This window comes from Gordonia sp. C13, from assembly GCF_023218005.1.
Classification (GTDB): domain Bacteria; phylum Actinomycetota; class Actinomycetes; order Mycobacteriales; family Mycobacteriaceae; genus Gordonia; species Gordonia namibiensis.
On the sequence record NZ_JALPSY010000004.1, the window covers coordinates 1 to 115,343 of the forward strand.

The following is a 115,343-nucleotide window of genomic DNA, read 5'->3' on the forward strand; positions in this document are numbered from 1 at the left end:
CCACGAAGGGCCGGCGACGTCATCTCGCCAGGCCTTCGTGGCTCGTCGCTATCGCTCCTCGCACCTCAGGCATCGGTGAGCCTCCGCACAAGGGAATCGGGGCCGGACGCTTGGCGTCCGGCCCCGGATTTCCCCTGTGAGAGGTGAGGGTCTAGTTGCTGGAGACCTCGTAGCCCATCGGCAGCATCGTCGACTTGTGCTCGAGGAAGGACTCCAGGCCTTCGCGGCCGTTCTCGCGGCCGATGCCGGAATTCTTGTAGCCGCCGAAGGGGGACTCGGGATCGATTGCGTACCAGTTGATCCCGAAGGTGCCCGTGCGGATCTTGGTGGAGATCTCGATGCCGCGTTCGACGTCGTTGGTCCACACCGTGCCGGCGAGTCCGTAGTTGGAGTCGTTGGCGATGGCGATGGCCTCGTCGACGTCGTCGTAGGCGATGACCGACAGGACGGGCCCGAAGATCTCCTCCTGGGCGATGGCCATGTCGTTGGTGACGCCGGTGAAGATGGTCGGGGTGAGGAAGTAACCCGAGTCGAGGCCGGCGGGGCGTTCGCTCTCGAGAGCCGGTGTGGCACCGGCCTTCTTGCCGAGTTCGATGTACTCCTCGACCTTCTGGCGCTGCTTCTCGGTGATCAGCGGGCCGAGCTGGGCCTCGGGGTCCGACGGCAGGCCGACCTTCATGGCCTTCGCCGCGTCGACCATCGCCGCGACGATCTCGTCCTGCCGGCTGCGCGGCACCAGGATTCGGGTCTGCGCGACGCAGGCCTGGCCGGTGTTGAACAGGCCGAGGAACGTCAGCATGAAGGCGTTCGCGGCGATGTCGACGTCGTCGAGGACGATGGCCGCCGACTTGCCGCCCAGCTCGAGCGAGCAGCGCTTGAGGGTCTCGGCGCAGGCGGCGCCGATGGCCTTGCCCGCGGCGGTCGACCCGGTGAAGGTGATCTTGTCGACGTCGGGATGGGCGACGAGGGCCTGGCCGGTCTCGGTACCGCCGGTGACCACCGAGATCGCCTCGGCGGGAACGCCGGCCTCGATGAACAGCTGAGCCACGTAGTTACCGGTGAGCGGGGTCTCCGGGGCAGGCTTGAGCACCACCGAGCAGCCTGCGGCGAGCGCGGCGCCCATCTTGTTGCAGGTGATGAACAGCGGGACGTTCCAGGCGCAGATCGCGCCGACGACGCCGACCGGCTCGCGAGTGATGCGGGTGGTCCCGAACAGGCCGGTCCGGTACTCCTCCCACTGGTAGTCGCGGGCGGCGTTGGCGTAGGCGCGCAGGACGCCGGTGCCGGGCAGCTGCTGCAGGGTGGCGATGGCGCTCGGCGGCGCGCCCATCTCGGCCGAGACCAGTGCGGTGATCTCGTCGCCGCGCTCGTCGATCAGGTCGGCGACCTTGGCGATGATGTCGGCGCGCTGAGCCGGGGGCGTCGAGCTCCACACTCCGGAGTCGAAGGCGGCGCGTGCGGCCTTGACCGCGGTGTCGACGTCGGTGGCGTCGGCGTGCGGCACCGAACCGACACGTTCCCCGGTGGCGGGGGAGAAGACCTCGAGGATCTCACTGGAATGGGGGTCGACCCATCGGCCGCCGATGAGCAACTGGGGTTGATCCCCGCCGCCGGTGACGGTTGCGGTGTGGGACTCCACGGTCTCGGTCATTACGCGTGTGCTCCTCAGGAGGACGGGTCCTTGCCGGTCAGCGGGCGGAATTTTCCTCCGCACGCGAGCAAGTGTGAACTACGGCACACGCAATACTAGAACACGTTCTAACTTGGCCGCCAGGGGCGGCGGTGAATCAGCCCCGGCCGAAGGCCGCTCGGGCCTCCAGTCCTTCCATGACATCCTCGAGCACGTCGAGCTGTCCGGCCGGGTCGGCGGCCTCGAGGAGGCGTTGCTGATCATGCGGCTCGACCTGGAGTCGGTTGGCCCAGCGGTAGATCGGCGACACGTCCGCCATCAGGGGATCGGCGTCGATGATGTCGAGGGCGGCGAAGATCGTGTCGACGTCCTTGCCGACGGCCTCGAGGGTCTGGCGCATGACGACGCGCAGCCGCTGGTCGATCGAGTGCAGCCGCTCGAGGTCGGCCTCGGCGGGCTCCGGTTCGGCGAGTACCTCGACCCGGGCACGGGGATAGGGATCGTCGGGCAGCCATTCGACGACCCGGAATCGAGAGGTGCCGGTGCCGGCCAGTAATGCCCGGCCATCCGGGAGTCGGTCGGTGACGTCGGCGAGCACCATCGTGCCCGCGTCGCAACGGACCTCGCCGCCCCCGACCTCGGAACCCCGGGCGATCAGCACCACCCCGAAACGCACGACCGGTCTTCCGTCGGACTCCTCCATGAGGTCGCCGACCATCTGCCGGTAACGCGGCTCGAAGACTCGCAGCGGCAACTCGCCACCTGGCAGCAGGGCGGTGCCGAGGGGGAACATCGGCGAGACGAGCTGCTCGCCGGCCGGGATGAACGGGCTCAGGGTTGCTCCGTCAGGCCCTGGGCCGCGCGTCGAGCACGACCTCGAACTCGAGCAGATCGGCACCCGAGGCAACCGGCTTGGCCCGCTCCCCGGCGTGCGCTTCCTTCGCCGGGCCGGAAGCCCACGCCTGGAAGTCCTCCTCGGACTCCCACTGCGTCACGACGAAGTAGCGGTCGTCGCCCTTGACCGGACGCAGCAGCTGGAACCCGAGGAATCCCTTGGAGCCGTCGACCGAGTGGGCGCGGTTGGCGAACCGCTTCTCCAGCTCGGGTCCGGCGCCCTCGGGAACGGTGATTGCATTGATCTTCACAACAGCCATGCGTCCACCATAGGCGTTGCGAGTGCGGTCGTGACGGTGTTGCCCGACCCCGAAGGATCGTTAGGGCGGATACAGTTTCGGCCATGTTCGACACCCACGCGATCGGCGAGATCGGGTTCCGCGACCACGGGGGGCCGGCGATCGTCGACGACGCCCGCGGCCTGCTCGACGAGGGCACGACGACACGGCCGATCGTCCTGCTGCACGGGTTGATGGGGCGTGGGCGCACGTGGCGGCGACAGGTGCCGTGGCTGCGCCGGTACGGCCGGGTGTTCACCTACGACGCGGCCTTCCACACCGGTGTCGACGTCGAGGAGCCGGACAGCGCAACAGAACTCGCCACCGAACGGTTCGTCGCCGACCTCGCCGAGATCCTCACCTGGATCGACCGAGGACCGGCAGTCCTCGTCGGGCACTCGATGGGGGCACTGCACGCCTGGTGCACCGCCGCCGCCTATCCGGAACTCGTGGCGGCGCTCGTACTCGAGGACATGGCACCCGACTTCCGCGGGCGGACCACCACCAACTGGACGCCCTGGTTCGAGTCCTGGCCCGAGCGTTTCGAGTCCGTCGACGAGGCGGTCGCGATGTTCGGTCCGGTGGCCGGGCGGTACTTCTACGAGGCGTTCGACGACGGGCGGCTCCACGGCCGGATTCCGTTGTGGGGCGCGATCGCCGACGAGTGGGGTATCCGCGACTTCTGGTCGGAGTGGGAAGAGGTCGCGGTGCCGTCGCTGGCCATCGAAGCCGAGTACACGGTCACGCCGCCCGGGCAGATGCGCCGCATGTGCGAGGTCAACGAGCATGCGCAGTATCTACGCGTCGAGGGGGCCGGGCACCTCGTCCACGACGACGCGCCACACGTCTATCGCGGTGCGGTGGAAGCGTTTCTGTCCGGACTCGACAGCTCGCAGAAATAGATCGGGGCGCACACGATGTCTCGTGCGCGCCCCGAAAGGATGGATCGAGATCAGGCGGGATCGGCGGGTGCGATCGGTGCGCCGTTGAGTCGACGCCAGCAGTGCACCAGGAACAGCTGGGCGACCGGCGCTGCCACGATCAGTCCGACGTAGCAGACGAGCACACCCACGAGGTTGATCGCGTAGGTGACCAGCAGCGCGATCAGCGAGTCGCCGACCTTCGACTTGGTCAACTCGAACGACGTCTTCATCGCGTTGATCGGCGAGAGCCCCTTGTCGATGGTCGCGACCACCGAGAACATCAGGAAGAACATCGCGACGAGACCCGGGATGATGCAGAGTACGTAGCCGATTCCGGTGATGAGGCCGACGAGGATGGCGGTGCCGACGACCGGTCCGAACCGGATCGGGGTCAGGAACGACTTCGCGGTCACCGGCTCACCGTTCGCGACGCGGACCGCGCCCGAGATGATGCTCGCCTGGATGTAGAGCAGGCCCAGGATGAAGACGAGGTACACGAGGCCGAAGAGGACCGAGCCGCCGAAGCCCAGCGACGTCGTCTCGTAGTAGTAACCGTTCCCGTAGTCGACCCGCTCGGTGGTACCGAAGATCGCCACTGCGGAGAACCCCACCGCGATGAGGGCAGCGCCGAGCAAGAACACCGCGAGGCCCGGCAGGATCATGGCGCCGACATTGTTCTTGAACTTGTTGAAGGCCCAGGAGAACGCCTCGCCCACATCGACCTTGGTGCCCGGGGCGCCGGGAGCGCCGGGGTACGCGCCCGCGCTGCCGTACTGCGGTGCACCCGGGGGCGGCGGAGGCGGTGCCTGTCCGTACTGCGGCTGGCCGTAATCGGGCTGCTGGCCGTACTGCGGCGGCTGCTGTCCGTAGTCGGGCTGCCCGTACTGCGGCGGCTGTTGGCCGTACTGGGGCGGGGGCGGTGGCTGCTGCCCGTACTGGGGCGGCTGCTGCCCGGGTTGTCCACCCGGCTGATTCGGGTCCGACGGCGGGACAGGAGGATACGGCGGCTGACTCATGGATCGGGACATTAGCAACGATCCGGGTCCAGCGGGAGACTATGCCCGAACGATCAAATGACTGGTCATCGACCTTGGCACGAATTATGTGTCCCGGTGGGCGAGTTGTCTCGCAGAACGTGCAAGAGATTCCGCGACCTGCGGTGACGCTGGTTGTCCGACGGCTTCAACCCTCGCCCGCAAGACAATAGCGCCCGTCGGTGGTGATCTCCACGAGTCCGTCGACGAGCAGTGAGTCGAGGGCACGGTCGCGCTGGGCGGTGTCGCTCGTCCACACCACGTCGAGCTTCGCCCGTTCCACCGAACCGGTGGTGCCGCGCAGTACGTCGAGAAGGAGGCCGCGGACCTGGCGGTCGGTGCCGGCGAACTTCTGGGTCTTCCGCGGCGGGCCGGTGTGTGCGGGGCGGCCGAGTCGTACCCAGGTGCAGTCAACGAGAGGGCAGTTGTCGCACTTGGGGTTTCGGGCCGTGCACACCAGTGCGCCCAATTCCATGAGGGCGGCGGAGAACCTCGGCGCGTCGGGCGCGTAGCCGGTGTCGGCGGCGCGGGGGAGGAGTACCTCGGCGTCGTCGAGGTCCCGTCGCGAGGGGTTGCCCGGCTGCTCCCGGCCGTGCACCGCCCGCGCGATGACGCGACGAACGTTGGTGTCGACGACGGGAACCGCTTGGCCGTAGGCGAAGCAGGCGACCGCCCGTGCGGTGTAGTCGCCGATGCCGGGCAGGGTCAGCATGGTCGCGACGTCTTCGGGTACGCGGTCGTCGTGGTCGCGCGCGAGGACCTTGGAGCATTCGTGGAGACGGAGGGCTCGGCGTGGGTAGCCGAGTTTGCCCCAGGCGCGCAGGACCTCGCCCGCGGACTCGACGGCCATCGCCGACGGCACCGGCCAGCGCTCGACCCACGCCCGCCACGGTTCCAGCACCCGGGACACCGGAGTCTGCTGGAGCATGATCTCGCTGATGAGGATCTGCCACCCGGTGCACGACGGATCCCGCCAGGGCAGGTCGCGTTCATGGGTATCGAACCAACCGAGCAAAGCGCCTGGTGGCACACTATTGATCATGATCGGAATGACACCACGTCAGGCCTGGCGCGTTCTGCGCGACGGCAACGACCGATTCGTCACTGGCGAGTCCCAACATCCCAGTCAGGGTATCGAGGACCGCGAGCGTCTCGTCGGAGGGCAGCATCCCCACGTGGTGCTGTTCGGCTGCGCGGACTCTCGTCTGGCCGCCGAGATCATCTTCGACCAGGGGCTCGGCGACATGTTCGTCGTCCGAACCGCGGGCCACGTCATCGATTCGGCCGTTCTCGGCTCGCTCGAGTATGCCGTCGAGGTGCTCGAGGTTCCGCTGATCGTGCTTCTCGGCCATGACAGCTGCGGCGCGGTCAAGGCGACCCTCGACGCCCTCGACGACCTGCAGATCCCGGGTGGCTACATCCGCGACGTCGTCGAGCGTGTGACGCCGTCCATCCTCGCCGGACGCAGCGAGGGGCTCTCGCGTGTCGACGAGTTCGAGGCGCGTCACGTCGTGGAGACCGGTCGTCTTCTGATGCAGCGCAGCCGCATCATCGCCGACCGCATCGCCACCGGGAAGCTCGCGATCGTCGGCCTGACCTACAAGCTCAGCGATGGCCGGGTCAACCTGGAATCCGTCTACGGCGACATCGGCGAGAAGCCGTCGCGTTCCGCACAGGCCGAGACCGCCTGAGCCGCAACCGGCCCCGAGCCTGAAGGCGAACTCTAGACTTTGCCTGCTCGGGGCCGCTTTTCGGTCGCGACACGCCGCACGTGATCAACCGGAAGTCAAGATCCGGCCGTTAGCGTTGTGGGCGTGATCGAACCCCAGGGCCCGCTGCCACCCGAGATCTACTGGCGACGACGCGTCGTCGCCGGGGGTGGCGCGCTGGTCGTGGTGGGGTTGGTCGTGGCTCTCATCGTCTGGATGACGTCCGGTGGGGACGCGCCGCAGAACACCGCGGCGACCTCGTCGGTTCCCAGCAGTGCGGCGCCGTTGTCTGAATCGGCGCCCCCGTCGTCCGAGCCGCCCGCCGCCGGCAACGCCGGTGCAGGTGGTGGTCCGGGCGGCAATGCTCCCGCCGGTGCGGGAGCCCCGAGTGGAGCGTCCGCGTCGGCGTCACCCCCGGAATCGGCAAGCCCCGCAGGCGTGCCCGGTGGCCCTGCAGGCCCCAACCTGTGCCCGGATCAGGCGATCTCGGTGGTCCTCTACACCGACAAGCCGACGTACACGGTCGGTCAGCAGCCGGTGTTCACGATCGTCACCACGAACGCCGGCTTGTCCGACTGCACCCGCGACGTGGGCAAGGCCGCCCAGAACGTGATCGTGCGGACGCTCGACGGGTCGCGCACGCTGTGGTCGGCGCGGGATTGTTCGCCGATCGACACCGTGAACAACGTGGTCCTCAAGCCCGCACAGCAGGTCAAGGACACGATCACCTGGTCGGGCACCACGAGCAGCCCCGGCTGTGAGCGCCCGCGGACCCAGGTCCCTGCCGGTTCCTACTCGGCGATCGGCAAGATCGGTGAGCGCGAGTCGTTCCCGATCACCTTCAACGTGGTCGCGCCGGCGCAGGAACCCTGATCGCCGTAGAACCTGATCGTTTGGAGCCCCGATTCGTCGGGGCTCTAGTCGTATCGCTCGATGCTGGTCTCCGCGAGCCGCGACAGGCCCTCGCGGATGTGCCGCGCCCAGATGCTGCCGATGCCCTCCACCGCCTGCAGGTCGGCGGAGGTGCTGGCGAGCAGCGCCTGCAGGGTGCCGAAGCTGCGGACCAAGCGGTCCACGTGCGCGAACTGCAGACGTGAGATACGTGCGAGCAGGCGGTAGCCGCGCGGACTCATGGCGTTGTCCTGGGCGTCGATCGTCGTCGGGTAGCCGAACGCGCCGGCGAGTTGGGTGAGGTCGAGGAGGTCGGCGTCGCTGAGTCCCTCGATCACCTCGAGCGCCTGCCGCACGTCCTCGGCGGTGGCCGGTTCGGGGCTGGCGTAGTAGTCGCGGACGAGGAGTTCACGCATCGTGTCGTTGTCGCTGATGAGCTCCTCGAGCTGCAGGCTCACCTGCCGGCCGTTGGTGCCCAGTTCGAGGACGTACTCCTCGATCTCCACCGACACCCGGCGCACCATCTCCATGCGCTGTGCGGTCGACATGGCATCGCGCAGCAGCACGTAGTCCTCGATCTCGGCCCGAGACAGTGCGGCGATGACCTCGTCCAGGCGCGCCTTGTAGCGCTCCAGGGTCGCCAGAGCGACGTTCGCGCGAGAAAGGATGGGGTCGGGGCTCTCGACGACGCGACGAGCGCCGTCGACGTAGACGCTGACGATCGACATCGAGGCACTGACCGAGATGACCGGATGGCCGGTCTGGATCGCGGTCCGCTCGGCGTTGCGGTGCCGGGTGCCCGATTCCTCGGTGGGGATCGACGGGTCCGGCACGAGCTGGACGTTGGCGCGCACGATGCGCTTGCCGTCGGTGGACAGGACCACCGCACCGTCCATCTTGGCGAGCTCGCGCAGCCGCGTGGGGGCGAACTCGACGTCGAGGTGGAAACCGCCGTCGCAGATCTTCTCGACGTCGGAGTCGTGCCCGAGCACGATCAGGGCGCCGGTACCGCCGCGCAGGATCCGCTCCAGGCCGTCGCGCAGCGGGGTGCCCGGCGCGACGCGCGCCAACGTCTCACGCGTGAGCTCGGACTTCACCACTTCGGCAACCATGTCTCCCCTTCGGCCCGGGACATCCCCGGGCGGACGACGCCCGTCGAAGCAGGTCGTCACAACGGTGACTAGGGTACCGGGATGTGAAGAGCAGCAGTTTTGTGGTGCCCGAGGAGCTCGACGTGCTGGAGCGCCACCCGAAGACCTCCGCGCCGGGCGAACTCATGCGCCCGCACAACATGGTGTGCTTCGGTTGCGGGCCGGAATCCCCACACGGCCTACATCTCCAGATCTATGCGGGCGAGGGTTTCAGCGTCGACGCGGAGATGCCCGTCGAGCACTGGATGGAGGGCGGGCCCGGCGTGATCCACGGCGGCATCCTGTCCAGCGCGTTCGACGACGTCATGGGGATGACGCCGCGGCTGATCGGCCCGGCGGCGGTGACCGTGCACCTCCAGGTCGATTTCATGCAGCCCATCCCGGTGGGCAGGACGCTGCACCTACATGCCGAGATCCTGGGCAAGCAGCGCCGCAAGATCTACGTCGAAGGTGTTGCGCACCTCGGTGATCCGGAGCGCCCGGTGGCCCGAGCGAACGGATTGTTCGTCCAGATCGACGTCCGGGAGCACTTCGCCGACCACATCGAGAACAGCGCGAAGGCGGCGGAGTACCTGGGCGGCAAACCGCAGCTCTGACGCGGGCTCAGAACGGCGCGTCCACCGGGTCGGAGTCGCGAAGGTGGACGGCGTCGTCGAGATCGGCGACCCGGAGGATGCGAATCCCCTTCGGCAGTTCCTCGTCGGTGGCCGCCGGGATGATCGCCTCGCGGAAGCCGAGTCGCTTGGCCTCGGCCAGGCGTCGTGCGACCGCCGAGACCCGACGGATCTCGCCGCCGAGCCCGACCTCGCCGATGACGACGGTCGACTGGGGGACCGGCCGCTGGGTGAGGGTCGAATAGACCGAGAGCGCGATGGCGAGGTCGGCGGCGGGTTCGGTCACGCGCATCCCGCCGACCGTCGACAGGTAGATCTCCGACTTGCCCAGCTCCTTGCGGCCGGCGCGCGCCTGCAGGACGGCGAGGACCATCGCCACCCGGTTGAAGTCGAGACCGGACACGGCACGACGGGGGTTGGACATCTCGGTCCCGTTGGCCAGCGCCTGGACCTCGCCGACGAGCGCCCGTTTGCCATCCATCGTCACCATCGTGACGCTGCCGCTGACATCCGAATTCCGTTGGTGCAAGAAGATTCCCGACGGGTCGGGTACCTGGTGGATGCCGTCGTCGCGCTGTTCGAAACAACCCACCTCGTCGGCGGCGCCGAAACGGTTCTTCACGCCCCGGACCATCCGCAGCGTGGAATGCTTGTCGCCTTCGAAGGCGAGGACGACGTCGACGAGGTGCTCGAGCGAGCGAGGGCCCGCGACAGCGCCTTCCTTAGTCACGTGGCCGACCAGGATCACCGCGATGCCCCGGTTCTTGGCCAGCGAGACCAGCGCGGTGGTGACGGCGCGGATCTGGGTCACGCCGCCGGTGACACCGTCGGCGCCGGACGCGACCACGGTCTGCACCGAGTCGATGATCATCAGTGACGGCCGCACGGTGTCGACGTGGCCGAGAATGGTCGCGAGATCGGTCTCTGCGGCCAGGTAGACGTTGGGGTGCACCGCGCCGGTGCGTTCGGCGCGCATGCGTACCTGGCCGGCCGATTCCTCGCCGGTGATGTACAGCGCGACGCGATCCTTGGCCGCCCAGTGCTTGACGGTCTCGAGGAGCAGAGTCGACTTGCCGACGCCGGGCTCACCGGCGAGCAGGATGACCGATCCCGGGACGACGCCGCGACCGAGGACACGGTCGAGTTCGCCGATGCCCGTCGGCACCGCTGCCGACGACTCGGCGTCGACCTCCGTGATACGCAGGGCCGGGCTCGACGGTGCCACCGCGGCGGTGGTCCGGGAGGACGTGGGTGTGCCGGCGACCTCGTCGATCGATCCCCATTCACCGCATTCGGGGCAGCGTCCGACCCATTTGGCGACCTGATGGCCGCATCCGGTGCAGCGATACGACGATTTGGGTTTTGCCACCCGGTCAGCCTATGCGGGTGTACTGACAGAACAGACGAGGCCCGGCGGTTGCCGGGCCTCGTCTGCGTGTCTCGAAGGGAGGGGTCAGTGCCCGCCGCCCTCTTCGTGTCCGGCTTCGGAGGCGCCGCCCTCGGACTCGCCGTGGTCGCCCTCGCCGTGGTGCTGGTTGTAGAACGTCGGCTCCGCGTTGCGGGCGACGTCCTGACGCTCGAGATCGGCACCGGCGTCGACCGGGGTCTGCACGGTGGTCTCACCGGCCGGGACCCACGAGCCGTTGCCCTCGCGCTTCTCGAAGACGAAGGTCAAATCGGTGGTCAGACCGGCGGCGACGGTGTCGCCCGCGCCGGTCAGTTCGGCGGTGACCGTCTTCTCGCTGTCGCGGACGGAACCGACGGGCGTACCGCTGCTGAGGGCCTGCCCCGGCGCGATGACGCGAGCCGCGGAGTCACTGCCCTCGACGAACTCGACCGAACCCTTCTCGGGCTTGATCTCCTTCAGCCGGTAGTAGGCGGTCTGGTCGGCGTTGGCGACGACGAACGCGAGCTCGAAGGGGCCGCCGTTGCCGAAGACGGTCGGTGCGTCCTTCTCCGGGTAGAGGATCTGCACGTCCCGCAGCTGCAGCGCGTCGATGTTGACGTTGGCGCCGTTGACCGCGGGCAGCTGGTTGGCGGTCTGCGAGATCTGCCCCGCACCGCAACCGGTGGTGCCCAGGGCAACGGCGATGCCGATCGTGGCTGCTGCGGTGGCCAGACGAGATGGCCGAACCGCCGACCGCCGTGCGGATAGTGGAAGCACTGACACCCGATCCTCCCAGGTCAAACGAAGTCGAATTGCAGCGCGCGAAACCCTGCACTACGCAGCGTAGTGGGCGCCGTCCGGAAAAGTCCGCCCGGGTGCCCGATTCGTGTCTGCGAGGGCATGTTCCGGGCATCGGTGGAGGGGCCTCGGAGGGCCTCGTCCGAGTGGTGTTGCGTGACGCCGAACACGCTGCTACGGCACCCCCCGTCACCTCGGAAGAGGCAGCACTGGAACCGGTTCACCGCGTTGACCTGCACCGTTGGGTGGGGCCCTCGGAACGCCCGTGCTAGACTGGGTTCACTCGAAAGGGGCAAGGAACATTGAATTTCAAAGTTGGCGACACCGTCGTTTACCCCCATCACGGTGCTGCTCGGGTCGAAGACATCGTTACCCGGACCATCAAGGGTGAGCAGATCGAATACCTTGTTCTCAAGGTTGCCGACGGTGACATGACCGTTCAGATTCCCTCGACGAAGTTGGAATACGTGGGCGTCCGCGACGTGGTCGGGCAAGAGGGTCTCGACCAGGTATTCCAGGTGCTGCGGGCCCCGCACACCGAAGAGCCGACCAACTGGGCGCGGCGATTCAAGGCAAACCAGGAGAAGCTCATCTCCGGCGACATCATCAAGGTCGCCGAGATCGTGCGCGACCTCTGGCGTCGCGAGCAGGATCGTGGACTCTCGGCCGGAGAGAAGCGCATGCTGACCCGGGCCCGCCGGGTCCTCGTGGACGAACTGTCGCTCGCGCAGAACACCGATGACGAGAAGGCCACCATCATCCTGGACGAGGTCCTCGCGGCCGCTTCCTGACATCGGTTCGTACCTGATCAGGTAGAACATTGACCACTTCGCCGGAGGATTCCGGCGCAGAAGTCTGCGTCATCATCCCGGCCGCCGGGTCGGGAACCCGACTCGGCGAGCCGGTTCCGAAGGCGTTCGTCGACCTCGGTGGCGCAACGATCATCGAGCGCTGCGTCGACAACATCCCCGATTCGCTCGGGGCTTCGATCGTCGTCGTGGTGCCGGCCGACCTCGTGGAGCACGCTCGAGAGCTGCTCCCCGGGGTCGTCGTCGTGTCCGGCGGTGCTCACCGATCGGATTCGGTGCGTGCCGGAATCGCCGCGGCCGGCACCGCCCGGATCCTGCTCGTGCACGATGCGGCACGACCCCTGACGCCCGCTCACGTGTTCACGAGCGTGGTCGAGGCGGTCGCCGCCGGCCACCCTGCCGTGGTCCCCGGTGTGCCGGTCGTCGACACCCTCAAGCAGGTGACTTCGGATGCCAGCGGACTTGAACTCGTCGCCCGCACCGTCGACCGCGAAGAACTCCGCGCGGTACAGACCCCGCAGGGCTTCACCCGCGACGCCCTGCTGCGCGCGCATTCCGACGATTCCGGTCTCGCAACCGACGACGCCGGCCTCGCCGAACGCTGCGGAATCCCCGTCCACATCGTCCCGGGAGACCCTCTCGCCATGAAGATCACCACACCGTGGGACCTGCGCATCATCCGCGACGTCGTCCGTGAATCCGCGGCCGACGCCGAGGCCCGGTCAGTCGAGGCCCGGTCATGAGGGTCGGGATCGGCACCGACGCGCATCGCATCGACCCGTCAGCGGATTGCTGGATGGTCGGCCTGCACTTTCCCGACGAGCCCGGCTGCGAGGGTCACTCCGACGGTGACGTCGGCGCACACGCCCTGTGCGATGCGGTGCTCTCGGCCGCCGGTCTCGGCGACGTCGGCTCGGTGTTCGGCACCGGGCGACCCGAATGGGAAGGCGTCTCCGGTGTCGCGATGCTCACCCATGTGGCCGAGCTGATCGCCGCCGAGGGACTCCGCGTCGTGAACGCGGCCGTGCAGGTCATCGGTAACCGACCCAAGATCGGACCCCGTCGTGCCGAGGCCCAGGACGTGCTGTCGGCGGCGGTCGGCGGGCCCGTCTCCGTGTCGGCGACCACCACCGACGGTCTGGGCATGACCGGACGCGGCGAGGGGATCGCGGCGGTCGCCACCGCCCTGCTCGACGACGCCTGAGGCGCCGTTCGACGACGCCCCGCCTCAGCGCGAGGCAGCGGCCAGCAGGATGTCGCAGGCACGGTCGACGGCCTGGGCCGGCGGACTGAGTTCCGTACCCAGGCGTGCGGCCGCGGCCGCCACCGCCGGATCGGTGAGCGGATCGAGATCGGTCGGCCCGAACCGAGCCAGCTTGTTGCCGGAACCGGCGCCCTTGCGTCGAAGCGCCGCGGCCCACATCGGTTGATCCGCACTGAGCCAGGCGATCACCGACGGGATGCCCGCGCGGGTCGCCGCTGCCGTGGTGCCGGCGCCGCCGTGGTGAACGGCGCCGCGGCATTGTGGGAGCAGGGCCTCGTGGTCGACCAGCTGGGTGAGGTGTAGGAGCCGATCATGCTGGGGGAGTTCGTGATCGGTGTGTCCGATGACCCGCAGGCCGCGGTCGAGAAGCGAGCTCACGATGCCGCCGATCTGCTCGGCGGTGATCTTCATGCTGCCGAAGCCGACGTAGACGGGCGCCTCGTCGGTGGCCGCCCATTCGACCGCACGGGAGGTCGCGTCGTCGCCGTTCGACAGTGCGGCACGAGTGTCCTTGTCCGGCAACAGGAATCCCACGAGTGGTCGCTGCGGACCCCAGTCGTTCTCGAGACCGGGGAACAGGGCGGCGTCGTAGGCCTGGATCTCGGGGACCCCCCGCTTCCGAAGTCGGCTTCCCAGAGGGCCTTTCACCGATGGGAGGCCGAGTTCGGTGCGCAGCCGCCGGTCGGCACCACGCAGCGTCAGCCAGTAGGTCTGGTCGGCGAGGTGCCACATCGCGCGCGAGACCGGACGTGGGTACTCGCGGTAGCGGACGTCGAGGCTGGCGTTCGGGCGCAGCGGACAGTAGTGCAGCGGAACGAATCCGATGCCACGACTCTGTGCGATGGCGTCGGCCCGGTCCTGCGCCAGTGGGCCGGTCACGAGCAGATCGGAGACGTCGGCGAGGTCGGCCATGACCCGCTCGGAGGTCGCGCGACCGTGGCCGGCGACCTCCCCCAACGCCTTGAGTCGTACGCGCGGGTTCTTGGACTTCAGGCGCTCCTTGACCAGCGGACTGGCCAGCAGCTCCGCCGTCGACGGAGCCAGCATCTGCGTGGGCAACCCGGATGCCGCGGTCAGTTCGACGAGATCCTCGGGCACGGCGAGCCGGACCTCGTGGCCGCGCCGCGCGAGTTCGGTGCCGATCGCCACCGCGGGCTGGATGTCTCCCCGGCTGCCGTGGACGGTGAACGCGATCCTCATGCGCCCCAGTCGTTCCCGTGCAGGCCCCACGCTTCGAGTTCGGCGGTGACCAGGTCTCGCAGGGTGGCCGCGTCGGGGATGCGCACCGGGTCCAGCGAACTCACGCTGAACATGACGTCGTCGGCGCCGAGTGCGAGCCAGCCGCTGATCCCGCCCTTGCGGTCACGCAGATTGCGGGGGTCGTCGGTCGCGGTGACGGCTCGGATGGAAAGTGCGGCGGGTTCGCCGGTGCCGAGGGTCGCGAACTCGGCGGGCACCGGTCCGACATTGGAGGCGAGGCACAGCGGCGTGGTGACGTTGGCGGCCAGGCGTCGGGTCAGGGATGCGTTCAGCGCCTGCAACACGACTGCCCGCTGGGCCACCTTGCCCGAGTTGGCGGCCAACCGGTTGTAAGCGTCCTTGCATGCCGACCGGACGGCGGACAGATCCTCGTAGCGGTCGGCGGAGACCGCGACGAAAGCGGTGGCGCCCGACGTCGCGTTGGCGCGGCGGTCGTCGGGCGTGCGCGACGAGACGGGCAGCGACACCGGGACGATGTCGCCGGGCGAGACCCGGCCGCACCGCTCCAGTACACCCACCATGAGTGCCGCGAACAGGCTGTTGTCGGTGCCGCCCCGAGATTCGGCCGCGGACCTGAAGTCGGCGACCGGGATCAGGATGGTCACGTTCGGTGCGATCTCGGCGGCGGCGACGTCGGTGTCCGGTGCGGGCCGGCCGGTCACCCGCGCGGGCGAGGCGGGCGGTCCGGACCTACTGGCCCGCGCCATCCGGATCGCGGTCTTACCCGCGGTCCAGAGGAGGTCGGCGGCGTCGACGACATTCGACACCGGGCCCGGGGCGGTGCCGGGCGTGTAGTCCAGCCCGTGGACGGCTTCGAGGACCGCGACCGCGCCCGTCCCGCCGTCGGCGATGACATGGGAGATGACCAGGGACACGAGCACCGCGGCGTCGTCAGCGGTCCGTGCGACGACGAGCCGCCACGCCGGGCCGTTCTCGATGTCGAGGTCGGCGTCGGCTTGGGCCCGTCCCCACCGCTCTTCCTCGCCGACCGGGACCGGCTCGGTCTGTACGGAGAAGTGACCCGCGTCGGGGGTGTACCGCCAATGGGCGCGCCCCGGACCCCGGTGGGTGGCGACGAGCCGACTCAGGCGACCGCGCCGCAGCTTGTCCGCCAGCGAGGCGAAGGCGTCGACGTCGACCGTGCCGGGGAAGCGCCACAGCGTCTGGTTCACGACGGGGAGGCCGAGGATCACATCCATGCGGACGAAGAGATCGTCGTCGGCGGTGAGCCGATCGACGGCCGACTCGGACACACCGGGCGAGTGTCCGACCAGGGACCCGAAGTTCATGACCGCACCTGCCGTTCGTCGAGAGTGATTCTTTGCACACACCTCGAGGAGGTGGGACCGCGGCCGGAGCCCGTGGTGATGTGCCCTGTGTCACATAGGAATTCCATTGTGAGGTCCTCCCGGAAGGTCATCTGTGGGTGCGGGTCGCCGGTCCGATCTGGCTGGACCGCCGGACCGGTGCGGGCTGGGTGCCGGCGGCGGCTCGGACGGACGAGCGTGTGCAAGCTGCGGATTCGGTGATCGTGATCGATCGCGGTCGCCGCGAACCGGGTTCGGTCGCGTCGAGACGTGCAAACCATACCCGAGCGGCCGGTGGTGGCCGGCGACTCGGGCGATGGGGCCGGAGCGTGGCTCGGGACGCCCGAAACCGCCAATATCATGGATCTTTAAGGGTTGCCTTGCTGATGCGCAATTCGTACGCCGAACTATCCAATCGGATGAATTCGGGTTACTGTCGTGACCAATGTGGACCGGCCCCGGCTATCCGGGAGACCGGCGGATCTGGTCAGTTGACTGCCAATCTCGAAATTCGGAGGACACGACGATATGACGGGTGCTGCCCGCCGGAACACGTATCGCCGTGTCGGAACGCGTGCCAGGGGTGTGCTCGCGACCGTGGTGTGTGCCGCGATCGCACTCTCAGGTCTTGCCGGGACCGTGTCGGCTGGTAGCGCGAGCGCGATGCCGGGCGGATCGGTCATCGAGCGAGTGGTGCCCGAGGGGCCGAATCTGCATGCCGTGTACGTGCACTCCGCGTCCATGGACAAGACCATCAAGGTCCAGGTCCTGACCCCGCGCGCCGACAGCGGCCCGCGGCCGTCCCTGTATCTGTTGGGCGGCCTCAACGAACAGGATCCGAACAACAGCGTCTGGAAGCTGAAGACGGACCTCGGTGGTTTCTATGCCGACAAGAACGTCAACGTGGTCATGCCCATCGCGGGCGACGGCAGCTTCTACACGGACTGGCAGCGTGACGATCCGAAGCTCGGCCGCTACAAGTGGGAGACGTTCCTGACCCGGGAACTGCCGCCGCTGATCGACACGCAGTTCTCCGGCAACGGTAAGCGAGGCGTCGCGGGACTCTCGATGGGTGCCGGTGCGGCGCTCGTTCTGGCCGCCCGTAATCCGGGCTTCTACGATGCGGTGGCCGCGTACAGCGGATGCTTCACCACGACGGGACCGGCCGGCCAGGCCTACCCTCGAGGCATCGTCGCCGCGTTCGGCGGTGACGCCAACAACATGTGGGGCGCGCCGAACGACCCGGATTGGGCTGCGCACGATGTGCTCGCCCAGGCGGGGAACCTCCGCGGCTCCGCTGTCTACGTCTCCACCGGGACGGGTCGCTCCGGAAAGTACGATGCCCCGGGCTACCCGGGCAACGAGAATCCCACGGACCGACAGATCGTCGGCGGCGTGATCGAGGTCGGCTCGATGTGGTGCACCCAGCAGCTGCAGTCCAGACTCGCGGCTGCCGGTGTCCCGGCCACCATCCGCTACGTCGACCCGGGCACGCATTCGTGGCCGTACTGGGTCGACCAACAGCGGGAGTCGTGGCCCACGCTCCGACGCGGACTGGGGTTGTGACCATGGCGAGACAACCGGGGGCACAGCAGTTCTCAGCGTCGAGGACGCGTGCCCGGGTCGATTTCGATCGACAACACCGCTAGCGCAACGCAGCGCCGAGGCCTCAGGGGAGGGGCCCAAAGACCATCAATCGGGGGCCGACATGTGTCTCAGCACTGGGGGTTTCGATGGAATACACCGAACTGAATGATTATGCGATGCCCGGCGGCACGGTGACCGCGTGGGAGCCGGCGGTCGAGGCATCGGAATGGCAGACCGACTCACGGCAGCTGTCGTACATGCATCTCGAACACGCCCGACGTGCGGTTCGTGAGAGCGACGACTGGTACAGCCAGTGGATCGGGACCGCGTTCCGCATCCAGCGTCCGCTCGAGCGAGAAGCGTTCTCGCGCACGCTCGTCGCGTGGTACCGCCGGCACGAGGCGTTCCGGACCTCGGTCCGTGTCCACGACGCCGGACACCCGCAGGGCGACCTGACCCGCATCACCGTCGCCGCCGACGCGGTCGCGGTGCGCGAGCGGGCCTTCGGAGCCGATCTGGAACCCGCCGAGGTCTCCGAACTCGTCACCGAGTACTTCAACACCACCGTCACCCCGCTGGCGTGGCCGCACTGCATCGCGGTGACGGTCGAGACGCCCGGCGACGACGAGGGCTTCCTCGTCGTGTTCGCCGCCGACCACACGGTGATGGACGCCTACACCCAGGTGTTCGCGATCCGCGAGCTGACCGCGCTGTACCTCGCCGAGCTCACCGGCGATCCGCACGGCCTCGCCGCGTTCGGCAGCTACCTGGACTTCAGCGACGCCGAGCGCCGCCTCGGCGAACAGATCGACGCCAACAACGCCGCGGTCAGCCAGTGGCGCGCCTTCTTCGACGACACCACCACCGCCGTTCAGCCGGAGCCCATCCCGCGCTTCCCGCAGTTCGCCGTTCCGGACGACGCGCCGCGGACGATCACCGCGCAGCGGGTCCCGGACGAGGGTTTCCAGACGACGCTGTCGCACTGGCTGCTCGATCCCGCCGAGACCAAGCGGTTCGACGCGATCTGCAAGGCAGCCGGCTCGTCGATGACCGCGGGCATCTACACCGCGCTGTCGATGACGTCGGCGGCTCTGACCGGTTCCGCGGATCTGCGTTTCATCAGTCCCGTCCACACCCGCAACTCGATCGAGTGGGGTGAGGCCGTGGGTTGGTTCGTCGGCATCATCCCGGTGGCCGTGCGCCCGGGCCGGCCGCTGAGGTTCACCGACGCGCTGACCGCGGTCGCGGCCACCTCGGCCCAGTACAAGGACGTGGGAGGTGCCCCGTTCGCGCCGGTCGCCGAACTCATCGGCGGGGACGTCACGCCACCGGGATTCGTGGTGTCCTACATCGACCTTCGTCACGCCGAGGGGGCGGCCGAGTGGGAACCACGCGCGGCGCGCGTGCTGCGCAGCGCGACCCGCGACGCCGACGAGGTCTACTTCTGGATCAACCGAATCCCCACCGGTGTCAATGTGTCCGCGCGTTTCCCCGCCGAGGATGCGCCCGCGGTCGAGACCTTCCTGTCCGTGTTCGGCGCGATCCTCGCACAGATCGTCACCGACGGTGACTGCGAATACACTTACCGCACGGCGGAATTGGTTGCCGGAGGGTCGCCGGTCGTAGCGGACCGCTGATGTCGGTCACCCTGCAATCCTCTCGAGTGTCACCCGGGTTCGGTGTCCCCGGGTCGCTCACCGTTCGCCTCCGACCCCATCTGCGTGGTGGGCGGATCGTCGAATGGGAGCTCGGCGACCCGGGAGGCGTCGCCCGGGCGGCACGACGGTGGGGTGACGGGGTGTCGTTCCTGCAGTCCGACCACCTGGCGACCATGGCGGACAAGCGATCCGGCGGTCAGCCGCACCATGGCTTCCTGCTCGCCGCCGCGCGCTTAGACGGCCCCCTCGACGAGGATGCGATGAGCGGCGCCCTCACCGCGTTCGTCCGGCGACACGAGGAGCAGCGCGCCCACTATCGCAGTGGTGACTCGGGTCCCGAACGATGGGTGGCGCCGCCGGAGGCATTCGAGTTCCGCGTCGCCGAGCGTGCCGGGGAGGCTCTGGTCGTCGAGGATGCTGATCTGGACTTGTGGGTTGGTCGCCGCGCATCGGAAACGGCTCGTGCAGAGCTGATCCCGGGCACCTGGTGCGCCGCCGCGGTCGATCCGAACCCCGCGGCCGACGCCTTCACGTTCTTCTTCGCCACCGACCACGCCCACGGCGACGGCTACTCGTCGGCGCTCGCGCTGTCCGAGATCTGCGCGCTGTACCGAGAGCGGAGTGCCGGCGTACCCGCCGGACTCGGCCCCGCCGGCGCCTTCGGCGACTCGATCACCGCCGAGCGGGCCGCAGCGACGGCCCTCACCTCGGACGACGAGCGGGTGGCCCTCTGGCGGGATGCGCTGTCCGCGAACGACGGCCGACCCCCGCAGTGTCCGCTCGAACTGGGACTGACCGACGGCGCGCCGCAGCCGGCGGTCGCGATCGAGCACTGGCTGCTGACCCCCGAGCAGTTGGCGCACTGCGACACCCGGCTGGCCGAGACCGCCGGCGGTTTCGCCGGTCTCCTCTACGCCGCTCTGGCCACGCATCACCGTGAATCCAGCGGTGAGACAAGGTTCTTCGTATCCACTGTGCTCGCCAGCCGAGGCGCCGGACATGAGCGGACACAGGGCTGGCTGTGCAACTTCGCACCGGTCATCGTGGACTCTCCGCAGGGGTCGGACACCTCGTTCGACGAACTCGTCCGCATCGCGACCGAGAGTGTGCGCGCCGCGCGCCGGGCCGCGTCGGTGCCGGCGCACGGCGTCCTCGGGCTCCTGGCCGGCGAAGGGGTCTTCAAGGGACTCGACGGCAGTCCCTACATGGTTTCCTACACCGATGTTCGCCGCCTCGGGCTCGGCGACGACCCGAATCTGTCGACGATGCAGACCTCCAGCGGAGTCGGCCCGACCCGCAACGCCAATCTGTGGTTCACGCGCTCCGAGGCCGGACTCGTCGTGCGCTCGCATGTGCCCGACAACGCGGTGGCGCGCAACTCGATACTCGGCCTGATCGAGCGGATCGAGTCGATCGTGACCGACTACGCCGCAAGCGCCCCCGCGCCCGAACCGACCCCCGACACCCCGACCCCCGACACCCGCCGATCGACAAGGAGTGTGCGATGAAGCTCTCGAGTTCCGAATCGTGGGAGGTCGAGCCGGGTGAACTGGTGTGCTGGCGCGCAGTGCCGGGTGGTGCCGCCGCGCGGTCGAGCGCGCCGGTGTCGGAGAACGAGCGATTCCACCTGGCGTCGCTCGCCTCGGGACAGCCGGGCTGGATGGCGCTGACCCTCGACTTCCCCGAACAGATCGACGCCGACGTGCTCGGCGAGGTGGTCGCCACGGTCATCGCCCGCCATGACGCGCTGCGCAGTCACTACGTACAGGCCGAGGACGGGGTCACCCGATTGGTGCACCCCGGCGTCGACGTCAAGGAGGAGCACCGCGAGACCGCTGAGGGGCTCTCCTCGCAGGAGTTCGCCGCGAAGCTCATCGAGTCCATCGGCGCGACCTGCAATCCCTTCGAACCGATGCCGCATTTCCTGGCGGCGGTCACGCGCCCCGGCGGGACGACACTCATCTGCGCCTTCGACCACTGCTACGTCGACGCCCGCTCGCTGGCGGTCGTGTCGACCGAGATCTGTGAACTGCTCGCCGGACGGGAACTCGAGCCGGCGGAGTCGGGGCTCGCAGCCCTGAGTGTCGTCGCCGAGGGGGAGGCGTCGGTGACCGCCGACGATCCCCGCCTGGGCGCCTGGGGACAGTTCCTCGCCGCGACCGGCTGGACGGTGCCCGAGTTCCCGCTCGACCTCGGCGTCGCCGTGGGCGACAGCCTGCCCGTGCACACGATGGTCCGGACGCTGCTCTCCGGCGACGACGCCGCGACCTTCAGCTCGACGGTCCACCGTCGCGGTGCCCGCACCTATCCGGCCGTCCTCACCTGTGCGGCGATGGCCGTCAATGCGGCCGGCGGACCCGACGAGATCGCGACCGTGGTGCCCACCGGTGCCGGGGCGGGACCGGGTTGCGTGAGCTGGTCGGTGGGCAACGCCCCGCTGCGGATCAGCGCGACCGGCGACCTGTACGCCGCCATGCACCGGAACACCCGGCGACTCTCGGCCGCGCTCCCGTTGGCCGAGATCGGGTTGACGCCGGTGTACGCGGCCTTCGGGGATCGACTGCGACCCGGTCGCAGCGACGTCTTCATGATGTCCTACGTCGACTACACGCGGCTGCCCATGGCGCGCGGGGACGTCGACGTGCGCCAGATCTCGAGCCAGAAGCCGACCGACACCGCGCAGTGGTGGTTCTGGCGTGATCGTGACGGCATCCATGTCCGCGTGCGCCATCCGCACACCGAACGGGCCGTCGCGGTTCTCGGGGACACGCTCGACACGATGCAGGCGCTTGTCGACTCGGTCATCGACCCGGTCCTCGCCGCCGACGCGGGCTGATGACATTTCGGCTTCCGAACGTGGCTCGTCCGGGCGCTCGCGTGGTCGGTGGCCCGATCGTGGTCCGGTAGGATGGCCGGTCGTGACCCTGCGCCTTTATGACACCAGCTCCCGAGAGGTGCGCGACTTCGTGCCGCTGCGCCCAGGCCAGGCATCGGTGTACCTCTGTGGCGCAACTGTGCAGGGTGTTCCCCATATCGGCCACGTCCGCAGCGGCATCGCCTTCGACATCCTCCGCCGCTGGTTGAGCCATCAGGGCCTCGACGTGCTGTTCGTCCGCAACGTCACCGACATCGACGACAAGATCCTCCGCAAGGCCGCCGACGCCGGGCGCCCCTGGTGGGAGTGGGCAGCCACCCACGAGCGCGCCTTCGACGACGCCTACCGCGCCCTCGGCGTCCTGCCGCCGTCCGCGGAACCGCGCGCGACCGGTTTCGTGACCCAGATGGTCGAGTACATGGAGCGGCTGATCGAGCGCGGCCACGCCTACGTCGCCGACGGCAACGTGTACTTCGACGTCCGTAGCCTGCCCGACTACGGCGCGCTGTCGGGACACAAACTCGACGACGTGCACCAGGGCGAGAGCGCGGGCACCGGCAAGCGCGACCACCGCGACTTCACGCTGTGGAAGGCGGCCAAGCCCGACGAGCCGTCGTGGCCGACACCGTGGGGTCCCGGTCGCCCGGGCTGGCACCTCGAGTGCTCGGCGATGGCCACCAGCCTTCTGGGTTCGGAGTTCGACATCCACTGCGGCGGGATGGATCTGGTGTTCCCGCACCATGAGAACGAGATCGCCCAGGCGCACGGCGCGGGGGACCCGTTCGCGCGCTACTGGCTGCACAACGGCTGGGTCACCATGGGTGGCGAGAAGATGAGCAAGTCGCTCGGCAACGTGGTGTCGATCCCCGCGATGCTGCAGCGCGTCCGTGCCGTCGAACTGCGGTACTACCTCGGCAGCGCGCACTACCGGTCGATGCTGGAGTACTCGCCCGGTGCGCTCACCGAGGCGGCCGCCGGCTACCGGCGGGTGGAGTCGTTCGTCGAACGTGTCGCCGCCCGCGTCGGTGAAGTGGTGATCGGCGACATCGATCCCGAGTTCGGTGCCGCACTCGACGACGATCTCGGTGTCCCCGCGGCTCTCGCGGTGGTGCACAACGTCGTCCGGCAGGGCAACACCGCACTCGAATCGGGTGACGGGGCGGCCGCTCTCGCCGCCGCGTCGTCGGTGCGGGGCATGATGGGAATCCTCGGCGTCGACCCGCTCGACGACCAGTGGGCAGGTACGGCCGACGACTCGGCCGCGACCTCCGCGCTGGACGTGCTGGTGCGCGCCGAATTGCAACGACGCGCGGACGCGCGTTCCGCCAAGGACTGGGCGACCGCGGACGCGGTCCGAGACCGCCTGGCCGAGGCCGGCATCGAGGTGACCGACACCCCTGATGGTGCACAGTGGGCATTGAAGGGTGAGGCGTGATGGCAGGAAATTCCAAGCGTAAGGGTGCGATCCGCAAGTCGGGCACCAAGAAGGGGCAGGTCGTCGGGTCCGGCGGCCAGCGTCGTCGTGGACTCGAGGCCCGCGGCGCCACCCCGAAGGCGGTCGACCGGCCGTACCACCCCGCGCACAAGAAGGCCAACGCTGCGGCGAAGTCGGGCACCGGACGCAGTGGCGGCGGCGCGTCGCGAGCGAAGGACGAGGGGCCCGAGTACGTCCTCGGCCGCAACCCCGTGGTCGAGTGCCTGCGTGCAGGCGTGCCCGCGACGGCGCTCTACATCGCCACCAACTCCGAGCCGGACGAGCGCGTCGCCGAGGCGGTCAAGATCGCCGGCGATCAGGCGATCTCCATTCTCGAGGTCGGCAAGCCGGAGCTGGATCGGTTGTCCACCAACGGAATGCATCAGGGCATCGCCCTGCAGGTGCCGGAGTACCGGTACACCCATCCGGACGATCTGATGGCCGACGCCAAGGCCAGCGGCACCCCGCCGCTGCTGGTGGCCCTCGACAACATCACCGACCCGCGCAACCTCGGTGCGGTGATCCGCTCGGTGGCCGCCTTCGGCGGGCACGGTGTGGTGATCCCGGCACGTCGCAGCGCGAGTGTGACCGCGGTGGCCTGGCGGACCAGTGCCGGCGCCGCCGCGCGTCTCCCGGTCGCGCGCGCCACCAACCTCACCCGCACGCTCAAGGACTGGGCGGACTCCGGCGCCCAGCTCGTGGGCCTGGACGCCGGCGGCGACGTGACCCTCGACGACTACGACGGCACCGGCCCGACCGTGATCGTCGTGGGGTCGGAGGGTAAGGGACTCTCGCGACTCGTGCGCGAGAGCTGTGACTCGATCCTCTCCATCCCGATGGCCGGTGACGTCGAGTCCCTCAACGCGTCGGTGGCGGCGGGCGTCGTGCTCGCTGAATTCGCACGTCAGCGACGTCGGTAGCGGTCGACAAACCTCAGGCCCGGTTGCGCGCGACCTCGACGCCGGCACGGCTCAGCGCCTCGCGGACCGCGCGGGCGTGGTCGACCGCGCCCGGGGTGTCGCCGTGCAGGCAGATCGAATCCGCAGCGACGGTGATCACCGAGCCGTCGATGGCCGTGAGCCGCCCGCTGGTGGTCATCTCGACGACGCGGCGGGCGATCTCTGCGCTGTCGGAGAGAACCGCGCCCTCCTCGGTGCGGGGGACCAGGGTGCCGGCCGGGGTGTAGGCGCGGTCGGCGAAGGCCTCGGTGATGACCGCGAGTCCGGCACGTTCGGCGCGGGCGAGGACCTCCGAGTCCGGTAGGCCCATCACCGCGAGGTCGGGGTTCACGTCGCGCACCGCGGTCACGACCGCGTCGGCCTGCTGTTCGTGGTGGACGACCGTGTTGTACAGCGCGCCATGGGGTTTCACGTAGGAGACCGTTCCGCCGACGGAGCGGGCGAGGGCGTCGAGCGCGCCGATCTGGTAGACGAGGTCGGCGATCAGGTCCGGCGTCGACATCTCCATGAACCGGCGGCCGAACCCGGCGCGGTCCGGGTAGGAGACCTGGGCGCCGATCCGTACACCGGCGGCGACGGCCGCCCGGCACGTGGCCAGCAGGTCGGCGGGCGTCCCCGCGTGGAAGCCGCAGGCAACGTTGGCGCTGGTGACGATGGTCAGCATCGTCTCGTCATCGCCGACCCCTTCGCCGAGATCGGCGTTGAGATCGATACGTGGAGCGTGCGCCGGGTCGGTGGTGGCCCTGTCGGGGGTCATGGCCACATCCTAGTTCTGCTGCAGGGTGGACAGACGAAACGGGCGATTCGTCTACGGTGGGGACATGGCACTGCTCGACACCAAGGTCACCACGGTCAACGGCGTCGTCGGTGGCGCCCGGGGGAAGCGGCTTCGCCGCGGCACTATCAGCTGGCGGGGCATACCGTTCGCCGCGCCCCCGGTGGCCCACCGCCGCTTCCGCGCTCCCGAACCGGTCCACGACTGGCCCGGCGTCCGGGACTGCACCAAGCTCGCCAAAGCCGCCATCCAGGAGAAGCGGTTCACCGCGGTCGCGCCGGGCAAGTTCGCCCCGATGGCCGAGGACTGCCTGACCCTCAACGTGTTCTCGCCCGAGGTGGAATCGAGCAGGCCGCGCCCGGTGATGGTCTTCATCCACGGCGGCGCCTTCATCCTCGGCACCGCCGCAACGCCGCTCTACGACGGCGCCTTCCTGGCCCGCGCCCAGGACGTCGTCGTGGTGACGATCCAATACCGCTTCGGGCCGTTCGGCTTCCTCGACCTCTCGCAGTTCGCCACGGACGATCGGCCGTTCGACACCAACGCCGGTCTGCGCGACCAGATCGCCGCGCTGCGCTGGGTGCAGGACAACATCGCCGCGTTCGGCGGCGACCCCGACAACGTGACCGTCTTCGGCGAGAGCGCCGGCGGGTCGTCGGTGCTCGCCCTGCTGTCCGCGCCGGAGGCCACCGGCCTCTTCCACCACGCCATCGCGCAGAGCCCGGCTCCCGAACTCGTGGTCGAGCACGACGCGGCGACCGTCTACGCCGACGAGTTCGTCCGAATCCTCCGCGACCCGCAGCGTCGGAACACCACCATGGAACGCACCGAGGCCCCCATCGACCCGGCCGAGGCGCAGCGCCTCCTCACCACGCCCAACCCCGCCCTGTTGCTCGAGGCCGGCAACCGGTTGATGCGGTTCGCGACCAAGTCGTCCGGCGGGGCGATCCCGTTCGCACCGGTCGTCGACGGTGATGTGCTGCCGCGCTCGCCGCTGGCCGCGGCGGCCGAGGGCCTGACGGTGCCGGTGCCGCTGGTCATCGGGAGCAACAAGGACGAGGGCAAGCTCTTCGCGAAATTATGGAACGTGCTGCCCGACTCCGAACGCATGCTGATGCGGGTGGAGGACGAAGAGGTCCGCCGCGAGATCGCCGCCCAGTACGGCAACGGCGACCGCGACCGCATCCGGCTGGCCGGCGACTCGATCTTCTGGGCGCCGATGACCGCTTTCGCCGACGGGCACAGCAAGGTCGCGCCGACCTACGTCTACCGCTACGACTACCGGACGAAGGTGCTGGACGCGACGGGCTTCGGCGCGACGCATGCGACGGAACTGTTCACCGTGTTCGGCGCCTACCGGGCGCCGATGGGGGCAGGACTCGCCATCGCCGACTGGCCGGGCACTCGGCGCGTCACCGAGAACGTGCAGGGGCGCTGGGGTGCTTTCGCCCGTACCGGCGACCCCGGTCTGGGCTGGCCGGTCTACACCACCGACGAGCGGAAGGTCCTGGTCATCAACGACCCGGACCGTGTCGTCGCCGATCCCGACACCCTGCGTCGTCAAGCCTGGTACCGGGTGCACGCACCCTCCGGGGCCTGACCGCCGCCCGGTCCGTCAGCCCGGTAGCCAGTCGGTCGGTGGATCGGCGGCGAGGAACGACAGCGCGAGCGGGTTGAACAGCTCGGGTGCCTCCACCGGCAGGATGTGCGTCCCGGGCAGCACCGCGAACCGGGCATTCGGCAGCGTACGGACGATGTCCAGTGCGTGCTCCATCCGGACCAGGCCGCGGTCGGCGATCACCACCAGCGTCGGCGTGCGGACCTCGCTGAACCCGGCGACCGCATAGTCGGGTTCGGTGGACAGCATCCGGATGGTCTTGTCGTAGACCACCGAGAAGTGTTCGGGCCCATCGGGAGACGTCGTGTCGTGATGGGTGCGCAGGTAGTCGACGGTGGTCGGGTTGCGATCCAGCAGGAGGTCGACGGACTGATCGAGTTGGCGCCCACCGCGGTTCAGGTAGCCGCCCACGTACACGATCCGGTTGACGAGATCGGGCCGGTTCCGGGCGACGACGAGGGCGATGGCCGCACCGTCGGCCCAGCCGACGATGTTCGCCGGCCGCCCGACGACCGTCTCGAGGTAGGCGATGGTGCGCTCGACGATCGAGTCGCAGGTGAAGTCTCCGTCGACGTCGGGACTGTGGCCGTGGCCGGGTCGTTCCGGCAGGTACAGGCGTAGGCCGGCGTCGAGGAAGTCGGGGACCTGGGCGCCCCAGGACGCGGCGGACGCGAAGATGCCGTGCAACAGCACCGTCGGAATCCCCTGAGCGTCGCCGGCCGAGAAATGCCAGAGGGTCGTCCCGGCGACGTTCACGTACGTTCCGCCGTCGACCTCGTCGCCGACGTGAACTGTGCGCATGGGCGTTCCTCGGGTTGGCGTGGCTCCTTCGCCCCGCCATGGTTGCAGACTTCGTCGCGGCGCGGGGATACGTTTGGTATTCGACACCGTTGATTTACTGGTCGGATATGGACCCGGCGGGGGTATGGGATAGGTTGATCGACAGGGCGGTGGGATCTGGCCGGGGGCCATTCGGAGGGTGAAGTATGCACACGTCCTGGACGCTCCAGGCCTTTTCGCATGTCCGGAGTCGGCGCAGCGTGAGCCTCTTGCTGGCGGGTCTGCTGTTGGCGGGAATCGCCTCGATCGGAGCGTTCACCGCGCCCGCCACGGCGGCGCCGGGTGACCCGCCGCCGCCGTTGAACATGCGTGAACTCGGCTCGTCGCCGACCATCTCGTTCCCCGGGCAGCAGGGCGAGGTCAGCCTCTCGCTCGCGGTTCCCCAGGGCCTGACCCCCACCGAGATCCGCGGAACCGCGCAGTTCCCGACCTTCGTGACCGGCGGCACCGTCGACGTGCTGCAGGAGGGTCGGCTGATCTCGCGCACCCCGATCGATGCGGCGGTGAACTCGCCGATTGCATTGCCGCTGCGCGGTATTCGCGTCGAACGCAACGCTGCCGACCTCGTCCTGCGAACCTACCTGCGTACCGCGGGCTCCTGTCTGTTCGACGACCGGTCGGGATTCTCGATCCGGAACTCGACGGTGTCCTACTCGGGTCGCGAGGCGACACCCGAGACCGTCGCCGACTTCCTGCCGCCGATCCTGCGCAAGCTGACCATCTTCGTGCCCGACGACGTGCAGCCCGCCGAAGGCGCCGCGGCCGTGGCTCTCGCGACCGCGGTCGTGGCGAACTACGGGTCGGCGACGGTCGACGTCGAGGTCGCCTCCATGCGGCGCGGAAGCGCGGCACCCGAGCCGGCGGTGGGCCCCCTGGAACGTCAGGTGGTCATCTCCACCACCATGCCCGGGGGCCTGAGCCTCGGACCGGGCGCCGGATGGCCGGTGCTGCGGATCGGCGGCAGCGCGGAGGAACTCCCGGCGCAGGTCGAGTTCCTCGCCTCGGATCTGTCGTCGATCGCGGTCAGCTCGGCCGCCGTCGCCGGACCGCCCTTCGCTGCACCGCAACTCGCGCCCGCCGTGAGCAGCCTCGCGGACCTGGGGGTCGGCGACCAGCTCGTCACCTCCTCCGGGTGACCCTCGATCTTCTTCGGCATCGACCAGGCCCGGCTCGGCCGGCCGTCGAAGGACGTGCGCCTGCAGCTGTCCGGTACCTACACCCCGCTGGGCGGCCAGATCGCGGTGTCGGTGGGACAACGCGTGATCGCGTCCTGGCCGGCCGACGCGTCGGGCAGCTACAACCAGTGGGTCGATGTCCCGGCCGACGTGCTCGGTCGCTACACCGAGGTCTCCGTCACCTACAACCACGGCGACGTCGGCGAGGAATGCGGTTCCGGTGTCCGCACTTCGCTGAGCCTGAGCTCGGCCGGTGAGGTCCGCTCGGAACCCGCCGACCCGCCGACCCCGCCGGGTTTCGCCTCGCTGCCCCAGGCGCTCATGCCCCGTACCTCGCTCGCCTGGACGAACGGCGGCGTCGCCGATGTCGCACGCGCGGTGGAGATCATGTCGGGTCTGCAGCGGCTGTCGGCGGTCCGCCTCGGGGTGGACATGGTGTCCGTCGACGACGCCATGGCATCGACCGCGCCTGCGGTGATCATCGCCGCCGACGGCCGTGGCCTGCCCCATCTCACGCTGCCGGTGACCGCCGACGGCCAGACCCTCACCGTGCTCAACGCGGATGGCAAGCCGTCGAACGTGGTCCTGACGCCCGGCGTGAGGTTCGGCTCGCTGCAGGTCGCGCGTGACGCCGGCCGGACCGTCCTGGTCGCGACGTCGACCCGGGATGCCGCCGACCTCGACGCTGTCCTGCGCCGCCTGTCCGCCGATCCCGACCGCTGGTCGGCCCTGAGCGGGGTGGCCCTGCTGCAGGTGTCCGGTCAGGAACCGGTCGTGGTGCCCGGCGACGGACAATCGCAACCGGCTGACTCGTCGTCGACGGGTACGTCCTGGGTGACGGTGACACTCGTGGCCGTCGGGATCGCGGTGGTGGCCGCAATCGTGGCGACCGTCGTACTGCGCCGTCGTCGTCGCGCACATGTAGGGGACTGACTCTCAGTGGTCTCCACGATCACGAAGACCGTTGCGGCGGCCACGGAGAAACGGCCCGGCGAGTTCATGACCCTGAGGTGGCTGTTCCTGATCGGCTGCACCGTGCTGGCCTTCTGGAACACGATTCTGGCGGTCGTCGACGAGATGCAGGCACAAACGCTGATCGTGTACGTGCCGGTGCTGATCATCCTCTGTGTGATCGCGGCGGTGGGTGTCTCGTGGAAGCGCGTGGACGAGCCCCCCATCTACGATCGCCAGACCGACGTGATCGTCGGGATCGTCGTGCTGATACTTGCCCTGGCGTTGAAGTCGTTGGTGAACCCGCGATACGCCCGTTCCTATCTGACGACGCACATGGATCTGCTGGCGCTGTGGTTGTTCGTGCTCGGTGCGGCGGTCCTGGTGTTCGGTCTCCGCCCGGTCGCGCGCTACCGCTGGGTGTGGCTGCTGTTCCTGCTCGTGTTCCCCATACCGATGCGCGCACTACTGCTGGCGATGGGCGGTACATCGCCGATCGCGGGGTTCATCCTCGTGCTCGTCGCGATGGCGGCGACCGCGATCGCGGTCGGGTCGGGGCGTCAGCGCAAGGCGGTCGCGGCACTCATCGCCGGAGCCATCGGCCTGGGCACGCTCGGGTTGCTCTACCTGGTGAACACCCCACGCAACCTGCTCATCCCGGTCCCGGCGCTGGTGGCTGCGCTGGCAGCGACCAGCCTGATGCTCTACGACCACCGGCGGCAGGGCGGGCAGGACTGGGCACCGCCCGCACCCGCCGAGCTGACGCCGCCCAAGGTCGCGGCCGTCGGCCGTCCCCTGCTGGTGGTGCTCGTCGCCGCGATCGCGCTGGCCTTCGTGCCGACCCCGGCGGTCGGCAGCACCTGGCAGAGCAACCTGTACCCGCAACTGAAGGTCGGGGAGCTGCTCGTGGTGCCCGCCGGCTGGCGGGAGGAATCCGCGGAGGTCCACCGCTGGGGCTCGAAGTTGTACGGACCCGGCGCCTCACTCATCCGGCAGATCATGGTCCAGGGCACCGGAAGCCGGGCCTACGACAAGTTCGGCCGGCCCCGCCGGGTCGCGGTCGACAGCGTCGATTCGAGACGACCGCTGGCGCTCGAGGTCTACCCCGACCTGTTCCGCTACGACCTGTCCGACGAGCGGGTCAGCGAACCCGTTCGGGTCGCGTTGCCGATGGGCGTCGACGGCAAGATCTGGAACGTCGTCGACGACAAGCGTTACCTCACCTACACGGTGGTCTCGTGGTGGTGGACCAACGGCAACCGAACCGAGCAGGTCATGCTGTGGGCCGTCGACAACCATGAGGCCGACGCGTACTTCCCGGAACCGCGCGTCACGATCCTGGCGAACATCGACGCGCTGATGACGGTGCTGCTACGCGGCGACGCAGTTCTCCTCGACAGCAATCCGCAGTACAAGGATCGGGCGCTGCTCGTGGACCTCGCCGGCGACCTGATCAGGACGCAGCTCGAAGCGGGCGCGGGGGAGGAACCATGAGCCGCAACCGTATCGACGCACCCGGAATCGCGAGGAGCACTCGCCCCACCCGACCGGTGCGAGAACTGCTCGTCGACGAGGAGTACCGCGCCGAGGCACTCCAGGACGCGGTGAACCGGCTGCGTGACGCCGACGAGGACATGTCGGCGTCGGTGCCGTTCAACCGTACCCAGAAGATCATCGGGTTCACGATGCTCGGCGTCGTCGCGCTCCTGATGGTCTTCTTCCCGGTCGGCACGAGCGCGACCCTCGTCTCCGTCGCCACCGTCGCCTACGTCATCACCATCGCCGACCGGCTGGTGATCTTCCGTCGCGGGCTGGTCAACGGCGCTATCCGGGTCACCGACGAGCAGGCCCGCTCGATCCCCGACGAGAAGTTGCCGTCCTACACGGTCTTCGTCCCCGCCTACGGTGAGCCCGAGGTGGTCGGCGAACTCGTGGCCGCGATGCAAACCATCGAGTACCCGCGAGAGAAACTGCAGGTGCTGCTGCTCCTCGAGGAGGACGACGAGCCGACGATCGCCGCGGCCCGCGACGTCGAGAGGACCGGGATCGTGACCGTGGTTCTCACGCCGCCGGCGCAGCCGCGGACCAAGCCGAAGGCGTGCAACTACGGGATGCACTTCGCGACCGGCGACATCGTGACCATCTTCGACGCCGAGGACAAGCCCGAACCGCTGCAGCTACGGCGAGCGGTCTACGTGCTCAACAACACCGACGACGAATCGGTCGTCTGCGTCCAGGGCAAGCTGAGCTTCCACAACGTGCGCGAGAACCTCCTCACCGAGTGGTTCACCGCCGACTACGGGATCTGGTTCGGCTTCCTGCTGCCCGGCATGATGGTCAGCCGCGCGCCGATCCCGTTGGGCGGCACGTCGAATCACTTCAAACGTGACGTCCTCGACCGCATCGGGGCCTGGGATCCCTTCAACGTCACCGAGGACGCCGACCTCGGCGTGCGCATCGCCGACCACGGCTACCGGACTGTGGTGCTGGATTCGGTGACCATGGAAGAAGCCAACGTCGACGCCATCAACTGGGTGCGGCAACGATCCCGTTGGTACAAGGGCTACATGCAGACGTGGCTCGTCCACATGCGGCATCCGGTCAAGCTGTGGGACATCCTCGGCCCGGTCGCCTTCGCCCGGTTCACCTTGCTCATCGCCGGTACACCGTTGATCGCCTGCCTCAACATGGTTTTCTGGCTGATCCTGGCGCTGTGGATCAGCGGCCAGCCGATGATCGTCTCCGAACTGTTCCCCGGCCCGATCTATTACCTGGCGTTGGCATCGATGATCCTCGGCAACGGGGCCGCGATCTACATGAACCTGATCGCGATCCGCGAGGACGGCCGCAGCGACCTGCTGGGCTCGGCGTTGCTCATCCCGCTGTACTGGCTGATGATGAGCGTCGCCGCCATCAAGGGCATGTGGCAGATCCTGGTCAATCCGTCGTACTGGGAGAAGACCTATCACGGTCTGTCGACGAGCCACGGCGAGTCCTCGGACAGCGCCGGCCCGGGCCCCGACGACGATCCGGACGCGGAGACCACCGACACGGCCACCACCGGAGATGCGTCATGAGCCGCCGGTTGCAGGTCGGATCGGTGATCTTCCTGGCCGCGTGGCTGCCGTACCTCGTCATCGGGGTGTACCTGGCGACCGAGGTGCACTGGTTCTTCGGCGACGCCCTGTCCCGGGTGCAGTCGGCGCAGAGTGTGCTCTTCAGCCGGAGCCCGCATCTGTCGGCCATCGGATTCGTCTTCACCCCGCTCACCGCGATCGTGCAGCTGCCGCTCGTCGCGCTGTCGCCGTGGTGGCCGGAGATGACCACCCAGGCGCTCTCGGCGGTGATCATGTCGTCGGCGTTCATGGCCGGCTCGGTGGTCCAGGTGTCCGGGATCGCACGCGACCGCGGACTGAATCCCTATGTCGCAGGGCTGTTCACGGTCTGTTACGCGGCCAACCCGATGGTCGTCCTGTACGCGGCCAACGGGATGAGCGAGGCGCCGTACCTGTTCTTCCTGGCCTGGGCCTCGAGACGACTACTCCGCTGGATCTCCACCGACGACGTCCACGAACTCGTGGTCACCGGAATCGCCCTGGCCCTCGCATATCTCACCCGCTACGACGGGGGAGCGGCCGCGCTGGCGGCCGGGCTCGTCGTCGGCTGGGTCACCTACCACCGGCGGGATCCGGTCAAGAAGATGTCGCGCAGTCTCGTCGACATGACACTGGTGGTCGCCCCGAGCGCCCTGGCCTTCCTCGCCTGGGCCGCCACCGGCTGGCTCATCACCGGAAACGCCTTCGCCCAGTTCACCTCCGAATACGGTAACGCGGCCATCATCGAGCAGTCGGGCGGCAGCGGATCGTCCACGTTCGTCGAGGCGATCCGGTTCTCCCTGACCGAGATGGCCATCCTCGCGCCGCTGCTGCTGTTCCTGGTCATCGGGCAACTCGTCGTGCGTGTGCGCCGGCGTCGGCTCCTGCCGATGCTGCCGGGACTGATGATCGTCGCGGTGCTGGCCTTCCAGGTCTACGGCTATTCGCAAGGATCGACGTTCGGCTTCCTGCGGTTCTACATGACCGTCGTCCTGCTCGCCGCGATCGTGGCCCTCCTGTCGGTCCCGCTGCGCAAGTCCGTCCCGGTGCGACGGGAAGGAGCGCATGCGGTTCACGTGGTGCCGCAACCCTTCACGTCCCGGTGGGCCTACCCGGCCGCAGCCGGGATCGCCGTCGTGGTCATGGCCGCCGCGATCCCGGTGACCGCGATGGGGATGACCTCGCCCGAATACGCACCGCAGGAGTTCGCGGTGGGCTCGGTGGTCGACCCGCGACCGCAGTCGGTCGAGAAGAAGTACCTCGACGAACAGCGCGTCGTACGTTCCTTCTCGACCGAACGCGCGCTGGCGAAGTACCTGGACTCGCTCGAGCTGCCGGACGGGGCGGTCCTGAGCGACACCGTCTACGGCTTCGCGGTGGTCGCCCAGTCCGAGCGGCCGCGACAGTTCGTCATCCCGTCCGACCGCGACTTCGCACAGTTGCTGAACGACCCGGCCGGCGGCGGGGTGCAGTACTTCCTCACCGTCCCGGACGAGGGCCGCGGGTCGTCGGACGCCATCAACCAGCGCTACCCGACGATGTACGAGAACGGCGCCCAGATCGGGGTCCTCACTCTCGAAGCCCCCAATGACGGTGCCGATCTACCCGATTGGCGCGTCTACCGGATCACGGGCTGAGGGCCTCAGCCCTCGAACCGGGAGACCCTGGCGCGCACCACATCCCACGCGGGGTCGTGCGGCCCGATGTCGTAGGTGCATTCGGAGGTACGGGGATCGGGGACGAAGGACCAGAGCAGAGCGCCCGCGGCGCCGGCCTCTCGCCGCCGCGACATGGCGGCGTCGACGCGCCGGGCGCGGGTCCCCAGAGACAGGCACGAACCGGCTTCGACGCCGATCTCGTTGACCACCAGCGGTTTCCCGAGCCGACGAGCCTGATCGATCCGGGCCGACAGGTCGCTGCCCTGCGGTTCGGGATTCGGATCGGTGGTGGAGCTGTAGTCGTGGAAGTCGAGGACGTCGATCCCGTCGGAGCGGCCGACCTCGAGGTAGCCGTCGCCGGCGATCCCGCACTGGTCGCCGCCCACGAGTCCGGAGAAGATCGGGCGCGAGTCGTCGAACGACCGCAGATGTGCGCCGGCCCGGTCGAAGAACGAGCGCAACACCGCCGGGGCGTCGGCGGGACACACGCGCCGCTGCCAGTCACAGGACTTCCCGCAGATGCCGGGTTCGGGCTCGCCGATGAGCTCCCAGCCGACGACCGACGGTTCGTCGCGCCAGCGGGACACCGCGGTCTCGGTCCACTTGGCGTACGTCAGATGATCCCGGGAGGGGGCGACGGGGGTGGCCTTCGACCGCCAACCGTCGACATAGAAGTCCCGCTCCTTGAACCGGCCGTCCTCGCAGTCCCCCGAGCCGCCGGCAAGGACCGGCAGCACCAGTTGCTCATGTCGTCCGGCCGCTTCGAAGACCCGGTCCAGCGGTTCGAAGTTCAGCAGTCCGGTGTGTTTGTCGAGTGCGAAGGACGAGTAGAGGTTGAAACGCGTGAGGGCCCCGGGTGGCAGCGCCGCGAAGTAGTCGTCGAGATCGACCTCGGCGCCGCAGCCGACGTTCACCGACCAGTCGGTCCCCAGCTGGTAGGCGTTGAAGCCGACGGGCCACCACGGCTTGCCGTCGAGGGTCAGGCCGTCGGGGGTCGCGCGCACGCGTGCGGGAGCCGAGTCGCCCTCTTGGCGTGAGGAATCGGAGCCACATCCGCTCAGGCCGACGAGCAAGGCGAACACGGTGACGACGAGCACGGTCGTACGTGCGGCCACCGCCCGTCCGGATGTTCGCCAGTGAATCACAGATGCAGGCTACTCGTGCCCTACGGTGGCCGTATGGGGACGAAAGGCTTCGGGGCGATCACGGCGCGAATCTGTGCTTTGACCGTTGTGGGCGGTGTCGCGACCTCATTGTTCCTCGCGGGCTGCGGTTCGGAATCCGACGCAGGCGAGCCGCGCGGTGCGTCGTCGACGCCGAGTCGGGTGAGTGCGGATTCTTCCCCGACCTCGACCATCACGACAGGTCCGGGCCCCGCGAATCGGTCGACCACCCCGACGGTCGTCTACCGGCCGCCCTTCGTCGAGCGCGTCGAGTGGACGGACACCGAGGTGGGCCCCAGCCTCTCGATCTTCCCGACCACGTCGGGCCGGTACACGCAGGAGCCGTCGGCGATGGACGCGGCGTGGCGGGAGGTCGTCGAACTCGACGCGAGCGCCGACACCCCCGGAATGCAGGCACAGTTCGAGTGTCACTGGCGGTTCGCGCGGATCATCGAACCGGAGAAGCCGAGCTGGAACCTGGAACCCGGGCGTCCCGTCGTCTCCGAGGAGGACATGATCGGCGCGCGGTGCAATCCGGGGTTCGCCGAAGAGTATTAGCGCGTCGTGTGTACGCGACGTGAGCCGATAATGCGGCAGACGACGTAGATCACGAACGAGATGATCGTGACGAACACCGAGACCGGGAGTTTCGGTGCGAGCGACATCAACAGGCCGCCGATCGCGGCGACCTCGGCGAAGATCACCGACAGCACCAGCGCCCGCATCGGGTTGGCGGTCACCCGTGCAGCGGCGGCACCCGGGGTGATCAGCAGGGACATCACCAGCAGCGCGCCGATGATCTGGACACCCTGCGCGCAGGCGAGGCCCATGATGATCGCGAACACCACCGAGAGCGTGCGGACCGGGACGCCCTGCGCCTGCGCCACCCGCGGATCGGTCGACGCGAACAGCAGCGGCCGGTAGATCACGGCGAGCACCGCCACCACGATCGCCGTCGTGATCGCGATCGCGACCAGGCCGTTCAGTCCGACGCTGACGACCTGACCGGTCAGCAGTGCGAAGCCGGTGCCGATCCGGCCGTAGAGGGCCAGGAACAGGACACCGATGCCCAGGCCGAACGCCATCACGACACCGATCACCGAATCGCGTTCCCGGGCCTTGTTGCCGAGGATGCCGAAGACCGCCGCGGCGAGGACCGCACCGATGACACCGCCGAGGTTGACACTGACGCCGGCGAGCAACGCCGCGGCCGCACCCGTCACCGACAGCTCACTGCAGCCGTGGACCGCGAACGACATCTGCCGGGCGACGATCAGCGGCCCGAGCAGCCCGCCCACCAGGCCGAGCAGGACCATCGCGAGCAGCGCCTGCTGCATGAAGTCGTAGCCGAGCAGGTCGATGGTCGTCGAGAAGTCCCAGAGGTCGCTGAACTGACGTTCGGCGGCCAGCGGAGTCACGCTCATAGGGGCTGACTCCCGGCCTCGGCGATGTCGACGCAGTGGTGGGCGTCCTCGCCGCCGATCACGACGAGGCGCCCGTTGACCCGGAGCACCTCGACGTCGCTGCCGTACAGCTCGCTGAGCGTCTCGGTGGTCATCACCTCGTCGGGAGTGCCGACGCGGAAGCGTCCGCCGACCAGATAGAGCACACGGTCGACGTAGGGGAGGATCGGGTTGATCTCGTGCGTGACGAACACAACCGCGGTTCCCGCCTGCTTACGGCGCTGGTCGATGAGGTCGACGACCACCTGCTGGTTGGTCGGGTCGAGACTCGCCAGCGGTTCGTCGCACAGCAGGAGTTCGGGATCGCTCACGACCGCCTGGGCCACACGCAGTCGCTGCTGTTCGCCTCCGGAGAGGACACCGAGCGGTGCGTCGGCGTAGGGGAGCGAGTCCACCGCGGCGAGCGCCTGGTCGACGAGTTCACGACGGCGCGACCGGCCGCGGACACCGAGTCCCCACCGGCTGCCGTCGACGCCGAAACCGACCAGGTCCCGGCCGCGGAGAGCCATCGGGTCGCCCTCGTCGGCGTGCTGCTGCGGGATGTAACCGATCTTGTCGGTCGTCTCCACGGTGCCGCGGTCGAGTGAGTACTGGCGCAGCAGAACGCGGAGGAACGAGGTCTTTCCCGACCCGTTGGGCCCGAGGACGGCGACGAACTCACCCGGCCGGATCGTCAGGTCGAGGTCGTCCCAGAGCACGCGGTCGCCGAAGCCGAGCCGCGCACCCGAGAACGTGACCACCGGGTCGGTTCCCGCCGTCATCGCGGTCATGCCTTCTCTGCGTCGAGAGCTGCTGCGAGTGCGTCGATCTGTGCGCGCTGCCAGACGAGGTAGTCGGTGACGCCGTCCGGCAGGGTCTCGGTGAACTCGACCACGGGCACTTTCGCGGACTTCGCGACGTCGAGCATCGCCTGGGTCACCGGGTCGACGCCCTGGACGTTGTAGATCAGGACGGCGGCGCCGCGGGAGGCGAGCAGGTCCTCCATGGCCGCGCGGTCCGCGGCGGACGGCGACTGACCCTCCTCGACGGCCTGGGTGAACCCGGCCGGAGCCGCGTCGATCAGGCAGGCCTCGGTGAGTAGGTACCCCGCGAGCGGTTCGGTCTGGGCCACCTTCGTGCCGTCGTGCGCCTTGCGGATGCCGGCGACCTCGCCGCGCAGTTCGTCGATGCCGGTGGTGAAGGTCTCGGCGTTCGCGCGGTAGGTCTCCGCGTTCGCCGGGTCCTGCTCGGCGAGGGCGTCGGCGACCTTGTCGGCGACCTCCGCGACGACGGGCAGGTCGTAGAAGACGTGCTCGTTCTCGTCGCCGTGGTCGTGTTCGGCGTGATCCGCGTGGTCGCCTGCGCTGTGGTCGTCGGCCTCGTGATCGTGCGTGTCGTGATCGTCGCTGCGGGTGAGGGCGTAGGCGTCGACGACCGTCGCGCCCGAGGACTTCGCGGCTTGTTCCATGTAGGCGTCGTAGTGGCCGCCGTTCATGACGAGGATGTCGGCGTCGGCGATCGTCGCGGTGTCGGCGGCGGACGGCTCGAACTCGTGGGGGTCGCCCTCGGTGTTGGTGTAGACGGACGTGACGGTCGCCTTGTCGCCGGCGACGGCCGAGGCGACCGCGCCCCAGACGTTGGTCGACGTCACCACCGTCGGGGTGCCGTCACCGTTCCCGGAGTCGCTCGAGCAGCCGGCCAGTAGCAGCACGGCGGTGGACAGGGCTCCGGCAGCGGACAGAAGCGTTTTCCTCATGACACCCTTTACGCAAATGACAATCGTTACCAAAACAGTGTAGGCGATGGCCGGGCCCGACGCGAAGCCGCGTGAGATCTGTGGTGTGCGCTGGTCAAAGCGGAGGGCGCGCGTCACCGCCGGCGCCATTTCTCTAAGGTGGAGAACATGACCTCCAGCCCGATGCCGCGGCGTGTTGCGCTGATCTCCGTGCACACCTCGCCGTTGGCGCAACCGGGTACCGGCGACGCGGGCGGGATGAACGTCTACGTCTGGCAGACGGCGATCCGGCTGGCCCGACGCGGCATCGAGGTCGAGATCTTCACCCGGGCGACCTCGTCGTCCGACGCGCCGTCGGTCGCGGCGGCGCCGGGTGTGACCGTCCGCCACGTCATCGCCGGCCCGTTCGAGGGTCTCGACAAGCGAGACCTCCCCGCCCAGCTCTGTGCGTTCACTGCGGGCGTCCTGCGGGCCGAGGCGGCGCAGGCGCCGGGTCACTACGACGTGATCCACTCCCACTACTGGCTGTCGGGGCAGGTCGGCTGGCTCGCGCGCGACCGCTGGGGTGTGCCGCTGGTCCACACCGCCCACACCCTCGCCGCGGTGAAGAACGCCGCCCTGGCCGAGGGGGACACCGCCGAGCCGCAGCTGCGCGTGATCGGCGAGCAACAGGTGGTGGGTGAGGCCGACCGGCTGGTCGCGAACACCGAAACCGAAGCGGCAGAATTGCTCTCGATGTACGACGCCGATGCCGACCGCATCGACGTGGTGACGCCGGGCGCCGACCTCGAGTGTTACACGCCCGGCTCGTCGACCGAGGCCAGGTCGATCCTCGGTCTCGATCCCGACGAGACGATCGTGACGTTCGTGGGACGGATCCAGCCGCTCAAGGCTCCCGACCTCCTGGTCGCCGCGATGGCGCCGCTGATGAAGGACGCCGTCGCGTCCGGGCGCAAGCTGCGGCTCCTGATCGTCGGCGGGCCGTCGGGTTCCGGTCTGCAGCGCCCCACCGCGCTCATGGATCAGGTTGCCGGGCTGGGGATCTCGGAGTCTGTCACCTTCCTCCCGCCGCAACCGTCGGATCGTCTCGTCCAGGTGTACCGCGCATCGGACCTGGTTGCGGTGCCCAGCCATTCCGAGAGTTTCGGTCTCGTGGCCATCGAGGCGCAGGCCTGCGGGACGCCGGTCATCGCCGCCAACGTCGGCGGTCTCGGCGTCGCCGTCGACAACGGCCGCACCGGCGTGCTCGTCAACGGTCATGTACCCGGCGACTGGACGAACGCTCTGGAAAAGCTTCTGGCGCAACCCGATCGCCTGGCCGAACTCGGCCGCAACGCCCGCCGGCACGCCGAGAAGTTCTCCTGGGAGCACACCGTCGACCAGCTCATCGAGAGCTACCGCCGGGCAATGGAGTCCTTCGCCGCCCAAACCGATGCGGCGCAGCAGGATGCCGAGCAGGCGGCGGCACAGACACCGGGCGGCCCCGCCCGGGCTCGCCGACGCTGGCGTCGGCGGCGCAATCGGGTGACCGCCTGAGGGTCTCGCAGTACCCGTTCCCACCGAGAGGATGTCGTGAGTCGCACCGAGGTCGTCGACCTGCTCGAGAAGACACTGACCGAGAACGAGATCGCCTACTCGCGCAAGGGTGGTGGTGGAGCCGACGTCGACCACGTCATCCTGGAACTCCCGGGCGAGCAGAAGCTCAAGACGACGGTCCTACTCACCGCCAGCGAACACGGGGTCAGGGTCGAGGCCTTCGTGTGCCGCCGACCCGACGAGAACCACGCCGGCGTCTACCGATACCTGCTCAAGCGGAACCGTCGGCTGTACGGCGTCGCCTACACCATCGACAACACCGGCGACATCTATCTCGTCGGCCGGATCTCGGCCGACGCGCTCGGCTCCGACGAACTCGACCGCGTCCTCGGGCAGGTCCTCGAGGCCGCCGACGGCGACTTCAACACCCTGCTCGAACTCGGCTTCCTCTCCTCGATCCAGCGCGAGTGGGCGTGGCGCGTCTCGCGCGGTGAATCCTTGCGCAATCTCCTGGCTTTCGAGCACCTCATCGACAAGGAGGCGCTGCCTGAGGCCGGCGCCCCGCTGGAAGGACGGTACGTCCCAGGCGAGTCCGTGGTCGAGGGAGCGCAGACCTCCAGCGACGAGCCTGCGTCCGACGACTGAGAAGCGGCACCCGATGATCGCCGGGAGAACGGCATCGGGTTTCGACACGCCTCGTCGCAAGCTCCTCGCGTACTCAAGCGGCGAGGGTATCGCCGCTGCGCTTCGGTCGTTCGGGGGCAGTTCTCGTAGGTGGTGCCCCACGCGGCCGGGGAGATTTGGTTGGATGGAGAGGTCCAGGTCACACCGTGTCAACGAATGTTGATACGGTAGGCGGGCAAAACCGACCCATCACCGGAGGTGCCATGAGCTTCACGAGTCCTTTCCCCGACGTCGAGATCCCCGACGTGAGTGTCTTCGACTACCTGTTCGGGTCGGTCGCGGACGAGGACCGCGAGCGGATCGCCCTGGTGGACCCGAAGTCGGGTTCGACGACCACCTACGGCCAACTGGTCGGTCAGATCGAGGCCGCGGCCGGGGCTCTGGCGTCGCGGGGGATCGGCGTCGGGGACGTGGTGGGCATCCTCTCGCCGAACATCCCGGCGTTCGCGACGGTCTTCCACGGCATCCTGCGCGCGGGCGCGACGGCGACGACGATCAACGCGCTGTTCACCGCGAACGAGATCGCCAAGCAGCTGCGGGATTCGGGCGCCAAGATGCTGGTCACGATCTCGCCGATGTTCGAGCAGGCGAAGGCGGCCGCCGACGAGGCGGGGCTGCCGGCGGAAAGCCTGATCGTCCTCGACGGCGAGGGCCAGGATGCCTCCGGCCATCCGAACGCGATCGACCTGCTGGGGCCGAATCTGCCTGCGCCGGAGGTCTCCTTCGACCCGAAGACCCACGTCGCGGTGCTGCCGTACAGCTCGGGTACCACCGGAAACCCCAAGGGTGTGGCGCTGTCTCACCGCAACCTCGTGGCCAACGTCGCCCAGCTGCGTCCGCTGCAGGGCATGACCGCCGACGACGTGGTGATCGCGGTGTTGCCGTTCTTCCACATCTACGGCATGACCGTGCTGCTCAACGCCGCCCTCGCGGCCCGTGGGTCGCTGGTCATCATGCCGCGCTTCGACCTCGTGGAGTTCCTGGAGAACATCCAGAACCACAAGGTGACGATGGCCTACATCGCGCCGCCGGTCGCGGTGGCGCTCGCGAAGCATCCGATCGTGGACAACTACGACCTGTCCTCGCTGCACACGATGATGTCGGGTGCGGCCCCGCTCGACGACGAGCTGGGTCAGGCCGTGGCCAAGCGTCTGGATCTGCACATGCTGCAGGGCTACGGCATGAGCGAGCTGTCCCCGGTGTCCCACATCATCCCCTTCGACACCCAGGCCACGCTGGGGCGTGAGGATCCGCCGCTGTCGTCGACGGGTTGGCCGGTGCCGAACACGGTGAACAAGATCGTCGATCCCGCCACCGGTGAGGACCTACCGCTGCCGCAGGAAGGGCTCTCCGAGCCGGGCGAGTTGTGGGTGCAGGGTCCGAACGTGATGCTCGGCTACCTCAACAACGACCAGGCGACCGCCGACACCATCGACGGCGACGGGTTCCTGCACACCGGCGACCTCGCTCAGGTCGACCCGACGGGCTGCGTCTACATCGTCGACCGGCTCAAGGAGCTCATCAAGTACAAGGGCTACCAGGTGCCGCCGGCGGAGTTGGAGGCGTTGCTGCTGACCCACGAGAAGATCGCCGACGCGGCGGTGGTCGGGGCGATCGATGCGGAGTCGGGGGAGGAGATCCCCAAGGCGTTTGTCGTCAAGCAGCCCGAGGCCGAGCTGACCGAGGACGAGGTGATGGAGTTCGTGGCGTCGAAGGTGGCCCCGCACAAGAAGGTTCGTGCGGTGGAGTTCATCGAGGCGATCCCGAAGTCGGCGTCGGGCAAGATCCTGCGCAAGGACCTGCGCAAGTAGGTCCGGCCACCGGACAAAGGCCCGCCCGAGCTGCCGATTTGGCGCAGGCCGCACCCCGCGGATAGTGTTGCTCCTTGCAACGCGGGGTGGAGCAGCTCGGTAGCTCGCTGGGCTCATAACCCAGAGGTCGCAGGTTCAAATCCTGTCCCCGCTACCAGAAACGACCCCCACCAGGTGATCACCCGGTGGGGGTCGATTCATTTCCGGCTCTCTTCGAGCGACCTCAGTTCATCTGATGCGGCGGCACCTCGTCGTAGCTGATCGCATGGTCACCGGATCGTCGGTGCCACCAGTACGTGACCGCCCACAGGAGCACGCCGAGGAGCAACAGCCAACCGGCGATCACGTACTGCTCGGGATCGCGGCCGGTGACCGGCAGGGTGAGGTACCCGCACGTGACGGCACCGAGTACGGCGATCGGCGTCTTGGTGCGGAAGTGGTTGTGCTCCACCTTGTCTCGCCGGAGGACCAGCACCGACACGTTGACCACCGTGAACACCGCGAGCAGCAGCAGTGCGGTGGTGCCGCCGAGGAGTCCGACGATGGAGCTCTTCGGATCGGCACTCACGTAGGTGAGCAACAACAGGGCGATGACCGTGGTGAAGACGATGGCCGCGAACGGGGTCCGGCGACCGGGGTGCACATACGACAGGAACTTGGGCAACACGCCTCGTTTCGCCATGCCGTAGAGCAGGCGACTCGCCATCATCATGTTGATGAGAGCGGTGTTGGCGACCGCGAACATCGAGATCCACGGCAGCAGGTCCGACATCGGGAAGTCGGGCGCCGCGGTCTGCACGACGTCGACGAGCGGGGTCTCGCTCTCGGACAGCACGCCCACCGGCACGATCGCCACCGCGCAGATGGCGATGAGGACGTAGACGGCTGCCGTCATGCCGAGACCACTCAGCATGACCTTCGGGAAGATGCGGGTCGGCTCCTTGCACTCCTCGGCCATGTTCACCGAGTCCTCGAAGCCGACGAGCGCGAAGAACGCCAGCGAGGTCGCCGCCGTGACGGCGATGAAGACGTTCTTGTCGTCGGGGCTCTCGAAGGCCACCACCGCATCCCAGTGTTCGGCGTTGCCGCCGACGATGAACCAGTAGCCGATGAACAGCACGAGCAGCAGACCGGTCAATTCCACGAGGGTCAGGACGACGTTGGTGCCGACGCCCTCGGCGACGCCGCGGAAGTTGATGAACATGACGAGCAGGAGGAATCCGACGGCCACCGCGTACAGCGCGGGATCGGTGGCGTCAGGGGACTCTCCGCCGCTGAACGCGGTCAGCATGTTCACCGCGAACGCGCGGGAGGCCGTCGTCGCGGACGTGATGCCCGAGCACATCACCGTGAACAACACGATGAATGTGACGATGTGGATGCCGAAAGCCTTGTGCACGTAGAGCGCTGCCCCGGCGGCCTGTGGATACTTCGTCACCAGTTCGAGGTAGGAGAACGCGGTGAGCGTCGCGACCGAGAAGGCGATGAGGAACGGCAGCCACGCCGCGCCCCCGACCTCGCCCGCCACCTGGCCGGTCAGCGCGTAGACGCCGGTGCCCAGGATGTCGCCGATGATGAACAGGAGCAGCAGCTTCCAGCCCAGTACCCGTTTGAGCTCGGGCTGCTGCTCCGCGTTCTTGCCGGTCTCGCCGGCGTTTGTGCTGGCTGCCATGCGATAACGCTAGACCTCGGAAGTGGTGGTCGCCGGGCGAATTGCGGCGATGACCACCAAATGGCCGGACGGTGAGAAGAGGCCTCGGTGCGACTGTGCGAAACTATCGCCCATGAGCAACGGCACCCTGATCTTGATGCGTCACGGCGAGAGCGAATGGAATGCGTCCAACCAGTTCACCGGATGGGTGGATGTGGCGCTCACCGACAAGGGCAAGGCCGAGGCCGTACGGGCCGGTGAACTGCTCGTCGAGCACGATCTGCTGCCCGACGTCCTCTACACCTCGCTTCTGCGCCGCGCCATCTCGACGGCGCAGATCGCTCTCGACACCGCCGACCGCCACTGGATCCCGGTGGTCCGCGACTGGCGTCTCAACGAGCGTCACTACGGTGCCCTCCAGGGTCTCAACAAGGCCGACACCCTGGAGAAGTACGGCCAGGAGCAGTTCATGCTGTGGCGTCGCAGCTACGACACCCCGCCGCCGGCCATCGAGCCCGACGCCGAGTACAGCCAGGTCGGCGACCCGCGGTACGCCGACCTCGACGAGGTGCCGCTGACCGAGTGCCTCAAGGACGTCGTGGCCCGGATGATCCCGTACTTCACCGAGACGATCGCCGCCGACATCAAGGCCGGAAAGACCGTGCTCGTCGCGGCACACGGCAACTCGCTCCGGGCGCTCGTCAAGCACCTCGACGGCATCTCCGACGAGGACATCGCGGGCCTGAACATCCCCACCGGCAACCCGCTGCGCTACGACCTCGACGAGAACCTCAAGCCCCTGAACCCGGGAGGCACCTACCTCGACCCCGAGGCGGCTGCGGCCGGCGCGGCCGCGGTGGCGGCCCAGGGCCAGAAGTAGTCGACGAAAACAGCTTCGACACGCGCGCTCGCCGCCCGGAAACGCCGGGCGTCGAGCGCGTAACACAATCGTCATAGCTTCTTTGGTGTGACGCGCGCTACATTAGACGCTATGGCGGATGTGGGCACCCTTCGGATCGATCATTCACCTGCTCAGGAACGGTATGAGGCGATTCTCGTCTCTGATTCTTTCGGCGAGGACGAGGTGGTCGGGTACCTCGACTATGTCTCCGAGCCCTACCAGGTCGTGCTCACCCACACGGTGGTCCGTGAGCAATACAGTGGGCACGGCTATGCGGGACAACTGGTTCGGTTCGTCCTCGAGGACATCCGGGCGAGTGGCAAGCAGGTCGTGCCGGTCTGCTCGTACGTGCAGCGTTTCATCGAGCGCCATCCGGAGTTCGCCGACATGGCGGTGCCGGTCCCTCAGTGACCAGCCCGGCGGCGTGAGCCCCATCCGCGGACTGTGCGGTGCAGTGATCGTCGGGCCTTCGGCGAACGGCACGTGAACAGCTGTCGAACAGCTGCGACATCTGTGCAGCTCGCGTTGGTTCCGCCGTAAGCTGGGCCCGTGGCCGCCGCAATCTCAGCCGCGACGATCGCGTTCGTGCTCGTGCTCGCGCTCGTCCTCGGAGTCATGCTGGGTCGTCGTCTCGGCGCCCCCGGGTCGCCCCGACGCCTCGCCCTCGATTCCTGGTTCGGCCGCGCACACACGTCCCCACGATCCGACGCCGTCCTGCCCGTCCCGGCCACCGATCGCGCACAGGTCCCGAGGGCGGTGCCCCCCTCGGCCGAGATCCGCGATTCCGACGTCACGTCGACGACCGCCGACGGCCGGATGACCAAGGCCGGTTTGCTGAGCATGGTCGTCCGCAACTCGACGACCGCCGTCGCCGTGGTCGACCAGTTCCGCGACGTCGTGATGTTCAATTCCCGGGCCGTCGAACTCGGCATGGTGCGCGAGATGCTGCTGGCCGACCCCGTCTGGGATGCGGTCAAGGACGTCCTCGACACCGACGTCCAACACCATTTCGAGTTCAGCCCGCCCACCTCGACCCTCGGCTTCGTCTCCACCGGACGTACGCCGCGCCCCACCGTCGAGCATGTGCGGTGTCTGGCCAAGGTGGTGGCACAGGACGACGAGCGCTATGCGGTGGTCTACGGTCTCGACGACACCGAGCACAAGCGTCTCGAAGCCACCCGGCGCGACTTCGTCGCGAACGTCTCCCACGAGCTGAAGACCCCGGTCGGTGCCATCGGCCTGCTCGCCGAGGCGCTTCTCGAATCGGCTGACGACGTCGAGTCGGTCCAGCACTTCGGTCAGCGGGTGGTCGGGGAGACCAAGCGCATGGGCAAGCTGGTGAGCGAGCTGCTTGCGCTGTCCCGACTGCAGGACGGCGACACCCCCGAGTTCACCCGCATCGATGTCGACGCGCTGATCGACGAGGCTCTCGCCGCGGCGACGATCACTGCCGAGGCGGCCGCCATCGAGTTGCGGTCCGACGAACCGATCGGCGTGGCGATCAGCGGAGACCGACTCTTGCTCCTCACCGCTCTGAACAACCTGATCGCCAACGCCATCGCCTACTCGCCCGCCGACACCGTGGTCTCGATCAGCCGCCGGATCATCCGGATCGACGGCCGCCCCATGGTGGCGATCGCCGTCACCGACCGCGGCATCGGGATCGCCCGCGCAGACCAGCAGCGTGTCTTCGAGCGCTTCTTCCGCGTCGACCAGGCGAGGTCGCGGATGACCGGTGGCACCGGTCTGGGCCTGGCGATCGTCAAACACGTGGCCGCCAATCACGGCGGCACGATCAAGCTGTGGAGCGAACCGGGTACCGGCTCCACGTTCACGCTGTGCATCCCCGAGGACCTGTCCGACGTGGGCTGGTCCGCTGACGACAAGGAATCCGAGAGTTGACCCACGTGCTGATCGTCGAGGACGAGGAATCGCTGGCCGATCCGCTGGCCTTCCTGTTGCGCAAGGAGGGGTTCGAGGCAAGCATCGTCAACGACGGTGCCCAGGCGCTGCCCGCCTTCGACCGCGTGAGCCCCGACATCGTCCTCCTCGACCTGATGCTCCCCGGGATGTCGGGGACGGAGATCTGCAAGGCCCTGCGTGCCCGGTCGAACGTGCCGGTGATCATGGTGACGGCCCGCGACGCCGAGATCGACAAGGTCGTCGGACTGGAACTCGGCGCCGACGACTATGTGACGAAGCCGTATTCGGCGCGCGAGCTCATCGCCCGTATCCGGGCGGTCCTGCGACGCGGCGCGGATGCCGGCGAGGACGACCTCGATCTCGGTGTCCTCGAGGCGGGCCCGGTCCGGATGGACGTCGAACGGCACACGGTGGCGGTCAGCGGTGAACCGATCACGCTGCCGCTCAAGGAGTTCGATCTCCTCGAGTACCTCATGCGCAACGCCGGCCGCGTGCTGACCCGCGGGCAGTTGATCGATCGGGTCTGGGGCGTCGACTACGTCGGCGACACCAAGACGCTCGATGTGCACGTCAAGCGTCTGCGCTCCAAGATCGAGCCGGATCCGGCCACTCCGAAACACCTCATCACCGTTCGCGGACTCGGGTACAAACTCGAGGCCTGATGCCGGATGCGCGGGTCGTTCCCGCGCACCCGGGTCACTCCGGTGGCTGCAGCTCGTATTTGACGTCGGTCTCACGACGCGCGGTGGCGGCTGTGGTCGCCGGGTGAACGGCGATGAGCCCCAACCCCTTACGACGCCGGCAGGCGGCGGCGAGGGCCTCGTAGGCCGGGGCGCCGAGGAGCTCGGTCAGCTCGGGTGCGTAGGACTCCCACACCTGCTTGGCGCCGACGTGCGCGTCGGGTGATCCCGAGCAGTACCACTTGAGATCGTGGCCGCCCTCGCCCCAGCCGCGGCGGTCGAACTCGGTGATAGTGGTCTGCAGGACCTGGGTGCCGTCGGGACGTTCCACCCAGTCCTGCTCACGGCGAACCGGCAACTGCCAGCACACGTCGGGTTTGACGGTCAGCGGTTCGAGTCCCTTGCGCAGGGCCATCGAGTGCAGCGCGCATCCGACGCCGCCCTCGAAGCCCGGCCGGTTGAGAAAGATGCACGCGCCCTTGTGAAGTCGCGTCTTGAGCGCCGGCTCGTCGTCGAGGTCGCTTTCTTCGAGGTACCCCTTGGGGCCGAGCGGGTTCTTGCCCGACCCCTTCTTGTAGAACTGCCAGTCCTCCGGGGTGAGCATCGATACGCCGTGGGCGAGACGCTCCCGATCGTCGGAGTCGGACAGGTAGGCGCCGTGACTGCAGCAACCGTCGGTCTCGCGTCCGGGCAGGATGCCCTGGCAGGCCGGGGTGCCGAAGACGCAGGTCCAGTGCGACAGCAGCCAGGTGAGGTCGGCTTTGATGAAGTGTTCGGGATCGGCCGGATCGACGAATTCGTACCATTCACGCGGAAAGTCGAGTTCGACCTCCGGGGCGGGCGTGATTCGTGGCGCGGACGGCGAGATTGCGGTCACGACTACAACGGTAGCCGGGATCGTGCCGACACGGCGGCTGCACTACCGTTGACCCGTGCGCTTAGGAGTTCTGGACGTGGGCAGCAACACTGTCCATCTCCTGGTGGTGGACGCCCATCGCGGCGGCCACCCGACGCCCATGAGTTCGACCAAAGCGGTCCTGCGTCTGGCCGAACAGATCGACGCCGACGGTCGGATGAGTGACAAGGCGGTGTCGAAGCTGATCGATTCCGTTGACGAGTTCACCCACATCGCGGCGACCTCCGGGTGCGAGCAGATCATGGCGTTCGCCACGTCGGCGGTCCGGGACGCGACCAACTCCGACGATCTCCTCGATGAGGTGGAGAAGCGCACCGGCGTGCGCATTGCGGTCCTGTCCGGCCGGGATGAGGCGCGTCTGACGTCGCTCGCCGTCCGACGCTGGCGCGGCTGGAGCGCGGGCCGCATCCTCGCCCTCGACATCGGGGGCGGTTCGCTGGAGATGTCCAACGGCGTCGACGAGGAGCCCGACGTGGCGCTGTCGCTGCCGCTCGGTGCCGGACGACTCACCCGTGAGTGGTTGCCCGACGACCCGCCGGACCGGCGTCGGATCGGTGTCCTGCGGGACTGGCTCGACGCGGAGATGCGCGCCCCCGCCAAGGAGCTCCTCGCGCCCGGTGCACCCGACCTGTGTGTCGGCACCTCGAAGACCTTCCGCAGCCTCGCCCGCCTCACCGGCGCGGCCCCGTCGAGCGCGGGACCCCGAGTCCGGCGCGAGCTGACGACGAGCGGACTCCGTCAGCTCATCTCCTTCATCTCCCGCATGACCCGCTCCGACCGCGCCGAACTGGAGGGCGTGAGCGCCGATCGTGCCGGTCAGCTGGTCGCCGGCGCGCTCGTGGCGGAGGCGGCTATGCGGGCCCTCCGAGTCGATACACTGGAAATCTGTCCGTGGGCTCTGCGGGAGGGTGTGATCTTGCGTCGACTCGATGCGGAACCAGCCGACTCGTTCGAGCCCTCACAGACGACTGGCGCCCGGGGCGGCGTCGGCTGATCCGGTCTGCGATGCCCACGGGCACGCGGGATGGGGGAGACGGTCGACGGTGCGTCCACGAGCGCCGAGAAGTACCCAAGCGGATGCGCTCGACCGGCATCCGGTGACGTTCGAGGACGGAGAGCCACTTCATGTCGAAGGATTCGGAGCCCGAATCTCGACCCATTTCGGTATCGGAACTACTCGCACGCTCGCAGGCGGCCGGCGGTATGACGCCCACGCGGCGGGACGGTCGCGGCCGTCGACGCGCGGGACGCGACGGTTCGGTCTCGGTCTCCGAGCTGACCGGCGAGATCCCGAAGATCACCGACGCGTCCGCGGCCCAGGCCGGGGACACGCCTGCCCCCGTGGACGAGAAGCCCGCCGACGAGAAGGCAACCACTCCGGCCGAACCCGCCGCGGTGGAGACATCCGAGGTCGAGGCGCCCCGGGGCGAGGTCGCCGAGGTCGAGCAGCCGGAGACGGAAGCTCCCGAGGCGGCATCGGCACCGGAACCCTCGACGCCCGAATCGGCGACCGAATCGGTCGGCGAACCGTCGGCTCCGGAACCCACCGAAACCGCCGAACCCGAGGCCTCGGGCCCGGAGTCGGCCGCGCCCCGCGCCTGGGGTCCCGCGGGCTGGTCGGGGACCGGGAGTCCCAGTGGTCCGTTCCCACGGTCGGGGAACCCCGTCGCGCGCCGCGCCGCCGACGACCGCCCGGTCGCCGACCGTTCCCGCCCGGACCGTCCGTTCTCGACGACGGGTCGCAACGCCAGCGGCATGCCCGGTTTCGGCGAGGCACCGCCGGCCACTCGTGACTTCAGCTCGCGGCCGCGGACCGGGGGTTCACCCTCTGATGCTCGACGTCGCCATGTTCGTCGGACCCCTGACTCCGCCCCTGTCGACGAGGAGTCGGCGAACGCGGTGACCGGCATCATCCCGGTCGTGGAGGGCTCCGAAGAGGGACTCGTCGTCGTCGAATCCGACGACGTGGTGACCTACGACCTCACCGAGGTCGACTCCGGTTCCGATCCGCGCGAGCGGGCCGACGGCGGGTTCTCCGACGTCATGGACTTCGACGCCTATCGCAACTTCGCCGACGTGGAGGGCGACGCCGACACCGGCGCTCAGCCGGCAGTCGGTACGAGCGGACCCAAGAAGGGCGCCAAGGCGCTCGGTGGTCTCGCACGCAAGCTGTTCAGCCGGAAGTCTGCCGGCGCCGCGGCGGGAACCGCGGCCACGGCTGCCGCAGCGAAGTCGGGTAAGGATGCCGCCCCGGCCGGTGGTCGCGCGCGGGCCGCCGCGGCGCGGGCGCGCGATGACGACGAGAACCCGACCGAGATCATCGCGCCGATCGCGACCCCGGAGGAGGACGCCGCCCCCGCGGGGTCCGCAGCGGACACCCGCGGCGAGGAGACACGGCCCGCCGAGACCGGCGAGACCGAGGACTGGCAGGCGTCGGCCCAGTGGTACGACACCGAGGCGTGGTCGGCGCCGGTCGTCGACGAGGAGGACGACCAGTCGAGCGAGACGGTCGAGTCCACCACCGCATCCGAGCCCGTCGACCTGGTCAAGCCCGACACCGCCCGTCTCGCGGAGACCGCCGACCTCGACGAGACCCCCGGTGATGAGAAGGAGGGACCGTCGGAAGGCGCCGCCCGTACTTCGCCGTCCGCGGAGGACCAGGCCGCGAAGCCGGCGGCCACCGTCGACGAGCCCGACGAGATCCGGCCCGACCAGGCCGAGAGCGAGGAGCGGTCACCGGCCGCCGCGTGGCTGCTGATCTTCGGTCAGGCGGTCGCGGGTCTGGTCGTCGGCATCGGACTGTTCTGGGGCTTCACCGAGCTGTGGCGCTGGAACCCGTACTTCGCACTGGTCCTCGCAGTCCTGGTCATCTTCGGGATCGTCACGCTGTCGCACGTCGTGCGACGCACCAAGGACCTGACCACGACGCTGCTCGCGTTGGGCGTCGGCCTGCTGGTGACCATCGGTCCACTGGTGCTGCTGGCCACGTGACGACGCCGCCCGAGCCGCCTCCGCTCCCCAGACCGGAGATACCCATCGGCCTGTCGACCGCCTCGGTCTACCCGCAGAACACCGAGGCGGCCTTCGCCTACGCCGCAGACCTCGGCTACGACGGTGTCGAGCTGATGGTCTGGGGCGACCCCGTCAGCCAGGACGTCCGTCGCGTCAGTTATCTGTCGGACCACTATCAGGTCCCGGTGCTGTCGATCCACGCCCCGTGCCTGCTGATCACCCAGCGGGTGTGGGGTCGCGACCCGGTCGTGAAACTCGCCCGCTCGGTGCAGGCGGCCGAAGACCTCGGCGCCTCGACCGTCGTGGTGCACCCGCCGTTCCGCTGGCAGCGCGGTTACGTCGCGGCCTTCGACGACCTCGTCGGTGAACTCGAGGACGACAGCGGCGTGGCCGTCGCCGTGGAGAACATGTTCCCGATGCGGGCGGACCGCTTCTTCGGGTCACGCGAGCCCTCCGTTCGCCGACTCCAGAGGCGCGGCGGCGGGCCCGGACTGGCCGCCTCGGCGTTCGGCAAGTCGATCGACCCCACCGACGACGGCTACTCGAACTACACCCTCGACCTGTCGCACACCGCGACGGCCGGCGTCGACGCCCTCGACCTGCTCGATCGCATGGGTTCCAACCTCAACCACCTGCATCTCGCCGACGGCCACGGCGCGGCCACCGACGAGCACCTCATCCCCGGTGACGGCGGACAGCCGTGCGCCGAGGTGTGTCGCCGGATCGCGGAGAGCGACTTCGCCGGCGCGGTGGTGCTCGAGGTCACCACGGGCAGCGCACGCACCAAGCCCGAACGCAGTGCGCTGCTCGCCCGTTCGCTAGATTTTGCGCGGCAGCATCTCAAACGGGAGCTGCACCCCGAGAGCGCCGGCCGGCTCGACATCTGACGCCGGAGATCGTCGCGTCGCGGTCATTCGCCGACGCCGGGGTCGGTACGACGAAAGCGGGACGATGACCAGCAAGATCACCGAGGTACTGGCGTTGACCGAGGTGGACCGCGGTGGTCCCGACTCCATCACCTTGCGCGCTCACATCGACGACACCTTCACCATCGGACCCAAGGTGCACGGCGGAAGCCTGCAGATGGTCGTGGCGAAGGCGGCGCGCACCGCACTGAGCGCCCTCACACCGCCCGACGATCCGAAACTCGCCGACGCGGCCGCCGCGATGATCCCGGTTGCCGTCGCCAGTGACTACCTGACCGCACCCGACGCCGCCGACGTCGACCTCGCGATCTCCGTGCGCAAACGCGGCCGCACCGTCACGGTCCTCCAGGTCGACGCGGTGCAGCAGGGTCGTACGGTCGTGTCGTCATCGGTGACGATGGCCCGCCCCGACTCCGGCACCCCGCACCACTCCGGGCCCAACGTGCTCGACGGCACGCCCGCCGAACCGCCGTCGACCGGCATCTCACTGGACGGTTCGCCGATCGCCGAGATCAACCACCTCGGCGCGGCGGTCGACCTCGTCCTCGACGCCGAGACGTTCCCCATGGTCCGCGGCGAGACCGGTGAGCCGCTCGTGCGCGGGTGGATTCGCCCGAAGGGCCTCGATCCCGACGAGTACTTCGCGGTCCTGGTGTGCGACATCTCGCCGCCGGTGGTCTTCAACCTCGCGATGTTCGGCTGGGCGCCGACCGTGCAGCTGACCACCTACGTGCGCCGGCATCCCGCGCCGGGCTGGCTGCGGTTCGCCGCGACGAGTACCGAGGTCGGGCCCGGGATGTTCGAAGAGGATCATCTCGTGGTGGACTCGACCGGGACAGTTGTCGCCCAGTCCCGTCAATTGGCACTCATTCCCGCAGGAAGGTAGACATTCGTGACCGAACGCATCGCCATCATCGGTGGAGGCAAGATCGGGGAGGCGCTCCTGGCCGGCCTGATCGGCGCCGGAACCCCGACGAAGGATCTCGTCGTCGCGGAGAAGCTCGAATCCCGCGCGTCCGAGATCGCCGACGAGTACGGGGTCCTGGTGACCGACGTGAAGACGGCCGCCGAATCCGCGCAGTTCGTCTTCCTCGCCGTCAAGCCCGACGCCGTCGACTCGGTGCTACGGGAACTGGCCTCGGCCGAGGACAACGCGGAGAGCGAGCGCGTGACCGTCACCCTCGTCGCCGGCATCCCGCTGGCCCGCTACGAGAGTGCGTTGCAGGCCGGTTCGCCGGTCATCCGTGTCATGCCGAACACGCCGATGCTCGTCAACGAGGCGATGTCTGCGGTCTCGGCCGGACGCTACGTCGGCGATGAGCAGCTCAGCGCAGTCGTCAGCATCCTCAAGACCGTCGGCCGGGTGGCCGTGGTGCCCGAGAAGCAGATGGACGCGGTCACCGCCGTGTCCGGGTCCGGTCCCGCCTATGTGTTCCTGCTCGCCGAGGCGATGATCGACGCCGGCGTCGGCCTGGGTCTCACCCGCGCGCAGGCGTCGGAGATGGCGATCCAGACCATCCGTGGTGCCGGGGTCCTGCTCAGCGATTCGGGGATGTCCCCGGTCGATCTGCGGGCAGCCGTGACCTCCCCGGGCGGCACCACCGCGGAGGCGATCCGAGAATTCGAGGCGAACGGCCTCCGGCACGCCGTCTACCAGGCCACTCGCGCCTGTGCAGCCGCCAGCGCCCGCGGCGGACGTCGAGTGGAAGTCGAGGGTTTGACGACGGGACACGCGGTAACTGAGACCCCATGACTTGTGGTCGATAAGCGGCTAAACCCCAGCATGTTGGGGTCGAGTCACAGAAATCCCAGAAATCACGGTCCCTCACGTCGCTTTTTTCACATCTGCCACGCTAAGCTGCTTCAAGCACGTGCGTGTCTGATGTCCGCAGGAGGGGAAGCCTGCGGCCGCGACGCGTGCACCGGAGGTTGAGTGATCAATGGCAGCTGCAGACACTCCTGGTGACAGGACGGCTTCGGTGAGCAATGCGACCTCTGCGTCGCAGTTCCTCACCGTCGCCGAGGTTGCGTCGCTGATGCGCGTTTCGAAGATGACCGTCTACCGTCTCGTCCACAACGGCGAACTGCCCGCGGTTCGGGTCGGACGCTCGTTCCGTGTGCACGCGAAGGCGGTGCACGACTACCTGGAGACGTCGTACTTCGACGCCGGCTAGGTTCGGTCTCGGCCGACGCGCCGATCAGCAAGTTCTACCCAGCACTCCCGAGGGTGGCCGTGAGGCCGCTCCGGGAGTGTTGTGTTAGACGGAGGTGTCCACCCGGGCCGGTGGGCCGTCCTGGTGGTCGTTTCGGCCACCGCGATTTCCTGATCCGACACACCGCCCGGTAGGCTCAGTGGTCGCGTACCTGGATGTACCGGTGAGCTCCTCGAGCCGGGTAGTCGACGCCAGTCGACGACCACTGACGAAGCCGATCGAGTGCAGGCCAGGGTCGGTCAAGTACATCAGTGTCAATCGTGAGGAAGCGCCCCCATGGGTTCAGTGATCAAGAAGCGCCGCAAGCGCATGTCGAAGAAGAAGCACCGCAAGCTGCTGCGTCGAACCCGGGTGCAGCGCCGCAAACTCGGCAAATAAGCACTCTCATGGCACCAGGACCCGCCTCGGCGGGTCCTTTTGCTGTTACGGACCCGCCTTGGCGGGTCCTTTTGCTGTTTCAGGGGTGGCGTCGCCGCTCGGTGAGGACCTGCGCGCGCGTCGGGTTTGTCGGGAGGCACTGAGGTCCTTTGTCACACGAATGACCCGGTTCCGGGGTCGTTCGTCACCGATCTCTCCGATCCGGGCCCCTCGGCGGGCCGAAACGGGTCGATGACGTTAGCCTCGACGCCATGGCCGAATCCTCCGCAGTGTTGCCTCGGGTCGTCCTGGTGACGGGGGCGTCGACGTTTCTCGGCGGGTACCTGGTCGCACGGCTCGCGGCCAATCCGCAGATCGAACGTGTGCTGGCGGTGGACTCGCGGGTGCCGCGCAAGGACCTGCTGCGCCGGATGGGACGTGCGGAATTCCTGCGTCTGGACATCCGGCGTCCCACCATCGCGAAGGCGTTGGCGTCGTACGAGGTCGACACGGTGGTTCACGCCGCGACGTCGATCGCCGACACCGCCCCGCACTCGGCGGCCATCAAGGAGTTCAACGTCGTCGGCGCCATGCAGGTCTGCGCGGCCTGCCAGCGGACACCGTCGGTGAAGCGCCTCGTGCTGCGATCGACCGCGATGGTCTACGGGTCCAGCGCGCACGACCCGTCGCACTTCTCCGAGGAGACCCGCGCACGCCGTGAGCCCAAGCGGGGCTACGGCCGCGATCTCCTCGACGTCGAGGGTTACGTACGGGGTCTCGGGCGCCGCCGCCAGGACATCGACATCACGATCGTGCGTCCACAGGCGATGCTCGGACCGCGGATCACCACGCGCATGGGTTCGTACCTGTCGGCGCCGGTGGTCCCGACCGTCATCGGTTACCAGCCGCGCCTGCAGTTCCTGCACGAGGAGGACGCACTCGCGGCGATGGAGCACGTGACCCTCGCCGGCAAGCCCGGCACGTTCAACCTCTCCGGCGAGGGTGTGGTGACGCTGTCGCAGGCCATCAGGCGGGTCGGGCACGTCGAACTGCCGGTGCCGAGCGGTCTCCTCGCGCCGATCGCCGGCGTCTTCCAGGATCTGCGCTCGGCGAAGCTCCGCTCCTCGCAGACCGAGTTCCTCACCTACGGCCGGGTGCTGGACACCACCAGGATGCGCACCGAGCTGGGTTTCGTGCCGCGGTACACGACCATGGAAACCCTCGACGACTTCGTGGAACGCAGCGGCGTGACACCGGTCATCGGGACCGACGTCTGGCGGGCTCTGGAACAACGTGTCGTCTCTGCCGCACATCAACTCCAGTGAATTGTGAGATGAGATTGGTGCGAGGAGTCGCGGTCGGGGTGCGCAACGTCGGTGCAACCTCTAGACTTGGACGCCAGACCCACAACGCGCGCAGGGGAAGCCACTCCACCGCGGGCGACGGGTGAGGACATCGAGATCATGCTGACGATCACACGGGGAGATCACGGTGGCTCTCGGGTTCGGCGTTTCATGTCATCGACGGCGCAGCGCTGCGTCTGTAGGTCCGGGGGAATGACTTGTGACGGAACGATTGCCAGTAGTTCAGGCACTCCCGGTTCAAACGGGGAGCGGGGGGTTCACCGACACACGGACGATCCACGGGACAGGAACAAGGGGTGAGCGCCTTGCCAGGTAGCGGAGCTACGGATGCACGTACCGCCAAGGTCATACAGCTCTACGCGTCACCGTCCGGTCCGGACGCCTCCGGGAATCGCCGCGGCGTACGCGATTCGGGACGTCGTCGGCATCCGAGCCAGCAGGGCCCGGGGCCCCGACCGAATACCGCTGCGATGCACGGTGATTCGACGCTCGGGCATCCCAACACCGATGGGTTCGGCCGTCCGCCCGCGAGGATCACCCCGATCAGCGACGAGATCGCACTGTCGGACGAGGCGCTCGGCATCGAGCACCGGGGCCCGTCGAAGTCGAGCCCGCTGTTCAGTCTCGGGGGCATCCGGAATGCCGTCGCCGACACCCTGACCTCCACCGCGGGCTTCATCCGCGAACGGATGGCCGGCGAGTACGAGGTCGACGAGTTCGGATTCGATCCCCATTTCACCGAATCGGTGTGGTTTCCGGCGCTCCGGCAGGTCTACGAGAAGTGGTTCCGCGTCGAGGTCACGGGTATCGAGAACCTGCCGCTCGAGGGCGGTGCGCTGCTCGTCGCCAACCACGCCGGCACCATCCCGGTCGACGCGATCATCACCTCGCTGGCCGTCCGCGACAACCACCCCGACCACCGGTACCTGCGTGTCCTCGCCGCCGACATGGCCTTCGACTCGCCGGGCATCAGCGAGGTCGCGCGGCGTATCGGTGCGACGCTCGCCTGCAACAACGACGCCGACCGACTCCTGCGCAACGGCGAGCTCACCGCCGTGTGGCCGGAGGGTTTCAAGGGCATCGGCAAGCTCTACAAGGACCGCTACAAACTGCAGCGGTTCGGCCGGGGCGGCTTCGTGACGACCGCGCTGCGCAACGCGGCACCGATCATCCCGGTGTCGATCGTGGGCTCGGAAGAGATCTACCCGATGCTCGCCGACCTCAAGCCGCTCGCGAAGGTGCTCGGCCTGCCGTACTTCCCGATCACGCCGCTGTTCCCGTGGCTCGGGCCGCTGGGCATGGTGCCGTTGCCATCCAAGTGGCACATCCACTTCGGCCGCCCGATCGAGACCGGTTCCTACGACGAGTCGTCGGCCGACGACCCGATGGTGGTCTTCGACCTCACCGACCATGTCCGCGAAGAGATCCAGCAGACGCTGTTCCGGATGCTGAGCCGCCGTGGGAGTGTCTACTTCGGCTGACACCGACACTCGCCGACTGATACTGATGAGGCATGCGTGCAGTCGTGTGTCGAGCCGGTGAGCTGACCGTCCAGGACGTCCCCACCCCCGTGCCCGAGAAGGGCCAGGTGCTCCTTCGTGTGTTGCGGGCCGGGATCTGCGGGTCCGATCTCCACGCCCGCGTGCACTGCGACGCGACCGCCGAGGTGTCCGCAGAGGTCGGCTACGACGCGTTCATGCGCTCCGACCAGTCGGTCGTCATGGGACACGAGTTCGCCGGCGAAGTGGTGTCCTACGGCCCCGGATGCCGCAAACGGTGGGCGCCGGGAACGCCGGTGGTGGCGGTACCGATGGTCCGGCACGGCGAGGAGGCGCACCTGACCGGTCTGACCGCATCGGCGCCGGGAGCCTACGCACAGTTCGTACTGGTCTCCGAGGACATGACCTTCGAGATCCCCGACGGGCTGTCGATCGATCACGCCGCCCTCACCGAACCGCTCGCCGTCGCCCATCACGCGATCCGTCGCGGTGAGGTCGGCAGGCGCGACGTCGCGGTGGTCATCGGGTGCGGACCCATCGGGCTGGCCGTCATCGCGATGCTCAAGGCATCCGGCGTGCGCACCGTGATCGCGAGCGACCCGTCCGCAGGACGCCGGTCGCTGGCCGACCGTGTCGGTGCCGACATCGTCGTCGACCCGGCCGCCGAGTCGCCATTCGACCGGTGCGCGCAGGAGGGGAAGTACGTCACCGCCGCGCAGGACCTGCTCGGCACCGCCTTCGACGCGATGCATACTCTGCGGCGAATCCCGTTGGCCCCGTGGAGCTCCCTGTTCCGGGTGGCGGACCGGCTCGGCGCGACGCCGAAAGGTCCGGTGATCTTCGAATGCGTGGGCACCCCCGGCATGATCGAGCACGTCGTGTCGAACGCCCCGTTCCGCTCCCGCGTCGTCGTGGTGGGTGTGTGCATGGAGCCGGACACCTTCCGTCCGGCGATGGCGATCAACAAGGAGGTCGAGCTGCGGTTCGTGTTCTGCTACGACCCGGCCGAATTCCACGAGACCCTGCACATGATCGCCGACGGCAAGGTCGAGGTCGCTCCGATGATCACCGCGACGGTCGGACTCGAAGGAGTGGCCCCGGCGTTCGACGCGCTCGGGACCGCCGCCCACCACGCGAAGGTGCTGATCGATCCGATGAGCGAGATCGCCTCGCTCTGAGCTGTCTCAGAGTGCGAGGTCGAGGGCGGCGCGGACGATCGAATCGGTGTCGATGCCGTGCAGGCGGTACACGTCCTCGAGTGAACCGACCTGACCGAATCGGCTGACCCCGAGCGCCGCACCCGGCACGTTGTTGATGCCCGTGAGGAAGGCGAGCGTGTGCGGGTGCCCGTCGAGGACGGTGACCATCGGTGCCGCGCGACCGGGCGGGAACACCTGGTCGAGAATCCACGACGCGGCGTCGGCCAGCCCGCGTCGGGCCTGCAGCGCCTCGAAGATCAGTCCCGGGCTCGTCACGCAGACGACGTCGGCCTCGACGCCCTGCTCCGCCAGGCGGTCGGCGGCGGCCAGTGTCTCGGTGATGGCCGCACCCATCCCGACCAGGGTGACCTGCGGAGAGTTGGTGCGGCGCAACAGATATCCGCCGGCCACCACCTGGCGTCGACGACGTTCCCGGGCGGCCGGGTCGTCGGGGACCGCGGCGAGTCGCTGGTCGACCGGTCGCGTCGACAGCCGCAGATACGACGAGGTCCCGTCGGGGCGTCCGAGCCGGCCGATGCAGGCGAGCAGGGTCCACTCGACGTCGATCGCGAAGGCGGGTTCGTAGCTGACGCACCCGGGTTGCTCCAGGCCGATCGACGGCGTCGTGATCGACTGGTGCGCACCGCCTTCCGCAGCCAGTGTGACGCCGGACGGGGTGCCCACCAGGATCGACTGCCCGCCGGCATAGATACCGTAGGACCACGGCTCGAGGGTGCGCTCCACGAACGGGTCGTAGAGCACGCCGATCGGGAACAGCGGTTCGCCCCAACGACTCCAGGTGGCGCCGAGCTCGCCGATCAATCCCGCCAGGACCACACCCCCACCTTGTTCAGCCAGCCGGCCAGGTTGGTCGTCGAGCTGACGTCGGGGCTCACCGTGACGACGCGGGCGGATGCCTCGGGTGCCTCCCGGGACAGGGCGAGGAGCGTACGGCCCAGTGCCGCTTGCGCCCCTCGTCGGTGTTCTCGTCGAACCGTCCCCACGGATGGCTCGGGTCGAGTCCGAGCGACGCCGCGAGCTCCTCGTACTGCTCGACGGTGAGCAGCGAGGAGTGGTTCTGCGGATGGCCCTCGATCGGCAGCCCGTTGCCCTTGATGGTGTAGGCGAGGATGACCGTCGGCCGGGTGTCGTCGATCTGCTCGTAGGCGCCGAGGAGGGCGTCGAGGTCGTGGCCGCCGAGGTTGCGGATCGCCTTCAGGAGGGTCTCGTCGTCGACCTCGGCGATGAGCGCGGCGACCGCATCGGCGTCGGGGCCCGACCCGGGCAGGCGCTCGCGGACCTCGCCGGCGTCGCACCGCAGCAAGCGTTGATACTCCGGGTTGGGCATGTCGAGGATGCGCGAACGCAGCGCCGACCCGCCGGTCCGCCCGAACAGATCCTCCAGCAGCCGACCGAACTTCACCAAGATCACTTGCCACCCGGCGGCAGCGAACATGGCCTCCAGGCGCCCGGCGGCGATGTTGGGGACGACCCGGTCCAGGGACTGCCGGTTGAGGTCGACGATCCAGACGATCTCGCCGAGCTCGGCCACGGAGGGGTCGAGGATCGCCTCCCAGACCGCGCCCTCGTCCAGCTCGGCGTCACCGACGAGAGAGTACTGCCGGGCGAGCACCGTGGGTGAACGACGGTCGGCGGCAATCGCATCGGGGCCGCCGATCGTGGTGTCGAGATAGCGGCGTGCCACCGCCCCCCAGATCGGTGCGGTCGCACCGATACCCACCGATCCGGTCGAATAATCCACCGCGTCGGGGTCCTTGGTACGGCTCGGATACGACTGGAGTCCGCCGAACTGCCGCAGTGTCGTCAGATACGACTCGTCGAGCCCACCGAGCAGATAGTTGATGCCGTGCAGGACCGGTGACGCATGGGGTTTGACCGAGACCCGGTCACCCGGACGCAACTGCGAGAACCACAGCGACGTCATGATCGAGACCATCGAGGCGCACGACGCCTGGTGTCCGCCGACCTTGAGTCCCGACGGGTTCGGCCGAACCCGGTTGGCGTGGTGGATCATCGACGTCGAGAGCCACAGCACGCGTTGCTCGATCGCGCGCAACGCCGCGGGTGTCCCGGCCGTGTCTGTCCCGGGTCGGGGATCGGCGAGGGTCTCGTCCGTCATGGTGGTCCTCTCCGGGATGGGGTCTCTCCGGGTGGTCACCGACGTCGCGACGAGGCGTCGTTCAGCGGTGTCGTAGCAGCCGTGCGGCGGCCGCGGCACCACCACCGGCAGCGCCCAGCACGATGGCGGTACCGGCACCGTACTTCGCCGCCTTGCGTGCTGTCCGGAAGTCGTACATCTCCCATCCACGCACCTTGGCGACGTCGCGTAGGTCCGTGTCGGGATTGATGGCGACGGCCTTGCCCACCAGCGACAGCATCGGCACGTCGTTGTGCGAATCCGAGTACGCGGTACAGCGTTTGAGGTTGAGGCCCTCGCGGATGGCGAGTGCGCGCACCGCATGGGCCTTGCCCGGCCCGTGCAGGATGTCGCCCACGAGACGCCCGGTGAACACGCCGTCGACGCTCTCGGCGACCGTCCCCAGCGCACCCGTGAGTCCCAGCCGGTCGGCGATGGTCTGCGCGAGCTCCACCGGCGTCGCGGTCACCAGCCACACCTGTTGACCGGCGTCGAGGTGGCGCTGTGCCAGAGCGCGTGTGCCCGGCCAGATCTTGTCGGCGATGTAGTCGTCGAAGATCTCCTCGCCGAGTTCGACGAGCTCTGAGGTCTGGCGTCCGGCGATGAACGAGAGTGCCTTCTCCCGGCCCTCGGCGACGTCGCGGGCGTTCTCCTTGCCGGTGATCCGGAACTTCGCCTGGGTCCACGCGAAATCCATGATGTCGCCGTAGGTGAAGTACTTGCGGGCGGCGAGACCTCGAGCGAAGTGCACGATCGACGCACCCTGGACGAGGGTGTTGTCGACGTCGAAGAAAGCGGCCGCGGTCAGGTCGCGCGGGGGTTCGCCGGGCTCGATGTCGGACGGTTCGCGCAACCGGAGCGAGTCGACGGCGGCCTTCGCGCTCGCCTCGCCGGCGAGGGTCTGGCGGAGTTCGTGGGCGGTCTGGCGGAAGCGGCCGGTCGCGGCGCTGGCCCGCTGGGAGATCCACGTGGTGACCCGGTGGGTCTCGTCGTCCCCGGCGATGTCGTGGAGTTCGCCGTCCTCGTCGAAGTCGTCGTCGAACTCGATGCGCGCTGCCTGTGACTCCCAGTCCTCGCCGGTGTCCAGCGGGGTGGCACCGGAGTCGGCCGGTACGGATCTCGGCACAGGGGTTTCGGGGTCGGCTGCGCCGGGCACAGGGGTTTCGGACCCGGCTGCGCCGGGCACAGGGGCGTCGGAGGGGTTGTCGGGTCGTTCGTCTCCCGGGCCCGGGGTGTTGCCCACTGCCCACCTCCCACGTCGCGTCTGGCGCCAGCACTGCCTGCGCGGTCCAGCCTAGCGGCCACACACGACGATCAGCGTCGCCGCCGGGCGGTTCCGGCGCGCCCGGGCCGTGGTCCTCGTCACCGGTCCGGGGCCGCGTCATCGTGGGAGGGGAGCGCTGCGAGTATGGACCCCATGACCGTGGAACTGCTGACCCGTGAGGGATGCCAGATGTGCGCGACCGCCCGTCGCGACCTGACGCGGATCTGTGGCGAGCTCGGGGTGGAGTTCACCGAGGTCGACGTCGACCGGGCCGCGGCCGACGGCCGTCCCGAGATCCGCGCGGAATTCGGTGACCGGCTGCCGGTGGTGCTGCTCGACGGTGACGAGCACAGCTACTGGGAGGTCGACGAGCCCCGGCTGCGCACCGACCTCGCGCGCCGCGGCTGACCACTTCCGATCGCGGGACATCAACCGATCCGCCATCGCGGAGAAGCTGTTGCGTTTAACACAGACCGTGGATCCGTGAGGGCCCATGTGAAGAGTTTCACAGCGGGTTATATCCTCGATGGAACGTGCTGTGCGAAGGGAAGCGGAGGTGAGCGTGGGCGCCGATCGTCAGAAGCCCGGCGACGCCGACCCTCCCGCGTCCGCGCTGCCGCCGCCCGCCGCCGCGGTCGCCACCGACATCCCGGCCCCCACGGTGGCCCGTCTGGCCACATATCTGCCCGTCCTGCGCTCGTTCAGTCAGCGCGGCGTCCTGGTGGCATCGAGCGGGGAACTGGCCACCGCGGCCGGCGTGAACCCCGCCATCCTCCGCAAGGACCTCTCCTATGTCGCCGCGAACGGTGTCCGCGGCGTCGGATATGACGTCGGTCGTCTCACCGCCCGCATCTCGATGACCTTGCACACCGACAGCATCCACACGGTCGCCCTCGCCGGCGCGGGACAGCTCGGACGCGCCCTGCTCGCCCACACCGGCTTCGGCCGCGGCTTCCGGGTGGCCGCGATGTTCGACGCCGATCCGGCCCTCGTGGGCACATCACTCGAGGTCGGAGGCCCGCGGATCGCCCCCCTCGCCGAGATCGCGGCGGTCTGCGCCGAGGTCGAGCCCGCGGTGGAGATCGGGGTCGTCGCGACCGCCGACGAGGACGCCCGGGACGCCTTCGACGCGTTCGTCGAGGCTGGCGTACGGCAAGTGCTGAACGTCACCCCGGTGGCGCTGACGACGGAGGCGGATGTCGTCGTGAGACAAGTTGATCTAGCCTTGGAACTACAGGTTTTGACGTTCCAGGCCTCTCGTGGCAGTTCGCAGGCCCCGCGGAACGACCTCAAGATCTCCTCACGCAGCGCCGTCGGTGTGCATCGCGAGGTGAAGGCGGCCGACCGACGCCGCGGAAAAGCAATGGGTGAAGAAACGGTGACAGCGTGAGTGTTCTGTTGTTCGGGGTGTCGCACCGCAGTGCGCCCGTCGAGGTGCTCGAGCGGTTGACGGTCTCCGACCACGACCGTCCGAAGCTGGTCGACGAATTGCTGTCGTCACGGGCGATCTCCGAGGCCATGGTCGTCTCGACGTGCAACCGCGTCGAGATCTACGCCGTCGTCGATGCCTTCCACCCGGCTCTCGAGGCGGTCGGCGAGGTACTCGGCGACCACTCGGGCATGACCGTCAACGAGATGACCCGGCACGCCTACGTGCGCTACTCCGAGGCCGCCGTCGAACACCTCTTCACCGTTGCCGCCGGTCTCGACTCGCTCGTCGTTGGCGAGCAGCAGATCCTCGGCCAGATCCGCAACGCCTACCTGAGCGCGGACGCCAACGACTCGGCCGGCCGCGTCCTGCACGAGCTCGCCCAGCAGGCTCTGCGCGTGGGCAAGCGGGTGCACACCGAGACCGGCATCGACCGGGCCGGCGCGTCGGTCGTGTCCGTGGCGCTGCATCGCGCGAAGTCGCTGCTCACCGACCCGGCGACCGGGGCGCACCGCCTGCGAACCGCGGTGGTGGTCGGCGCCGGTGCCATGGGTGGCCTCGCGACCGCCCAGCTGGCGCGTGAGGGCGTCACCGAGCTGTCGGTGGTCAACCGCACGGTCGAGAACGCCCGCCACCTCGCCGACAACATCGCCGCCAACCACGGCATCACCGTGCACGGCGTGGGCCTCGACGAGCTGCCGGCCGCGATGGCCGCCGCCGACGTCGTCGTCAGCTGTACCGGTGCGGTCGGCTCGGTGGTCAGCGTCGGTGCGGTGCATTCGGCTCTCGCCGAGCGGAACCGCAACGGCGACACCACCCCGATGGTGATCTGCGACCTCGGACTCCCACGCAACGTCGACCCGGCCGCGGCCCGCCTGCCCGGCGTGCACGTCGTCGACATCGAAGGTCTGCGCGGCGACTCCGAGACCCAGGCGGCCGAGAACGACACCCTCGCCGCCCGGTCGATCGTCGCCGCCGAGCTCGCCGACTACCTCACCCATCAGCGCCAGGCCGAGGTCACCCCGACCGTCGCCGCACTGCGTCAGCGCGCCGCCGACGTCGTGGAAGCGGAGATCCTGCGCCTCGAGACCCGGCTCCCGGACCTCGAGAACAACCAGCGCGACGAGGTCGCCAAGACCGTCCGACGCGTCGTCGACAAGCTGCTGCACGCGCCGACCGTGCGCGTGAAGCAGCTCGCGTCGACGCCGAACGGCGACCACTATGCGGAGGCCCTGCGCGAATTGTTCGAACTCAAACCAGGTGCGGCAGAGTCGGTTTCGGCGCCCGATCGAATCGGGACCACCGAGGCGGCCGGCGAGCAGGGTGACCGATGAGCGAAACCCGAACCGCGCCGATCCGGATCGGTACGCGGGGTTCCCTGCTGGCCAGGACGCAGTCGCAGACCATCGCCGACGCCCTCACCGCCGCCGGACACCCCGCCGAACTGGTCATCATCAAGACCGCCGGTGACGCCTCGGCCGCCCCGGTCGCCGAGATCGGCGTCGGTGTCTTCACCACCGCCATCCGCGTCGCGCTCCGCAACGACGAGGTCGACGTCGCCGTGCACTCCTACAAGGACCTCCCGACGGCCCCCGAGGACGACCTCACGATCGCGGCCGTCCCGACCCGTGTGGACCCGCGAGATGCGCTGGTCAGCCGGGACGGGCTGGTGCTCGGGGAACTGCCCCCGGGATCGACCATCGGAACCTCGGCGCCCCGCCGGGCGGCACAGCTTAAGGCATTGGGTCTCGGTTTGGAAATCCGCCCCCTAAGAGGCAACCTAGATTCTCGGTTGGGCAAAGTCGCCAGCGGCGAACTCGACGCAGTCGTGGTCGCCCGCGCCGGCCTCGTGCGGATCGGACGGACCGAAGTGGTCTCCGAAGCGCTCGATCCGGTCGTCATGCTGCCGGCTCCGGCGCAGGGTGCTCTCGCTGTGGAGTGCCGCTCAGACGATGCCGAACTGGTGAGAATACTCGCCGAGTTGGACGACAAGTCCACCCGGGCGGCCATCGAGGCCGAACGGTCGGTGCTCGCGGCCCTGGAGGCCGGGTGCACCGCGCCGGTCGGAGCGATCGCCGAGGTGGTGGAGTCGATCGACGAGGACGGGCGCATCTTCGCCGAACTGTCGCTCCGCGCGGCAGTGGCGGCCGAGGACGGATCCGATGTGATCCGCGCTTCGGTGGTGGGTCCGGTCGATCGGGCCGTCCGGCTGGGCAATGATCTCGCCGCCGAACTGCTGGAGCTGGGAGCGGGCGAACTCGTCAACTCTCCCTAGCAGAGAACGAACTGCAGCCCTCCACGCGGGGGCAGGAGAGTGCGAACCCATGAGCCGTACGAAGAAGGCAAATCCCGGACGGATCCTGTTCGTGGGGTCGGGTCCAGGTGATCCCGACCTGCTCACCGTGCGGGCGCGCACCGTGATCATCAATGCGACCACGGCCTACATCGATCCCGATGTCCCGGCCGCCGTGGTGTCGCTGATCGGCAGCGCACATCGCGAAGAACCCGCACCGAACACCCGCCGGTCGACCAAGAAGGCCGACAAGGCGGACGAGAAGGCCGGTGCCGATGCAGCAGGCGCCGACGCCGCCGATGCAACCACCGCACCCGCCCCGGACGCCGACAAGGCCGACGAGGAGTCGGTGGTGCGCCCGGCACTCGGCGACCCGACCGAGGTCGCCAAGACCCTCGTGGCCGCCGCCCGCAACGGTGACGACGTGGTCCGCGTCGTCGCCGGCGATCCGCTGACCACCGATTCGGTGCTCGCCGAGGTCAATGCCGTGGCCCGCCACTCGGTGACCTTCGAGGTGCTGCCGGGCCTGCCCGCCGCCTCGGTCGTCCCGAGCTACGCCGGCATGCCGCTGGGGTCGACCCACACCGAGGCCGACGTGCGCGGCGAGGTCGACTGGGCCGCGCTGGCCGCCGCCCCGGGCCCGCTGGTCCTGCACGCCACCTCCGGCCACCTGGCCGAGACCGCGAGCGCGCTGACCGAGCACGGGATGGCACCGCAGACCCCGGCGGCCATCACCATCAACGGCACCACCTGCGCCCAGCGCACCATCGAGGCCACCCTCGCCACGCTCAACGAGCAGGGCAATGCGCTGACCGGTCCGCTGGTCGTCACCGTCGGCAAGGTCGTCGGCTCGCGCGGCAAGCTCTCCTGGTGGGAGTCGCGCTCGCTCTACGGCTGGACCGTGCTGGTGCCGCGCACCAAGGACCAGGCCGGTGACATGAGCGACCGCCTCGTGAGCCATGGCGCGATCCCTAAGGAAGTGCCCACGATCGCCGTCGAGCCGCCGCGGAGTCCCGCGCAGATGGAGCGCGCGGTCAAGGGACTCGTCGACGGCCGCTACCAGTGGGTCGTGTTCACCTCCACCAACGCGGTCCGCGCGGTGTGGGAGAAGTTCGCCGAGTTCGGTCTCGACGCCCGCGCCTTCTCCGGTGTGAAGATCGCCTGCGTCGGCGAGGCCACCGCGGAGAAGGTCCGCTCCTTCGGCATCAACCCCGAGCTCGTGCCGTCGGGTGAGCAGAGCTCGCTGGGGCTCCTCGAGGACTTCCCGCCCTACGACGACGTTTTCGACCCGGTGAACCGAGTCCTGTTGCCGCGCGCCGACATCGCCACCGAGACCCTGTCCGAGGGTCTGCGCGACCGCGGTTGGGAGATCGACGACGTGACCGCGTACCGCACCGTGCGCGCCGCACCGCCGCCCGCCGAGACCCGCGAGATGATCAAGACCGGCGGCTTCGACGCGGTCTGCTTCACCTCGAGCTCGACGGTCCGTAACCTCGTCGGCATCGCCGGAAAGCCGCACGCGCGCACCATCGTCGCGTGCATCGGTCCCAAGACCGCCGAGACCGCAACGGAATTCGGTCTGCGCGTCGACGTGCAGCCGGAGAACGCGTCGGTCCTCGAACTGGTCGACGCTCTCGCCGAGCACGCCGCCCGGCTCCGCGCCGAGGGCGCACTGCCCCCGCCGCGCAAGAAGTCCCGTCGATCGCGTTCGTGAGCCCCTCTGCTCCCTGAGGTGTGAGGAGCGACAGCGACGAGCCTCGAAGGGCCGTGAGACGAAGGAGACGACATGGCACCGCTGATCCGGCCACGCCGGCTGCGCACCACTCCGGCGATGCGTCGGCTGGTCGCCGAGACCACCCTCGCGCCACGGCAACTCGTGTTGCCGATGTTCGTCGCCGACGGCATCGAGGAGCCGAAGCCGATCTCGTCGATGCCCGGCGTCGTCCAGCACACGATGGACTCGTTGCGCACCGCTGCGGCCGAGGCCGTCGAAGCGGGCGTCGGCGGGCTGATGCTGTTCGGCGTGCCGCGTGCCGAGGACAAGGACGCGACCGGCTCGGGTGCCGACGCCGATGACGGGATCCTCAACCGTGCCCTGCGTGCGCTGACCGACGATCTCGGTGACTCGACGGTCCTCATGGCCGACACGTGTCTCGATGAGTTCACCGATCACGGGCACTGCGGTGTGCTCGACGGTCGGGGGCACGTCGACAACGACGTGACCCTCGACCGCTACGTGTCGATGTCGCTGGCGCAGGCACGCGCCGGCGCCCAGCTGCTGGGGCCGAGCGGGATGATGGACGGCCAGGTCGCCGCCATCCGCGAGGCACTGGACGCCGAGGGCTTCACCGACACCGGAATCCTGGCCTACTCGGCCAAGTACGCGTCGGCCTTCTACGGTCCGTTCCGCGAGGCGGTCGGTTCGTCGTTGCAGGGGGACCGGCGGACCTATCAGCAGGACGCGGCCAACCGGATCGAGTCGCTGCGGGAGGTGCGCCTCGATCTCGAGGAGGGCGCCGACATGGTGATGGTCAAGCCCGCCATGAGCTACCTCGACATCGTGCGCGACGTCGCCGAGATGAGCGACGTCCCTGTGGCCGCGTATCAGATCAGCGGTGAGTACGCGATGATCACCGCCGCCGCCGAGCGGGGCTGGATCGACCGCGACGCCGCGATCCTGGAATCGCTGACCTCGATCCGCCGTGCCGGCGCGTCGGTCATCCTGACCTACTGGGCCACCGAGGTCGCGAACCGGCTCTCCTGAGCTGACCGCAGCGGCTCCGGGACGTGTGCACGGGGCCGGGGTCGCGTCCGATTAGGCTGGTGCCATGTCCGCACCGTTCGACCCGATGCGCGCCTCGTCCGACCCCGACGCGCAGCAGCGCCCGGCGATCCCGGATTCGATCTCCATCGCCGTCGAATTGTGGGTGGTGGTCGTCGTCGGCCAGATCGTCGCGCTGTTCGCCCAGACCGGCACCTTCGTCGACATGGTCCGCGATCAGATCCGCGACAACCCGCAGCAGGGTGTCTCCGAGGATCAGCTGCAGTTCATGACCTCGTCCGGTTTCGTCGTCGGCGTACTCGTCGCGATGTCGGTGTTCCTGACCGCGATCACCGCCCTGGTCGTCTGGTTCACCCGCAAGGGTTACAACTGGGCCCGCATCGTGCTGGGGGCGATGGGCGTCTACATCGTCGTCAACCTGGTCTTCTCGCTGTTCGGCGACACCGAGCCGGCGTGGGCGATGGTGCCGCTGGTCATCAGCGGCGTCGCCGCACTGGGCGCGACGGTGCTGTTGATGCGGGGTGACTCCGAGAAGTACTGCCGGCGCATGGCGGCGGAACGCAAGCCGCGGCCCGTCCCGCCCGCCGCAGCCCCGTACCCGTACGGCCAGAATCCGTATGGTCAGAATCCTCATGGCCAGAACCCCTACGGCCAGGGTCCCTACGGTCAGAATCCATACGGCCACAACCAGTCTCCGGCGTCGCCCGAGACGACCCCGAATCCGTACGGATCTCCGTCACAGCCGGGGGTGCAGTCCGGTGACACGCCGTATGGTGACAGTTCATCCGGTGCCGACCGCGGTGGGACACCCGACCTCCGCAAGCACGAGAACCCCGACCCCGACAGCGAAGGACCGAAGAAGCAGTGACAAGTCCCGACCCGGCACAGCGTCCGAAACTCGTCGTCTGGGCCTACCGGTGCTGGGTGGTGTCGGGAGCACTCCTGGCCGTGCTCGGTCTCCTCGTGGTGATCCTGTCCGCGGTCGACGACTCCGGGTCGATGTCCTCGGCGACGCTCGGCATCCTCGTCCTGATCGTCGGTGTCGCCTACATCCTGCTGGGCAGCAAGGCGTTCACGGGTGACGCACGTTGGCGGTCGTCGTTGTCGGCACTGACCCTCGTCGTCGTCGCGATGCTGCTGTTCCTCAGTGTCGGTCTCGGTTCGCCGGTGTTCGCGCTGGCGTTGCTGGCAGGCATCATCGGGCTGTTCGGCTCGCTGCTGGCCTACCGACCGGACTCGGAGACCTGGTACACCGGCAAGGCGCCCGAACCCAAGAAGCAGCGCACGCCGCGCAAGAAGAAGCCGTGACCGACGGGACCCCGGACCCAGGCGACCCGGGCCACGAGGTCGACCCGGTCGAACCCGAGGCGGCCGAACCGGATGAGGTCGAGCCCGAAGCGGCCGAAGCGGAAGTGGACCCGGGCGAGGTTCTCTTCTACGAACCCGGCGGCAGCAGGTGGGTGGTCCTCATCGGACCCGTGCTCGTCCTCGCCGTCCTGATCATGGAGATCGCCGGCCCGGGACAGGTGCACTGGCCGGTCCTCATCATCTTCCTGGTGATCCTGTTCGGCTTCTCTCTCGTCCAGGTGTCCGCAGCCCGACGCCACGTCTCCGTCGAACTCACCGAGACGACGCTGCGGCAAGGGGCGGTGACGACGCCGCTCGCCGACATCGAGAAGATCTATCCGCCCAACAACTCCGCGACACCCGAGGACTGGGAGAGCGCTCGCGCGCTCGGTGAACTCCACGGGGTGCCTCGGCGCCGTAAAGGCGTGGGGGTGCGGCTCACCTCCGGCGACCTCGCCCAGGCCTGGGCGCGCGACGTCGAGGTGTTCCGCAGCGAACTAACGCAGGCACACGCCGCCGTTCGGATGGGTCTACCGCCGTCGGCGAAGAAGCCCTCCATCCGCAAGGACGAATCCCCCAGGGCCGAATCCCGCAAGGCCGATCCGGAAGATCCCACGGAGGGTCAGGACACCACCGAGTGACGTCCCTTGCGGCTGTCGCGGTAAGCGCGGCGGCGCAGGTCGCCCAGCCAGGACGGCGCGAACTCGACCCCGTCGGGACGGTGCAGGATCGGATCGAAGTCGATGTCGAGCCCGGTCAGGACGTGATCGAGTTCGATCCGGGCCAGTGGCACGAACCGTCCGAACCCGGCTTCGAGGATGATGACGACCGGCCGTTTGGTGCGCAGGCAGGCGGCGAGATCCTCGACATTCAGCCCCGACGGACCGGTCGGCTCGATGATGCGGGCACGAATCCAGTAGAGCTCGCCGTCATAGCGGTAAGGCGTCAGGCTCGACACGGCGGTCGGGGCCCAGTGGGTGGCCGGCAGCGGCACCGGGAGGCGACCCGACAGTGGTGCGGGCCCGGCCATCAGGAGGTCCCAGGCGCCGGAGGCGGCGTCGCCGGTGACGTCCGGGGTGGGAGCGTCGGCGGGGGCGTTCGTCGGGGCCACGGCGGGGAACCGCACGGCCACACCGACGATGTCGGGCAGGCCGCCCGGGGTGCCGATGCCCTTCGACAGGCGGACCGTGACCGGTCCGGATCGGAAGGGCAGCGGATGGTCGCCGGAGACCGACGCCGTGCCGCCGCAGAGCAGGCCGTCCGGATGGAACACGCGGGCGTGCCGTAGGGCACCGAGCCAGCGGAACGGCGTGGTGATGAGATCTGGCAGGTCAGGCATGGCACCTCCGTAGATGAAGCGGCACCGCCGACGACACGGCAGGGCCGCGAACCCCTCGGGAGTCCGCGGCCTGCCGTACCGACGACGGGTTTCTAGCCGGTCGGATCGGGATCGACGACGTCCTTGATCTTGCCCATGACACCCTTCTCAGTGCCGAACTGCGGCTTCTGCGGGTCTCCCATGGCGCCATCGTAGGTCGCGTAGAGCTTCGGGTCCGGCGGCGGACCGGATTGGCGGTCGCCGAGCGGCTGCGGGTCGGCGAGGAACTTGAACTCGTGCTGCCCGTCCGGGGTGGGACCGCTGGCCCAGCCGCCCTTGTCCGAGTCGGCGCCGTCGGACAAATGCCACAGCGTGCTGGCGTGCTCGCTGTACTCCTCGTCGAACAGGTCGTCCGGGGCGATGGTGCCCTCCAGACCGTCCTCCTTGAGCTCTTCGATGGCCTTGAGCCAGAGGTTCTGGTGGAACGTGTCGCGGGCGAGGTTGAACCGGAGCATGTCCTTCACGCCGGGATCATCGGTCATGTGCCACAGGCGGGCGGTCTGTACCCGCCCCTGTGCCTCGGCGGTCACGTTCGCGTGGAAGTCCGCCAGCAGGTTGCCGCTGTGGGTGATGTACCCGCTGTTCCAGGGCACACCGTTGCTGTCGGCGAGGCGCGGGCCGCCACCGGAGAAGATGGCCTGGGTGGGGTCGGAACCCCCGAGGACCGCTGCGACCACGGGATCACCGAGTGCGTTCGCGGTCGCGTTGGTGACCGGCGCACCCTCGAGCAGGCGGGCTATCATCGTGGCGATCATCTCCACGTGACCGATCTCCTCGGTCGCGATGTCCATGATGAGGTCTTTGTACTTTCCCTTCATGCGGCAGTTCCAGCCCTGCATGAGGTACTGCATGGTCACGGTCATCTCGCCGTAGGCGCCGCCGAGCAGTTCCTGCAGCTTGCGCGCGTAGACGGGGTCGGGCTTTTCGGGCTTGACGTCGAACTGCATGTAATCGGTATGGCGGAACATGATTTCCCTGACGGTCGTCGTGGTGTAGCCGCCGGCGGATGAGGCCCGGCAGGACTCGGTGTCTGCGATCGACGTTGATCGCGGCGGTCCCGTGGCGGTCGCGGACCCAGGCGTCGACGAGCGTGCTTGGTTCCCAAGACGATTCGCGGCAAGCGTCGACCGTGAGGGTCGAACGGCTGCGCAATCGTTCGGTAGCGCCGCGCCGGTGTCTTCACCGCGGCGTCGGGGCAGTGGTGCCCGAGTTGCCGACTTTCCAAACACGGGTGCACAAAACACTGCGCCCGGCCTGAGTGATTCAGGCCGGGCGCAGTGTCAGATCGAGTTCGTCTCGGGGGTCAGCCGTTCACGAGCATCGGTGCGCGGAGCAGTTCCTCGGGGACGCCGAAAGCGTCGACGAGGGACCGTGCGTGCGGACGCAGTTCCTGGCACAACTCGTTGACGCCGCGCCGGACCGCCTTGGCCCGCTCCACCGAGATGTGGCGGTGCATCATGAACCACGACAGGTCGGCTTCGAGGGCGGAGTAGACGAACAGGTCGCACACCTTGCCCAGCAGCTCTGCGGCAGAACGGGAATCGCAGTTCTCGATTCCCTCGACGAAGGCCTCGAGCACCACGCGCTCGATGTGCGCGTGCCCGACCTTCAGCAGGTGGTCCTGTGCGTTGTTGAAGACGTCGAAGGCGTCGTTGTCGTCGTCGAGGGCTCGTCGCAGACGCTGCGCACAGGTGCGGACGAGGTGGTCCTCACGATTGCGGAAGAGTCGGATCTGCGTACTGCGGTCGGTGAGTGCGGACTTCTCGGTGTCCTCGTCGGAGCTGTCGAGCAGTGTCTGCACCACCTGCCGGACGGCGGTCTTCTCGGCGACCACGTCGCGGGCCATCCCCGCGATGAAGCGGACCCAACCACCCGCCGAAAGGCCCTGCACGTCATCGGAGTAGGACGAGAGCAGTTCCTTGGCGATGAGCTGCATCATGATCGTGTTGTCGCCTTCGAAGGTGGTGAACACGTCGATGTCGCCGCGAATGATCGACAGTTGGTTCTCGTCGAGGTACCCGGCACCGCCGCAGGCCTCGCGACTGACATTGATCGAATGCGAGGCGTGCCAGGTCGCATAGGCCTTGAGGCCGGCTGCCTGCCCCTCTAGCTGGCGCTGGCGCCCCGCATCGGAGTCGTCGGGCGCCGACGACTGGACCTCGTGCAGCTCGGCCACGATCTCGTTCTGTGCGAACGCGATGGCGTACGACTTGGCGATGAGCGGGAGCAGTTTCCGCTGGTGTCCGAGGTAGTCCATCACCGTGATCTCGTCGGTGGCCTCCGGCGCCTCGAACTGCTTGCGGATCAGGCCGTACCGGGCGGCGAGTGTCAGTGCCTTGCGACCCGCGGCACCCGCCGTCGCGGCCACGCTCACCCGGCCTCGGATCAGCGTGCCGAGCATGGTGAAGAAACGACGGTTGATGTTCTCGATCGGCGAGCTGTAGCTGCCGTCCTCGGCGACGTCGGCGTACCGGTTGAGGAGGTTCTCCGCGGGAACGCGCACGTTGTCGAACATGATGCGACCGTTGTCGACGCCGGCGAGACCACCCTTGTAACCGCAGTCGCTGGTGGTGACGCCGGGCAGGTCGTTGCCGTCCTCGTCGCGGATCGGCACGACGAAGCAGTGCACCCCGCGCCCCTCCGGCTCCTCGTCGGGTCCGCCGGTGATGAGCTGGGCGAAGACCGCCGCGAATCGGGCGTGCTCGGCCGCACCGCCGATGTAGTCCTTGCGCGACGACGGGGTGGGGGAGTGGATCACGAACTCGCGGGCGTCACGGTCGTAGGTGGCGGTGGTCTCGATGGCCTGCACGTTGGAGCCGTGGCCGGTCTCGGTCATCGCGAAACAGCCCAGGATGTCCAGGTTGATGATGCCGGGCACGTACTTGTCGTGGTGACGCTTGGTGCCGAGGTTCTCGACCGCGCCGCCGAACAGACCCCACTGCACGCCGGCCTTCACCATCAGTGACAGATCGGCGTAACCGAGCATCTCGATCGCGGTGATCGAGGAGCCGATGTCGCCGGTGCCACCGTGATCGGCGGCGAAGCCGGCGGATGCGAAGCCCTGCGACGCCAGCTCCCGCATCACCTCGAGGGTGTGGGTGCGTGCCTCCTCCAGCGTGCGGGAGGGATCGGGGAGCAGGTCGGCTCGGTTGGAGTTCTCGCGGACGAATTCCCGGGTGGCGCGCCACCGGCCGTCGAGGGCGAACCGGAGGTTGTCGACGAGCAGCGCGCGCTCGTCGGCCGACAGATCGTCATCGGCGGAGACGCCGGCAGGAGTGACCGGATCGTCGGGGGTCGGCTCCTTGGCGATCGGGGTGTGCTGCGACGGGGTGGGACTCTCTGTGGGAGTTGCCATGGATCCACCGTACGTAGTGCGCACGCCTTCGTCCCACCTTTTGTGGCGCCTACTACGGGCTCGGGGAGTGCACCAATCCGGTCACGGTGTCGGCATCGAACCCCCACTTCGGAGGGTGCAGGCATTTCGATGTGATCAGTACCTTGGATCGCCGTCGCACGTATGGACCGTCACAATCTCCCGGTCCTGCCACACGGTCGCGAGAAAACGGAGGAACGATGTCGGTCTCCACCCAGGATGTGTCCGCGACGGGCACGGGCCCCTCGACCACGGAATGGGGCGGGGCCAACCGCTCCGAGATGAGCCCGCTGCGCTTCCTGGAACGTTCGGCGGCGGTGTTCCCCGACCGCGCCGCCATCCTCTACGGGCAGCGCCGGCACACCTACGCGGAGTTCGCCGACCACGTCCAGCGGCTCGCCCGGGTGCTCGCGTCGAAGATCAAGCCCGGTGACCGCGTGGCCTACCTGGCCCCGAACATCCCCGAGATGCTGATCGCGCACTACGCGGTGCCGCTGGCCGGCGGTGTCCTCGTCGCCCTCAACTCGCGTCTCGCCGGACCTGAGCTGGTATACATCCTCGACCACTCGGGGGCCAAGGCCCTCTACTTCGACGCCGAGTTCCGGGAGACCGTGTCCGCGATCATCGGCCAGGTGCCGGAGGTCGAGACGGTCGTCGAGATCGCCGATCCCGAATCCGGCGTGACCCCCGCGCCGGTCGCCGACGCCGGCATCGACGGGCTCATCTCCTACGACGATCACCTCGCCGCGGCCGACAAACTCGATCCGACGCCGATCCCGTGGACGGTCGACGACGAGAACACGATCATCTCGATCAACTACACGTCGGGAACCACCGGTAAGCCCAAGGGCGTCATGTACACCCACCGGGGCGCGTACCTGAACTCCTTCGGCGAGACCTTCCACAACCAGTTCACCGGGTCGTCGCGCTACCTGTGGACGCTGCCGATGTTCCACTGCAACGGCTGGTGCACGCCGTGGGCGGTGACCCACGCCGGCGCCACGCACGTCTGCCTACGTGCCGTACGCGAGGACGCGATCTGGGACGCGATCGACGATCTCGGCGTCACCCACATGTGCGGTGCCCCGACCGTCTGCACCACCATCGTCGGCTCGCCGCGTGCGCACCGACTGGACCGCCCGCTGCACATCACCACCGCCGGAGCGCCGCCGTCGCCGACCGTGATCGGCTCTCTCGAGGCGATCGGCGTGACCGTCGTCCACGTCTACGGCCTCACCGAGGTGTACGGCCCGTACACCATCTGCGAGTACCAAGATGCTTGGGGCGCACTGGAACCCAACGATCGTGCGGCAAAGCTCTCCCGTCAGGGAGTGGGCATGGTCCAGGCCGAGACCGCGCGCGTCGTGGTCGCCGACCAGGTGCCGCTGGTCGACGTCCCCGCCGACGGCGAGACCATGGGCGAGATCGTGCTGCGCGGCAACAACGTGATGGCCGGGTACTTCCGTGACGAGGAGGAAACCCGAAAGGCGTTCGCGGGCGGCTGGTTCCACACCGGCGACCTCGGGGTCATGCACCCCGACGGTTACATCCAGCTCCGCGACCGCGCCAAGGACATCATCATCTCCGGCGGCGAGAACATCTCGACCATCGAGGTCGAGCAGGCACTGGTGAGTCACGACGCCGTCCTCGACGTCGCGGTCATCGGTGTCGCGGACGAGAAGTGGGGCGAGCGGCCCCGCGCCTACGTCCTGTTGCAGCCGGGTGCCACGCTGACCGCCGAGGAGCTCGTCGAGCACGGTCGTCGCCTGCTCGCCGGCTACAAGGTGCCGCGCGACATCGTCTTCGCGCACGAACTGCCGCGCACCCCGACCGGCAAGGTCCTGAAAGGCGAGCTGCGTGCACAAGCCCGCGCCGAGTGACCGACGCCCAGCGACGCAGGGCAGGAACCGAATCCGTATCCCAAGCGCCGCAGTGCCGGTGGCCTCGCGGCCAAGCGGTCGCGGCTCGGGCCGCGTCGTGGGATGTTGGTCGACGGACAGGTCGAGGTGACACCGCGGACCACGGGCGCGTTCGGTCGTTAGGACCTCGGCACCGTCGACAACTGATCCGGGTCGTGCGCCCGCCAGGGCGCCCATGTGGTGATACTTGACCCATGTCAGTTGCCGATGTCGACAGCGCGAGCTTTCGCATGCTCGTCGTCGCCGAGTCGATCCGGCTGTTCAGCGAGCACGGCTACGAGTCGACGACGGTCGAGCAGATCGCGTCGGCCGCCGGGATGTCGCGCCGCACGTTCTTCCGCCAGTTCGGGTCCAAGGAAGACGTGATCTTCGCCGATCACGAGTCCTTGCTGGCGCAGGTCGACGAGACCCTGGCGAGCTACGACGGCGACCCGTGGTCGGCGGTGTGCGCGGCCGCCGAGGTCGTCTTCAGTCACTTCCGGCGCGACCGCGACCTGGCCGTCCGACGTGCCCAGGTGGTGCAGGAGGTGCCGGCGCTGCGCGACCGCGAGCTCGTCACCACCTACCGCTATCAGGGCGCCTTCGAAGAGTTCCTGCGCCGGAGGCTGCCCGACGAGCCGCCGGTCCGCATCGTCGCCTACGTCGCGGCGATCACCGGCACGCACAACTACCTGCTCCGCCAGATGATCCGCGGCGATACCGACGCCACGCTCGATCGTCTGCGGCGTGAGCTCGCCCGAGTCGCGGTGGCACTCGGTGCCGACGTCGACCGTCCCGAGGCCGCGGCCGGCGACGATGGGTCTCAACAGGTCACCGTGGTGACCTATCCGGCGGGTACCCCGCCGGACGAAGTCGCCCGTCGCGTGGCCGCTCAGCTGCGGAAATCCTGACCGAGTCCGGCAGGTTCCGGACAACACCGGACCCGGCGAGGACAATTGGTGGCGTGGGTCGCATTCCTCCGGTGCTGTGGTGCGTTGACATGGCACTGAGTGCCGTGATGCACTGATAGATAACCACCAATTTGGCACCCCGTGCCGTGAGGAGTTGTCATGGGTTTCGGAAATCCCGACTTCGACGTCTTCCAGCTTCCGGAGGAGCACGTCGCCCTGCGCGAGGCCATCCGCGCGCTCTCCGAGAAGGAGATCGAGCCGCACGCGGCTGACGTCGACGAGAACTCGCGCTTCCCGGAGGAGGCGCTGAACGCCCTCAACGCGTCGGGCTTCAACGCCATCCACGTTCCCGAGCAGTTCGGCGGTCAGGGCGGCGACTCGATCGCAGCCTGCATCGTCATCGAGGAAGTGGCCCGCGTGGACGCTTCGGCGTCGCTGATCCCGGCCGTCAACAAGCTCGGCACCATGGGCCTGATCCTCAACGGCTCGGACGAGCTCAAGCAGCAGGTGCTCCCGGGCATCGCCTCCGGTGAGGCCATGGCCTCCTACGCGCTGTCCGAGCGTGAGGCCGGTTCCGACGCCGCCGGCATGAAGACCCGCGCCCGCAAGGACGGCAACAACTGGGTCCTCAACGGCTCCAAGTGCTGGATCACCAACGGCGGCAAGTCGACCTGGTACACCGTCATGGCCGTGACGGACCCGGAGAAGAAGGCCAACGGCATCTCCGCTTTCATGGTCCACAAGGACGACCCCGGCTTCACCGTCGGCCCGCTGGAGAAGAAGCTCGGCATCAAGGGTTCGCCCACCGCGGAGCTGTACTTCGAGGACTGCACCATCCCGCTCGACCGCATCATCGGCGACGAGGGCACCGGCTTCAAGACCGCCCTGCAGACCCTCGACCACACCCGCCCGACCATCGGCGCTCAGGCCGTCGGCATCGCGCAGGGTGCGCTCGACAAGGCCATCGAATACGTCAAGGACCGCAAGCAGTTCGGCAAGCCGATCAGCTCGTTCCAGGGCGTCGAGTTCATGATCGCCGACATGGCGATGAAGGTCGAGGCCGCTCGCCTCATGGTCTACACCTCGGCCGCCCGCGCCGAGCGTGGCGAGAAGAACCTCGGCTTCATCAGCTCGGCGTCGAAGTGCTTCGCCTCCGACGTCGCCATGGAGGTCACCACCGACGCCGTCCAGCTCTTCGGCGGCGCCGGCTACACCCGCGACTTCCCGGTCGAGCGCATGATGCGCGACGCCAAGATCACCCAGATCTACGAGGGCACCAACCAGATTCAGCGCGTCGTCATGAGCCGCGCGCTGCTGCGCTGATCGCCCTCTGGCTCAACTGGATTCGCCCCGCCGGCCTGCGCCGGCGGGGCGTTTTCGTTCCCGCGCAACCGTTTCCTTCCCGCTCGGCAGATCTGCCAAGCGGGAAGGAAGCCGACACCGCGGGAGGGAAGCGGTCCCGCGGGAAAGGCGGCGTGCCGGCTCACGCCGGGACGAGGCCGACTGCGGGGGTGTACTTCTCCCGCCTGATCCGACGCGGCGACATGCGGCGGCGTTTGAGGGCCTTCACCCCTGCCTCGACCATCGCCGGCGGTCCGCAGAGGTAGGCCGCGTGGTTCCGGCACGAGGCGACGTCCTCCATCATCGCGTCACCGACGTATCCGGTTCGCCCCGACCATTGTTCGCGGCTGAGACACGGGATGTACCGGACCCCGGGGTGGGCGGCCGCGAGTCCTTCCCAGAAGTCCACGTCGTAGAGCTCGGCCCGGGTGCGGACACCGTGGTAGACGTGGATCTCGCGGTCGGGGTCAACTGCGAGAGCCGCGCGGGCGATCGCTTTCAGTGGCGCCAGACCCGTTCCGCCGGCCAGCAGGATCAGGCCCTCGGACTCGTCCGGTTCGTAGCAGAAGTCTCCCCACGGTCCGGACATCGTGACGGGGTCGCCGACGTCGAGAGACGCGAAGATCCATCCTTCCGTCGCCAACCCGCCGGGTTGGCGCCGAATGTGGAACTCGAGCTTGTCGGGTTCGCTCGGCGGGTTCGCCATCGAATACGGCCGTGTCTCACCGGTTCCCGGGACCATCAGTTCGACGTACTGGCCGGCCGTGAACTCCAGCGGCTGGTCGAGGAGCACCGTCACGGACACGGTGTCGGCGGCGATCTCCGTGACGGCTCCAACGGTTCCGGCGATGTCGCGAAGCACGTGGCGCGGTGAGCCGGGGTCCTCGGCGGGCGGTTCGATGTCCACGTCGGAGGCGGGGATGGTCTGACAGGACAACACGAAACCCTGTTCCTGCTCGGCGACCGAGAGCACGGAATCCGGGGCCGGCGGATGGTCGACGGTTCCGCGTACGACGCGGACCTTGCAGGTGCCGCACGTTCCCTGGTTGCACGAGTTCGGGACCCACACTCCGTTGCGCAGGAACGCGTCGAGCATCTTCTGATCCGGTCCGCACGACACCGAGGACTTCCCGGTGCTGATCGTGAACGTCTCCGCACTCGCCATGGTCACACCTCCCAGGTGGTGTGCAGCGACGTCGGTCCGCGGAAGCCCCAACCCCAGAACTCGACGTCGGAGCCGGTGTCGCGCTCGAGGTTCGGGATGGCCTCCAGCAGTTCCTCGAGTCCGATTCGGCAGACCTGATTGGCGAAGTAGATACCGGCACACGCGTGGTTGCCGGCGCCGAATGCCAGGTGCGGCAGCGGGGGTCGGGTGAGGTCGAACTCCGACGGCGCGTCGTACACGGAGTGATCGTGGTTGGCAGAGCCGTAGGACATCAGGACCACCGAGCCCTCGGAGAGTTCGACGCCGGCCACCTGCACGTCCTTCGTGGCGATGCGGGCGGTCGCCGACCAGATCGGCGAGGTCCACCGCATGCCCTCCGAGATTGCGCGGGGGATCAGGGCGGGCTCGTCGATGACCTGCTCGAGCTGGTCCGGTCGCGTGAACAGTCCGACGAGCGTCGAGCCCATCGCGTGCCCGGGCTCCTGCATCGCGCCGAGGAGATAGACGTAGAGGGTCGGGTAGATGTACTCGCGGTCGCGGGTCTGCCCCTCGGGCATACCGTCGTGCAGCCAGTGGGAGATGGCGCTGTCGTCGGGATTGACGATCCAGTTGTCGATCAGGGGGTCGACGATGGAGCGGATCTCCTCCTTGGCGGCGTCGGCCTCGACGAAGCCCTCGGGGTTGGTGAACTCGCCGTTCTCGTCGACGCCCGCGTTGGTGAACGAGACCGACAGCTTGTGGAACCACTCGCGCAACTTGTCCGAGCTGACCGACTGGAGGCCGAGAAGGTCGCCGAGAGCGCGGACGCTGACCGGCTCGCAGTACCGGGCGATGAGTTCGGCCCGCCCGGTGTCCTCGAATTCGCTCAGGTAGCGGCGCGCGATCGGGCGGACCAGATCGTCGATCCAGCGGTCGACCTCTTGTGGCTGCAGGGCGGGATCGACCATCGACCGGAGGTCGTCGTGAACCGGCCCGTTGACACCGATCACGGCGGGGTGACCGAAGGTGCGTCCGCCGGCCTTGGTGATGACGGCTTCGAAGTCGGGGCTGGTCGCGATGGCGCGGCAGATCTCGGCCGTGGTGGCGACGTAGGAGCCGAGCACCGGCACGTACGCCAGCGGAGCCTCTGCGCGCAACCGCTCGTAGACCGGGTACGGATTGCGCTCGAGCTCGGTCATCGTGATGTCGTCGATCCAGGAGATGGTGCTGGTCATCGGTCGTCCTCACCTCGGTTGATGGTTGATCGGCGAGCTGTCGCCGGGGAGTTGCGAGAGCAGACGTTAGGGACGGATCGACCCCGGGGCGATACGCGATGCGCGGGATCGATACCGATTGCGCGACGGCTGTGATGCACGTCTCCATGGCCCCTGGCGAGTGGGTTGCTGCACAGGGTTGAATCACAGGTGCCGCACCGGGGGTGCGGCGGGATCGGCGCTCGAGCGGGATTGGAGGTCGAGAGGACATGTCGACGCAGCGCACCACCAAGATCAGCGATTGGGAGGCGGCACACCGGGCCGTCGAACAGGTGTACTTCCCGCATGAGCTGACTGCGCTGTCGTCGCCCGACCAACTCGAACTCAACCTGCAGACCGTCGACCTCGGGCCGGTCACCATCGGCCGGCTGAACTGGGGGACCGATGTCTCCATAGCCTGCGACTATCCCGACGCCTACGAGATCAACATCCCCGTCAGCGGTGTCCTCGAGTCTCGTGCCGGGTCGGTTCGCACGACGTCGGAGGCCGGTCAGGCCACGGTGTTCACCGCCGACCGGCCGTCGCTCATCACCCGATGGTCCGCCGACTGCCAGGTCGTCGGGGTGAAGTTCGACGCGGAATATCTCGAACGTGAGGCCGATCGCGTCCGCGCGGCTCCGCTGAGGTCGCAACTGCTGCTCCCACACCAGCTCGACCTCACCGGGCCCGACGAACAGTCGTGGTTCGCGCTCGTCCGTGCGCTCTCGGCGCAACTGCGGGAGCCGGCCGACCTACTCGCCAATCCGCTCGTCGGACCGCAATTGGCGAGCGCGGTCAGCAGTGCCTTCATCCTCGCAGTCTCGCCCGAAGAGGCTGGGACAGGCCTGCGGCCGCGCATGGTGAAGCGGGTGCTCGATGCCCTGCACGACGATCCTGCTCGCGACTGGCGTCTGGCCGACATGGCCGAGATCGGTGGGTCGAGTCTCCGGAGACTGCAGGAGGGCTTCGCCGAGCATGTCGGTGCCACGCCCACCCAGGTGCTGCGCGACATCCGTCTGAGTCGGGCGCGCGCCGACCTGCTCTCTCCGGATGACACCGGAACCGTCGCCGAAGTCGCTGCCCGATGGGGCTTTTCCAGTCCGAGCCGGTTCGCGGCCGCCTACCGGAAGAGGTACGGGATCGCTCCCTCGGAGCATCGGCGGTAGTGGGGGGTTGCGCCTCCCATCGAGAATCACGTTCCCGCGGAGGCAATAGCCCCGTCGGCGTCGCGAATCCGGCCGTCAACCGCCCACTCACTTGTTCTGTGTCAGAACGGTGGTGGGTTGTTGGTGTCCCATTCGGCTTGTTGCCGACGATGGGTGTCGGTGCGGTGTGCGCGCTCGTCGGTGAGTCGTTGCCGAGCCGGATGATCGGGTGGCTGGGTTTTCAACGATGCGAACAGGTCTCGCCCGCTGTACGGGTTGCCCAGGTAGGTGTGACCGGTGGGGGCTTCGAACCACACGGCGAGGTACTCGTCCTGGGAGTCGCGCCACCTGCTGAAGGTTTTGATGCGGTGGTGGAACCGGCACAACGGTTTGAGGTTGTGTTGGAGGGTCTTTCCGCCGCGGTCGGGATGGTGGTGGTCGTATGGGTGGGTGTGGTCGAGGTCGACGGTCCACACCGGTTGATTGCAGCCGGGGAAGGTGCAACACAATTCGCCGGCGCGGACCAGTGCCTGCAGTTTCTTGCTCGGCACGTAGGTGTGGGCGGCTGCCGCGGCCCGGGCGTCGGCGTCGGCCGGGTCTGTGCGCACCCCGGTGGTGATGAAGGTGTGAACCGCGTCGGCGAAGAGTCGGCGCATGGTGTGGGCGTCGATCAGCCCGTGGCCGTCGAGCATGCCGGGATCGTTGTCGAGCCCGACCAGCGTCGTCAGGTTGCCCACGATGTGATAGGTCGGTCGGGGTGCGCGGCAACTGGTGCAGGTGCATGTGCAGTCGCCGGTCGGCTCCGGGACCGGCGCGTTGTCGTCGGGTTCAGTTGCGGCGGTGTCGGTCACGTCCGGTACAGCAACGGGGGTGGGCTCGGGTTCGCGTGTTGCCGCGTCGGCGGGTTCGGGGGTGTCGAGGTTCTGCTCGGCTGGTGGGGGTGTGCAGTCGGGGCACCGGCAATCCAGGGTTTGTTTGCCGTGGGCGAGGGCGAGTAGGGCGTCGGCGCGGCGCTGGGGCATGGTGCGCGGGTCGCCGGTGTGCACGCCGGTGGCCATGGCCGTCAGCTGGGCGTTGAGGGCGGCGGCATCAGTATGTGGCAGGTGCCCGCCGATCCGCGACTGGCCGGGCTGATGCCGATCCGGGCGGATCGTGATCCCACGATCACCAGCGGCATGTTCGTTGCGGCGTTTCACCGCATCAGGAGCATGTGTGTGGACAGTTTTGTCGACCATGGTGGTGAACCGCGCCGTCGACATCGGATCGCGCGCCAGGATTGTCTCGGCCAACGCGGCGTCCACCATAGGCATGGTGGCGTTGTCGACGAAGTCGGTGCGATTGAGTGCGATCATGAACCGGCGCAGGTCGATCCGTCCGCATGCCAGTGTGGTGCCGGTCAGGGGGAGTCGGTACCGCATGGCGTCGCCGGTGCGGATGAGGTCGCGGGCTTCCGCCGCGGTTATGGTCAGTGCGGCACCGAGTTCGGCGGTGGCTTGTTCGAACCCGTTGGGCCCGAACTGTTCATACGGGTCCGTACCGGCAACCACCTGGGCTGTCTTGTCGAGGAGGTCGTCGACGGATCGTGCTTGTCCGGAGTGGATCTCACTGCGGCGCAGTAGGTATTCTTCTTCGCGCTGTTCGTGCAGCAGGCTGGCGGCGATCAGCGTGCGGCAGGTGTTGGCGGCGTTCATCGACGCTGAGTACGCAGCCGTGCTGACCAGAGCTTCGGCCGAGAGTCCGTCCAGGGGTTTGAACACGTCGAAGCCCGCGTCGGGGAGATCCCCGCCGGGGTCGATGGTGCCGAACTCGAAAGCCATGAAAACACCATACGAAAGGGGTCTGACAAAACCTGTCGGCACGACTCCCGCGGATCGTCAGGCGCGAGAACTACTTTCGGTAGTAGACGCTGGGTCAGCGATGGTGGATTGCGCGTCGCGCGATCTCGATGGCCGTCGGGCTCATTGTCAACCCTCGGAATCCCCGTTCCGGGGGCGAGACGGCTTCGAAGAACTCGTAGATTCCGTTGTCGAGGTCATAGAGGTCGTACTTCTGGATCGGGCGCCCGTCCGTGCCCTGCCAGCGATACGCGGTGAGCAGCGCGCCGATCGTCTCGAGTGGCATCTCGTCGCCGGGTTCGGAGGCCGCGGCGAAGAAGAGCATCAGCAGGCTCGCGTCCTCGGTGAACCGATCCATCTTCTGGTTCAGCAGCCGATCGGCGAGATGATCGGCCAGTGCCTGCGGATCGTCGGCGAGCCTCTTGCCGACTCGCGTCGGCAAGAGGTGGCCTTTGTGCTTGCGTAACAACCCCATCCGAAGCAGGGACTCACGAAAAAGCATCACCGGCGCGCTCTGGACTTCTCGATTCTTGGCACCGAAGAAGTACTTCATGGTCGGCAACACCTTCGACGCCGCGACCACGTCGGCCGGCTTCAGGTAGCCGGCGGAGGTGAGCGTGAAGCCTTCATCACGTGCTCGGCGCAGGAACCACAGGTAGGGGAGCAGGTCGGCTTCGAGCTGGTCGCCCGTCGCAATAGTCGATGAGGCCAACCGCGTTGCGCTCGCCGTCAGGGCTCCGGACCCGTCGAGCGGTTGAACCCGGTACAGCAGGTCGCCGAGCCGTGCATCGACTCCGGTATCGACAAGCGAGAGAACGGGATCGCTGAGTGCGGCGTTCACCTCGTCGATGTCGAAATGTGCGGGGTCGTCGACAACCCCGGCGAGTGACTCCGCGTCGGTGATCCCGCCGCAGTCCTCCGGCGGTGCAGCTCGCCGACCGTCGACGCAGCGGGCCCACGGTGTGTCCTCCGACATCTCGTGGACGCTTTCGACCTGCAGGGTCAATTCCCAGCTGTCGCCGTAGTCGTAGACGTAGCGCAGGACGTCGCCTTGATCGTGGAGCGTCTCGTCGAGCCGGACCTCGGCGACCGGTGTGCCCACCTCCTCGCCTTCCTGCGCGTCGAACGGGCAGAGGAACAGTTCACTCCTGCGGTCGAATGGGCTGCCGCCCAGGGCAAACCGATAGAGGTGGTAGTCCAGCCAACCGAACGCCGCTTGAATGATCCGGTGCAGGTCCTCCAGGGAGACATCCGAGCGGACGTCGAGGCGGCGCCAGATGGGAGGTCGCGCGTCGTCGAGATCCACGCGGATGCGGAACACGACGGTCTCGGCGAGCGGTTCCTTGCGGTGACGAATCGACGGTGGCCGCTCGAACCTGTCCGCGGCAGTTCTGCTGAGCTGGTTCAGCAGCGCGGGCAGTTCGTTCGGTTGCAGGCCCGAGAGCATCGACTCGAACTGGCGACGCAGTTCGTCGGCATCGGGCGATTCGTGGCCAGGATCGTGCATGCTGCCCAGCGTAGGGCAGGCCCCAGTTCCCGCGGTGTCCATTTCCCTCCCGCTTACCAGATCCGGTAAGCGGGAGGGAAACGGGTGGGCGGGAGGGGGACCGCCTCTGAGGGGAAGTGTTATGCGTACGCCGCCCGGAACGTGAGCCGGGCATTCTGGGCCTTGGCGGCGTCGCGGAAGTTCTTCATGGCGCGTTCCATGTGGAAGCCGTTGGTGACGATGAGCGCGCCGGTTCCGCCCATGCGCTTCAGCATCGCCACCGTGTTCTGGGCGTTCTGCACCGTCGAGGTCGACGCGACCTCGTTGACCATCTGCCACGGCGGAATTCCGCGTCGGATCAGGCCGATGTTCATGAACTGTGCTTCGGCGATGGGCAACCAGTGGGTGTCGCCGCCGGAGGCGATGATGCGGTTGAACGGATGCTGTTTGGCGAGTTTGGCCGCGACGTTGAGTCGCTGGGTCATGATCTGCGGTGTCTGGCCGAGCTGGCCGAATTTGGCGCCCAGGACCACGATGTAACGGGTCGGCGGGCTCTCCCAGAGGAAGGTGCTGTTCGGCGTTCCGAGTTCGGAGCTGCCGAAGTCGACGCTACCGAAATCAAGACTACCGGGGTCGGCACTGCCGAAATCCAAACTGGTGGCGGCTGATTCGATCTTCGCAGTGCTGTTGTCCCCGGTGGTGGTGACGGCGACACCGGTCATCGTCACCGCCGCGGCGACGGCGATCGCGGGCATCATTCTTCTCAGACGCATGCCCTCGGAGTGTACGGATGAGCACGGCCGTGCAGGTTTCAACCCGATAACATCTGCATCACCAGTCACATACGTAACAGAGCAAATCGGCGTCGAACGACCGCTCGACCGCCAGGTCGCGCGGGGTCAGGTGAGCGCGATGTACTTCACCGAGAGGTATTCGTCGATTCCCTCGATGCCGCCTTCGCGGCCGATGCCGGACTGCTTGATCCCGCCGAATGGTGCTGCTGCGTCGGAGATCACGCCGCGGTTCACCCCGACCATGCCCGAGTCGAGGCGGCTCGCGACGCGCATGCAGCGCTCTAGGTCGCGGCTGTAGAAGTACGACGCCAGGCCGTACTCGGTGGAGTTGGCGGCGGCGATCGCGTCGTCCTCGGCGTCGAAGGTGCTGATCACCGCGACCGGACCGAAGATCTCCTCGCGCGTGACCGGGGCATATGGGTCGACGTTGTCGAGAACCGTTGCCGGGTAGAAGAATCCGCGACCGTCCGGTCGCTCCCCGCCGAGCCGGACTCGTGCTCCGTCGCTCACGGCCCGCTCGACCGCAGCCGCGACCTTGTCCCGCTGATCGGCGTTGACCAGCGGCCCGAGGGTCACGCCGTCCTCATATCCCGGTCCCATCGTCACGTCCGCCATCTTCGCCACGAGCTTGGTGGTGAACTCCTCGGCGACGCCGGATTGCACGAGGAAACGGTTGGCCGCGGTGCAGGCCTCGCCGCCGTTGCGCATCTTGGCCGCGAACGCGCCCTCGACCGCGGCGTCGACGTCGGCGTCGTCGAAGACCAGGAACGGTGCGTTGCCACCGAGTTCCATCGACGTGCGCTGCACACGTTCGGCGGCCTGACCCAGCAGGTTGCGACCGACCGGGGTCGAGCCGGTGAAGCTGATCTTGCGAATCCGGTCGTCGGTGATCAGCGCAGTCGACACCTCGCCGCTCGAACTCGTCGGCAGCACCGACAGCACGCCGGGCGGCAGCCCCGCCTCGGCGAAGGCCTCGGCCAGCGCCAGCATCGTCAGTGGCGTCTCCCGCGGCGGCTTCACGATCATGACGTTGCCGGCGGCCAGCGCCGGCGCGATCTTGCGCGTTCCCATCGCCAGCGGGAAGTTCCACGGCGTGATCGCAAGGCACGGGCCAACGGGTTGATGGGCGACGAGAATCCGTCCGTTGCCCGCGGGGGCCTGGGTGAAGCGCCCGCCGATGCGGACCGCCTCCTCGGCGAACCAGCGCAGGAACTCGTTGCCGTACTTGGTCTCCGCGCGGCTGTCGGGGAGTGCGCGGCCGAGTTCGAGCGTCATCAGCAGGGCGATGTCGTCGGCGCGGTCGGTGAGCAATTCAAAGGTGCGACGCAGGATCTCGCCGCGTTCGCGGGCGGGCGTCGCGGCCCATTCGTCGGATACGGCGACCGCATGGTCGAGCGCGGAGCGGGCGTCGGCGACCCCGGCGTCGGCGACCGATGTCAGCGACTCCTCGGTGGCCGGGTCGTACACCTCGAAGGTGGCGCCGTCGGCGGCCGACGTCGAACGCCCGTTGATCCAGAGGCCGGTCGGCACCCCGTCGAGAACCGCCTGGGGGTCGAGCACATCCCTGTCACTGACATCGCTGGAGCTCATGCCGTCTCACATCCTCGTCCGGTCGGGTGGCAGCCTGGGCGTTTCGCACGCCGTTTTCAACGCTACCGGCTGGAGAGGTGGTTGCCGACCGCCTTCGCGCGGACGCACGATGGCTTGGTGGACGTACACAACAGCAGCCGGTGGCCCGACGCAGTCCTACGCGGTCTCGGGCTGCTCGCGGTGGCCGCGACCCTCGCCACCGCATGCTCGAATGACGACGCCGCGGGCAGCACCACCACCGCGTCGACCCCAGCGGCCACGCAGGCCGAGGACCGCACCGAGTACGTCAATCTCGGCGACAGCTTCAGCGCGGGAACCGGCGTGCAACCGCTGGTGGAGGACTCGCCGATCCTGTGCCTGCGCTCGTCGAGGAACTTCGCGCACATCGTCGCCGCGGAGGAGGACTTCGCGTTGACCGACGTCAGCTGCGGTGGCGCCGAGACCGCCGACTTCCGGAAGGCGCAGCACGAGGGGGTGCCGCCGCAGCTCGACGCCGTGACCGCGGATGCCGACATCGTGACCGTGATGATCGGCGGCAACGACAAGGAGACTTACGGGCGGACCATCGAGCTGTGCAGTCGCGCCGCGGACACCGATCCGCTCGGCTCGCCGTGCACCGACCGGTACGGACGCTCTCTGATCGAACCGGTCGCCACCGACATCTACCCGGCAATCCGCGAGGCGTTGCGCGACGTGAAGGCCAAGGCGCCGGACGCCAAGGTGCTGCTCGTCGGCTATCCGTGGCTGATGCCGCCGACCGTGGGGTGCTACCCGGAGATGAAGCTCGCCGTCGGCGACGTCCCGATGATCCGTGACCTCCAGACGTCGCTCAACGACTTCGGCCGACGCGCCGCCGCCGACGAAGGGGTCCGGTTCGTCGACATGCTGCCGGCCTCGGTCGGGCATGACGCCTGCGCCGGACCACAGCGGTGGATCGAACCGATGACCGCGCAGGGGCCCGCCCGCGTCCACCCGAACGAACGGGGCCAGGAGGCCATTGCCGAACAGGTCCGCAAGGCGCTCGCGAACTGATCGCTTTCGCGCGAGGTCTGGCCCCCTCGGGTGACCCGGAGCACCCTCTCACCAGCGGCGATTTGGGTCACTCGGTGCCATTTGGAACACTGTAGGCCGTGACCCCTTCCGTTGACGGCCCCATCGTCGAGCATTCCGACAACTCCGCCGCGCTGTTCGCCCGCGCCGCTCAGGCCATCCCGGGTGGCGTCAACTCTCCGGTCCGCGCGTTCTCCGCGGTCGGCGGGACCCCGCGCTTCATCACCAGCGCCCAGGGCTGCCGCCTGACCGACGCCGACGGCAACACCTACGTCGACCTCGTCAGCTCGTGGGGCCCGATGATCCTCGGCCACGCGCATCCGGCCGTCGTCGACGCCGTGCAGCGTGCAGCCTCCGGCGGCCTGTCGTTCGGTGCGCCGACCGAGCCGGAGATCGAACTGGCCGAGGAGATCATCGGCCGCGTCGACCCGGTTCAGCGTGTGCGCCTGGTGAACTCGGGTACCGAGGCCACCATGTCGGCGATCCGCCTCGCCCGCGGCTTCACCCGCCGCTCCAAGATCATCAAGTTCGCCGGCTGCTACCACGGTCACGTCGACGCCCTGCTCGCCGCCGCCGGTTCGGGTCTGGCGACGCTCGGTCTGCCGACGAGCCCCGGTGTCACCGGTGCGTCGGCCCACGACACCCTGGTTCTCCCGTACAACGACCTCGAGGCAGTCGGGAAGGCGTTCGCCGAGCACGGCGACGACATAGCCGCGGTCATCACCGAGGCCGCCGCAGGCAACATGGGCGCCATCGCCCCGGTCGAGGGCTTCAACGCCGGTCTCCGTGAGATCACCCGCCGTCACGGCGCGCTGCTGATCATGGACGAGGTCATGACGGGCTTCCGCGTGAGCCCGAGCGGCTGGTACGGCCTCGAAGGTGCCGCGGGCGACCTCTACACCTTCGGCAAGGTCATGAGCGGCGGTCTACCCGCCGCGGCCTTCGGCGGTCGCGCCGACGTCATGGAGCGCCTCGCGCCGACCGGCCCGGTCTACCAGGCGGGCACCCTGTCGGGGAACCCCGTCGCGGTGGCCGCCGGCCTCGCGACCCTGCGCAACGCCGACCACGAGGTCTACAACAAGCTCGACGCCAACGCCGACCGTCTCGCCGGCCTGCTCACCGAGGCGCTCACCGCCGCCGGTGTCGGCCATCGCGTGCAGAAGGCGGGCAACCTGCTGAGTGTGTTCTTCACTACCGCCCCGGAGATCCCGGTCTTCGACTACGCGGGTGTGACCGCCACCGAGACCTGGCGATTCGCCCCGTTCTTCCACGCCCTGCTCGAGCGCGGCGTGTACGCACCGCCGAGTGCCTTCGAGGCGTGGTTTGTGTCCGCCGCACTCGACGAGGATGCTTTCTCGCAGATCGCCGACGCGCTGCCCGCGGCAGCGCAGGCAGCCGCTACCGCAGCCACCCCGGGGGACAACGCCTGATGCACACGATCGTCCACATGATGCGCCACGGAGAGGTCGACAACCCGGAGGGCATCCTCTACGGTCGCCTCCCCGGTTTCCGGCTCTCCGGCACCGGCCGGTCGCAGGCACAGACGGTCGCCGACGCCCTCGCCGACCACGACGTCAAGGCCGTCTTCGCCTCGCCGCTGCAGCGCGCGCAGGAGACCGCGACCCCGATCGCGGCGGCCCACGGCCTGTCCATCCAGACCAACGACGACCTCATCGAGGCCGACAACGTCTTCGAGGGCCTGAAGGTCTCCGTCGGCGACGGCGCGCTGAGCAAGCCGCGGCACTGGCCCAAGCTGCGTGACCCGTTCACCCCGTCGTGGGGCGAGCCGTACATCCAGCTGGCGCACCGCATGCTGGCCGCTGCCAACAAGGCGCGCGACGCCGCCCGCGGCCACGAGGCCGTGTGCGTCAGCCACCAGCTGCCCGTCTACACGCTGCGTCGTTTCCTCGAAGGTCAGCGCCTCTGGCACGACCCGCGTCGGCGGCAGTGTTCGCTTGCCTCGCTGACCAGTCTCATCTACGACGACGACGCCCTCGTCGACATCATCTACTCCGAGCCGGCCGGTGCCTCCGACCCGCTGGCCACCGGTGCGTGAAGCCAGAGGTCGAGACGTCGTGCGCAAGTTCCTCCTGCCGGCAGTGCTGTCGGCCCTGATCCTGCTGATCAGCGGCTGCAGCACGGGTGACGACGCGGTTGCGCAGGGGAACACCTTCCAGTTCGTCTCACCCGGCGGGCAGACGGTCATCACCTACCAGCCGGCCGACCGCAAGCCGATCGCCGGCCTCGAGGGCGAGGACCTCGTCAGCGGTCAGCCGCTGTCGTTGTCAGACCCCCGGTTCGCGGACAAGGTCGTGGTCATCAACGTCTGGGGTTCGTGGTGCGGACCCTGCCGCGGTGAGGCCGACGACCTCGAGCGCGTCTACGAGGCCAACCGCGACGACGGCGTCGAGTTCCTGGGCATCAACCTGCGCGACGACCGGAATTCCGCGAAGGACTTCGTGATCGACCGCAACGTCGGGTTCCCGTCGATCTACGACTTCCCGGGCCTGTCCCTGGCGGCGCTGACCACCCCGACGTCGGTGGTCCCGACGACGATCGTCCTCGACCGGCAGCACCGGCCGGCCGCGGTCTTCCTGAAGGCCGTCTCCGACAAGGAACTCGACGAGGTCGTCAAGCGGGTCGCCGCGGAACCCACGGGCGCCGCCTGATGTCCGAACCCACCACGGCCGACCTGACGACGACGGTCCTCGCCTCGTCGATCGGCGACACCTTCGCCGAGACGGTGACCTCCGGACCGCTTCTGCTCGCCCTGGCGGCATGTCTGCTGGCCGGTCTGGTCTCGTTCGCGTCGCCGTGCGTGGTCCCGCTCGTCCCCGGCTATCTCTCGTATCTCGCGGGCCTCGTCGGCGCCGAGGCGCCCGCGGTAAAGGTGGGGGAGGGCGCCAAGAGCGGCCGCTCGCGCGTCGCGCTCGCCGCCGGTCTCTTCGTGCTCGGTTTCACCGTCGTTTTCGTCGCGGCCACCGCGACGGTCCTCGGCGTCACCAGTACCTTCGTCCTGAATCGTGAACTGCTGCAACGCATCGGCGGCGTGGTCACCATCGCGATGGGTCTGGTGTTCATCGGCCTGATCCCGGCCCTGCAGCGTGAGGTCCGGTTCGAGCCGGTGCGCGTCTCCAACATCGTCGGCGCCCCGCTCCTCGGCGCGGTCTTCGCACTCGGTTGGACGCCGTGCCTCGGGCCGACCCTGGCCTCGGTCATCGCGACCGTCAGCGGCACCGAGGGTGCGACCGCGGCCAAGGGTGTGACCCTGATCGTCGCCTACTGCCTGGGCCTCGGCCTGCCGTTCGTCGTGCTGGCGTTCTCCTCGGCATGGGCGCTGCGCAGCCTCGGCTGGTTGCGCCGGAACGCCCGCACCATCCAGGTCATCGGCGGCATCCTCCTCATCGGGGTGGGCGTCGCACTGCTGACCGGCTGGTGGGACCAGTTCATCGTGTGGGTCCAGGTCCACTTCGTCACCGACACCGAACTACCGATCTGAGCGTGTTGCCCTCATGACCGATGTGACCGACCGTCCCCAGGTGGACACCCCCGAACCCGGGACGCCCAAGGCGCACTGGGCCCGACGGCGGGTCCTCTGGCCGCTGCGCAACCTGTGGCGGTCCCTGACCTCGATGCGTACCGCGCTGCTGCTGCTCTTCCTGCTGGCGCTCGCCGCGATCCCCGGCGCGCTCCTGCCGCAGCGCGACCTCAACGAGACCAAGACGCTCGAGTACATCGCCGAACGCGGCACGCTCGGCACCTGGATGGACCGGCTGCAGCTGTTCGACGTCTTCTCCAGCGTCTGGTTCACCGCCATCTACGTGCTGCTGTTCGTCTCGCTCGTCGGCTGCCTGACGCCGCGCATGATCGAGCACTTCCACAGCCTGCGCGCCAAACCCGTTGCCACGCCGCGCAATCTGTCGCGCCTGCCCCGGCACGTCACGCACACCGTCGACGGCACCCCCGACGAGATCGCCGACCGAATCAACGGCCGGCTCCGCGGCTGGCGGCGCGAGGTCGTCGTCCGCGAACTGTCCAAGACCTACCCCGACGGCTGCGTCGAGGTGTCCGCGGAGAAGGGCTACCTGCGCGAGTTCGGCAACCTGGTCTTCCACTTCGCGCTGCTCGCGCTGCTGGTGTCGATCGCGGCGGGCAAGATGTTCGGCTACGAGGGCACGCGAATCCTCGTCGCCGACGGTGAGCAGGGGATGTGCAACACCTCGACCGCCGTCTACGACTCCTTCCGCGCCGGCAACCTCGTGGACGGCACCGACCTGTCGCCGTTCTGCTTCCGCGTCGACGACTTCTCGGCGACCTTCCTGCCCAGCGGCCAGCCCGACATGTACGACGCGACGATCCGCTACGCCGAGGGAACCAAGGTCGGCTCCCCGGACACCTGGAAGAGCACCTCGGTCCGGGTGAACGAACCGCTGCGCGTCGCCGGTGACCGCGTCTACGTGCTGGGCAACGGCTTCGCCCCCACGTTCACCGTCACCTTCCCGAACGGGGAGAAGCGCACCCAGACCACCCCGTTCGTCCCCGACGAACTGCAGACGATGCTGTCCTCGGGTGCGGTGCGCTACGACACCCCGGCCGGGCTGTACCCCGACGCCGACGAGCGCCGGAAGAACCAGATCGCCCTCGAGGGCCTGTTCGCGCCGACTGCGCTGTACCACGGGACCCTGTTGACGTCGCTGTCGCCGGAACCCGACGACCCGGCCGTCGCGATCCGGGTCTACAAGGGCGACACCGGTCTCGACACCGGCAAACCACAGAACGTCTACTCCCTCGACCAGGACCTCGTCGAGCAGGGCCGACTCCAGCGGCAGGCGCAGGTGAACCTGAGCGTCGGCCAGAGCCACACCATCGCCGACGGCACCACCGTCACCTTCGACGGATACAAGCGGTGGGTGTCGGTGCAGGTCTCCCACGACCCGGCGCAGATCTGGGTGCTGGTCAGCGCGGTCGTGATGCTCGGTGGCCTGCTGGTCTCGCTGCTGATCCGCCGCCGTCGCATCTGGGCGCGGCTCGTCCCGGCACCGGTCACCACGGGGCCGGACGGCAGCCGGGACCCGGCCGGCACGGAACCGCTCGATGGAAAACGACGTACTGTAGTAGAGATTGCCGGTCTGGCCCGTACCGATCAGGCCGGCTGGGGTGAGGGATTCGAAGACCAGGCGGCGGCACTCGTCGCCGACGACGCGGACGCATCCACCTCGCGGCGCACGACCCGGCGACTCTAGGCGCCGGCGAAAGGAACTCTGATGAACAACGGCACCGTCCAGGTGGACGAGACGCTGGCGCGCTACTCCGACCTGCTGTTCGGCACCGCGATGGCCGTGTACGTGGTCGCCGCGTTCCTGTTCTTCGGTGCGCTCGCGGCGGTTCGCGGCCGCAAGCTCGAGGAGCGGGAACTCGTCGCCGCCGGTGCCACCACGGGTTCCGACGACGTCCGGATGCCGGGACGCGTCGCCGGCCCGGCGAAGCGGACCTTCGGGGACAAGCTCGGCAACATGGGCCTGCCCGTCGTGATCGTCGGGCTCGTCGCGCACCTCGCGTCGATCGTGCTGCGCGCCATGGCGACCGACCGTGTGCCGTGGGGCAACATGTACGAGTTCGTCTCGATGACCTGTGCCGCGGGCGTGATCGCGGCGCTGGTCATCTTGCGCAAGCCCGAGCACCGTCCGCTGCTCTCGTTCGTGCTGCTTCCGGTCGTCCTGCTGATGTTCATCGCCGGCCGCTGGCTCTACACCCAGGCTGCGCCCGTCGTGCCCGCCCTCAAGTCGTACTGGCTGGCCGTGCACGTCTCGATCATCTCGGTGTCCTCGGGCATCCTCATGGTCTCCGGCGTCGCCAGCATCCTGTACCTCATGAAGATGCGCTGGGCGTCGGACCCCGACGACGACGCGACCTCCACCGCTCGCCCGGGAGTGGGTGGCGCAGTGCGCCGCATTCTCGATCACATCCCGGCCGCCGAGAACCTGGACCGCCTCGCCTACAAAACCGTCGTCGTCGGCTTCCCGCTCTTCGGCCTCGGCGTGATCTGCGGTGCCATCTGGGCCGAAGCGGCGTGGGGCCGATTCTGGGGCTGGGACCCCAAGGAGACGGTGTCGTTCATCGCGTGGGTGATCTACGCGGCCTACCTGCACGCCCGCGCAACCGCCGGCTGGCGCAACACCGCCGCGGCCTGGATCAATGTCGCCGGCTTCGTGGCGATGCTGTTCAACCTGTTCATCATCAACCTGGTCGTCTCGGGCCTGCACTCGTACGCCGGTCTCTGATCGCCCCTCGCTCCCTGAGGTGCGACGAGCGATAGCGGCGGGGGACATCCTCGCTCCCTGAGGTGCGACGAGCGATAGCGGCCGGGGACATCCTCGCTCCCTGAGGTGCGACGAGCGATAGCGAGGAGCCTCGAAGGGCTCGAGACCCTACTCTGGGAGACGCGCTGTCGCGTCGGGTGATTCGGCTTGCTCCGGTCCCTCGGCCTGCTTCGCCTGCGCCTGTGCCTTGACCAGCTTCAGCAGGTCGATGAGGGCGTCGATGGTCTCCGGGCAGAGGGAGCCGAGGTCGATGCCGGCCAGGTGGCTGCCGGTGACCTCGAGCATCTCGACGTAGTTCTGCTGCTGTCTGACGCGCTCGAGATCCTCGTCGGGGTTGGAGAGGAAATAGGTGACACTGACGTCGAAGGCGCGGGCGATGGCCTCGACGGTGCGGAACGAGGGAGTACGCGCCTTGCCGGTGCGGAGCTGCGAGATGTACGCGTCCGACAGCGAGTAACCCAACCGGTTCGCCTTCTCGGCGATCTTCTTGCCGGTGTAGCGGATCCCGTTCTCGTCACGGCTGTGCTCGAAGAGGTGGCCGATCTTGTCGGCGAAACTCAGGTCGTCGTCGGTCGACGCCCCGTGCGGAGATCGTCCCGGGTTCAACGGCGCCTTCTCTCGGATCTTCCAACGTGGAGTCGATGACGAGAAGGACATTACCCTACCCTCGGGTATGTTCCGGTGCGACTTGTGAAGCGAGTCTCAGGTTTTCGTATACGAACCGAGACGCCAAGTGGCGGGGCGTCAGAGTTCGTCGGCCTCGCCGCCCTTGGGTCCACGGGTGCGGTTGTCCAGGTCACGGAGGAAATCGGGGTCGTCATCGGGGCCCACCGGACCGCGTGAGCGGCGGCGACGGCCGCCGGGCGAGGGGGCGTCGCCGCCGCCGTCCGATTGCGGTCCGAATGCACGCCACATCAGGAAACCGATGGCGAGCAGACCGAGAACGGCGAACAGATAAGTCATGGCAACCTCCCGTCAACCAGCGTACGTCAGTTCGTCTGGCGGCCGGTCGAGGTCGCTCGATGGGCCGACCCGCCTAGTGCGTACGACGGTTCAGCAGCGCGACCACGTCTTCTTCGCGGAAGCGTCGATGGCCGCCCGGGGTGCGGATGGAGCCGAGGATGCCCGAGCTGGCCCAGCGTGCGACGGTCTTGGGATTCACGTTGAACATTGCCGCCACCTGACCGGGGGTCAGGGTGTGCTGGCTGGCGAGTCCCGGGGTGATGTAGGTGGACGCGGTGGTTTCGATGCTGGTCACGTTTCCCCCTGAAACGATGGTGCCCTGTCGGTGCGCCGCGGTTTGGCGAATCGGCCCGGCACTTGATGGACGCGTTCTACATGAATACACGCAAATCGCCCAGGTACTCGAACCTTCAGCGGCAGGTAAAGAGCGGGCAAAGGCCCACGACCTGCAGGTCCTTTGAAGGAGGCAAGTACCCTGAGAGGGTGAGTGAAGCGCATGACCCTGCCCCCGGTACACCTCCGCCCAGTGGCCGCCCCGCGACCCTGGCGCTCGCCCTGTTCGGTTACACCGTCGCGCGCATGCTGCTCGTCGTCGTCATCGCCGCCGTCATCCTGTTCGGCGGCAAGCTCGTGGGCGTCGACGTGCCGTTCCTCGTCGCCGCCGTCTTCGGCGTGCTGATCGCGCTCCCGCTGGGCATGTACCTGTTCAAGTCGCTCCGGCTGAAGGTCAACGGCGAGATCGCCGCGATCGAGGCCGATCGTCGGGCCCGCCACGACGACCTCCAGTCGCGCCTGCGCGGGGACAAGTGAGGTCGTTCCGGATGGGACGTCCCGCATGAGGCCGACGCGGGTCGTCGACCATCGGGCGGACCGTGCCTGGGCGCAGAACGCGGTACGGCTGATCGAGGCCGACGCCCGACGCAGCGCCGACACGCACCTGCTGCGGGTTCCGCTGCCCCCGTGGTCGCGATGGTCCGGTCCCGACGGTGACGCCGGCGTCGACCTGTACCTGAAAGACGAGTCGACGCATCCGACCGGATCGCTCAAGCACCGCCTGGCGCGGTCGCTGTTCCTCTACGCGATCTGCAACGGCTGGGTCACCGAGGGGACGCCCGTCATCGAGGCGTCGTCGGGTTCGACGGCCGTCAGCGAGGCCTACTTCGCCGAGCTCATCGGGGTGCCGTTCATCGCCGTGATGACGTCGAGTACGTCGCCGGCGAAAACCGCGCTGATCGAACGCCACGGCGGCCGTTGCCATTTCGTCGAACATCCCGGTGAGGTCTACACCGAGGCGTTGCGCCTCGAGGCCGAGCTGGGCGGCCACTTCATCGACCAGTTCACGATGGCCGAGCGTGCCACCGACTGGCGTGGCAACAACAACATCGCCGAGTCGATCTTCGCGCAGATGGCCGACGAGGAGCATCCGATCCCGACGTGGATCGTGGTCGGCGCCGGCACCGGTGGCACGTCGGCCACCCTCGGCCGCTACGTGCGGTACCGGCGGCACGACACCTGGCTCGCCGTCGTCGACCCGGAGAACTCGGTGTTCCTGCCGGCCTACGAGACTGCCGATGGAGCGCTCACGGGCGAGGTCGGTTCGCGCATCGAGGGAATCGGCCGCCCGCGGGTCGAGCCGTCGTTCATCTCTCAGGTGATCGACCGGATGATCGGCGTTCCCGACGAGGCCTCGATCGCCACCACGCACCGGGTGTCGGAGATGTTGGGGCGCCGCGTCGGCGGGTCGACCGGCACCAACATGTGGGGTGCGTTCTCCCTTGTCGCGGAGATGGTCGCCGATCGCCGGGCGGGCAGCATCGTGACGCTGCTCTGCGATCCGGGTGACCGCTACGCCAACACCTACTTCGACGAGAAGTGGATCGCCGCACAGTCTTTCGATCTGGATCCGGCAAACGCGATCCTCGACGAGTTCCTCGCGACGGGACGCTGGACGGCTTGAGCCCCGGGCGGCACCGACCCGGTGGGCTACCATCCGGGGGGTGCCGACCGAAACCGTGCGTCCACTCGTCGAGGCCGTCGACCTGGTGCGTGAGTACCAGATGGGTGAGGAACGCGTCCGCGCCCTCGACGGACTGAATCTGAACATCGACGGGGGACAGTTCGCGTCGATCGTCGGTCCGTCCGGCGCGGGTAAGTCCACGCTGCTGCACATCCTCGGCGCCCTCGACACCCCGACATCCGGCCGGATCTCCATCGACGGAATCGATCTCGGTGCGCTCGACGACACCGCCGCGTCGGCCTTCCGGCGTCACCGCGTCGGCTTCGTCTTCCAGTTCTTCAATCTCGTCCCGACCATGTCGGCGTGGGAGAATGTCGCGCTGCCACGGCTGCTCGACAACCAGTCGCTGCGCAAGGCCAAGCCGCGTGCCGTCGAACTGCTCGAACAGGTCGGACTCGGCGACCGCGTCGACCACCGGCCGTCGGAACTGTCCGGCGGGCAGATGCAGCGCGTGGCCATCGCCCGTTCGCTCATCATGGACCCGACGATCCTGCTCGCCGACGAACCCACCGGCAACCTCGACTCCAAGACCGGCGAATCGGTGCTGGAGTTGCTCGCCGACGTCGCGCACGCCGCGCCGGATCGGCTGGTGGTCATGGTGACCCACGATCCCAAGGCGGCCGCGTTCGCCGACACCACGATCACGGTGCGCGACGGGAAGATCGCGTAGGTGAAGGTCTCAGGGGGTGTCGAAGCCCTGCTCGCCGGCTTCACTCGCATCCGGCTGCTCAACATCCGGGAGATCCGCACCCACCGGCTGCGTCTCTTCACCTCGCTGGCGGTGGTGATCGTCTCCTCAGCACTGCTCATCGCGGTTCTGGGAACCTTCGGTTCGACGTCGCAGTCGGTGCGCGCGTTCAACAATGCGATCTCCGGTTCGGCCGACCTCGAGGTCGCGGCGATCGCCGACAGCGGCGTCGACCAGTCGTTGGCCGGCCAGATCCGCCGCGACGTCGACGGGGCCAAGGCCGTCGTGCCGATGATCCGCGGGTCGGTGGTCGTGAACGAGTCGGCGATCCCGCTCATCGGCTCGGACCAACGTGTCACCTCTCTGTCGGGGAGTCTGCGATCCGCCGTCCAACAGGAGAACTCCGAGTCGATCGACTTCGACCGACTGCGCAACGGTGTCTTCGTCGGACCGGGACTCGGACTCGACGTCGGGCAGCAGTTGACGGTCAACGGCATCGACGTTGAGGTGCTGGAGGTCGTCGACAACGAGCAGGCCGCCGGACTCAACAACGGCCGGTTTCTGTTCGCGTACCTGGACCTCGCGCAGCGACTCGTCGGGCTGGAAGGGCGGCTCGATTCGATCCTCATCGTCACGGAACCGGGCGTCGACGTCGGGTCGGTGCGCAAGCAGGTCGAGGAGATCGTCGACGGCCGTGCGGTGGTCGTCGACCCGGACTTCCGCGCCAAACAGGCCGAGGTCGCGAGTTCGGTGACGCGCGACGCTACGCTGCTCGTCTCGCTGGTGTCCCTGGTGATCGCCGCGTTCCTGGTCTTCAACACAATGAACATGGCGGTGGCGTCGCGGCGCGGTTCCCTCGCCATGATCCGGGCGTTGGGCGCCAGACGATCCCACCTCGTCGGCGACATGCTGGGCGAGGCCGCGCTGATGGGTCTGGTCGGCGGCGTGATCGGAATCCCGCTGGGGATCCTCGCCGGCCGGGCGGTGATCGCGAGTCTGCCCGACCCGCCGCCCGACACGGTGGGCACGGTCATCAACTATCACCTGCCGGGGTACGCGCCGGTGGTCGCGGTGCTCGCGTGCGTGTTCGCTTGTGTCGCTGCCACATCGCTGGCCGCGCGGTCGGTGTTCTCGGTGTCGCCGGTGGAGGCGATGGCTCCCGTCGAGGTGTCCGACGCGTCGAAGCGCCGCGGGCCGGTTGTCGTGATCGCCGGGATCGTGGGGGCCGCCGGGTTGATCGCGTCGTGGGTGATCGTCGCGACGGTGCCCGGTCGACCCGCGATCCTGGCCGGCGTCGTCTATCTCGTGGGCGCCCTGCTGGTGTGCTTCGCGTTGTCGAACCCGTTGACGTGGCTGGTCGTTCGGGTCGCCCGCTGGTTCCGCGGACCGGGTCAGCTCGCGTCGGTCAACACCGAGCGCGCGCCGCGTCGGGCGTGGGCGACACTCATGACGGTGGCCGTCGCGATCGCGGTGGGCATGGGAACGTCGGGCGCGCTGGACAACCTGGTGTCGTCGATGTCGAAGTCGCTGGACGGGCTGGGCGACCCGGACTTCTACGTGTCGTCGTCGTCGGCCGCGAGCCTGCCGCTGGGCCCGATCCTGCGGCCGTCGATCCGCGGCGAGGCCGCGAAGGTGCCCGGCGTTACGGAGGTCGTCGGCGGTCAGTGGGCCGCGGTCAACATCGGCGAGAGTCGAGCGAATGTGCAGGGCCTGGAACCGGGTTCGCGCGCACCGTTCATGCGGAAGGCGACGCCGGAGTCGGTCGAGCAGGTGCTCGCCGGGAACGGCATCCTGTTGTCGAATGTGCTTGCGCGCGTGCTCGATGTGGGTGTCGGGGACACGGTGACGCTGGCGACGCCGACCGGTCCGCATGACGTCGTCGTCCGGGACACCGTCGACTACGTGTCCGTGGACTCCGGGGTTGCCGCGCTGTCGCAGAAGCAGCTGGGGGAGTGGTTCGGGCGTGAGGGCGACACCTACCTGCAGGTGATCACCGCCCCCGACGCCGATCCCGCACAGGTGCAGCAGGCACTCGAGACGCTGGTCGCGGATGTTCCGACGACCGGCAACAAACCCATCAGCGTCTACACCGGTGGCGAAGCGCTCGCCGCCACGCAGGCGACCGTCCAGCAGGCGGGTTCGTTCACGGTGGCCATCCAGTGGATCGTCGCCGGCGCTGCGGCCATCGCGCTGCTGAACACCCTGCTGCTCTCGGTGATCGAGCGCCGTCGTGAGTTGGGTGTGCTCCGTGCGATGGGAGCGTCCCGAAAGTTCATCTCGCGCATGGTGCTTGCCGAGGCCGCCGCGGTCGCCGTCGTCGGCGCCCTGGTCGGGGTGATCCTCGGCGCGATGATGCACCTGCTGAGCGACCGCATCCTGAGCGTCACGACCTCGTTGACCGTGATCTATTCGCCGCGGCCATCGGCGGCGATGTTCGTCGCGATCGCGGTGGCGCTGTGCCTGGTGGGCGCGTTCCTGCCGGCCGTGCGCGCGGCGCGGATGAACATCAGCGAGTCGATCCTGAACGAGTAGCCGCAGGCGGCCCAGTTTTTCTCGAGGCAGTTTGATCCGGTCGGCGGATCAAACTGCCTCGACTTTTCTCCGGTGCGGGGCGGACATCGACCGGCCCTGTCAACAATTCTTGACAAGCTGCCGATGTCAACATAACCTGACAACATGCACGACGACCAAAAGACCGAAACGCCGGACGACGCCCAGGGTGCTGACCTCGCAGGAGATGCCGCGAGCAGCGACCCAGCGAAGGGCCTGGCAGCGGTTCGGGCGCTGCGCACGCTGGCCGACCGACTCGAAGAAGTACAGGTCGCCAACGCTCGCGCCAATGGCTGGAGCTGGCAATCGATCGCAGAAGTACTGCAGATCAGCCGGCAGGCCGTGCATCAGAAGCACTCACAACGTGAGGTCCGCGAGGGCGGACCCGAAGGAGACAAAGATGTTTGAACGAATCACCCGTGATGACAAGATGCTGCTGGCCTTCGCCACGCAGGAGGCCGCCGACCTCGGACATCGGCAACTGGGCAACGATCATCTGATCCTGGGCATGCTCTGCAACGCCCGGAGCCCGCTGTTCTCGATCCTGGCCGATCAGGGGCTGACCCTGGCCACGGCGCGAGAAGTGGTTCGCAAGTACCACGAGGAGCACGCAGACCAGGCCGAGGCGGCCGACACCGACGACGAGTCGGCGGCCCGGCGTTACGAGGAGGACCGAGAAGCTCTGCGGAGCGTCGGGATCGACCTCGACAAGGTGCGCGAAGCCGTCCGCGGGCGCTTCGGTGAGGACCTGTCCGACGGTTGGGGTGAACGCCCCGGACGCGGGCCGGGACGACGCGGAGGTCCCGACGGAGGTCGCGGACGCGGCCGAGGCCACGGACGCCGGCATGGACACGGTCACGGACCGCACCGCGCCCGCGGACCCCGCCCCGACTGCGGGCCGGAAGGTTTCGGCCCGGGGTTCGGTCCCGAGGGCCCGGGTGGCTTCGGGCCCGGCGGTTTCGGCCCCGGACCGTTCGGTCCCGGCGGACCCTTCGGCCCTGGTGGCGAAGGTCCCTGGGAGCCGGGTCGTGGTCGTCGGGGTCCGCGCGGACGGGGTAACCGGCCTCGGTTCGCCCCGGACACCCGCGCGGTGTTCGCCCGAGCAGTCGAGATCGCACGCGAACGGGGCGACCGGCGGCTACGTGCCGAGTACCTGCTGCTCGGCATCATCGACGCCGCCGACGACGCGTCGAAGACGCTGATCGAATCAGCCACCACCGCAGATGAACTCAAGGCGGCCGTCTGGGCGAGCCTGCCCGAGGTCGACGCCGAGGTGTGACCCCACAAACGACGACCCCGCCCCCGGAACCGATTCCGGGGGCGGGGTCGTCGTCGGATCTAAGAGGTCAGCGCCAACGCCACCGCGGTGACGACCGCCCATGCGAGCATCGCCTGGCCGGTCGTCCCGATCGACGGGATCAGCGCCGGGCCCTGCGCGCCGGTGCGGACCGGCGTGTACGCCTGCCACAGCAGCGGGAAGGTCAGCAGGCCGACGAGCGCCCACGGGGTCGCGAAGGCCAGCGCCACGCTCATCACGAGCGGGGTCACGAGCAAGACAGCGAACAGTATTCGGGTGCGGGCATCGCCGAGCCGGACTGCGAGGGTGATCTTGCCGCTCTCGGCGTCGGTGGGAATGTCGCGCAGATTGTTGACCACCAGGACGGCGCTCGACACCGCACCAACACCGACCGCGCACGCGAGACCGACCCAGTCGACACGATCCGACGTCACGAACTGCGTGCCGAGCACGGCGACCAGCCCGAAGAAGGTGAACACCGCGACCTCCCCCCAACCGGCGTAACCGTAAGGCCGTTTGCCGCCGGTGTAGAACCAGGCGCCCGCTATGCAGACCGCGCCCACGACGACCAGCCACCAGGCCGTCGCGATCGCCAGCACGAGGCCGCACACCGCGCCGATGCCGAAGCAGATGAACGCCGCGGCCTTCACCGACCCCGGCGACGCCACGCCCGAGCCGACGAGGCGCAACGGGCCGACACGGTCGTCGTCGGTGCCGCGCACACCGTCGGAGTAGTCGTTCGCGAAGTTCACGCCGATGATGAACGCCACCGCGACGGCCAGCGCGAGCACGGCCTTCCACCACGAGATCCCCCCGTGGTGGAGCGCCGCTCCGACGCCGGCCACCACGGGTGCCACGGCGTTGGGGAGAGTCCGGGGGCGTGCGCCCTGAATCCACTGCGATGCGGTTGCCACGGATCGATCCTGCCACGCGTCGGATGTCCGCCGACCACCCCATCAGATGTCGCGCATCGTTGCGGCGCGCGACACGATCCGCGACATCTGCACCCGGCTCCAGTCCGCGGGAACCGCACCGACCTGCGAATACGTCCAATCAAGGTGCGAACCCCGCCCAAACTACGAGCCCTTGCCCTCGAACACGACGGTGTCATCACTGCTGCCGAGACACGCGAGCACGGATTGGATCGCTCGGCCGTCCGACGACGGGTGGCCGCCGGTGAATGGGTCGCGGTCCGTCCCCGGCTGTACCGGCTCGCCGACCATCCCGTCACCGACCGGACCACCGCCAGGATCGCGACACTGTCGGTCGGGCCGTCGGCGATCCTGTCGGGACTGGCTGCGGCCTGGTGGCACGGCATCGTCGACGATGCGCCCGGGACGATCACCGTCACCGCCCCTCGCGGTCGGCACGGTCCGTCGATCAAAGGCGTACGGATTCTCAACCGGTCCCTCGACGACGCTGATGTCCTCATCCGAGGAGATCTGCGGGTCACCGGGGTCGCGTTGTCGGCGCTCGAAGGGGCCGTCGAACAGGGAGCGGGAGTTCTGGATTCGGTGCTGCAACAGCGTCGGATCAGCGTCGAACGTCTTGAGGAGGCGTACCGGCGCCGGTACCGCTGTGTCGGAGCGGCGGAGATGGGTCCGATGATCGAGTTGCTGGAGTCGGGTGCACGGTCGGCGGCGGAGCGTCTCGCAGTGACGATCCTCGACGACGCCGGGATCGGCGGCTGGGTCGCCAACCATCCCAGCTGCGGGTACGAGATCGATCTCGCGTTCGTCGCGCAGATGGTCGCGGTGGAACTCGACGGCTTCGCCTTCCATCGGGACGCCGACACGTTCCAGCACGACCGCACCCGACGGAACGCACTGATCGCGGCCGGCTGGACGGTCCTCAACTTCACCTGGACCGACCTGACGGAACGGGCCGGCTACGTCGCGTCGACGATCCGACAGGCGATCAGCGCCGCGGCGTGAGACCAGATGTCGCGAAACGTAGTGCAGCCCGACACGATCCGCGACATCTACGAGAAGCGTCGGCGCAGCTCGCGGCGATCGGGCTTACCCGGCCCACGCAGCGGCAGCTCATCGACCTCGAGAACCTCGCGAGGCGCCGCGTACCGGCCGAGACGTTCGGCGACGGAACCGCGAATCCGGTTGGCGACGAGGTGTTCTCCGCGTCGTGCGACGACAACCGCGACGACCTTCTCGCCGAGACGGTCGTCGGGAAGTCCGACGACGACGCATTCGGCGACCGCTGGGTCCTCGACGATGACCGCCTCCACCACTTGCGGTACGACGGTGAGTCCACCGGTGGAGATGGCCTCGTCGGCACGCCCGACGATCGACAGGACGCCGTCGTCGAGGTGGCCGAGGTCGTCGGTGCGGAACCACCCGGCCTCGGCGAAAGCGGGGTGGTCGGGAAGGTTGCGGTACCCGCGCGCCACCACCGGACCGCCGAGGACGACGCGTCCCACACCGTCGGGCGACGGTTCGGCGATGTGGATGGAGACACCGTCGAGCGGGATGCCGTCGTAGACGCAACCGCCTGCGGTCTCGCTCATCCCGTAGGTGCGGACGATGGGGAGCCCCTCGTCGACGGCCCGGCGCAGCAGGGGAGCGGGGGTTGCCGCACCGCCGACGAGTAGTCCGTCTGCGGCTCGCAATGCGGTGGTCGCGCGCGGTGAGTCGAGGACCTTGATCAGTTGCGTCGGTACGAGGGACGTGTAGCGCCGGGGCCCGTCCAGCCGGTCGAGCTCGTCGGCGAACTCGTCGGCGTCGAAGCCGGCGGCCAGATCGAGGACGGTGGGGGTGTGGCCGGATGCAAAGGCCCTCAACAGGACCTGAAGGCCGGCGATGTGATGCGGGGCGAGGGCCAGGAGCCAGTTACCGGGTCCGCCGAGGCGGTCCGCGGTGGCCTGCGCCGATACGGCCAGCGTCGTCTTGGTGTGTTGCGCCCCTTTCGGTACGCCGGTCGACCCCGACGTGGAGATCACGAGCGAGACATCGTCGGCGATCGGTTCACCCACCGACAGCGCGTCGGTCAGAAGCGCTGTCTCGCGGGCGTCATCGGGGGTGGGGACGATCGCAACCGAACCGTCGAGCACGGCGAGCAGCTCGTCGCGTCGGTCCACGACCTCCGGTCGAGCGGGAAGCGACAGGGCACGCAGAGTTCTCAGGACTCGTCCCGATTCGCGTCGGCCGGATCGGGGCCGTCGAACGGCCAGCCCGACGATTCCAGGTGTCGGCGCACCCGGGCGATGTCGTCCTCGTGTGGCAGCTCGCGGGTGACCTTGGTGATGGCGACGGCCGCGTCGATCTGGGAGATCGGTTCGGGGGGCGGCGCGGACTGGCGGATCAGCCGCGACGACACCTCCTGGACCTCGTCCTCGCTGAGCTGCCGGCGCAGCAGGGCGACGAGCGGGATGTAGTCACCCTGCGGCACGCCGTCGGGGTAACCGGCACGCAGCCATTCGATGATGCGGTAGAGCAATTGTGGGCGGTCCACACTCCTCACCCCCTTTCCTCCGACGGGACGCGGACGTCCTTTCGACGCGGTGACGCGGCTGCGTCCCCACTCAGCGTGATTGTAGGTTTCGGCGCGACGCCGGCAGTCCTCGGTGCCCGGCGGAGCGCGATGGTCAGGGCCGGCTGGAGATCAGCGGCCAGCCAACCGCGGCGAGGCGGCCGGCGACCTGGTCGACCTCCTCGGGAGTCGGCGGTTCGCTGGTGACCCGCTTGATGGCGTCACTGATCTGCTGCTCGGTCACCGGCTCCCGGGGGCCGTACTCCTTGACGAGCTGCATCGCGACGGCGGTGACCTGCTCGTCGGTCAGCACACGCGTGAGGAGAGCCATCAGGGGCGGGAAGTCGGTGCGCGAGACACCTTGGGGATAGCCCTTGCGAATCCAGTTGATCACGGATTCGAAGAGCGGGGTCTCAGTGCTCATGGTTGATCGCATCTCCGGCTCTTGCACATCTGGGACAACCGTTTACCCGGGTGGGGGTCACTTGTAACCAAACGGGAAGAGCTTGATACCGGTGTGGAAGTAGAGGGTCTGGCGGGTGATCCACAGGATGGCGGTGACGATGACGAGCGCGACGACGGCGAAGGTCGCGTAGCTCAGTACGCGCATCACCGGACTGCCCTTGACGACGGCCCCGTCGAGGACCACGTCGGAGCCCTGTTCGTGCATCCGCAGGCCGACCGCGAACAGTGCGGGCAGACCGGCGCCGAAGAGCAGGCCGACGATCAGCACCTTGCCGATCGCTTCGACGATGTCCATCTCAGCCGGGTCCTCTCGTGTGTTCGTGTGTCGGGGTGGAAGCCGGCCGTCAGGCGGACCGTGCGGGGGTGTCCGGGGTGGCCCCGGGATCGGTCGGCAGGACCGACCCGGTGGTCGCGTCCCAGTCGTCGTTGACGTTGCCGGCGTCGACCTTGTTCTGCTGTGCGCGCCGGTACATGTAGGCCGACGCCGCGGCGAGGAGTCCGAAGATCGCCACCGCGCCCGCGACGTTGCCGAGCAGGTGGGCGATGTAGAACGACGCCGCGCCGACCAGTCCGGCGGCAGGCAGGGTGGTGAGCCACGCCACGGCCATCCGGCCGGCGACACCCCAGCGGACCTGCGCGCCGCGCTTGCCGACGCCGGAGCCGAGGATCGAACCGGTGGCGACCTGCGTGGTGGACAGCGCCATCCCGGCCGCGCTGGAGGTGAGGATGATCGCCGCGGATGAGGCCTCGGCGGCCATACCCTGCGGGGAACTGATCTCCACCAGGCCTTTTCCGAGGGTGCGGATGATGCGCCATCCGCCGAGGTAGGTGCCGATGGCGATGGCGGCGGCGCAGCTCGCGACGATCCACAGCGGGAGGCCGTGGCTGACGGTCGAGGCGTCGAGGTGTCCGGTGACGATCAGTGCCATCGCGATCACACCCATGGTCTTCTGGGCGTCGCCGGTGCCGTGGGCCAGCGAGACCAATGAGGCGCTGGCGATCTGGCCGTACCGGAAGCCCTGTTCCTTGCGGCTCTCGGCGAGGTGGCGGGTGATGGTGAAGACGAGCCAGGTCCCGCAGGCGGCGACGGCGCAGGCGATCACCGGGGCGAGCAGTGCGGGCACGATGATCTTGCCGAGCACCCCGTGCCAGTTCACACCGGAGAGGCCGATGGCCGCGATCCCGGAACCGATGAGGCCGCCGAACAGGGCGTGCGAGGAACTCGACGGCAGACCGAACAGCCAGGTGAAGAGGTTCCAGAGGATGCCGCCGACGAGTCCGGCGAAGATGATCAGCAGTGCGGTCGTCGGCGTGATGCCCGCCACCATCTCGCCGGCGTCCGCGCCGGAGGTCTGCTGGATGTTGAGAACGTCTTTGGTGATGGTGGCAGCGACCTCGACTGAGAGGAACGCGCCGACGAGATTGAGGATTGCGGAGAGCCCGACGGCGACTTTCGGTTTCAGCGCGCCGGTGGCGATCGAGGTTGCCATGGCGTTGCCGGTGTCGTGGAAGCCGTTGGTGAAATCGAAGCCGAGGGCCGTGATCACCAACAGCACCAGGATCAGCATTTCGCCGCTCATGCTTTTCATGATGAGGGCTGGGCTTCGAATTTCCTAAACGTCTCGGCACGGTTTCGTGGGGATTCGTTGTCTGACCGGCGTGTCGCGCACGTAATCGCAGTTCAGTGCGGGTGTGGCGTCCGTCGCTTTCCGGAGCGATCGAACGCTCGGCCGACCATGGTGGAACCAGCGGTCCCTGTGGAAGAATCCGACGCCATGACATCGATGAAGCTGGGTATGCCGATCAACTACGCGGGCGACTTCCGCGAGACCATCAACAATCTCGCCGACTTCGAGGCGGCGGGCGTGGAACGGATCGCAGTCCCGGAGGCCTACAGCTTCGACGCGGTCTCCCAGCTCGGCTTCATCGCCGCCAAGACCGACAAGATGGAACTGCAGACCGCGATCCTGCCCATGTACTCGCGCACCCCGACCAACCTCGCGATGACCGCGGCCGGTCTCGACTACATCAGCGGCGGCCGTGCGGTGCTCGGCATCGGCGCCTCGGGACCGCAGGTCATCGAGGGCTTCCACGGCGTCAAGTACGACTACCCGCTGGGGCGTGCCCGCGAGCACGCGGAGATCTGCCGCATGGTGTGGCGCCGCGAGAAGCTCAACTACCAGGGCAAGCACTACACACTGCCGCTCGACGAGGAGCACGGCGGTTCGGGACTCGGCAAGTCCCTGAAGATCATCAACCACCCGGTCCGCGACAACATCCCGCTACTGCTGGCCGCCATCGGCCCCAAGAACATCGAGCTCGCCGCGGAGATGTTCGACGAGCTGCAGCCGATCCTGTTCCACCCGGAGCAGATCGACGCCGCCTTCGGTGAGTCCCTGGCCGCCGGTAAGGCCAAGCGCGACCCGTCGCTGGGCGAGTTGGGCATCGTGGTGCAGGCCACCGCGCGGGTCTCCGACGACGCCGAGCAGATCAACAACGCCAAGGAACTCGTCCGGCACCACGCCGCGCTCTACATCGGCGGCATGGGTGCCCGCGGCAAGAACTTCTACAACCAGCTCGCCATCCGGTACGGATACGTCGAGGAGGCGAAGCTCATCCAGGACCTCTACCTCGACGGCAAGAAGGTCGAGGCCGCCGCGGCGATCCCCGACGACCTGGTGAACGCCATGTCGCTCATCGGCTCCAAGTCGCAGGTGGCCGAGCGCGTTGCCGCGTTCCGTGAGGCCGGCGTCACCTGCATCCTCGCCTCGCCGACCGCGCCGACCCACAAAGAGCGGGTCGCCGAGGTCGAGGCACTGCGCGACATCTTCAACGGCTGATCACCGGTCCCGCGAACAGATCTCAGTCACACCCCAGTACGGCGGCCTTTGCGAGGCCGCCGTACTGGTATGCGTACACCGCACCCCACAGCACGGGGTTGGGGCTGTAGTCGCGCGGGACCGCATGCATGACGACGTTGCCGTCGAAGCACTGGCCGAAGACGAACCGGGCCCGCACCAGGTGGTAGCTCCAGCTGACTACGATGACGTCGTGCCAGTCGTGGCGCCGCGCCATCTCGTGCACGAACATCGCCTCGCCGCGGGTCGTGGAGGGTGCCGGTTCGAAACAGGTCACGGTGATGTCCGGGGTGCTCGCCGAGCAGACCCGCGGCATCATCGAATCCTGGTCCGTGTAGGGACGATACGGGTCGGAGATGAGTACGTGATCGGCATAACCCCTGCGCGCCAGCTCGATTCCGTAATCCTCGCGCCCGTCGTGTTCGCCGCCCAGGACGACGATGGCGTCGGCTTTGCGCAGCGGATCGTCGTGGACGCGCGTGAAGAGCTGGTAGCCGCACGCGCCGCCGACGATCACGACGACGAGGAACACGCAGAGCAGCAGCCGCACAACACGTCTCACCGTGGCGCACGCGTCCTGACCGAGAGTTCGCGTGACTGTGCTTGCCGGAACAGGTCTGTGGATTCCGAACTCCGTAGGGCGACGACGAGGTACACCAGCATCAACGACAGGTCGGTCACCGACACGGGGATGGACACCGTGCTGAAGTCGAGCTGCATGCCGAGCACGAAGAAGGCGATGAAGCAGCCGCCGTACAGGGCGACCTCCGACCGGGACGACCGCAGGCAGCGGTAGGCGAGATAGCAGCCGTAGATCATGATCGCGGTGAACAGGATTCCGACGAGCAGTCCGCCGCGGTACACCGACAGCAGCGGCGCGTTGGCGACGTAGTTGATGTTGAACGCCTTCTCGGGATCCTTGAATTCGGCGATGCCCCAACCGTGTCCGAACAACCAGTGTCCGCTCATCTTCTCCGGGAACTCACGTAGCGCGTCGGAGCGTGCGGTCGAACCGGTGTCGCTGTCGCCGAAGGACGAGAAGATCCGGCGCCGGGACGCCGGGATCGCCGACAGCAGGGCCATCCCGCCGACGAGCGTGCCGATGATCGCGGTCCGGCCGCGGGTCGACATGGTGTGGAAGGCGAGCATCAGAAGCAGGGCCAGCACCACAGAGAAGATCGCCGCGCGGCTCAGCGTCATCGCGACCGCGGCGAACAGGAGCAGTGCGAGCGCCCAGCGCCGAAACCCGTCGAAGACCAGCAGGCTGATCATGAGTGCCGCCAGGAAGCCGATGCCCGCCGCGTTCGGGTCGATGTAGGTGCCCGACAGTCGGGCGGTCACCGCCGCTCCGTTGAAGACGAACCGCCCCGCCGACGACGCGTCATATCCGAAGGGGGACAAGAGATCGAAGGTCCGTGCCGACTTGTCGACGGTCAGCATGGCGAGACCCACCGCGGCCGACAGCGACGATGCGACGACGAAGACCTGCCCGAAGGTCCGCAACTGGTCGGCGCGCAACCGCAGCAGTGCCACGACCAGGAGAGTCGCGCTCGTCCACTTCACGTATTCGAGGATGTCGTCGATCCCGTTCTGCATCGTCGCCGCCACCGAGAGTCCGGCCACGACCACCAAGGCCATGAGCGCGTACTCGAGCGGGGTGAAGGTCGAGACATCCCGGGGGTGGAGGACGGTGGCGAGCAGCACAGCCATCGTCAGGGTGAAGATCAATGGCACCGGCGTACCGGGAACATAGCCCGCGGGAAGCAGGGCGACGACCACCGCGAGCGCCCACAACAACCACGTCGGATGCTGCAGTCCGACAAATGATCCCGCGATCAGCGCGAGTCCCAGAAATGCCGCGGTCATGACGGACTCGCCGGCGAGAAGGCAACCGAAGGTGCCGGCCGCCACCACGGCCACGATCGCGAGTGAACGCACAATCCCCACGCGGGAATCATTACATGAACCATCGACGGGTATCGGGGTGAGATCTCCGTCGGGAAACAGTCGCGGGCCAACAACGAGTTCGAGATCACAGCTCTCGAAGCGCGCGAGTGGCCGACTGTGGCTAGAGTTAGCGCGTCGGGGGAAGACGCAGGTGTCGAATACTCCGCTGGTGAAATGTTTCAGAGATATTTCCACGGCTGGGTATTCGGCTCTCGGTCCTGCTCCGCCATCGCCGGGAGGAGTAGGTTTCATGCCATTCAATGAGTATGTCCGCATTGTGGTCCGCTACTGGTGGGCCATCGTGGCGAGTGTTCTCGTCGGCGGGCTGGCCGGATTCGGCTATGGCATGTACTTCACATCCGTCGACTACGTGTCGTCGGCCCGACTCTTCGTCACCGCCGAGGGCGGCACATCCGTGGGCGAGTCCTACCAGAACAATCTCTTCGCCGAGGGGCGGGTCAACTCGTACGCGCAGATAGCGACGAGTGAGCAGGTGGCCACCCGTGCCTCGGAAGCGCTGGAGGGGGCCATCAGCCCCGCTGACCTGCGGTCGAAGACGACGGCGCTGCCCGTCGAAGACACCGTGATCCTGACCATCTCGGTATCCGGACCGAGTCCGCAACGAGCGCAGTCCTATGCGGCTGCGGTCGCCCAGCAGACCGTCGAGGTCGTGCAGGAGCTCGAGACGTCACGACGCGGCGGGACATCGGCGGCCTCGGCAGTGCTCTACGACGAGCCCGGGCTCCCGTCGACGGCGGGCCGGCCGTGGATGTTGTGGACCGCGATCGGCGCAGGCGCCGGACTCGTCGTCGGCGTCGTGATCGCGCTGCTGCTCGGTTGGCGGCGTCGCGGAACCGTCGTCGACGAGGTGACCGCCGTCGACTCGACCCACCATCCCGTGCTCGCGGTGCTGTCGCCGCGGACGATCCCGATCGAGACGTTCGGCACCGACGATTCCGCCGACCGGGACGCGGATGCCCTTCGCGGACTGCACAATCTGATCCGCTTCCTCGGCGGACAGCGTGACGAACAGGCCCGCGCGCCGCGGGTCATCGGGTTCACCGGTGTCGGATCGGATGCGGGTGCCGGCGAGATCGCGGCACGCTTCGCCGCGACCGTGGCCGCGACGGGGAACACCGTTCTGCTCGTCGACGGCGATCTGTCCGGCGGCGGGATCACCGCCGGAACCGAACTGTCCGCCGATCACGGACTGTCCACCGTGCTCAGCAGCAGCACCGGCAGTGTCGACCCATACGTCGAACAAGGTGGGCTGACGATTCTCCCCGCCGGACCGGTCCCCCCGGAATCCGGTGCGCTCGTGAGCAGTCCGGTCCTGGTAACCGTGCTCGACGAACTCCGCGAGCGTTTCGACTACATCGTGATCGCCTGTCCCCGCATGGGTTCGACCTCTGATTCGATCGTGTACTCGGCCGTGGCCGATGCGATGGTCGTCGTGGTGCGCAACGGGTCCGCAACCCGAAAAGCCTTGAGCGACAGCGTCACGGCGATCGAGCTCGTCGGATCGGTGATCGGTACGGTACTCGTCAGCGGCAAGGCGGGGCAGGTGAAGGCGCAGGATGTGGCCGACTCCGCTGAGCCCGCCGCTGAAAGCGTTGATGCCGAGACCGGTTCGGAGAGTGTGACCGAGAGGATCCGCTCCACGATCGATCATGCTTCACGTAACGGTTCCGGCTCGGCTGCCGCCGCCGGGGTCCCGTCGGACGGGCGGGGTCGTTGACGCGGGCGTCGACCCGGAGGCGGTTCGCCGCCGTCGTCGCCGCGGTGACGACGGCTCTCGTGGTGAGTGCTTGTGGTGCAGCAGGGTTCGCGGATGATCCGTCCCTGAATTCGGCGATCCCGCTCGCCATCCAGCCGCCGCCGGATCTGGTCACTCCCTATCCGGAACCGATTGTCCGGGGCGCCGCGGACACCGGACGACCCGGCGCGGTAGTCGCGGTCGCCGACCCACCACGCGGCCCGATCCCGGTGATCACCGAACTCGGTGCGATCGTCAAACGAGTCGAGTACCGGTCGACGTCGGGACTGGACCGGTCGCCGACGGTCGTGTCGGGGATCGTCGTCACGCCGAAAGGCGAACCGCCGCCGGGCGGTTGGACGACGATCGCCTTCGGCCACGGTACCACCGGTGTCCTCGACGACTGCGGTCCTTCGGAATACGTCAACCTCCTCGGTAGCGACGAGATCATCGCGGCTCTGGTGCTGAACGGTTTCGCCGTCGCGATGAGCGACTACGAGGGCCTCGGCATGCGGGACGTCGACCATCCGTTCCTCGACGCTCGCACCTATGGCTACAACATGATCGATGCGGTACGTGCCGCCCGCGGGGTATTCCCGGGGCTGGGCAGGAAATGGATCTCCTACGGCGTCTCCCTGGGTGGAATGGCGTCCTGGGCGGCGGGTGAGCTCGCGCCGACATACGGCGGTGGTCTCGACCTCCTGGGCACCGTCGCACTGGTGCCGGTGTCGGACATGACCGGCCTGGTCGAACGCGCCGAGAAGGGCACGCTCACCGCCGATCAGGTCCCGATGATGGCCTACCTGATCGATTCACTCGCACGCGTGCTGCCCGACGAGTTCGACCGCGATGACTACCGCTCGGAGTTCCTGCGGAAGAACTGGTCCGAGGTGCTCCGCTGC

General features: G+C 68.3%; 104 protein-coding genes, 1 tRNA gene and 2 pseudogenes (1 of these 107 running past the window's edge). 67 read left to right on the plus strand and 40 right to left on the minus strand.

Features of this window, described 5'->3' with window-relative positions:
• Nucleotides 1–151 precede the first annotated feature (151 nt).
• From M1L58_RS05020 to M1L58_RS05030, 3 genes are all read right to left on the minus strand, one after another.
• Nucleotides 152–1,651, minus strand: a complete 1,500-nt coding sequence (locus M1L58_RS05020) for an aldehyde dehydrogenase (RefSeq protein ID WP_248658061.1) — start codon at nt 1,649–1,651, stop codon at nt 152–154.
• 136 nt (nt 1,652–1,787) lie between these two features.
• Nucleotides 1,788–2,423, minus strand: a complete 636-nt coding sequence (locus M1L58_RS05025; RefSeq protein ID WP_248658062.1) for an LON peptidase substrate-binding domain-containing protein — start codon at nt 2,421–2,423, stop codon at nt 1,788–1,790.
• A gap of 52 nt (nt 2,424–2,475) precedes the next feature.
• The gene (locus tag M1L58_RS05030; RefSeq protein ID WP_006865348.1) at nt 2,476–2,784 is read right to left on the minus strand and encodes an antibiotic biosynthesis monooxygenase family protein; all 309 of its coding nucleotides are present in this window, start codon (nt 2,782–2,784) and stop codon (nt 2,476–2,478) included.
• 83 nt (nt 2,785–2,867) lie between these two features.
• Here M1L58_RS05030 and M1L58_RS05035 point away from each other — a divergent pair, with 83 nt between their 5' ends.
• Entirely contained in the window at nt 2,868–3,704 is an 837-nt protein-coding gene (locus M1L58_RS05035) for an alpha/beta fold hydrolase (RefSeq protein ID WP_248658063.1), read from the plus strand.
• Between the two features lie 50 nt (nt 3,705–3,754).
• Here M1L58_RS05035 and M1L58_RS05040 read toward each other — a convergent pair whose 3' ends face one another.
• Together M1L58_RS05040 and M1L58_RS05045 are read right to left on the minus strand one after the other, a co-directional pair.
• Complete coding sequence (locus M1L58_RS05040) at nt 3,755–4,741, minus strand: hypothetical protein (RefSeq protein ID WP_248658064.1); 987 nt, start codon at nt 4,739–4,741, stop codon at nt 3,755–3,757.
• Nucleotides 4,742–4,907: 166 nt separating this feature from the next.
• On the minus strand, nt 4,908–5,801 hold the full coding sequence (locus M1L58_RS05045; RefSeq protein ID WP_248658065.1) for an A/G-specific adenine glycosylase: 894 nt from the start codon (nt 5,799–5,801) through the stop codon (nt 4,908–4,910).
• On the opposite strand from M1L58_RS05045, the gene M1L58_RS05050 reads away from it, so the two are divergent.
• Together M1L58_RS05050 and M1L58_RS05055 are read left to right on the plus strand one after the other, a co-directional pair.
• The gene (locus tag M1L58_RS05050) at nt 5,800–6,450 is read left to right on the plus strand and encodes a carbonic anhydrase (protein ID WP_040535214.1); all 651 of its coding nucleotides are present in this window, start codon (nt 5,800–5,802) and stop codon (nt 6,448–6,450) included. The two genes, M1L58_RS05045 and M1L58_RS05050, sit on opposite strands and share 2 nt — an antisense overlap.
• A 123-nt stretch (nt 6,451–6,573) precedes the next feature.
• Nucleotides 6,574–7,341 carry a hypothetical protein gene (locus M1L58_RS05055; protein WP_248658066.1) on the plus strand — a complete coding sequence of 256 codons (768 nt, stop codon included), beginning with the start codon at nt 6,574–6,576 and terminating at the stop codon, nt 7,339–7,341.
• 44 nt (nt 7,342–7,385) lie between these two features.
• Here the strand turns inward: M1L58_RS05055 and disA are convergent, their stop codons facing one another.
• Nucleotides 7,386–8,471, minus strand: a complete 1,086-nt coding sequence (disA, locus tag M1L58_RS05060) for a DNA integrity scanning diadenylate cyclase DisA (protein ID WP_006865342.1) — start codon at nt 8,469–8,471, stop codon at nt 7,386–7,388.
• Nucleotides 8,472–8,575: 104 nt separating this feature from the next.
• Between disA and M1L58_RS05065 the strand changes: the two genes are divergently transcribed.
• Nucleotides 8,576–9,106, plus strand: a complete 531-nt coding sequence (locus M1L58_RS05065; protein WP_006865341.1) for a PaaI family thioesterase — start codon at nt 8,576–8,578, stop codon at nt 9,104–9,106.
• 7 nt (nt 9,107–9,113) lie between these two features.
• Here M1L58_RS05065 and radA read toward each other — a convergent pair whose 3' ends face one another.
• Together radA and M1L58_RS05075 are read right to left on the minus strand one after the other, a co-directional pair.
• Nucleotides 9,114–10,493: a DNA repair protein RadA gene (gene radA / locus M1L58_RS05070; RefSeq protein WP_248658067.1), complete on the minus strand. Its 1,380-nt coding sequence runs from the start codon at nt 10,491–10,493 to the stop codon at nt 9,114–9,116.
• Between the two features lie 84 nt (nt 10,494–10,577).
• A complete protein-coding gene (locus M1L58_RS05075; protein ID WP_154883547.1) occupies nt 10,578–11,288 on the minus strand; it encodes a hypothetical protein in 711 nt (236 codons plus the stop codon).
• Nucleotides 11,289–11,611: 323 nt separating this feature from the next.
• Here M1L58_RS05075 and M1L58_RS05080 point away from each other — a divergent pair, with 323 nt between their 5' ends.
• The 3 genes from M1L58_RS05080 to ispF are packed head-to-tail and all read left to right on the plus strand — an operon-like array spanning nt 11,612 to nt 13,322.
• Nucleotides 11,612–12,100, plus strand: a complete 489-nt coding sequence (locus tag M1L58_RS05080; protein ID WP_006358497.1) for a CarD family transcriptional regulator — start codon at nt 11,612–11,614, stop codon at nt 12,098–12,100.
• 29 nt (nt 12,101–12,129) lie between these two features.
• Entirely contained in the window at nt 12,130–12,861 is a 732-nt protein-coding gene (gene ispD / locus M1L58_RS05085) for a 2-C-methyl-D-erythritol 4-phosphate cytidylyltransferase (RefSeq protein WP_248658068.1), read from the plus strand.
• The gene (ispF, locus tag M1L58_RS05090; RefSeq protein ID WP_248658069.1) at nt 12,858–13,322 is read left to right on the plus strand and encodes a 2-C-methyl-D-erythritol 2,4-cyclodiphosphate synthase; all 465 of its coding nucleotides are present in this window, start codon (nt 12,858–12,860) and stop codon (nt 13,320–13,322) included. Before ispD ends, ispF begins: the two co-directional genes overlap by 4 nt.
• Before the next feature lie 24 nt (nt 13,323–13,346).
• Here ispF and M1L58_RS05095 read toward each other — a convergent pair whose 3' ends face one another.
• Complete coding sequence (locus M1L58_RS05095; RefSeq protein ID WP_248658070.1) at nt 13,347–14,582, minus strand: nucleotide disphospho-sugar-binding domain-containing protein; 1,236 nt, start codon at nt 14,580–14,582, stop codon at nt 13,347–13,349.
• On the minus strand, nt 14,579–15,931 hold the full coding sequence (locus M1L58_RS05100; RefSeq protein ID WP_248658071.1) for a hypothetical protein: 1,353 nt from the start codon (nt 15,929–15,931) through the stop codon (nt 14,579–14,581). The genes M1L58_RS05095 and M1L58_RS05100 overlap by 4 nt, the downstream gene beginning before the upstream one ends.
• 681 nt (nt 15,932–16,612) lie before the next feature.
• Between M1L58_RS05100 and M1L58_RS05105 the strand changes: the two genes are divergently transcribed.
• The 6 genes from M1L58_RS05105 (at nt 16,613) to rlmB (ending at nt 24,463) form a co-directional block, all read left to right on the plus strand.
• Nucleotides 16,613–17,515 carry an alpha/beta hydrolase gene (locus M1L58_RS05105; protein ID WP_248658072.1) on the plus strand — a complete coding sequence of 301 codons (903 nt, stop codon included), beginning with the start codon at nt 16,613–16,615 and terminating at the stop codon, nt 17,513–17,515.
• A 167-nt stretch (nt 17,516–17,682) separates the two neighbouring features.
• Nucleotides 17,683–19,173, plus strand: a complete 1,491-nt coding sequence (locus M1L58_RS05110; protein WP_248658073.1) for a condensation domain-containing protein — start codon at nt 17,683–17,685, stop codon at nt 19,171–19,173.
• On the plus strand, nt 19,173–20,702 hold the full coding sequence (locus tag M1L58_RS05115) for an acyltransferase (protein ID WP_282578363.1): 1,530 nt from the start codon (nt 19,173–19,175) through the stop codon (nt 20,700–20,702). Before M1L58_RS05110 ends, M1L58_RS05115 begins: the two co-directional genes overlap by 1 nt.
• Nucleotides 20,699–22,030 (plus strand): condensation protein, encoded by a 1,332-nt coding sequence (locus M1L58_RS05120; RefSeq protein ID WP_248658075.1) that lies wholly within the window; start codon nt 20,699–20,701, stop codon nt 22,028–22,030. The genes M1L58_RS05115 and M1L58_RS05120 overlap by 4 nt, the downstream gene beginning before the upstream one ends.
• A gap of 82 nt (nt 22,031–22,112) precedes the next feature.
• The gene (gene cysS / locus M1L58_RS05125) at nt 22,113–23,504 is read left to right on the plus strand and encodes a cysteine--tRNA ligase (RefSeq protein WP_006865330.1); all 1,392 of its coding nucleotides are present in this window, start codon (nt 22,113–22,115) and stop codon (nt 23,502–23,504) included.
• Entirely contained in the window at nt 23,504–24,463 is a 960-nt protein-coding gene (gene rlmB, locus M1L58_RS05130; RefSeq protein WP_248658076.1) for a 23S rRNA (guanosine(2251)-2'-O)-methyltransferase RlmB, read from the plus strand. Before cysS ends, rlmB begins: the two co-directional genes overlap by 1 nt.
• Nucleotides 24,464–24,476: 13 nt before the next feature.
• Here the strand turns inward: rlmB and M1L58_RS05135 are convergent, their stop codons facing one another.
• Nucleotides 24,477–25,259 carry a LamB/YcsF family protein gene (locus M1L58_RS05135; RefSeq protein WP_248658077.1) on the minus strand — a complete coding sequence of 261 codons (783 nt, stop codon included), beginning with the start codon at nt 25,257–25,259 and terminating at the stop codon, nt 24,477–24,479.
• A gap of 64 nt (nt 25,260–25,323) precedes the next feature.
• Here M1L58_RS05135 and M1L58_RS05140 point away from each other — a divergent pair, with 64 nt between their 5' ends.
• Entirely contained in the window at nt 25,324–26,877 is a 1,554-nt protein-coding gene (locus M1L58_RS05140) for a carboxylesterase/lipase family protein (protein ID WP_248658078.1), read from the plus strand.
• Nucleotides 26,878–26,892: 15 nt separating this feature from the next.
• On the opposite strand, the gene M1L58_RS05145 is transcribed toward M1L58_RS05140, so the two are convergent.
• On the minus strand, nt 26,893–27,696 hold the full coding sequence (locus M1L58_RS05145; RefSeq protein WP_248658079.1) for an alpha/beta fold hydrolase: 804 nt from the start codon (nt 27,694–27,696) through the stop codon (nt 26,893–26,895).
• Nucleotides 27,697–27,881: 185 nt separating this feature from the next.
• On the opposite strand from M1L58_RS05145, the pseudogene M1L58_RS05150 reads away from it, so the two are divergent.
• The 4 genes and pseudogenes from M1L58_RS05150 to M1L58_RS05165 all read left to right on the plus strand — a co-directional run bounded on the left by M1L58_RS05150 (nt 27,882) and on the right by M1L58_RS05165 (nt 34,593).
• A pseudogene (locus M1L58_RS05150) lies at nt 27,882–29,843 on the plus strand (hypothetical protein).
• A 6-nt stretch (nt 29,844–29,849) separates the two neighbouring features.
• Complete coding sequence (locus M1L58_RS05155) at nt 29,850–31,355, plus strand: hypothetical protein (protein WP_248658080.1); 1,506 nt, start codon at nt 29,850–29,852, stop codon at nt 31,353–31,355.
• Entirely contained in the window at nt 31,352–32,938 is a 1,587-nt protein-coding gene (locus M1L58_RS05160) for a glycosyltransferase (RefSeq protein WP_248658081.1), read from the plus strand. Before M1L58_RS05155 ends, M1L58_RS05160 begins: the two co-directional genes overlap by 4 nt.
• Nucleotides 32,935–34,593 (plus strand): glycosyltransferase family 39 protein, encoded by a 1,659-nt coding sequence (locus M1L58_RS05165; protein ID WP_248658082.1) that lies wholly within the window; start codon nt 32,935–32,937, stop codon nt 34,591–34,593. The genes M1L58_RS05160 and M1L58_RS05165 overlap by 4 nt, the downstream gene beginning before the upstream one ends.
• Nucleotides 34,594–34,598: 5 nt before the next feature.
• On the opposite strand, the gene M1L58_RS05170 is transcribed toward M1L58_RS05165, so the two are convergent.
• Nucleotides 34,599–35,729 carry a beta-mannosidase gene (locus M1L58_RS05170; RefSeq protein ID WP_248658083.1) on the minus strand — a complete coding sequence of 377 codons (1,131 nt, stop codon included), beginning with the start codon at nt 35,727–35,729 and terminating at the stop codon, nt 34,599–34,601.
• 63 nt (nt 35,730–35,792) lie between these two features.
• Between M1L58_RS05170 and M1L58_RS05175 the strand changes: the two genes are divergently transcribed.
• Nucleotides 35,793–36,335, plus strand: coding sequence for a DUF2599 domain-containing protein (locus M1L58_RS05175; protein WP_248658084.1), 543 nt, complete (start codon nt 35,793–35,795; stop codon nt 36,333–36,335).
• Here the strand turns inward: M1L58_RS05175 and M1L58_RS05180 are convergent.
• Genes M1L58_RS05180 through M1L58_RS05190 form a run of 3 tightly spaced genes read right to left on the minus strand, consistent with a single transcriptional unit; the run spans nt 36,332 to nt 38,975 of the window.
• On the minus strand, nt 36,332–37,201 hold the full coding sequence (locus M1L58_RS05180) for a metal ABC transporter permease (protein WP_248658085.1): 870 nt from the start codon (nt 37,199–37,201) through the stop codon (nt 36,332–36,334). The genes M1L58_RS05175 and M1L58_RS05180 overlap by 4 nt on opposite strands.
• Nucleotides 37,198–38,001, minus strand: coding sequence for a metal ABC transporter ATP-binding protein (locus M1L58_RS05185; RefSeq protein WP_248658196.1), 804 nt, complete (start codon nt 37,999–38,001; stop codon nt 37,198–37,200). The genes M1L58_RS05180 and M1L58_RS05185 overlap by 4 nt, the downstream gene beginning before the upstream one ends.
• Before the next feature lie 5 nt (nt 38,002–38,006).
• On the minus strand, nt 38,007–38,975 hold the full coding sequence (locus tag M1L58_RS05190) for a metal ABC transporter solute-binding protein, Zn/Mn family (protein WP_248658086.1): 969 nt from the start codon (nt 38,973–38,975) through the stop codon (nt 38,007–38,009).
• A gap of 147 nt (nt 38,976–39,122) precedes the next feature.
• Between M1L58_RS05190 and mshA the strand changes: the two genes are divergently transcribed.
• From mshA to M1L58_RS05210, 4 genes are all read left to right on the plus strand, one after another.
• A complete protein-coding gene (gene mshA, locus M1L58_RS05195) occupies nt 39,123–40,490 on the plus strand; it encodes a D-inositol-3-phosphate glycosyltransferase (protein WP_248658087.1) in 1,368 nt (455 codons plus the stop codon).
• 36 nt (nt 40,491–40,526) lie between these two features.
• Nucleotides 40,527–41,135 carry a YbjN domain-containing protein gene (locus tag M1L58_RS05200; RefSeq protein WP_232717118.1) on the plus strand — a complete coding sequence of 203 codons (609 nt, stop codon included), beginning with the start codon at nt 40,527–40,529 and terminating at the stop codon, nt 41,133–41,135.
• Nucleotides 41,136–41,377: 242 nt separating this feature from the next.
• The gene (locus M1L58_RS05205; RefSeq protein WP_248658088.1) at nt 41,378–42,985 is read left to right on the plus strand and encodes a 4-coumarate--CoA ligase family protein; all 1,608 of its coding nucleotides are present in this window, start codon (nt 41,378–41,380) and stop codon (nt 42,983–42,985) included.
• 80 nt (nt 42,986–43,065) lie between these two features.
• Nucleotides 43,066–43,142: transfer RNA gene (locus M1L58_RS05210), tRNA-Met, on the plus strand.
• A 66-nt stretch (nt 43,143–43,208) separates the two neighbouring features.
• Here the strand turns inward: M1L58_RS05210 and M1L58_RS05215 are convergent.
• Entirely contained in the window at nt 43,209–44,657 is a 1,449-nt protein-coding gene (locus M1L58_RS05215) for an APC family permease (protein ID WP_248658089.1), read from the minus strand.
• A gap of 112 nt (nt 44,658–44,769) precedes the next feature.
• On the opposite strand from M1L58_RS05215, the gene M1L58_RS05220 reads away from it, so the two are divergent.
• The 4 genes from M1L58_RS05220 to M1L58_RS05235 all read left to right on the plus strand — a co-directional run bounded on the left by M1L58_RS05220 (nt 44,770) and on the right by M1L58_RS05235 (nt 48,122).
• Complete coding sequence (locus M1L58_RS05220; RefSeq protein WP_005194247.1) at nt 44,770–45,516, plus strand: phosphoglyceromutase; 747 nt, start codon at nt 44,770–44,772, stop codon at nt 45,514–45,516.
• A 111-nt stretch (nt 45,517–45,627) separates the two neighbouring features.
• Entirely contained in the window at nt 45,628–45,948 is a 321-nt protein-coding gene (locus M1L58_RS05225; RefSeq protein WP_006865311.1) for a GNAT family N-acetyltransferase, read from the plus strand.
• 138 nt (nt 45,949–46,086) lie between these two features.
• The gene (locus tag M1L58_RS05230; protein WP_248658090.1) at nt 46,087–47,439 is read left to right on the plus strand and encodes a sensor histidine kinase; all 1,353 of its coding nucleotides are present in this window, start codon (nt 46,087–46,089) and stop codon (nt 47,437–47,439) included.
• A complete protein-coding gene (locus tag M1L58_RS05235; protein WP_248658091.1) occupies nt 47,436–48,122 on the plus strand; it encodes a response regulator transcription factor in 687 nt (228 codons plus the stop codon). Before M1L58_RS05230 ends, M1L58_RS05235 begins: the two co-directional genes overlap by 4 nt.
• 34 nt (nt 48,123–48,156) lie before the next feature.
• On the opposite strand, the gene M1L58_RS05240 is transcribed toward M1L58_RS05235, so the two are convergent.
• Nucleotides 48,157–49,017, minus strand: coding sequence for a hypothetical protein (locus M1L58_RS05240; RefSeq protein WP_248658092.1), 861 nt, complete (start codon nt 49,015–49,017; stop codon nt 48,157–48,159).
• 55 nt (nt 49,018–49,072) lie between these two features.
• On the opposite strand from M1L58_RS05240, the gene M1L58_RS05245 reads away from it, so the two are divergent.
• The 10 genes from M1L58_RS05245 to M1L58_RS05290 all read left to right on the plus strand — a co-directional run bounded on the left by M1L58_RS05245 (nt 49,073) and on the right by M1L58_RS05290 (nt 59,605).
• Nucleotides 49,073–50,050 carry a Ppx/GppA phosphatase family protein gene (locus tag M1L58_RS05245; RefSeq protein ID WP_174310818.1) on the plus strand — a complete coding sequence of 326 codons (978 nt, stop codon included), beginning with the start codon at nt 49,073–49,075 and terminating at the stop codon, nt 50,048–50,050.
• Between the two features lie 131 nt (nt 50,051–50,181).
• On the plus strand, nt 50,182–52,047 hold the full coding sequence (locus M1L58_RS05250; RefSeq protein ID WP_248658093.1) for a hypothetical protein: 1,866 nt from the start codon (nt 50,182–50,184) through the stop codon (nt 52,045–52,047).
• Entirely contained in the window at nt 52,044–52,955 is a 912-nt protein-coding gene (locus M1L58_RS05255) for a sugar phosphate isomerase/epimerase family protein (RefSeq protein ID WP_248658094.1), read from the plus strand. The genes M1L58_RS05250 and M1L58_RS05255 overlap by 4 nt, the downstream gene beginning before the upstream one ends.
• Before the next feature lie 64 nt (nt 52,956–53,019).
• On the plus strand, nt 53,020–53,880 hold the full coding sequence (locus M1L58_RS05260) for a thioesterase family protein (RefSeq protein WP_006865304.1): 861 nt from the start codon (nt 53,020–53,022) through the stop codon (nt 53,878–53,880).
• 6 nt (nt 53,881–53,886) lie between these two features.
• On the plus strand, nt 53,887–54,747 hold the full coding sequence (proC, locus tag M1L58_RS05265; RefSeq protein ID WP_248658095.1) for a pyrroline-5-carboxylate reductase: 861 nt from the start codon (nt 53,887–53,889) through the stop codon (nt 54,745–54,747).
• 187 nt (nt 54,748–54,934) lie between these two features.
• The gene (locus M1L58_RS05270) at nt 54,935–55,168 is read left to right on the plus strand and encodes a helix-turn-helix domain-containing protein (RefSeq protein WP_005194237.1); all 234 of its coding nucleotides are present in this window, start codon (nt 54,935–54,937) and stop codon (nt 55,166–55,168) included.
• A 315-nt stretch (nt 55,169–55,483) separates the two neighbouring features.
• Nucleotides 55,484–55,585, plus strand: a complete 102-nt coding sequence (locus M1L58_RS05275) for a 30S ribosomal protein bS22 (protein WP_003402602.1) — start codon at nt 55,484–55,486, stop codon at nt 55,583–55,585.
• Between the two features lie 251 nt (nt 55,586–55,836).
• Nucleotides 55,837–56,889, plus strand: a complete 1,053-nt coding sequence (locus tag M1L58_RS05280) for an NAD-dependent epimerase/dehydratase family protein (RefSeq protein ID WP_006865301.1) — start codon at nt 55,837–55,839, stop codon at nt 56,887–56,889.
• A 509-nt stretch (nt 56,890–57,398) separates the two neighbouring features.
• Entirely contained in the window at nt 57,399–58,409 is a 1,011-nt protein-coding gene (locus M1L58_RS05285; protein WP_248658096.1) for a lysophospholipid acyltransferase family protein, read from the plus strand.
• A gap of 32 nt (nt 58,410–58,441) precedes the next feature.
• Entirely contained in the window at nt 58,442–59,605 is a 1,164-nt protein-coding gene (locus M1L58_RS05290) for a zinc-binding dehydrogenase (protein ID WP_248658097.1), read from the plus strand.
• A gap of 6 nt (nt 59,606–59,611) precedes the next feature.
• On the opposite strand, the pseudogene M1L58_RS05295 reads toward M1L58_RS05290, so the two are convergent.
• Both M1L58_RS05295 and M1L58_RS05300 read right to left on the minus strand, forming a co-directional pair.
• Nucleotides 59,612–61,766, minus strand: a pseudogene (locus tag M1L58_RS05295) (transketolase-like TK C-terminal-containing protein).
• Nucleotides 61,767–61,827: 61 nt separating this feature from the next.
• Complete coding sequence (locus M1L58_RS05300; protein WP_248658098.1) at nt 61,828–63,027, minus strand: HAD family hydrolase; 1,200 nt, start codon at nt 63,025–63,027, stop codon at nt 61,828–61,830.
• A 174-nt stretch (nt 63,028–63,201) separates the two neighbouring features.
• On the opposite strand from M1L58_RS05300, the gene M1L58_RS05305 reads away from it, so the two are divergent.
• The 9 genes from M1L58_RS05305 to M1L58_RS05345 all read left to right on the plus strand — a co-directional run bounded on the left by M1L58_RS05305 (nt 63,202) and on the right by M1L58_RS05345 (nt 71,540).
• The gene (locus tag M1L58_RS05305; RefSeq protein ID WP_040535244.1) at nt 63,202–63,456 is read left to right on the plus strand and encodes a glutaredoxin family protein; all 255 of its coding nucleotides are present in this window, start codon (nt 63,202–63,204) and stop codon (nt 63,454–63,456) included.
• A gap of 154 nt (nt 63,457–63,610) precedes the next feature.
• Complete coding sequence (locus M1L58_RS05310) at nt 63,611–64,438, plus strand: redox-sensing transcriptional repressor Rex (RefSeq protein ID WP_248658099.1); 828 nt, start codon at nt 63,611–63,613, stop codon at nt 64,436–64,438.
• Nucleotides 64,435–65,811, plus strand: coding sequence for a glutamyl-tRNA reductase (locus M1L58_RS05315; RefSeq protein ID WP_006865294.1), 1,377 nt, complete (start codon nt 64,435–64,437; stop codon nt 65,809–65,811). Before M1L58_RS05310 ends, M1L58_RS05315 begins: the two co-directional genes overlap by 4 nt.
• Nucleotides 65,808–66,752: a hydroxymethylbilane synthase gene (gene hemC / locus M1L58_RS05320; RefSeq protein WP_248658100.1), complete on the plus strand. Its 945-nt coding sequence runs from the start codon at nt 65,808–65,810 to the stop codon at nt 66,750–66,752. The genes M1L58_RS05315 and hemC overlap by 4 nt, the downstream gene beginning before the upstream one ends.
• A 49-nt stretch (nt 66,753–66,801) precedes the next feature.
• Nucleotides 66,802–68,484, plus strand: coding sequence for a uroporphyrinogen-III synthase (locus M1L58_RS05325; RefSeq protein ID WP_006865292.1), 1,683 nt, complete (start codon nt 66,802–66,804; stop codon nt 68,482–68,484).
• Nucleotides 68,485–68,556: 72 nt separating this feature from the next.
• Complete coding sequence (gene hemB / locus M1L58_RS05330; RefSeq protein WP_248658101.1) at nt 68,557–69,534, plus strand: porphobilinogen synthase; 978 nt, start codon at nt 68,557–68,559, stop codon at nt 69,532–69,534.
• A 64-nt stretch (nt 69,535–69,598) separates the two neighbouring features.
• Complete coding sequence (locus M1L58_RS05335; RefSeq protein WP_248658102.1) at nt 69,599–70,420, plus strand: hypothetical protein; 822 nt, start codon at nt 69,599–69,601, stop codon at nt 70,418–70,420.
• Complete coding sequence (locus tag M1L58_RS05340; RefSeq protein ID WP_006865289.1) at nt 70,417–70,860, plus strand: hypothetical protein; 444 nt, start codon at nt 70,417–70,419, stop codon at nt 70,858–70,860. The genes M1L58_RS05335 and M1L58_RS05340 overlap by 4 nt, the downstream gene beginning before the upstream one ends.
• Nucleotides 70,857–71,540, plus strand: a complete 684-nt coding sequence (locus M1L58_RS05345; protein WP_248658103.1) for a DUF3093 domain-containing protein — start codon at nt 70,857–70,859, stop codon at nt 71,538–71,540. The genes M1L58_RS05340 and M1L58_RS05345 overlap by 4 nt, the downstream gene beginning before the upstream one ends.
• Here M1L58_RS05345 and M1L58_RS05350 read toward each other — a convergent pair.
• From M1L58_RS05350 to M1L58_RS05360, 3 genes are all read right to left on the minus strand, one after another.
• The gene (locus tag M1L58_RS05350; protein WP_248658104.1) at nt 71,522–72,238 is read right to left on the minus strand and encodes a hypothetical protein; all 717 of its coding nucleotides are present in this window, start codon (nt 72,236–72,238) and stop codon (nt 71,522–71,524) included. The genes M1L58_RS05345 and M1L58_RS05350 overlap by 19 nt on opposite strands.
• Before the next feature lie 92 nt (nt 72,239–72,330).
• Nucleotides 72,331–73,245 carry a manganese catalase family protein gene (locus M1L58_RS05355; protein ID WP_248658105.1) on the minus strand — a complete coding sequence of 305 codons (915 nt, stop codon included), beginning with the start codon at nt 73,243–73,245 and terminating at the stop codon, nt 72,331–72,333.
• Nucleotides 73,246–73,580: 335 nt separating this feature from the next.
• Nucleotides 73,581–75,632, minus strand: a complete 2,052-nt coding sequence (locus tag M1L58_RS05360; protein WP_248658106.1) for an acyl-CoA dehydrogenase family protein — start codon at nt 75,630–75,632, stop codon at nt 73,581–73,583.
• 218 nt (nt 75,633–75,850) lie between these two features.
• Between M1L58_RS05360 and M1L58_RS05365 the strand changes: the two genes are divergently transcribed.
• The 3 genes from M1L58_RS05365 (at nt 75,851) to M1L58_RS05375 (ending at nt 79,782) form a co-directional block, all read left to right on the plus strand.
• The gene (locus M1L58_RS05365) at nt 75,851–77,530 is read left to right on the plus strand and encodes an AMP-binding protein (protein ID WP_248658107.1); all 1,680 of its coding nucleotides are present in this window, start codon (nt 75,851–75,853) and stop codon (nt 77,528–77,530) included.
• A 233-nt stretch (nt 77,531–77,763) separates the two neighbouring features.
• A complete protein-coding gene (locus M1L58_RS05370) occupies nt 77,764–78,459 on the plus strand; it encodes a TetR family transcriptional regulator (protein ID WP_035751752.1) in 696 nt (231 codons plus the stop codon).
• A gap of 159 nt (nt 78,460–78,618) precedes the next feature.
• Nucleotides 78,619–79,782 carry an acyl-CoA dehydrogenase gene (locus M1L58_RS05375; RefSeq protein ID WP_006865281.1) on the plus strand — a complete coding sequence of 388 codons (1,164 nt, stop codon included), beginning with the start codon at nt 78,619–78,621 and terminating at the stop codon, nt 79,780–79,782.
• Nucleotides 79,783–79,942: 160 nt separating this feature from the next.
• Here M1L58_RS05375 and M1L58_RS05380 read toward each other — a convergent pair whose 3' ends face one another.
• Nucleotides 79,943–80,965 carry a 2Fe-2S iron-sulfur cluster-binding protein gene (locus M1L58_RS05380; RefSeq protein ID WP_248658108.1) on the minus strand — a complete coding sequence of 341 codons (1,023 nt, stop codon included), beginning with the start codon at nt 80,963–80,965 and terminating at the stop codon, nt 79,943–79,945.
• 2 nt (nt 80,966–80,967) lie between these two features.
• Nucleotides 80,968–82,179, minus strand: a complete 1,212-nt coding sequence (locus M1L58_RS05385) for a cytochrome P450 (protein WP_248658109.1) — start codon at nt 82,177–82,179, stop codon at nt 80,968–80,970.
• A 248-nt stretch (nt 82,180–82,427) separates the two neighbouring features.
• On the opposite strand from M1L58_RS05385, the gene M1L58_RS05390 reads away from it, so the two are divergent.
• Nucleotides 82,428–83,363: an AraC family transcriptional regulator gene (locus M1L58_RS05390; protein ID WP_204717834.1), complete on the plus strand. Its 936-nt coding sequence runs from the start codon at nt 82,428–82,430 to the stop codon at nt 83,361–83,363.
• Nucleotides 83,364–83,464: 101 nt separating this feature from the next.
• On the opposite strand, the gene M1L58_RS05395 is transcribed toward M1L58_RS05390, so the two are convergent.
• From M1L58_RS05395 to M1L58_RS05410, 4 genes are all read right to left on the minus strand, one after another.
• Nucleotides 83,465–85,159: an HNH endonuclease signature motif containing protein gene (locus M1L58_RS05395; protein WP_248658110.1), complete on the minus strand. Its 1,695-nt coding sequence runs from the start codon at nt 85,157–85,159 to the stop codon at nt 83,465–83,467.
• Nucleotides 85,160–85,253: 94 nt separating this feature from the next.
• Entirely contained in the window at nt 85,254–86,684 is a 1,431-nt protein-coding gene (locus tag M1L58_RS05400; RefSeq protein ID WP_248658111.1) for a plasmid pRiA4b ORF-3 family protein, read from the minus strand.
• A gap of 119 nt (nt 86,685–86,803) precedes the next feature.
• Nucleotides 86,804–87,436, minus strand: coding sequence for a YdcF family protein (locus M1L58_RS05405; protein WP_248658112.1), 633 nt, complete (start codon nt 87,434–87,436; stop codon nt 86,804–86,806).
• Nucleotides 87,437–87,562: 126 nt separating this feature from the next.
• A complete protein-coding gene (locus M1L58_RS05410; RefSeq protein ID WP_248658113.1) occupies nt 87,563–89,047 on the minus strand; it encodes an NAD-dependent succinate-semialdehyde dehydrogenase in 1,485 nt (494 codons plus the stop codon).
• Nucleotides 89,048–89,164: 117 nt separating this feature from the next.
• Between M1L58_RS05410 and M1L58_RS05415 the strand changes: the two genes are divergently transcribed.
• The 7 genes from M1L58_RS05415 to ccsB all read left to right on the plus strand — a co-directional run bounded on the left by M1L58_RS05415 (nt 89,165) and on the right by ccsB (nt 96,378).
• Nucleotides 89,165–90,079 carry an SGNH/GDSL hydrolase family protein gene (locus M1L58_RS05415; protein ID WP_248658114.1) on the plus strand — a complete coding sequence of 305 codons (915 nt, stop codon included), beginning with the start codon at nt 89,165–89,167 and terminating at the stop codon, nt 90,077–90,079.
• A gap of 98 nt (nt 90,080–90,177) precedes the next feature.
• A complete protein-coding gene (gene hemL, locus M1L58_RS05420; protein ID WP_248658115.1) occupies nt 90,178–91,527 on the plus strand; it encodes a glutamate-1-semialdehyde 2,1-aminomutase in 1,350 nt (449 codons plus the stop codon).
• Nucleotides 91,527–92,153, plus strand: coding sequence for a histidine phosphatase family protein (locus tag M1L58_RS05425; protein WP_006865272.1), 627 nt, complete (start codon nt 91,527–91,529; stop codon nt 92,151–92,153). The genes hemL and M1L58_RS05425 overlap by 1 nt, the downstream gene beginning before the upstream one ends.
• Before the next feature lie 19 nt (nt 92,154–92,172).
• Complete coding sequence (locus M1L58_RS05430; protein WP_006865271.1) at nt 92,173–92,766, plus strand: TlpA family protein disulfide reductase; 594 nt, start codon at nt 92,173–92,175, stop codon at nt 92,764–92,766.
• Entirely contained in the window at nt 92,766–93,596 is an 831-nt protein-coding gene (locus tag M1L58_RS05435; RefSeq protein ID WP_248658116.1) for a cytochrome c biogenesis CcdA family protein, read from the plus strand. Before M1L58_RS05430 ends, M1L58_RS05435 begins: the two co-directional genes overlap by 1 nt.
• Nucleotides 93,597–93,609: 13 nt before the next feature.
• Nucleotides 93,610–95,340: a cytochrome c biogenesis protein ResB gene (resB, locus tag M1L58_RS05440; protein WP_248658117.1), complete on the plus strand. Its 1,731-nt coding sequence runs from the start codon at nt 93,610–93,612 to the stop codon at nt 95,338–95,340.
• Nucleotides 95,341–95,361: 21 nt separating this feature from the next.
• Entirely contained in the window at nt 95,362–96,378 is a 1,017-nt protein-coding gene (ccsB, locus tag M1L58_RS05445) for a c-type cytochrome biogenesis protein CcsB (RefSeq protein ID WP_248658118.1), read from the plus strand.
• A 147-nt stretch (nt 96,379–96,525) separates the two neighbouring features.
• Here ccsB and M1L58_RS05450 read toward each other — a convergent pair whose 3' ends face one another.
• The 3 genes from M1L58_RS05450 to M1L58_RS05460 all read right to left on the minus strand — a co-directional run bounded on the left by M1L58_RS05450 (nt 96,526) and on the right by M1L58_RS05460 (nt 97,675).
• Nucleotides 96,526–97,023 carry a helix-turn-helix domain-containing protein gene (locus M1L58_RS05450; protein ID WP_154884299.1) on the minus strand — a complete coding sequence of 166 codons (498 nt, stop codon included), beginning with the start codon at nt 97,021–97,023 and terminating at the stop codon, nt 96,526–96,528.
• 138 nt (nt 97,024–97,161) lie between these two features.
• Entirely contained in the window at nt 97,162–97,380 is a 219-nt protein-coding gene (locus M1L58_RS05455; RefSeq protein ID WP_006865266.1) for a hypothetical protein, read from the minus strand.
• A gap of 73 nt (nt 97,381–97,453) precedes the next feature.
• Nucleotides 97,454–97,675: a BldC family transcriptional regulator gene (locus tag M1L58_RS05460; RefSeq protein WP_006435233.1), complete on the minus strand. Its 222-nt coding sequence runs from the start codon at nt 97,673–97,675 to the stop codon at nt 97,454–97,456.
• A gap of 188 nt (nt 97,676–97,863) precedes the next feature.
• On the opposite strand from M1L58_RS05460, the gene M1L58_RS05465 reads away from it, so the two are divergent.
• From M1L58_RS05465 to M1L58_RS05490, 6 genes are all read left to right on the plus strand, one after another.
• Nucleotides 97,864–98,190: a DUF4229 domain-containing protein gene (locus M1L58_RS05465; protein ID WP_006865265.1), complete on the plus strand. Its 327-nt coding sequence runs from the start codon at nt 97,864–97,866 to the stop codon at nt 98,188–98,190.
• A 25-nt stretch (nt 98,191–98,215) separates the two neighbouring features.
• On the plus strand, nt 98,216–99,337 hold the full coding sequence (locus tag M1L58_RS05470; RefSeq protein ID WP_248658119.1) for a PLP-dependent cysteine synthase family protein: 1,122 nt from the start codon (nt 98,216–98,218) through the stop codon (nt 99,335–99,337).
• A gap of 40 nt (nt 99,338–99,377) precedes the next feature.
• A complete protein-coding gene (locus M1L58_RS05475; RefSeq protein ID WP_248658120.1) occupies nt 99,378–100,067 on the plus strand; it encodes an ABC transporter ATP-binding protein in 690 nt (229 codons plus the stop codon).
• On the plus strand, nt 100,068–102,617 hold the full coding sequence (locus tag M1L58_RS05480; RefSeq protein WP_248658121.1) for an ABC transporter permease: 2,550 nt from the start codon (nt 100,068–100,070) through the stop codon (nt 102,615–102,617). It begins immediately after the preceding gene.
• A 144-nt stretch (nt 102,618–102,761) separates the two neighbouring features.
• Nucleotides 102,762–103,043, plus strand: coding sequence for a helix-turn-helix domain-containing protein (locus M1L58_RS05485; protein ID WP_248658122.1), 282 nt, complete (start codon nt 102,762–102,764; stop codon nt 103,041–103,043).
• Complete coding sequence (locus tag M1L58_RS05490; protein WP_248658123.1) at nt 103,036–103,914, plus strand: Clp protease N-terminal domain-containing protein; 879 nt, start codon at nt 103,036–103,038, stop codon at nt 103,912–103,914. Before M1L58_RS05485 ends, M1L58_RS05490 begins: the two co-directional genes overlap by 8 nt.
• Nucleotides 103,915–103,973: 59 nt before the next feature.
• Here M1L58_RS05490 and M1L58_RS05495 read toward each other — a convergent pair whose 3' ends face one another.
• Nucleotides 103,974–104,846 (minus strand): 1,4-dihydroxy-2-naphthoate polyprenyltransferase, encoded by an 873-nt coding sequence (locus M1L58_RS05495; protein WP_248658124.1) that lies wholly within the window; start codon nt 104,844–104,846, stop codon nt 103,974–103,976.
• 144 nt (nt 104,847–104,990) lie between these two features.
• Here M1L58_RS05495 and M1L58_RS05500 point away from each other — a divergent pair, with 144 nt between their 5' ends.
• Nucleotides 104,991–105,866: a DUF559 domain-containing protein gene (locus tag M1L58_RS05500; protein ID WP_248658125.1), complete on the plus strand. Its 876-nt coding sequence runs from the start codon at nt 104,991–104,993 to the stop codon at nt 105,864–105,866.
• Nucleotides 105,867–105,913: 47 nt separating this feature from the next.
• Here the strand turns inward: M1L58_RS05500 and menE are convergent, their stop codons facing one another.
• The 5 genes from menE to M1L58_RS05525 all read right to left on the minus strand — a co-directional run bounded on the left by menE (nt 105,914) and on the right by M1L58_RS05525 (nt 109,460).
• Entirely contained in the window at nt 105,914–107,023 is a 1,110-nt protein-coding gene (gene menE, locus M1L58_RS05505) for an o-succinylbenzoate--CoA ligase (protein WP_248658126.1), read from the minus strand.
• Between the two features lie 41 nt (nt 107,024–107,064).
• On the minus strand, nt 107,065–107,397 hold the full coding sequence (locus tag M1L58_RS05510) for a DUF3349 domain-containing protein (protein WP_248658197.1): 333 nt from the start codon (nt 107,395–107,397) through the stop codon (nt 107,065–107,067).
• Between the two features lie 133 nt (nt 107,398–107,530).
• The gene (locus M1L58_RS05515; RefSeq protein ID WP_248658127.1) at nt 107,531–107,839 is read right to left on the minus strand and encodes a DUF3349 domain-containing protein; all 309 of its coding nucleotides are present in this window, start codon (nt 107,837–107,839) and stop codon (nt 107,531–107,533) included.
• Nucleotides 107,840–107,896: 57 nt separating this feature from the next.
• Nucleotides 107,897–108,175, minus strand: a complete 279-nt coding sequence (locus M1L58_RS05520) for a hypothetical protein (protein ID WP_248658128.1) — start codon at nt 108,173–108,175, stop codon at nt 107,897–107,899.
• 49 nt (nt 108,176–108,224) lie between these two features.
• Nucleotides 108,225–109,460: an inorganic phosphate transporter gene (locus tag M1L58_RS05525; RefSeq protein WP_248658129.1), complete on the minus strand. Its 1,236-nt coding sequence runs from the start codon at nt 109,458–109,460 to the stop codon at nt 108,225–108,227.
• 195 nt (nt 109,461–109,655) lie between these two features.
• On the opposite strand from M1L58_RS05525, the gene M1L58_RS05530 reads away from it, so the two are divergent.
• The gene (locus M1L58_RS05530) at nt 109,656–110,720 is read left to right on the plus strand and encodes an LLM class F420-dependent oxidoreductase (protein ID WP_248658130.1); all 1,065 of its coding nucleotides are present in this window, start codon (nt 109,656–109,658) and stop codon (nt 110,718–110,720) included.
• A gap of 22 nt (nt 110,721–110,742) precedes the next feature.
• Here M1L58_RS05530 and M1L58_RS05535 read toward each other — a convergent pair whose 3' ends face one another.
• Together M1L58_RS05535 and M1L58_RS05540 are read right to left on the minus strand one after the other, a co-directional pair.
• Nucleotides 110,743–111,300 carry a YdcF family protein gene (locus tag M1L58_RS05535; RefSeq protein WP_127963945.1) on the minus strand — a complete coding sequence of 186 codons (558 nt, stop codon included), beginning with the start codon at nt 111,298–111,300 and terminating at the stop codon, nt 110,743–110,745.
• Nucleotides 111,297–112,685 carry an O-antigen ligase domain-containing protein gene (locus M1L58_RS05540; protein WP_248658131.1) on the minus strand — a complete coding sequence of 463 codons (1,389 nt, stop codon included), beginning with the start codon at nt 112,683–112,685 and terminating at the stop codon, nt 111,297–111,299. Before M1L58_RS05540 ends, M1L58_RS05535 begins: the two co-directional genes overlap by 4 nt.
• 250 nt (nt 112,686–112,935) lie before the next feature.
• On the opposite strand from M1L58_RS05540, the gene M1L58_RS05545 reads away from it, so the two are divergent.
• A complete protein-coding gene (locus M1L58_RS05545; RefSeq protein ID WP_248658132.1) occupies nt 112,936–114,423 on the plus strand; it encodes a Wzz/FepE/Etk N-terminal domain-containing protein in 1,488 nt (495 codons plus the stop codon).
• A protein-coding gene (locus M1L58_RS05550; protein WP_164905342.1) for a lipase family protein crosses the window boundary here: on the plus strand, nt 114,420–115,343 show its 5' portion. 357 nt of this gene lie beyond the right edge of the window; the window shows 924 of its 1,281 coding nt (coding positions 1–924); the start codon lies at nt 114,420–114,422; the stop codon falls past the right edge of the window. The genes M1L58_RS05545 and M1L58_RS05550 overlap by 4 nt, the downstream gene beginning before the upstream one ends.

Coding starts and splice junctions, on each gene's coding strand:
- M1L58_RS05455 (WP_006865266.1), bottom strand. CDS start 97,380: ATGACTTATCTGTTCGCCGTTCTCGGTCTGCTCGCCATCGGTTTCCTG.
- hemC (WP_248658100.1), top strand. CDS start 65,808: ATGAGCGAAACCCGAACCGCGCCGATCCGGATCGGTACGCGGGGTTCC.
- M1L58_RS05270 (WP_005194237.1), top strand. CDS start 54,935: ATGGCAGCTGCAGACACTCCTGGTGACAGGACGGCTTCGGTGAGCAAT.
- M1L58_RS05435 (WP_248658116.1), top strand. CDS start 92,766: ATGTCCGAACCCACCACGGCCGACCTGACGACGACGGTCCTCGCCTCG.
- M1L58_RS05120 (WP_248658075.1), top strand. CDS start 20,699: ATGAAGCTCTCGAGTTCCGAATCGTGGGAGGTCGAGCCGGGTGAACTG.
- M1L58_RS05115 (WP_282578363.1), top strand. CDS start 19,173: ATGTCGGTCACCCTGCAATCCTCTCGAGTGTCACCCGGGTTCGGTGTC.
- M1L58_RS05325 (WP_006865292.1), top strand. CDS start 66,802: ATGAGCCGTACGAAGAAGGCAAATCCCGGACGGATCCTGTTCGTGGGG.
- M1L58_RS05490 (WP_248658123.1), top strand. CDS start 103,036: ATGTTTGAACGAATCACCCGTGATGACAAGATGCTGCTGGCCTTCGCC.
- M1L58_RS05275 (WP_003402602.1), top strand. CDS start 55,484: ATGGGTTCAGTGATCAAGAAGCGCCGCAAGCGCATGTCGAAGAAGAAG.
- M1L58_RS05405 (WP_248658112.1), bottom strand. CDS start 87,436: ATGCGTCTGAGAAGAATGATGCCCGCGATCGCCGTCGCCGCGGCGGTG.
- M1L58_RS05180 (WP_248658085.1), bottom strand. CDS start 37,201: ATGAGCGTGACTCCGCTGGCCGCCGAACGTCAGTTCAGCGACCTCTGG.
- M1L58_RS05050 (WP_040535214.1), top strand. CDS start 5,800: ATGATCGGAATGACACCACGTCAGGCCTGGCGCGTTCTGCGCGACGGC.
- M1L58_RS05485 (WP_248658122.1), top strand. CDS start 102,762: ATGCACGACGACCAAAAGACCGAAACGCCGGACGACGCCCAGGGTGCT.
- M1L58_RS05250 (WP_248658093.1), top strand. CDS start 50,182: ATGTCGAAGGATTCGGAGCCCGAATCTCGACCCATTTCGGTATCGGAA.
- M1L58_RS05100 (WP_248658071.1), bottom strand. CDS start 15,931: ATGAACTTCGGGTCCCTGGTCGGACACTCGCCCGGTGTGTCCGAGTCG.
- M1L58_RS05165 (WP_248658082.1), top strand. CDS start 32,935: ATGAGCCGCCGGTTGCAGGTCGGATCGGTGATCTTCCTGGCCGCGTGG.
- M1L58_RS05360 (WP_248658106.1), bottom strand. CDS start 75,632: ATGGCAACTCCCACAGAGAGTCCCACCCCGTCGCAGCACACCCCGATC.
- M1L58_RS05135 (WP_248658077.1), bottom strand. CDS start 25,259: ATGACCCCCGACAGGGCCACCACCGACCCGGCGCACGCTCCACGTATC.
- M1L58_RS05410 (WP_248658113.1), bottom strand. CDS start 89,047: ATGAGCTCCAGCGATGTCAGTGACAGGGATGTGCTCGACCCCCAGGCG.
- M1L58_RS05470 (WP_248658119.1), top strand. CDS start 98,216: ATGAGGCCGACGCGGGTCGTCGACCATCGGGCGGACCGTGCCTGGGCG.
- M1L58_RS05355 (WP_248658105.1), bottom strand. CDS start 73,245: ATGTTCCGCCATACCGATTACATGCAGTTCGACGTCAAGCCCGAAAAG.
- M1L58_RS05515 (WP_248658127.1), bottom strand. CDS start 107,839: ATGAGCACTGAGACCCCGCTCTTCGAATCCGTGATCAACTGGATTCGC.
- M1L58_RS05035 (WP_248658063.1), top strand. CDS start 2,868: ATGTTCGACACCCACGCGATCGGCGAGATCGGGTTCCGCGACCACGGG.
- M1L58_RS05375 (WP_006865281.1), top strand. CDS start 78,619: ATGGGTTTCGGAAATCCCGACTTCGACGTCTTCCAGCTTCCGGAGGAG.
- M1L58_RS05020 (WP_248658061.1), bottom strand. CDS start 1,651: ATGACCGAGACCGTGGAGTCCCACACCGCAACCGTCACCGGCGGCGGG.
- disA (WP_006865342.1), bottom strand. CDS start 8,471: ATGGTTGCCGAAGTGGTGAAGTCCGAGCTCACGCGTGAGACGTTGGCG.
- ccsB (WP_248658118.1), top strand. CDS start 95,362: ATGAACAACGGCACCGTCCAGGTGGACGAGACGCTGGCGCGCTACTCC.
- M1L58_RS05525 (WP_248658129.1), bottom strand. CDS start 109,460: ATGAGCGGCGAAATGCTGATCCTGGTGCTGTTGGTGATCACGGCCCTC.
- M1L58_RS05365 (WP_248658107.1), top strand. CDS start 75,851: ATGTCGGTCTCCACCCAGGATGTGTCCGCGACGGGCACGGGCCCCTCG.
- M1L58_RS05400 (WP_248658111.1), bottom strand. CDS start 86,684: ATGCACGATCCTGGCCACGAATCGCCCGATGCCGACGAACTGCGTCGC.
- M1L58_RS05395 (WP_248658110.1), bottom strand. CDS start 85,159: ATGGCTTTCGAGTTCGGCACCATCGACCCCGGCGGGGATCTCCCCGAC.
- M1L58_RS05290 (WP_248658097.1), top strand. CDS start 58,442: ATGCGTGCAGTCGTGTGTCGAGCCGGTGAGCTGACCGTCCAGGACGTC.
- M1L58_RS05190 (WP_248658086.1), bottom strand. CDS start 38,975: ATGAGGAAAACGCTTCTGTCCGCTGCCGGAGCCCTGTCCACCGCCGTG.
- M1L58_RS05260 (WP_006865304.1), top strand. CDS start 53,020: ATGACCAGCAAGATCACCGAGGTACTGGCGTTGACCGAGGTGGACCGC.
- M1L58_RS05145 (WP_248658079.1), bottom strand. CDS start 27,696: ATGCGCACAGTTCACGTCGGCGACGAGGTCGACGGCGGAACGTACGTG.
- M1L58_RS05185 (WP_248658196.1), bottom strand. CDS start 38,001: ATGACGGCGGGAACCGACCCGGTGGTCACGTTCTCGGGTGCGCGGCTC.
- M1L58_RS05350 (WP_248658104.1), bottom strand. CDS start 72,238: ATGCCTGACCTGCCAGATCTCATCACCACGCCGTTCCGCTGGCTCGGT.
- M1L58_RS05110 (WP_248658073.1), top strand. CDS start 17,683: ATGGAATACACCGAACTGAATGATTATGCGATGCCCGGCGGCACGGTG.
- M1L58_RS05425 (WP_006865272.1), top strand. CDS start 91,527: ATGCACACGATCGTCCACATGATGCGCCACGGAGAGGTCGACAACCCG.
- M1L58_RS05175 (WP_248658084.1), top strand. CDS start 35,793: ATGGGGACGAAAGGCTTCGGGGCGATCACGGCGCGAATCTGTGCTTTG.
- M1L58_RS05215 (WP_248658089.1), bottom strand. CDS start 44,657: ATGGCAGCCAGCACAAACGCCGGCGAGACCGGCAAGAACGCGGAGCAG.
- M1L58_RS05520 (WP_248658128.1), bottom strand. CDS start 108,175: ATGGACATCGTCGAAGCGATCGGCAAGGTGCTGATCGTCGGCCTGCTC.
- M1L58_RS05025 (WP_248658062.1), bottom strand. CDS start 2,423: ATGTTCCCCCTCGGCACCGCCCTGCTGCCAGGTGGCGAGTTGCCGCTG.
- M1L58_RS05045 (WP_248658065.1), bottom strand. CDS start 5,801: ATGATCAATAGTGTGCCACCAGGCGCTTTGCTCGGTTGGTTCGATACC.
- rlmB (WP_248658076.1), top strand. CDS start 23,504: ATGGCAGGAAATTCCAAGCGTAAGGGTGCGATCCGCAAGTCGGGCACC.
- hemB (WP_248658101.1), top strand. CDS start 68,557: ATGGCACCGCTGATCCGGCCACGCCGGCTGCGCACCACTCCGGCGATG.
- M1L58_RS05545 (WP_248658132.1), top strand. CDS start 112,936: ATGCCATTCAATGAGTATGTCCGCATTGTGGTCCGCTACTGGTGGGCC.
- M1L58_RS05335 (WP_248658102.1), top strand. CDS start 69,599: ATGTCCGCACCGTTCGACCCGATGCGCGCCTCGTCCGACCCCGACGCG.
- M1L58_RS05105 (WP_248658072.1), top strand. CDS start 16,613: ATGCCGGGCGGATCGGTCATCGAGCGAGTGGTGCCCGAGGGGCCGAAT.
- M1L58_RS05095 (WP_248658070.1), bottom strand. CDS start 14,582: ATGAGGATCGCGTTCACCGTCCACGGCAGCCGGGGAGACATCCAGCCC.
- M1L58_RS05285 (WP_248658096.1), top strand. CDS start 57,399: ATGCACGGTGATTCGACGCTCGGGCATCCCAACACCGATGGGTTCGGC.
- M1L58_RS05390 (WP_204717834.1), top strand. CDS start 82,428: ATGTCGACGCAGCGCACCACCAAGATCAGCGATTGGGAGGCGGCACAC.
- M1L58_RS05140 (WP_248658078.1), top strand. CDS start 25,324: ATGGCACTGCTCGACACCAAGGTCACCACGGTCAACGGCGTCGTCGGT.
- M1L58_RS05205 (WP_248658088.1), top strand. CDS start 41,378: ATGAGCTTCACGAGTCCTTTCCCCGACGTCGAGATCCCCGACGTGAGT.
- M1L58_RS05030 (WP_006865348.1), bottom strand. CDS start 2,784: ATGGCTGTTGTGAAGATCAATGCAATCACCGTTCCCGAGGGCGCCGGA.
- M1L58_RS05530 (WP_248658130.1), top strand. CDS start 109,656: ATGACATCGATGAAGCTGGGTATGCCGATCAACTACGCGGGCGACTTC.
- M1L58_RS05160 (WP_248658081.1), top strand. CDS start 31,352: ATGAGCCGCAACCGTATCGACGCACCCGGAATCGCGAGGAGCACTCGC.
- ispF (WP_248658069.1), top strand. CDS start 12,858: ATGAGGGTCGGGATCGGCACCGACGCGCATCGCATCGACCCGTCAGCG.
- resB (WP_248658117.1), top strand. CDS start 93,610: ATGACCGATGTGACCGACCGTCCCCAGGTGGACACCCCCGAACCCGGG.
- M1L58_RS05370 (WP_035751752.1), top strand. CDS start 77,764: ATGTCAGTTGCCGATGTCGACAGCGCGAGCTTTCGCATGCTCGTCGTC.
- M1L58_RS05220 (WP_005194247.1), top strand. CDS start 44,770: ATGAGCAACGGCACCCTGATCTTGATGCGTCACGGCGAGAGCGAATGG.
- M1L58_RS05305 (WP_040535244.1), top strand. CDS start 63,202: ATGACCGTGGAACTGCTGACCCGTGAGGGATGCCAGATGTGCGCGACC.
- M1L58_RS05385 (WP_248658109.1), bottom strand. CDS start 82,179: ATGACCAGCACCATCTCCTGGATCGACGACATCACGATGACCGAGCTC.
- M1L58_RS05225 (WP_006865311.1), top strand. CDS start 45,628: ATGGCGGATGTGGGCACCCTTCGGATCGATCATTCACCTGCTCAGGAA.
- M1L58_RS05280 (WP_006865301.1), top strand. CDS start 55,837: ATGGCCGAATCCTCCGCAGTGTTGCCTCGGGTCGTCCTGGTGACGGGG.
- mshA (WP_248658087.1), top strand. CDS start 39,123: ATGACCTCCAGCCCGATGCCGCGGCGTGTTGCGCTGATCTCCGTGCAC.
- M1L58_RS05040 (WP_248658064.1), bottom strand. CDS start 4,741: ATGAGTCAGCCGCCGTATCCTCCTGTCCCGCCGTCGGACCCGAATCAG.
- M1L58_RS05380 (WP_248658108.1), bottom strand. CDS start 80,965: ATGGCGAGTGCGGAGACGTTCACGATCAGCACCGGGAAGTCCTCGGTG.